Here is a 115,343-nt window from a genome sequence, read left to right as displayed (position 1 = left end):
CGACGGTACGGCACTGGCGCACCGCCTGTTCCTGGAACTGCTGTGGCTGGTTGTAGTTACGGCCGTCGTTGTCGATACGGTCGCCCGCCATGGCGCCGGCGATGGCGCCGGCAGCGGTGGCGGCGGTGCGGCCGGTGCCGCCGCCGACCTGGTTGCCGAGCAGTGCGCCGGCGATGCCGCCGATGATCGAGCCGCCGGCGCTGCGCTGCTGCGTCTGCTGGACCGGCGCCTGGATGTATTCGGTGCGGCACTCCTGGCGTGGCTGGCGAACTTGCTCGAAGCGTGGCTGCACCTGGATGACGCGGCCGAAATCTTCAAATTCGGCGGCTTGCACCAAGGGCAAGGTGGCCAAGCCTAGTGCGGAAATCAACAATTTGGCGTGCGTGTTCATCATAAACCTCGTTAGGAGTGGAGCGCGGGTTGGCCAGGCAATGAGGCCATGTTCGTATACTAATGCGAGAACGGTGATTTCGGCAATCCACGTGGCAACAAGATGTAACAAGCCGCCATCGTCTTGCCCGAAGCGTTGGCCTCGGGCTCAATTTCTGTAAAACTCCGCTTATTTTTGCAAATATTTCGCTTGCGATCACATTCGGGTTGATTCAGTTACCGCAAAACGTTACCCTTACAGAAAATTATAGGGCTTATTGACGTCAAGCAACGACACCAGGAGAATCGCGTTGATGTCCGATGCAACGGACAGGCAACAAAGCGCTAACAACAACCACCGCTAGCTACGGGTCGATTTGAGGGAAAAATGAGTTTGCTGATAACAGTGCCGCCGAATCTTGTGCAATCCATTCGTGCTTTCCGTGTCGTGGAATTGCAGGAGGAAGCCGTTCGCCTTGGCCAGCATTTCTTGTACGCTCATTGCGCCGATGCGCTGACCAAGCAGCAGGTGTGCGGGCGCATCGGTGAAAACTTTTATTTTCCCAAACCTTGCAGCAAAAACTTCGACGCCCTCAAGGAATGCCTGACCAACACGATCAACGCGGCGGGACCGCAGCCAGGGTTTATCGTTGTGCTCGAACAGTTACCCAACACCCAAAAATTCGACAAGGAAGCACGCGAAACCTTGCTCGATGTATTTCGCGACGCCGCCGATTACTGGGCGGAGAAGAAAGTGCCGTTTCGGGTGTTTTATTCGTTTGAGTAAGGCCGGATTCTGCGTATGCCTCAGCACGTCGCCCTAGCGAGGAGGCATTTCTGCCAGTGGCAGGAATGACGGGCAAGTGCTTATCTAAACTGCGCCCATATTGCGCGCGCCGCATTCTCCCTACCACGCAATCGTGGTGCACTGCAACAATTTCTCCCCGTTTCCTTTGTCCGACCTGCCGGTCAGGGTACAATGCGCACCATGAAAAACATTGTGATCCTGATTTCCGGCGGCGGCAGCAACATGGCGGCGATTGTGCGTGCGGCGCAATCGGAGCAGTGGCCGGCCCGGATCGCAGCGGTCATCAGCAACAGGGCGGACGCCGGCGGCCTGCCGTTTGCCCAAGCAAACGGCATCCCGACGGTAGTTATTCCCAGCCAGGACTTCGCCAGCCGTGACGCCTTCGACGCCGCCCTGCGCGCGGCCATCGACGAGTTTTTGCCTGACCTGATCGTGCTCGCCGGTTTCATGCGCATTCTCACCGCGCCATTCGTCGCGCATTATGCCGGCCGCATGCTGAACATCCACCCGTCGCTGCTGCCCCGTTTTTCCGGCCTGCACACACACCGCCAGGCGCTCGCCGCCGGCCACGACCGCCACGGCGCCACTGTCCACATCGTCACTGCCGAACTGGACCATGGCCCGGTGCTGGGCCAGGTGGAAGTGGCCGTGCTGCCAGGCGATACCGAAGCCGCGCTGGCGATCCGCGTGCTGCAGCAGGAACATATTTTGTATCCTCGCGTCATCCGCGATTTCATCGAACACGGCGCCCCGGCGCAGCATTAAATAACACGTAGTTAACCAAGGAATATCATGAGATTGCCTCCAGCGATCCTCGGCAATACTGAAGAAGTATTGCGCGAGATCTTACGTTTTTCAGCGCCTGCCGACACCACGTTGTCGCGCTATTTCAAGGACCATCCGCGGCTGGGGCCGCGCGAGCGCGGCGCCGTTGCCGAAGGCATCTACGCGATCCTGCGCAACAAGTCGTTCTTCACCGACTTCGCCGAAGCGGGCCAGAGCCCGACCATGCGGCGCCTGACCATTCTCGGCCTGGCCGAAGCGGTCGGCGCTGATTCGCTTGCCGGCCTGACGGAAGAAGAAACAGAGTTTCTCACCCGCATCGCCCAGATTGACCGCAACCTGATGCCGCCGCAAATGCGCTCGAACCTGCCGAAGTGGCTGTTCGACAAGTTCGTTGCCCAGTATGGCGAAGCCGAAACGCTCAAGCTGGCCGATGCGTTGAACGCGCCGGCGCCGCTCGACCTGCGGGTCAATTCGATCAAGGCCACGCGCGAAGAAGTGATGGCGAAACTGCTGGAGGCGCCGATTGCCGCCGAACCGACGCCGTTCGCGCCGCTCGGCCTGCGCGTGCTGAAAAAGCCGTCGCTGCAAAACCTGCCGCTGTTTAAGGAAGGCGCGATCGAAGTGCAGGACGAGGGCAGCCAGATCCTGTCGCAGATCGTCGGCGCCAAGCGGGGCGAGATGGTGGTCGACTTTTGCGCCGGCGCCGGCGGCAAGACGCTCGCCCTCGGTGCGCTGATGCGCAACACCGGCCGCCTGTACGCTTTCGACATCTCCGAAAAGCGCCTCGCCAAGCTCAAGCCGCGCATGGCGCGCAGCGGTTTGTCGAACGTGCACCCGGTGCAGATCGCGCACGAGCGCGATGCCAAGGTCAAGCGGTTAGCCGGCAAGATCGACCGCGTGCTGGTCGACGCGCCGTGTTCCGGCCTGGGCACCTTGCGCCGCAATCCGGACGTCAAGTGGCGCCAGAAAATCGAGGCCATCGCCGAGATGCAGCAAAAGCAGGCAGCGATCCTGGACAGCGCCGCCCGCCTGCTCAAGGGCGGCGGCCGGCTGGTGTATGCCACCTGCAGCCTGCTGACAGAGGAAAACGAATTCATCGTCGAGCAGTTCCTGGCCGCGCATCCTGAATTCGACCTGGTGCCGATGAGCCGCGTGTTGGCCGAGCAGAAAATCGCGTTGGAGATGGACGATTACCTGAAGCTGTTGCCGCACAAGCACCAGACCGACGGTTTCTTCGCCGCGGTGCTCGAGCGCAAGCCGTTGCCGCCGAGGCCGCCGAAGGCGAAGCTTGACGATGAGGTTGACGAGCCTGATGCCGACGCCGACGCCGATGCATCGGCTCCCGCCGCTTCCGCCTGACCTAAGCGCCGCCGCCGATGCCCCTGCCCAAACTGCTCTCCGATTTCCTCGATGACTTGCGCGAGCCGGGCATTCTCTGGCAAGCCGGCGCCATCGTCTTGTGCATCGTCATCGGCTGGGGGCTGGCGCGCTTGATTCGCGACCGCTTCCTGCAACGCACACCCGCCGACGAGGCCCATGGCCCCGTGCGGCGGCTCGGCATGCGCAGTTTCGCCCGGGTGCTGGCCCCGCTGCTGATCCTGGGCTTGCTGGCACTTGCCAAGATGATGTTGACGCGCAACCACATCCACGTCAACCTGTTGCGCCTGGCGATGCCGCTGTTCGCCTCGTTTGCGCTGATCCGTACCGCCTTTTACCTGCTGCGCCGCGTGTTTGCGCGGCACGGGCCGTTGGGCGCCACCATTCTAACGTTCGAAAAAATCTTTTCGCTGGTGGTCTGGCTGGCAGTGGCGATGTACATCATCGGCCTGTGGCCCGACGTGTTCGACTACCTCGACGACACTTTGTTGCCGCTGGGCCGGCACAAGGTCTCGCTGGCAACCATCTTGCAGGCGGCAACGTCGGTCGTCGTGCTGCTGATGCTGGCGCTGTGGGCCGGCACCGCGCTGGAAGAGCGGCTGATGGGCGTGGAGGGCATGCATTCGTCGCTGCGGGTGGTGATGGCGCGCATGAGCCGGGCGGTGCTGATCGTCGTCGCCGTGCTGGTTAGCCTGAACATGGTCGGTATCGATCTGACGGTACTGTCGGTGTTCGGCGGCGCTTTCGGGGTCGGGCTGGGTTTGGGCATGCAGAAGATCGCCAGCAATTACGTGTCCGGTTTCGTCATTTTGCTGGAGCGCAGCCTGGCCATCGGCGACATGATTTCGGTCGATAAATACACCGGCAGGGTAAGCCGGATCAACACCCGCTATACGGTGTTGCAAGGACTCGACGGCGTCGAAACGGTGTTGCCGAACGAGATGCTCATTTCCGGCCCGGTGCAAAACCAGTCACTGTCGAACCGCATGGTGCGGGTCTCCACGGTACTCAATGTAGCGTACGGCAGCGATCTCGATTCCCTGATACCCTTGCTCGAAAATTTGGTCATCGGGGTGGCGCGCGTGCTGGAAACGCCGGCGCCGGGGGCGTCACTCAACAAATTCACCGCGGACGGTTTTGAACTGGAACTGGGTTTTTGGATCAGCGATCCCGAAAGCGGGCGCGGTGGCGTCGTGTCGGATGTGAACAAGAAGATTTATGCGCTGGTCAAGTCGGGCGATATCAAGTTGGCATTACCCAGGCTCGATACCAACTTGCTCGATGCGCATATCGCAGCGACAGTGGCAAAAATCTCACAAAGTGTCACCAATTAATAGGGCTAATTGTGCCGTGCGATAGGGAACCGCGTAAAATATGTGGCTTGACGACCGTTTTCGACAAAGCGGCGCGCCTTGACGGAAATTCACCTTGGAGCAGTAATGGATTTGTTAAGTACCATGTTTGACGCCGTACTTGGTTTTTTTGATGGCGGCCTGCTCGGTTTAACCGGTTGGCAGGTCTTTTTTTACACCCTCGCGGTCACGCATATTACGATCGCCAGCGTTACGATTTACCTGCATCGTCACCAGGCGCACCGCGCGCTGGAACTGCACGCAATTCCGAGTCATTTTTTCCGTTTCTGGCTGTGGCTCACCACCGGCCAGGTCACCAAGGAATGGGCCGCGATCCACCGCAAGCATCACGCCAAGTGCGATACCGAAGAAGATCCGCACAGCCCTGTCACGCGCGGCATCAAGAAAGTGTTTTGGGAAGGCGCCGAACTATACCGCGCCGAATCGAAGAACCTGGAAACCATGGAGAAGTACGGCCATGGCACGCCGACTGACTGGATCGAACGCAACTTGTACACGCGTTTCAGCTGGCAGGGCGTGATGCTGCTACTGATTACCAACGTCGCGCTGTTCGGCGTCATCGGCCTGACCATCTGGGCCGTGCAAATGATGTGGATCCCGGTCATGGCGGCCGGCGTGATCAACGGCATCGGCCACTACTGGGGCTACCGCAACTACGATTGCGCCGACGCGGCAACCAACGTCTTGCCGTGGGGCATCTTGATCGGCGGCGAAGAGCTGCACAACAACCATCACACGTTTGCAACGTCGGCCAAACTGTCGAGCAAGTGGTACGAGTTCGACATCGGCTGGCTGTATATCCGTATTCTCGAAACGTTCGGCCTGGCCAAGGTGCGCAAGGTGGCGCCGGAGCCTAAATTTACTCACGGCAAGATGGTTGCCGACTTCGACACCTTGCATTCAGTGATTGCCAATCGCTACGACGTCATGGCCAAGTACGCCAAGTCGTTCAAGCATGCATGGCACGAGGAAATCCCCCGCCTGAGTGCGAAGGCCGAGCTTGAAACGCGTTTCCTGAAGTCGTCGCGCAAGCTGTTGCAGCGCGAGCCGGCCAAGCTCGCGGAACCGCAGAAGCAGCAACTGGTCGAGCTATTCCAGCACAGCAAGGTGCTCGAAACGATGCATAACATGCGCGTGGAACTGGGCGCGATCTGGGAGCGCTCGCACTTTACCAGCGATCAGCTGCTGCACCAGCTGCAAGACTGGTGCGCGCGAGCTGAAGCATCCGGCATCAAGTCGCTGCAAGAGTTTTCGTTCCGCCTGCGCAGCTATGCCTGATCGTCGTTCGTAACAGGACTGCCGCAATGATAATGGCCACCTTCGGGTGGCCATTTTTACGCCGGTGCGCTCGCGCTGCTATCGGCGCCTGATCATCAGCGCGCCAAACGCCAGGCCAAGGCCGAATGCGCCATACATGATGGCCAGCGAAGGCGTCGACAGCCGCTTTTCATAGCCCGGTTGGAGCCGCTCGGGCGTCAACTGGTAGTCGGCAAAGCAGGCGACGGCGGAAGCGGCGCCAGCCGCCGCCAGGGTCGGGGCCGCGCCCATGCGGTCAAGCCGTTCGCCCATAAAACGCTCGAACAGCACCGCCCAGAAAGTGGCGCTGAGGTGGTGAATCGTGTAGCCGAGCGCCGTGTAACGCATCGACGGCAAGTCGCGGTGCGCCGCTTTTTCACCCCACACGTAGTGGCTGACGGCATTGGTGGGGGCGAACGCGCTGCCGGTGCCAAGCTTGCCCAGCGCAGCCAGCGCTGCGGTGGACAAGGCGCTTGCCGCGGCGCCCGAGACCAAGCCGCGACGGGTTGCAATTTTCCAGCTTTCCATGACATGCTCCAATCTTCCAGTAGGTCTCGCACTTCAGTGTCGCAACCTGGGCTTCGCCAGCGTGGACTGTTTCAACGATACCGGCAAATCGGCCTGGCTGGCGCGCCTCTCCCTACGCGCCGGCCTGCGCCTGTACCATCGCCGGCGCCGGTGCGATGCGCATTGCCGGCATTTTCAAATAGGTGATGGCGCGCCACAGCCACTCGGCGGGGCCGTAACGGAAGCGCTCAGCCACCAGTGGCTGAGCGCAATCTGTACCCCGCACAACGCCAGCGCAACGAGCACCTGGTTGGCGCGGCCCATGCCCCAGTAACCGAGCCCGTGGCCGAGGAAGATTGACGACATTACCAGTGACTGGCCCAGGTAGTTGGTCAGCGCCATGCGGCCGAACGGCGCCAGCATGCCCACTTTGGCGAACCGCGAGCGGCTGTGCAGCATCAGCACGATCATGCTGACGTAGCCTAGGCAGGCAAGTTACCTATCGTCAAAAGGCCGCTGGCAAGACCAAAACCGTCGTGCCGGGCGCCGGGAACGTGGGTCGTCGCGATCAGGCTTCCCAACAAACCCATGCCGATGCCGACCGGCAGGCCGATAAACGCCAGCTTGCGGAATAGCGGCTGGTATGCGGAAATATTCTGCATCGCGCCTGAGCGGATGAACCAAGCGCCGAGCAGGAACATGCCGATCAGGAAAAGGGCCATACCGACTCCCTTCGGCGCGTGTTCGCCAAAGTGGTCGATGCGCAGCTTGACCAGTTCGAGATAGCTGCCCGAACTCATGACGCGCGTTTCGGTGGCGGTTTCTTCGGCGCGTTTCTTGAGCTGCTTGGCCCGCTCCGCGGCTCGTTCGGCCTTTTTCTCGGCCTCGGTTGGCGGCGCTTTGGCGGCGGCTTTTTTCGGGTCGGGCTTGTTCGGGTCGGCTTTTGCACCAGCACCAAGTGGTGCTGCGACCTTGGCCGCGGCGACAGCCGGCACTGAAACGGCGGCCGCCGGCGTCACTGGCTCCGGCGGCGTGAAATATTCGACGGCGCCGCCAATCGTCATCATGGTGGCAAAGAACAGATACATGGTGGCGCCGGCGCGCCACGAACGCGCTTCGATCGGATTACGGTACTTGTTGGCCAGAAAGGAGAGCAACAGGAGCAGGGCGCTCACTGCCGTTATCGGGCCGCGCGGTTCCGCCGGACCGACGTTTAAGGTCCACATGACAGTGGCGACAATCGCCCCGATGGCCCCGAGTACCAGCAGAATCAGCGACATGACCGACAGCGTCAGCGGCCGCTTTTCATTACGCATATAGATGGCGATCAAGCCTGAAAACACGAGAGCTGCGGCAGTGCCGCCGGCGGCAGGGCCGAAACCGGGTACGAATGCCACGCCGATCGTCACCACCAGTCCCGCCAGCAGCCATTTCCAGGTGCCGTACAGGACCACCAGCAGGAACGCCGCCGCCACCGCATAGCTGAACAGGATGTCGCCGGCAAACAGGAAGATGTGGTGCAAGGCGCCGAACACGGCCAGCGCGGCAATGCGCCGCATGTAGGGCTTGAGGAAGCCGCGCCCGGCGCTTTCGGCGCGCTCCAGCATGACGGCAAAGCCCATGCCGAACAGTAACGAGAAGATGGTCCAGAACTTGCCGGCCACAAAGTAGGCGACGAAGTACGAGGCCAGCCAGTCGATGCCCGTGAGTCCGGCCGGCATGCCCTGGCCAAGGGTGGCGGGAGGGCGGTTGAAGAACTCGATGTTCATCAGGCAGATGCCGATCAGCGCGAAGCCGCGCACCACGTCCAGCGCTTCGATGCGCTGGTGCGCGGGCACTGGCGCAAGCTCGGTGGTTTCAGGCGATTCCTTGAGGGTATTCATATTGTTATATTCCCCATCGGTCTAGGTTGTAGTCTTGCCATGTTAACTGCGCGGTCCTGGAAACGCGCCGACAATGCGACGAAATGCAGGAAAGCCGGGATCAAGCGCGAAAATCCCGGAATGGTGTTGCCAACAAAACATTCGAAACCACCTATACTTTGCATCTTTCCAATTGAGCGAGACCACCAATGAACAGTTTGCGCCACTTGTTGCCGCCCCTGCTGGTCGCTATCGCCGCCAGTGCTGCCAGCGCCGCCACGGCCGCTGCTGCTGGCGCCACGGCTACCAGCCAGACCATCCAGGTTGCGGGACTTGCGCAGGGCGCCGAGATATTGGTCGACCGCTGGGGCGTGCCGCACATCTATGCGCAAAGCCAGGACGACGCCTTCTTCGCCCAGGGCTTCAACGCCGCGCGCGACCGCCTGTTCCAGATCGATCTGTGGCGCCGCCGCGGCCTGGGCGAGCTCGCTTCAGTGTTTGGGCCGGCCTACGTTGAACAGGACAAGGCGACCCGGCTGTTCCTGTACCGCGGCGACATGCAAAAGGAGTGGCAGTCGTATGGCAAGGGCGCCCAGCGCATCAGCGAACGTTTTGTTGCCGGCATCAATGCGTATGTCGATGTCGTCCTCAAGACGCCGGCCGCGCTGCCGTTCGAATTTCGCCAGGCCGGTTACGTCCCGGCGAAGTGGAAAGCGGAGGACGTGGTGCGTATCCGCAGTCACGGCTTGACGCGCAACCTGACGCTCGAGGTGGCGCGCGCGGCGGTGGCCTGCAACGCCACGCTGGCCGCCGACCAGGTGCGCGCCAGTTTGCAGCCGGCCTGGAAAACGGCGCTGCCGGCCGGCCTCGACCCGTGCCTGCCTGCCGGCCTGCTCGACGTCTTCAAACTGGCCACCAACAACGTGTTGTTCGGCGCCGAGCACAAGATCGCCGCGCTTGATGCGCCGCGCCGCCTGGCAGGCGCCGACCTTGACGCGCAGCGCATGGAAGAAAGCAACATTATGGAAGGAAGTAACAACTGGGTCGTGGCGCCGTCGAAATCGGCGACCGGCGGCCGATCATGGCCAACGATCCGCACCGTGCCTATTCAATGCCTTCGCTGCGCTACATCGCCCACCTGAACGCGCCGGACATGAACGTGATCGGCGCCGGCGAGCCGGCCCTGCCGGGCATCTCGATCGGCCACAATGGCACGATTGCTTTCGGCCTGACCATTTTCAGCATCGACCAGGAAGACTTGTATGTGTACGAACTGAATCCGCTCGATCACCTGCAGTACCGCTACCGCGGCCAGTGGGAAAACTTCAGGGTGGTGAAGGAATCCATCCTGGTCAAGGGCGGGGCGCCGGCCAGCGTTGATATGGTGTTCTCGCGCCACGGTCCGGTGATTTTCACCGAAGCGGCAAAACACCGGGCTTTTGCGGTGCGCTCGGGCTGGCTGGAAGCAGGTATGGCGCCGTACTTTGGCAGCATCGATTACATGCAGGCGAAAAACTTTACACAGTTCAAGCAAGCCATGCTGAACTGGGGGGCGCCGACCGAAAACCAGGTCTACGCCGATACCAGCGGCAACATCGGCTGGGTCACCGGCGGCCTCGCGCCAATCCGCCCCAACTGGGATGGCCTGTTGCCGGTGCCCGGCGACGGCCGCTACGAGTGGGCCGGATTCCTGACCGGCGACAAGCTGCCGTCGAGCCTGAATCCGAAACAGGGCTGGTTCGCCTCCGCCAACGAAATGAATTTGCCGGCCGGCTATCCGTACGCCAAATACAAGCTCGGCTTCGAGTGGCCGAATAACGCGCGCCGCGCCCGCATCGGTGAAGTGTTAAATAGTAAGGAAAAAGTCTCGATCGAGGATTCGATGCGGCTGCAGAACGACTTGCTGTCGATCCCGGCGCGGCGCATGATGGCGTTGCTGAAACCGCTGACCTCGTCTGACCCGCAGACCCGCGCCGCGCTCGACCTGCTGCGCGGCTGGGACGCGGTTGAAACGGCGCAGTCCGCCCAGGCCGCGCTGTTCGAAGTGTGGTGGTCGCGCCACCTGAACCGGGCGTACGTGCGCGCGGTGCTCGAACCGACCGCTGCAAAGGCGGTGACGAGCGCCGATGTAACGGCGATGATGCACGCGCTCGAGCGCCCGCAAGCGCGTTTCAAACGCAACGCCAGGGCAAAGCGCGACGACCTGCTGCTCACCAGCCTTGGGGCCGCCTACGCCGAACTGGAAAAAGCAGCCGGGCCGGACCCGAAGGCCTGGCGCTGGGGCCAGCTACACTACAGCTATTACGGCCATCCGATGAGCACCATGGGCGACGGTTCGCTGCGCGCCAAACTCAATGCCGGGCCGTACCCCGCACAGGGCAGCGCCAACACGGTCAACCAGTCGAGCTACCGGGCGAATGATTTCCTCAAGGTCAACGGGCCGTCGTTCCGGCTGGTGGTCGACGTCGGCAACTGGGACAATTCGCGGGCGATGAACACGCCGGGCCAGTCGGGCGACCCGGACAGCCCGCACTACCGCGACCTGGCCCAGGCATGGGGCAAGGGCGAGTATTTTCCGCTGCTGTACTCGCGCAAGCTGATCGAAGCGGCCACCGAGACCACCATCAAGCTGGTGCCGGCCCGCTAAAACGGCAAGCAAACAGCAAAAGAGCCGCGCACGATGAAGTGGGCGGCTCTTTTGGTACAAATTCGGTGATCGCGAATTACTTGATCTTCGTTTCTTTGTACATGACGTGCTTGCGTGCCTTGGGATCGAACTTCATGATCTCCATTTTTGCAGGCATCGTGCGCTTGTTCTTGTCAGTGGTGTAGAAGTGACCCGTGCCTGCAGTCGATTCCAGCTTGATTTTGTCGCGGCCAGTTTTTGCCATGATAGCTCCCTAATTAAACTTTTACGCCACGGGCGCGCATGTCGGTCAAAACGGCATCGATGCCGACTTTGTCGATGACGCGCATACCGGCGCAGGACAAGCGCAGGGAGACCCAGCGATTTTCCGATTCTACGAAAATACGACGGTTCTGCAGGTTAGGCAGAAAACGACGCTTCGTTTTGTTATTAGCGTGGGAGACGTTGTTACCAACCATCGGACCCTTGCCAGTTACTTGGCAAACACGTGCCATAGCGCACTCCTTAGTAAACTTCCGCAATCGGGAAAAACGAGAGTATAGCGTGAAAACCGCCACGGAATCAATGACTTGTGAAAAACAATTGTGTCGCGCAATTGATCGAAAATTTAACAATTGGCGAGTGCTACATTTGGCCGTGTTCGGCGAAAGAATGCACGTGCGGGCCGGCGACGACAAAATGGTCGAGGATGCGCACGTCGACCAGCGCCAGCGCCTGCACCAGCGAACGGGTCAGCACGAGGTCGGATTCGCTCGGCTCGGGCGAGCCGGACGGATGATTGTGGGCCAGCAGTAAGCCGGCCGCGTTGTGTTTCAACGCTGCCTTGACCACCTCGCGCGGATAGACGCTGGTGTGGGTAAGGGTGCCGCGAAACATTTCCTCGCACATGATCAGGCGGTTTTTGACGTCGAGGAACAACACCACGAACGATTCGTGGGCGCGGCGGCTGAACGTCATGCGTAAATACAGCTTGACCGCCTCGGGCGAGCCGAGCGTTTGCCCGGACGGGATTTGCTCGCGCACGGCGCGCTGGGCCAACTCCATCACCGCCTGCAGCTGGGCAAACTTGGCCGGTCCGAGCCCGTTAAGCGTGGAAAACTCGGCCAGGCTGGCGCCGAACATCGTGCTGATCGAGCCGCCGAACCGGGCCAGCAGTTGCTCGCCCAACTGCACCGCGCTGCTGCCCTTGACGCCCACGCGCAGGAACACCGCCAGCAATTCCGCGTTCGACAGCGCGCGCGGTCCTTCGGCGATGAGGCGTTCGCGCGGACGTTCGTGCCGCGGCCAGTCATTGATGCCCATGTCCAGTACCCTTTCTTGTGTTTACCTTGCCGGCATATTCCCGCCCTTTGGCCCGGTTTCCCCATTGGTGGCTTACAATATCGCTTTGCAAGCCAGAACCACTACCATGACCCAAGCGTCCCCCGCCGTTGTCGTCGACTCGGCCTACCTCACCTTGCATTATCGGCTCGCGACACAGGACGGTACTGATATCGTCACTACCTTTGCCGGGAATCCCGCTACCTTGATGCTGGGGCAGGGGCAGCTCGCGCCGTTCCTCGAGCAGTGCCTGCTCGGCATGCTGGAGGGCAGCCACCAGACGTTTACGCTGGCGCCGGGCGAAGGCTTCGGCGAGCGCAATCCCGACATGGTCCAGTCGGTCTCGCGCGCCACGCTCGATGAAAACTCCGCGCCCGGGGCCGACTACAAGATCGGCGACCTGGTCGACTTCGCCGCACCGGGCGGCGGGCGCTTCGCCGGCGTGCTGCGCGAGCTGGGCGAGAATTCGGCCATTTTCGACTTCAACCATCCACTGGCCGGCAAGGCCCTGCTGTTTGAAGTGAAACTGATTTCAGTGCTGTAAAACAGGATAGCAAAACAGGAAAGTCAATGGACAGTGAAGTTCTCTTAGCCCAGCCGCGCGGTTTTTGCGCCGGCGTCGACCGCGCCATTGAAATCGTCGAGCGCGCCTTGGAGCAGTTCGGCGCGCCGATCTACGTGCGCCACGAAATCGTCCACAACGCCTATGTCGTTGCCGACCTGCGCGACAAGGGGGCGATCTTCATCGAGGATCTCGACGACGTCCCGTCCGGGAACACCCTGGTGTTTTCCGCCCACGGCGTGTCGCAGGCGGTGCGCGCCGAAGCCGCCGCGCGCGGGCTGACGATCTTCGACGCCACCTGTCCTTTGGTAACGAAGGTCCATATCGAAGTGGCAAAAATGCGCAAGCTGGGCTGCGAGGTGGTGATGATCGGCCATGATGGCCATCCCGAAGTCGAGGGCACCATGGGCCAGGCCGAGGCCGGCATGCACCTGGTCGAAACGGTGGCCGACGTTGCCAGGCTGCAGGTTGCCAATCCCGACCAGCTTGCCTACGTGTCGCAGACCACGCTGTCGGTGGACGACACCGCCGCCGTGATCGCGGCGCTGAAGGAAAAATTCCCGAACATCATCGAGCCGAAGAAGGGCGACATCTGCTACGCCACCACCAACCGCCAGGAGGCGGTCAAGTTCATGGCGCCGCAAGTGGATCTGGTGATCGTCGTCGGCAGCCCGAACAGTTCGAACTCGAACCGCCTGCGCGAAGTGGCTGAAAAGATGGGCACCCCGGCCTACATGATCGACAATGCGACCGAGATCGACCCGCAATGGCTCGTCGGTAAGTTGCGCATCGGCGTCACCGCCGGTGCTTCGGCGCCTGAAGTGCTGGTGCAGGCGGTGATCGGCCGCCTCAAGGAGCTCGGCGCGCGCAGCGTGCGCGCGCTTGAAGGGGTCGAAGAGCACGTGACGTTCCCACTGCCTAAGGGACTCGACAAGGGGCAGGGCTAGCGCTCTATCTGGGCGCTTGGAAAATTAAATTCGGAACACTTGTTATTTTCCGATATTAGTTTTGCCCAAACCTCGCTATCATTGCGACGCTCGGATTGCGCGAAACATGCGCGGTGGCATTAAAACCATGTAACACCTTCGATTGCGCTTGGCCGGCAATGCAGGAGTTCGTCAACTACAGCGTCAGGCCAGGAGCGGCACTTCGGGGGACATCCCGGCGTGCCGTTTTTGTTGGAACGAAAAGAAAGAGAAAATCACACTATGGATACTTTTATCCAACAAATCATCAACGGGCTGGTGCTGGGTAGTATGTATGCACTGATCGCGTTGGGCTATACGATGGTGTACGGGGTACTGAACCTGATCAACTTCGCCCACGGCGACGTCTTGATGATCGGCGCGATGGTCGGCCTGACCATCCTGAATCTGCTTGAAGTCTTCGTCCCCGGCCTGCCTGGCTATGTCGACCTGTTCATTGCCATCGCCGGCGCCGTGCCGGCTTGCATGCTGGTCAACATCATCATCGAGCGGGTTGCCTACCGCCGGCTGCGCAATGCGCCGCGGCTGGCGCCCCTGATTACCGCCATCGGCGTCTCGATCCTGCTGCAGACCTTTGCCATGATGATCTGGGGCCGCAGCCCGCTGCCGTTCCCGCAGCTGCTCTCCACCAAGCCGATCATGATCGGTGGCGCGCTGATTTCGCAAACCCAGCTGTTGCTGCTGGCGCTGGCCGCGCTGGCGATGGTCGCTTTGGTATATCTGGTCGAGAAAACCAAGATGGGCCGGGCCATGCGCGCCACCGCCGAGAACCCGCGGGTTGCCGGCCTGATGGGGGTCGACTCCAACATGGTGATCGTCGCCACCTTCGCCATCGGCGCCGCGCTTGCCGCCGTCGCCGGCGTGATGTGGGGCGCCAACTATTCCTCGATCGCGTTTGCGATGGGCACGCTGCCGGGCCTGAAGGCGTTTTGCGCCGCGGTGCTGGGCGGTATCGGCAACATCTACGGCGCGATGATCGGGGGCATTTTGCTCGGTATCATCGAAAGCCTGGGCGCCGGCTATATCGGCGACCTGACCGGCGGCTTCCTCGGCAGCCACTATCAGGACATCTTCGCCTTCGTCGTTCTCATCATCGTGCTCACGATCCGGCCTTCCGGCATCATGGGCGAGCGCGTCGCTGACCGCGCCTGACCCGGAAAGACAATTTCATGGCTATCCTTAATTTCGACGTCCAGAACCAGCCGCGCAAGGCCTACGCCAGTATGGCGGTCCTGCTGGTGGGCCTGCTGGTGTTTCCGTTTGTCGCCGCCCAGTTCGGCAACTCGTGGGTGCGCATCATCGACATCGCGCTGCTCTACATCATGCTCGCGCTCGGCCTGAACATCGTGGTCGGCTTCGCCGGCCTGCTCGACCTTGGCTACATCGCCTTCTTCGCGGTCGGCGCCTACATCACCGGCCTGTTCGCTTCGCCGCAATTTGCCGCACTGCTCGAGTCGATCGTCAATTACAGCCCTGCAATCGGCAACGCGCTGGTCGCCATCATGGGGCCCGACATCGCGCAGAACGGCATCCACCTGTCGGTCTGGCTGATCATCCCGATCGCAGCACTGGTGGCCGGCCTGTTCGGTGCGCTGCTCGGCGCCCCGACCCTGAAACTGCGCGGCGACTACCTGGCTATCGTCACCCTTGGCTTCGGCGAGATCATCCGCATTTTCATGAACAACCTGAACGACCCGATCAACTTCACCAACGGTCCGCAAGGCATCAACGGTATCGACCCGATCCGCATTTTCAGCGTCAACCTGGCGGGCGAGCCCGGCTCGCGCGCCAACGTGGTGCTGGGCGATTTTTCGATGCCGTCGGTGAACGCCTATTATTTCCTGTTCCTGTTCCTGTGCATTGCTATCGTGTTCGTCACTTCGCGCTTGCAGCACTCGCGCCTGGGCCGTGCCTGGGTGGCGATCCGCGAAGATGAAATCGCCGCCAAGGCGATGGGCATCAACACCCGCAACGTCAAGCTGCTGGCGTTCTCGATGGGCGCCTCGTTCGGCGGCGTGGCCGGCGCAATGTTCGCCTCGTTCCAAGGCTTCGTTTCACCCGAATCGTTCTCGCTGACCGAATCGATCGCCGTGCTGGCGATGGTGGTCCTGGGTGGCATCGGCCACATCCCGGGCGTGATCATGGGCGGCGTGCTGCTGGCGGCGTTGCCGGAAGTGCTGCGTCACGTTGTCGAACCGGCCCAGATGGCGATTTTCGGCAAGGTCGTGATCGAATCGGAAGTGCTGCGCCAATTGTTGTACGGCCTGGCGCTGGTGCTGATCATGCTGAACCGTCCGGCCGGCCTGTGGCCGTCGCCGAAACACGAAGACCGTCCCGAAGCGGCCCATGCCAACAAAGGCGAAACGTTCCCGGCCTGACGGCTGAGCGAGGACAAGCAACCATGAGCGAACAGATTATTCTCAACATTGCCGGCGTCAACAAGCGCTTCGGCGGGCTGCAAGCGCTGACCGACGTCGGCATCAAGATCACCAAGGGCCAGATCTACGGCCTGATCGGGCCGAACGGCGCCGGCAAGACGACGTTTTTCAACGTCATCACCGGTTTGTACCAACCCGATTCCGGCACGTTTGAACTGGCTGGCAAGCCCTACTCGCCGTCGGCGCCGCATGAAGTGGCCAAGGCCGGCATCGCCCGCACGTTCCAGAACATCCGCCTGTTCGGCGAGATGACGGCGCTGGAAAACGTCATGGTCGGGCGCCACGTGCGCTCGCACCAGGGCGTCTTCGGCGCGGTGTTCCGCCACAAGGCGGCGCGGCTGGAAGAAGCGTCGATCCGCGCCCGCGCGCAAGAGCTGCTCGACTTTGTCGGCATCGGCAAGTACGCCAGCCGCACCTCGAAATTCCTGTCGTATGGCGACCAGCGCCGCCTCGAGATCGCCCGCGCGCTGGCCACCGACCCGCAACTGCTGGCGCTGGACGAACCGGCGGCCGGCATGAACGCCACCGAAAAACTGGCGCTGCGCGAGCTGCTGGTCAAAATCAAGGCCGACGGCAAGACGGTGCTGTTGATCGAGCACGACGTCAAGCTGATGATGGGCCTGTGCGACCGCATCACCGTGCTCGAGTACGGCAAACCGATTGCCGAGGGCATCCCGGCCGACATTCAAAAAAATCCGGCTGTGATTGAAGCCTATCTGGGAGGCGGGCATAAATGAGCGACACCATCCTTAAAGTTTCAGGGCTGAAGGTCGCGTACGGCGGCATCAAGGCGGTCAAGGGCATCGACCTTGAAGTAGGCAAGGGCGAACTGGTGACCCTGATCGGCGCCAATGGCGCCGGCAAGACCACCACGCTCAAGGCCATCACCGGCACCTTGCCGGCGTGTAGCGTCGAGGGCGTCATCAGCTACATGGGCACGCCGTTGACCGGGGTACACTCGTTCCAGATGGTCGAGAAAAAACTGGCGATGGTACCGGAAGGGCGGGGCGTGTTCACCCGCATGACGATCCACGAAAACCTGTTGATGGGCGCATACACGCGCAACGACAAGGCCGGCATTGACGCCGATATCGAAAAATGGTTCAGCGTGTTCCCGCGCCTGAAGGAACGGGCGGCGGCCATGGCCGGCACCCTGTCGGGCGGCGAGCAGCAGATGCTGGCCATGGCGCGCGCTTTGATGAGTCACCCGAACCTGCTGCTGCTCGACGAGCCGTCGATGGGGCTGTCGCCGATCATGGTCGAGAAGATTTTTGAAGTCATTCGCGACGTTTCGAAGCAGGGCATCACTATCTTGCTGGTCGAGCAGAACGCCAAGCTCGCGCTGGAAGCGGCGCACCGCGGCTATGTGATGGATTCGGGCGCCATCATCATGACCGGCAACGCCAGCGACATGCTGCATGACCCACGCGTCCAGGCCGCTTACCTCGGCGAATAAGCCGAGGTCAGTTGGTGCAAAAAAAATGCCTCGACGAATCGAGGCATTTTTTTTCCGGCGAACCGGATGAGGTATCGCTTACTTGCCAATTAGGCTTTGGTGGCGACCTTCTGGGCAGCGGTGGTGAACTGATTGACGGCGGCGCTCATGTTGGTTTCGATCGCTTCCACTGCTTGCTTGGTGGTCTTGGTCAATTGCTCGTAGCCAGCGTTGGCGTTGCCGATCGACGATTTGAACGCTGCAACGACATTTTCCGTGCCGGCTGGCGCATTCTTGCTCACTTCGTCGACCAGGCTGATGACTTTGCGATTGGTTTCGGCGATCTGGGTTTCGGCGGCCTTAGTGAACTCGGCCTGGGTGCCGGCGGCGATGGCAGCGACTTGCTTGCTGTACGACATCGCTTTTTCAGCGGTCGGCTGAATTTGCGCGGCCGTCAGCGAGAAAAATTCTTGTGGGTCCTTGGCTGCCAGCAGTTGACGCGTTGCAACCGACGACTCTTCGAGCGACGCCTTGGCGGCGGTGATGTTCAGTTCGACGAGCTTTTCGATGCCTTCGAAGGCTTTGGCGGTCAGCGACGAGAAGACGGCGAATTGCGATTCGAAGCTGGCTTTGGTGGCATTCGAAAACTGCTCAGGGATTGCAAACATGTAATTCTCCAATAGTAGTTGAATAAGCGTTTATTAAGCGTTGATAACGATGTTGCTGTGTACCGGTGAAGCAGGTGAATCCTAGAAATCTTATCGCTGACGTCGTATTGTGCAGCGCAACAAAGTCTATTCTACGTAAATTTAAACGTGCGTCAAGTGTTTTTGGTGCGGCGCACAAATTAAAATTAAATCAAGCCTGATTACATAAAAATCAACTATGTACAGTGCATGAAATTCCGTGTTCTTAGGCAATTAAAGCGTGGAAACCTTTTGAGATGCCCATGGTAGACTTGCCAAATTAAAATTTCTACTTGCGCTTCCTGCCTGCCGGTTCGGCGCATCGGCTGTGTTTTCCTTATCAACGCGCTCTAGATCCATGTCAAATAATTTACCTGACGCCGCAGCGCAAGCAAGCGCGCCCTGGCTGTCGCCGATTCCGATTTTTTTCGTGTTGCTCTGGAGTACCGGCTTCATCGTCGCCAAGTTCGGCCTGCCGTTCGCGCCGCCGCTGACGTTCCTGATCCTGCGCTGCTGCGGCGTGCTGCTGTTGCTGGTTCCCTGCGTGTTGATCTGGAAAGCCCCGTGGCCGCGGGGCAGCGCGATCGGCCACATCGCTGTCGCCGGCTTGCTGATGCAGGCCGGCTACCTCTCCGGCGTCTGGTGCGCGATCAAGCTGGGCATGCCGGCCGGCTTGGCGGCCCTGATCGTCGGCATGCAGCCGATCCTGACCGCCGCATTCGCGCCACTGATCGGCGAGAAGGTCAGGCCGCGCCAATGGCTGGGATTGTTGTTCGGCCTGGCCGGCGTGACGCTGGTGGTCGCCGCGAAAGTCACGCTGGTGGGCCTGTCGGCGCTGTCGATCGGGTTTTGCCTGATGGCTTTGTTTTCGATTACTGCCGGCACCATGTACCAGAAGCGGTTTTGCCCGCGCTTTGACTTGCGCACCGGCACTATCGTCCAGTTCGCCGTTACCGTGCTGGTGCTGCTGCCGCCGGCCGTGCTGTTTGAAAGCTTCAGCTTGCCCTTGACCAGCGTGGCGTGGACGCCGCGTTTTGTCGGCGCCTTGCTGTGGTCGGTGATGGCCTTGTCGATCGGCGCGATTTTCCTGCTGTTCAAGTTGCTGCGGCGCAGCGACGCCACCCAGGTCACCAGCCTGTTGTACCTGACTCCGCCGACCACGGCGGTGATGGCGTGGATCATGTTTGGCGAGGTGTTCAACCTGGTCGGCATGCTCGGCATGGCGGTCGCGGTGATCGGCGTAATATTCGTTGTAAAGAAATAGTTGAAAAAACTGGAGACCTGATGATGTCGAACCCGCAACAGCAAATCGTCGACGCGGCCATCGTATCGCGCCGCTCGATCCGCGCCTTCCTGCCGACCCCGGTCGCACGCGAGGACATCGAGGCGATCCTCGAGGTGAGCGCCCGCGCGCCGTCCGGCACCAACACCCAACCATGGAAGGTGACGGTGCTGACCGGCAGCGCAAAGCAGCGCCTGTCGGATGCAATCATGGCGGTGTATCAGGACAAGGAAGCAGTCGGCGCCCACACCGAGGAATACGCTTATTATCCGCGCCAGTGGAAGTCGCCCTTCATCGAGCGCCGTCGCAAGGTCGGCTGGGATCTGTACGCGCTGCTTGGCCTGACGCGCGAGGATAAGGCTGGCATGGCGTCTCAACACGGCCGCAATTACCAGTTTTTCGACGCGCCTGTCGGCCTGATCTTCACCATCGACCGCGTGCTGGAGCAGGGTTCCTGGCTCGACTACGGCATGTTCTTGCAAAATATTATGGTGGCGGCACGCGGGCGCGGCCTCGATACTTGCCCGCAGGCAGCGTTTACCCAATTTCACCGGATCATCGCCGAAGAGCTGGGCTTGCCTGAAAACGAGACCGTAGTGTGTGGCATGGCGCTCGGGTTTGCCGACCTGGAAAAAATCGAAAATTCGTTGGTGACGGAGCGCGCACCTTTGACCGACTTCGTACGGTTCGCCGAATAAGCCGTACACTATTGACGAGGACGTCACGATGTAGATGCGGCCGTTGCACAGGTGCATAACGATGGTTTGCCGTAAAATTTGCAAACTATTGTAAGAGTGCCACCGTGGCGACACAGCCGTTGCGCCAACGCATAACTACGGTCCTGAATGTTAAATTCGCTTGCGATTGCTGAGTGATTTGCTACACTGCAACACACGTTTTTAGTTCGCTTCAAAAGGATTTACAGATGGTTAAGCTTGCGCTGGGTGCCCTTATTTCCCTGCTGTTCATCCTGACGCCGGCTTCCGCAGCCAAAGTGGAAGGCGGTGCGCAGGCGGCGAAAGTGAAAAAGCACATAGTCAAGAAAGCTGGCGTCAAGCGCCGTTTGCAAGCGCACGTCGCCAAGGTCCATCATCCGCGCGTGGTACGGCAAGTCGGAGTGGTGCGCGGCAAGCGCGTTGTAACGTATCGCAATGTACGCAACGCCCACGCGCTGGTGGCAGCGCGCAGCGCCGGCGATGTCGCCGGACTGAACCTGACGCGCGACCCGCTGGCGCTCGCTTCCAGCGTCGCGCTGGTGCTCGACCAGTCCAGTTCCGAAATCCTGTTCGAAAAAAACGCCAACGTCGCCTTGCCGATCGCCTCGATCACCAAGCTGATGACCGGCCTGGTGGTCGTGCTGGCGCAGCAGGACATGCATGAAGTGCTGGCGGTAACGGAGGCCGACGTCGACTATGAAAAACACACGTCGTCGCGCCTGCGCGTGGGCGCCCGCATGAGCCGGGGCGATTTGCTGCACATCGCCCTGATGAGTTCCGAGAATCGCGCCGCCTCCGCGCTGGGCCGCAATTATCCGGGCGGTATCGCTGCCTTTGTAGCGGCGATGAATGCCAAGGCGCTCGCGCTGGGCATGCTGGACACCCATTTTGTCGATTCAAGCGGCTTGTCTCGCCGCAATGTGGCGAGCGCGCGCGACCTGGCCAAGCTGGCCATGGTGGCCCACCAGGAACCGCTGCTGCGGGAGTATTCGACCGATCCGAATTATCAGGTCGACGCCGGCGGGCGCGTCATGCGTTACTCGAACACAAACTACCTGGTGGCCAGCCCGGATTGGCAAATCGGCCTGCAAAAAACCGGATTCATCAACGAAGCCGGGCGCTGCCTCGTCATGCAAGCCATGATCCAGGGCCGCGCGGTGATCATGGTGTTCCTCGATTCAAAGGGCAAGCAGTCGCGCACCGCCGACGCCGGCCGCATGCGCCGCTGGCTCGAAGCGCTCAAGCCGCCCGGCGTCGGCTGACCCGGGCGTTTTTGGGCTCCCGGCCCCGAAACGCCTTGCGTTTTTCCTAAATTTCCCCAATTACCTGAACCACCGGCGCCTAGCCGAGGGTTGCTAAAATCCGGCCGGCGGTCAGCTTGCCGATGTCGTCATCGATCCCGGCGGCCATGCCAGGCCATGGCAATGCGACCTGCTGTATTTCGACAAGACCGGATTCAGTGCCATCCCGCCGCTGCAGTACGGATGGACCCCGATCGGCCAAACCCGTTGCGCCGAAACCGGAGTGCACCGGCAACGGGTCAATGTCCTGGGCGCGACGACGTGATCACGGTGCTGAATTCACAATAAATTTCCGGTAACTACTTAATAACTTGACCTAATTTGATCAGTTTCGGCTTGATCGGTTTTACTCGGCATTTAGTTGTAGCCTATGATAGTAAGATAGGATAATCAATCCTGCTTTAAAACTGTCGTGTCAATATTATTTCAAGTTTGCATTTGATCAGCGCGATTCAATCCGAGTCGTTTTTTTCATTGACTGAAATTATTATTTCCAGACATGAATCTTTTCCATCTTCTTATTCTTGTTGCGACACTGTTGATCATGGAATTTGCCGTTACGCTTTTCCACAAATATGTCATGCATGGCATCGGCTGGGGCTGGCATCGGTCGCATCACACACCCCATGAATCGGCGGCATGGCAGACAAACGACTGGTATGCCGTCGTATTCATTTTATTCACGATCTTGTTGTTTGCGCTCGGCGGCATGCACGCTCCGCTGTGGTGGATCGCTCTCGGCATCAGCCTTTATGGCTTACTGTACGGCATTCTTCACGACGTGCTGATACACCGGAGAGTGCGCGTCAAATGGCGGCCCACAAACCGGTATATCCAACGGCTGACAAAAGCCCACTATTTGCATCACGCGGTCAAAACACGCCATGGCGGCGTGTCGTTCGGCTTTTTGTACACGCCTCCGGTGGAAGCCATACGCAGGCAATTGCGTAGCAAGCTCCAAAAAACATGAGCGCGGTCAAGCAGAGCTGGATCGGCCTGTCTTTGGCTGCGTTGATCGTGGCCGCATGGGTTTGCCTGCATGTGTTCGGCGTATTTTTTATTGACCTGAAGCATCCGCTGCTGTCGATGCTATTGATTGCGTGTTTAACCTGGCTTTCAGCAGGGATGTACATCATTGCACACGATGCCATGCACGGTTCCTTGTGGCCAGCCAACCCCAAGGCGGGTGAAAAGATCGGCGCGCTGGCGGTGTGGCTGTACGCCGGATTTTCTTTTCAGCGTTTGCTGCCCCAGCATCATTTGCATCATCGTAATCCCGGGTCCGTCAATGACCCCGACTTTGCACCCAACACCCCAAGCCAGGCGCTGGCTTGGTACGGCCGCTTCCTGAAAACCTATGTTGGACTGCGGGAAATAGTCATCATGTTGTTGCGGGTAAGCCTCTATATGCTGCTTGGCGCGAAGGTAGAAAACATCGTGCTGTTTTTCGCCTTGCCCGGCATTCTGTCTTCTTTTCAATTGTTTTATTTCGGAACGTTTTTACCGCACCGGCATTTGCCCGCCCCGTGCCAAGCCCATTTTCCCGATCGCCACAATGCGCGCAGCAACGAGTTCGGTTATCTCCTTTCATTGCTGACCTGTTTTCACTTCGGTTATCACCATGAGCATCATGTGCAACCGGGGATGCCGTGGTGGCGCTTGCCTGCGGCAAGGAAACGATAATGCTCCTAGGCATAAAACAGCGGCATATCGTCTTTGCCACCGCGGGTTCCCTGGGCGATCTGCATCCCTTCCTCGCGTTGGGCCTGGAATTGAAACAAAGAGGCCATCGCGTGACCGTGGCCAGTAGTGCGATTCATCAACCCATTATCTTGAAAGCAGGCTTGGGGTTTCGCCATATGCGCCCCGATCCCGACAACACGCCGGCCTTTCACGCCCGCTACATGCACCCCAAAACTGGCGGGCAATTCGTCTACAGAGACTATTTGGGACCATCGATACGTACAAGTTACGCTGACCTGGCGCAGGCGACGCAAGACGCCGACATGCTGGTGAGCCAATCGCTGATGGCGCTCGCAGCCCCGCTGGTTGCCGCCCGGATCGGGATTCCCTGGGTATCTGCGGTACTGCAACCGATGTCTTTTTTTTCGACGCATGAGCGCCCTCATTACCTGCCGTTTCCGTGGTTGTCGTGGCTGTGCGGACGTTCGCCCCAATTGCACGGAAAAGTAATTCATTCTGTAAAAATTCACACGGCAAAGTGGCTCAGGCCTGTTCTGGAATTGAAGCAGGAACTCGGGATTGTGCATCATCAGCATCCGATGTACGAAGGACAGCATTCTCCGCTGTGCGTATTGGCCATGTTCTCACCGTTGCTGGGTGGCCGGCAGCCGGACTGGCCGGCGTCAGTCGTACAAACAGGGACGGCGCTGTATCTGTCCGATAGCGGCCCCGTTCCCGCAAAGCTAAAGCAGTTTCTTGAGCAAAATTCAAAGCCGTTGGTAATTTTTACCTTGTCTTCGGCGGCAAGCAACGACGCCGGAGACTTCTACCGCGACAGCCTGAACGCGGCAGCGTCGTTGGGCCTGCGGGCCTTGCTGGTGATGGGCGGGCTTGCCGCTTCGTCGGCGTTGCCGGCGCCGCTTCCGGATGGTGCTTTCCGTATCGACTACGCAGCCTTCGAGGATGTATTTCCCCATGCCGCCATGATCGTGCATTCGGGCGGCGCAGCCACTTCATTCAAGGCGCTGCAGTCGGGAAAGCCGCAGATTGTTGTGCCGCATGCGCATGATCAACTCGACAACGCGATGCGGCTGAGCTTGCTGGGAGTGGCGATCGTCATCAAAAAGCGGCGTCCCGGCAAACGAGCGCTGCGCAAGGCATTGCAAACCGTCCTGGCAAACGCGGACATGCAGGACAAGGCAGTCGCACTGGGTTTGCAAACCCGGCAGGAAAACGGCGTTCAGCAGGCATGCGATGCGATTGAAAGGCACCTTGTTTATGCATGACATGATTTTGGTCGGCGGCGGCTTGGCCAATGGCTTGATTGCATGGCGCCTCCACGTGCTGCAACCCGCATTGCGCATCTTGCTGGTGGAAAAAGAAGCCACACTCGGCGGCAACCATACTTGGTCTTTTTATCGGCAGGATCTGACTGCGGCGCAGCATGCCTGGATAGCGCCCTTGATCGTCAGGCAGTGGCCGGCCTACGAAGTGCGCTTTCCAGGCCACCGCCGGATTCTCGATACCACCTGTTTCAGCATCGACTCGGCGCGTTTTCATGACGTGCTGATGCGGGCGCTGAACAGTGCGGTGGTGCTCAATGCATCGGTGACCGATGTCACCCGGTGCAGCGTTCGCATCAATGGCGAGCTCTGCAACGCGCATGCGGTCATCGACGGGCGCGGGCATGCTCCGTCCGAGCACATGCGCTATGCCTACCAGAAATTCGTCGGTCAAGAAGTCAGGCTGCGCCAGCCGCACGGCCAGGCATTGCCCATCATCATGGATGCCACCGTGGCGCAGAGCGACGGCTATCGGTTTGTGTACACGCTGCCGTTCGATGAAAAGCGCATCCTGGTCGAAGACACCTATTACAGTACGACGCCCGATCTCGATCTTGCGACCATCCGAAACAATATTCGCGCCTACATTGAAAGCCGAGGCTGGCAGGTGGCCGGCGTGGCGCGAGAAGAAACAGGCGTTCTGCCCATTGCCCTGTCCGGCGACATCGAACGTTTCTGGCAAGACAAGCAAGGCGCGCTGGCTTGCAGCGGCATGCGGGCGGGTCTGTTTCATGCCACAACCGGATACTCATTGCTGTACGCCGTGCGCCTGGCGGACGAACTCGCGGTGTTGAAAACGCTCGAAGCAGACGCTGTCTATCGTCATGTCCGGGCGTTTTCGGTGCGTCAGTGGCGCAGCCAGGGGTTTATGCGATTGCTGAACCGAATGCTGTTTTTCGCCGGCGCGCCAACGCAGCGCTATCGTCTTTTGCAGCGCTTTTACACGCTGCCGCACCAGCTCATCGAGCGTTTCTATGCGGCGCAGCCGACGCTGTTCGATAAGCTTCGCATTTTGTCCGGCAAGCCACCTGTGCCCGTATTGGGCGCAGTGAAAGCCATGTGTAAAACAGGAAAGGAAATATCATCAAAGCCATCGTGATAGGAAGCGGTTTCGGCGGGCTGGCATTGGCCATCCGGCTGCAGTCGGCCGGCATCGACACGCTTATCCTGGAAAAGCGCGACAAGCCAGGAGGCCGGGCCTACGTCTATGAGGATCAGGGTTTTACGTTCGACGCCGGACCCACGGTCATTACCGATCCCACCGCGCTGGAAGAAGTGTTTGCGCTGTCGGGAAATCGGCTCGAAGACTATGTCAGGATGCTGCCTGTCAATCCGTTCTACCGGCTTTGCTGGGAAGACGGCTATCGCTTCAATTATGTAAACGACCAGGACGAACTTGACCGGCAGATTGGGTTGAAGTCGCCTTCGGACGTGGCTGGATACGGGAAATTCCTGGCGTATTCCAAAGCCGTGTTGCAGGAAGGGTACATCAAGCTTGGGCATGTTCCGTTTCCCGATTTTCGCAGCATGATCCGGGTTGCGCCCCAGCTCATCAAGCTTGAAAGCTACCGCAGCGTCTACGGCATCGTTTCGCGTTTCATCAAGGATCCGCACCTGCGGCAGGCCTTCAGTTTTCATTCGCTGCTGGTTGGCGGCAATCCGTTTGAAACCTCCTCCATCTATGCGTTGATCCATGCGCTGGAAAGGCAATGGGGGGTCTTCTTTCCAGAGGGCGGCACGGGTGCGCTGATCCGGGGCATGCTGAAACTGTTCGGAGAGCTCGGCGGAGAAATCCGGCTCAACGTCGAGGTCGATGAAATCGTCGTCGAACAGGGGCGTGTTGCCGCGGTGCGGCTGAAATCCGGTGAACAGATTGCCTGCCTTTTGACCGCCAGCAATGCCGATGTCGTGCACACCTACGACAGGCTGATGCGCAACGACAGCGTGGCGAAACGCAAAGCGGTCAGCCTCAAGAAGATGCGCTTCAGCATGTCGTTATTCGTCATCTACTTTGGATTGAAAGGCGTGCGCAACGACCTTGAGCACCATACCGTTTTGTTTGGGCCGCGCTACCGCGAACTGCTCAAGGACATTTTTCACGGTGACGAGCTGGCGGAAGATTTTTCGCTTTACCTGCATGCGCCCACGGTGACCGATCCTTCGCTCGCCCCCCCCGGGCACAGCGCGTACTACGTCCTTGCGCCGGTGCCGCATCTGGGCCATGCCGACATCGACTGGAACACGGAAGGGCCGCGCTATCGCGACCGCATCCTTGCTTATCTGGAGCAGCATTACATTCCCGATCTCAAGCGCGACCTGGTGACTTCGCGCATTTTCACCCCTTACGATTTCAGGGAAGAGCTCAATGCGCACGTGGGCTCGGCCTTTTCGCTGGAACCTGTGCTGTGGCAAAGCGCATATTTCCGTACGCACAACAAGGACCAGCAAATCAAGGGGCTGTATTTCGTCGGTGCCGGCACGCATCCCGGCGCCGGTATCCCAGGCGTTGTCGGCTCGGCCAAAGCGACGGCGCGCATCATCGTCGATGAGCACCTCGTGCAAAGGGTTTCCTGATGCAAGATCTTGCCGCTTACAGTGAAATGACCATCAAGCAAGGCTCCAAGAGCTTTGCCAAGGCCGCCATGCTGTTCGACAGAAAAACACGCCAGAGCGTGACGATGCTGTATGCCTGGTGCCGCTATTGCGACGACGTGATTGACGGCCAGACGCTGGGCCACGGCTTGCAGACGCTCAGCCTGGTACAGAAAGTCGAGCGGCTTCAACTGCTGCAACAAGAAACCGGGCGGATCGTTGAAGGCCAGTCGAGCGACATACCGGCTTTCGCCGCGCTTGGGCACGTCGTGCGCAAGCACGGCATCGCCAAGCGTTATTTGTTTGAACTGCTGGAAGGCTTTGCGCTGGACGCTACGGAAGCCAGATTCGTGACGTTGAATGACACGCTCCATTATTGTTATCACGTGGCAGGCGTCGTCGGCGTCATGATGGCCCAGATCATGGGCGTCAAGGACCAGGAAACCGTGCACCGCGCAACCGACTTGGGCATCGCTTTTCAGCTCACCAATATTGCGCGCGATGTCGTTGATGACATGCGCGTTGGACGTTGCTATCTGCCTCAAGAATGGCTGCTTGAAAGGAATATTCCGCGCGATGAGATCCATCTTCTCCAACATCGGGCCGGTCTGCATGCGCTCGCCTGCGAACTGGTCGAGCTCGCGGAACAGTACTATGCCTCGGCCAGAATAGGCATGTCACAGCTTCCGTGGCGCTGTGCCTGGGCCGTCGCCGGCGCATTGCTGATTTATCGCGACATAGGGTTGCAGGTGCGTTCCGCCGACGCGAGCGCGTGGGACCGGCGATCGGAGGTGTCAAGCCGACAGAAAATTTGGCGGCTGTGCCAGGGAGGGTTTGTTGCAGTGAATGCGGTAAGGCGCAAAGCCAGAGTCGGGCTTGTCCCCAGAGCGGGCTTGTGGACCAAAACCGGCGTCCAAGTACTCGTCAAGAAATAAATGTGAGGTTTTGGCAAACATAGCCGGATGCGATGCAAGGCGGTCGTTGCGCCGCAGTGCGAGCACTGCAAGCATCGGCCAACACAGCAGCGCGCTGACTATGGCAGCCAAAATGCACATTTATTTTTTGGCGGGTACTTAAACCTGTTTGAAAAAATTCCCGGCAAAGTCATGCAGGACCGCAGCATTTTCTTCCCCTTCAATGGCAAGGTTGGCGGCCTGAAAATACTCGCGAACTTTGTGCCTGGCACCGGTGACGCCTATCCTCGTCACCAAGTTCGCACCCACGGTGTCCGAGTCCTTGATGTCGTCGAGAAGTTGGAAAGACAAACCGAGATTAGTGGCAAAGCGTATTACCTGCTCTTCTTGCTTTGGCAATGCATTGCCGATCAGAGCGCCTGCTTTTGCGGCAGCAATAAACAGGATGCCGGTCTTGAGGTGATGAATGTCGGTGATGGCCGCCGGGGTGGCAACATCGGATTCGGTGTGCAGATCGATGTATTGGCCTAATGAAAGACCATCGGGTCCAACAGTTTCGCACAGCAAGTAAATCAATTTTAGTCTAAGGTCCTGCGACAGCGTTTCGTGGGAGGCGATCATGCAATAACTTTGCGTAAGCAAAGAAACCGCGGCAAGGATCGCCAGACTTTCCCCGAATTTTACGTGGGTCGATAGCCGATTGCGCCTTTCCCGATCGTTGTCCATGCAGGGCAAATCATCCAGGATCAAGGAAGCCGAATGAATCATCTCGATAGCGCATGCAACATGTATTGCGTAGGCCGGCGTAGATCCCAGGAAATCCGAAACGGCCAAGGTTAACAAAGGGCGTACGCGTTTGCCGGGCGCCAGCACGCTATAGCGCATGGCTTCCGTCACCGGCGACACTCGCGTTGGGCTGAGCAGTCGATCGAGATGAGAATCGACGAGCAGCCGGTTTCGAACGGTCCAGTCGCTCGAAGCAAATTCAAGAACATTGGTGTTTAGCATTTCCCCCGCTCCTGGTAAGTGGTAGTGGGTAGTCGATTTTTAATTGTATAGCACTCGCTTGGTCAGAAAGCGCGCTTTCTCGCCTGTCGGGCGCCATGGAACGAACTATTGATATTTATCTATAATCGATTCAACGGCAGGACAAATTTTATCCAATTAAATTGCCGCTTTATTTTAAATGTCTGGACGCGTCGACAGATTTAATTGTATCCGGGAACATATAGATCTCTACACGAGAGCAATCTGTACGCTCGATGTATCTTCACGGTTGGCACGAGTTTAAAGAATTCTCGCTAAGGCAATTCGTTCCTCATCCGTGGTATGCCAGAAATAAGCCCGACCTTCTCCGGCACCATTACCTTGGTGCGACGATCGATATGGAGTGCTCAGATGTGCAAGGGATCGGGGAACCGAAACGATAGGGTAAACATTCCGCGTGCGCTGTGCGAGCGCCTGGGCGGAACCGTCAGCTATGCAGTTTGCATCGAAAAAAGTCGCGCTTAGAGTGCCCGGGCCACCGGCATGTAGCCGAGGGTGGCCGAAATCCGGTCGGCCGTCTGCACCAGGTCGTCCAGCCAGTCTTCTTGCAGCCGGTCGGCCGGCGCCGAGATCGACAGTCCGGCGACCAGCTTGCCGGTGTCGTCGTGGATACCGGCAGCCATGCAGCGCACGCCCAATTCCAGCTCCTCATTGTCGCGCGCATAGCCGCGCGCGCGCACCAGGCTCAGCTCGCGCTCGAGCTTGACCAGGTCGGTGATCGAATTCCTGTTGTGTCCGGCCAAACCGGTGCGGGTGGCGTAGGAACGGATCGCCTTGGGTTCGTCAACCGACAGGAACAGCTTGCCGGTGGAGGTCAGGTGCAGGGGGCCGCGCCCGCCGATCGCGCGTACCACCTGCATCCCGGAGCGCTCGGAAAACGCCCGGTCAATGTAGACGATTTCGTCGCCCTGGCGCACCGACAGGTTAATGGTCTGCTGGGTTTTCTTGTGCAGCGCGCGCATCAAGTCGAGCGCTGCTTCGCGCACCGACAGCCGGCTCTTGACCACATTGCCCAACTCCAACAGTCGCATGCCGAGCCGGTACGTGCCCGGTTCGACCCGGTCGACGAAGCGGGTGATGACCATGTCGTTGAGGATGCGGTGCGCCGTCGACGGATGCAGGCCCGACACTTTCGACAATTCTTTCAGGCTTACCGGATCGCTGTAGGTGGCCAGCGCGTCGAGCAGGGAAACCATGCGCTCGATCACCTGGATCGAGGTTTTGGCGGGTTCGATGACGTCGGTTTTCATGATGGGTGTGGTGCAGTGCAGTATATATGGCACCTTTATACCACAATGTGAAAAGGAAAGGCAAACTCTGCACTGCCTGTCGATCTATCGCCCGGCGCGGCGCATAATGGCGGGCACTTCCGCTTTTTTCTCACACCACGTCAAAACCCTCCATGGTCCAGCCAGTCAGCCAGTTCAAAAGCAAAAGCGGCCTCAAGCGTATTGTCGCGGCCTTTTCCTATTCGATGGACGGCTTCAAGGCGGCCTGGCGAAACGAACACGCCTTCCGCCAGGAGATGCTGGTGACCGTGATCGGCACCGTCACGGCGCTCTCCATGAAAATTTCCGCTTTTGAAAAGCTGATGCTGGTGGCGGTGCTGGTGTTCGTGCTCGTCGTCGAATTGATCAATTCGGCACTGGAAGCCGTAGTCGATCGCGTCTCGCTCGAACCGCACCCGTTGTCGAAGAACGCCAAGGACCTCGGCAGCGCGGCGGTGGCGCTGTCGATCGGCATCGCGTTGGCAGTCTGGGGCGTGGTGCTGTTCAACCGCTTCTATTGACGCGGTTGTCAGCCTCATTGCCCGCCATATGCGCCAGCCGCATATCGAATGACCAAACGATTCGTTCCGTTTCGCCGTTGGCTGCCTTACCCTGACGTTCTGGGGGCAACATGGCGCAAGAGGTTTTTCTCGAATTTCAAGTGATCTCGGTCCGCGGCCTGCACAATCCGGCCTGGGCGACTGGAAATTCGGCCAGCGACGATGACAATTATTATATGATCAGGTGCACAATTATTATCCGGCGCCGGCATGACTGTACCGGTCGATTTTCCTGAAAACTAACACTGGAGACCACGATGACCATACGTTTGGGCGACACCGCCCCCGATTTCGAGCAGGATTCCTCGATTGGCAAGATCCGTTTTCACGAGTGGGCAGGCAACTCCTGGGTGGTGCTGTTTTCCCATCCGGCCGATTTCACACCGGTGTGCACCACCGAGCTGGGCCTGACCGCAAAACTCAAGCCCGAATTCGACAAGCGCAACGTCAAGGCGATTGCGCTGTCGGTCGATTCAAGCGACTCGCACAAAAGCTGGATCGCCGACATCGAGGCGACCCAGCAGGCCGTGGTGGGTTTTCCGATCATCGCCGATGCCGACCGAACCGTATCGACGCTGTACGACATGATTCACCCGCAGCAATCGCTGACGGCGACGGTGCGCTCGCTGTTCGTGATCGATCCGCAGAAAAAAGTGCGGCTGACGATCACCTACCCGATGAGCACGGGCCGCAACTTCGACGAGGTGCTGCGCGTGATCGACGCGCTGCAGCTAACTGACGGCTACACGGTCGCCACGCCCGGCAACTGGGTTGACGGCGACGACGTTATTATTCCCCTGACGGTAACGGACGCCGACGTGATCAAACAAAAGTATCCGAAGGGCTTTGTTGCCGCCCGGCCGTATTTGAGGATGACGCCGCAGCCGAACAAGTAATCCATGAATAGAAAGCGAATACCAAGCAGGGCGGGGCTGTGCCGCCCCGTGCGCATAAGCAAATAAGTTCTCGGTCGTTTGGAGAATCGTTCAGTTGGCTTAAGCTTGCCGCCAACTTGAAAGATGCTGAATGTTACTGACTTATGTTGTTTCTGGCTTTGCTGTAGGGTTGTTAGTAGGTATGACCGGGGTCGGCGGCGGTTCGCTGATGACTCCGCTGCTGACCTTGCTGTTCGGCGTGCCGCCTTCGGTTGCCGTCGGCACCGACCTGGCGTTCGCCGCCGTCACCAAGAGTGCCGGCACCGTCACTCACCGCCTGCGCGGCACGATTCGCTGGGATATCGTGCGCCGCCTGTGCATCGGCGCCTTGCCGGCCGCCGTGCTGACCACGCTCGCACTCAAATACTATGGCGCGCTCGACCCGAAGCTCGGCCAGCTGATCCGGTATTCGATTGCCGGCTCGGTGCTGCTGACTGTCACCGCGCTGCTGTTCAAGACAAAAATACTGGCGTGGATCAACGCCAAGCCAAGCCGCCAACTGCAAGGCCGCGCCCTGATGCTCGCTACGGTTGTCTCCGGCGCCGTGCTCGGCGTCCTGGTGACGGTTTCCTCGATCGGCGCCGGCGCCATCGGCGCGACCCTGCTGGTGATGCTGTATCCAAGCATGAGTTCGGCGGAAGTGGCCGGCACCGACATCGCGTATGCGGTGCCGCTCACCGCCATCGCCGCCCTCGGCCATTGGTGGCTCGGTTCGATCGACTGGCAGTTGCTGGGCAGCCTGCTGATCGGTTCGGTGCCCGGCATCACGCTCGGATCCTGGGCCGCGCGCTCGGTGCCCGAACGCTACCTGCGCGGCTTGCTGGCGTGCACGCTGACCGGTGTCGCCGTCAAGCTGATCTGGTAGCTGCCTGGGTAGCTGATTAACTGGTCTTAATAACCCGTTCGTCTATGCAAATAAGAATACCTTCGTTTGTCTTATGAAAAAAAGGTGAGAATATCGTCCTCTTTAGAAGAAAAAGTAATAAGGGGACGCAATGCCACTCGCTTCCGCACTACCCAAGCCGCAAGCGGCGCCGTTCCGGGTCATTCCCGGTTTCGGCCTGTCGCTCGGGTTCACCATTTTCTACCTCTGCCTGATCGTCCTGATCCCGCTGTCTGCCGTGTTCCTCAAGACGTTCACGATGACCTGGGACGCTTTCTGGTTTGCCGTCAGCTCGCCGCGCGTGGTGGCGTCCTACAAGCTCAGTTTCGGTGCCTCGTTCATCGCCGCCTGCATCAACGTGGTTTTCGGCGGCATCGTTGCCTGGGTGCTGGTGCGCTATAAATTTCCCGGCAAGCGCTTCATCGACGCGCTGGTCGACCTGCCGTTCGCGCTGCCCACGGCCGTTGCCGGCATCACGCTCACGGCGCTGTATTCGTCGAACGGCTGGATCGGCCGCTATCTCGAGACTGTTGGTTTGAAAGTTGCGTTCACGCCCGTCGGCATCGTCGTCGCGCTCACCTTCATCGGCTTGCCGTTCGTCGTGCGTACGGTGCAGCCGGTACTCGAAGAAGCCGAACGCGAGCTGGAAGAAGCTGCCGCCAGCCTTGGCGCCAGCTCGCTGCAGATTTTTGCGCGCGTGGTGTTTCCGACCATCATGCCGGCGCTATTGACGGGCTTCGCGCTGGCGTTTGCCCGCGCCACCGGCGAATACGGTTCCGTCATTTTCATCGCCGGCAACATGCCGATGATTTCCGAAATCACCCCGCTGTTCATCATCACCAAACTGGAGCAATACGACTACGCCGGCGCCACCGCAATCGCCGCGGTCTTGCTGCTGGCATCGTTCCTGATGCTGCTGGCGATCAACCTGCTGCAGGCATGGACACGCAACCGGGCGGGGAAGAAATGAGCGCCGTCGTCGCTACTCCCGTCGCGGCAGTCACCGCGGTCGCGGCAAAAACCCGGCGCGGCGAACTGCCGTCCACCTCGAACGTGTTCGAGCCGTCATGGGTGCGCGTGCTGCTCATTACCGTCGCGCTGGCCTTCCTCACCCTGTTCCTGTTCGTGCCGCTGGTGGCGGTGTTCGCCGAAGCGTTCAAGAAAGGCGGCCAGGCTTACCTGGCTGCCATCACCGACCCCGACGCTGTCTCGGCCATCAAGCTGACCCTGATCGCGGCCTTCATTTCGGTGCCGCTGAACCTGGTGTTCGGCGTTGCCGCTGCCTGGTCGATCGCCAAGTTCGAGTTTCGCGGCAAGAGTATCCTGCTGACCCTGATCGACCTGCCGTTCTCGGTGTCGCCGGTGATCGCGGGCTTGATCTACGTGCTGATGTTCGGCGCCCAGGGCTGGATCGGGCCATGGCTGCAGGAGCACGACATCAAGATCCTGTTTGCCGTACCGGGCATCGTGCTGGCAACCGTGTTCATCACCTTCCCGTTCGTCGCGCGCGAATTGATCCCCCTGATGCAAGCTCAGGGCAACGAGGAAGAAGAGGCCGCGCTGGTGCTGGGCGCCTCCGGCTGGAGCACTTTCCGGCGCGTCACGCTGCCCAACATCAAATGGGGGCTGCTGTATGGCGTGATCCTTTGTAACGCCCGCGCAATGGGCGAATTCGGCGCGGTGTCGGTGGTGTCCGGCCACATCCGCGGCGAGACCAACACCATGCCGCTGCACGTCGAGATCCTCTACAACGAATACAACTTCGCCGCCGCCTTCGCCATCGCCTCGCTGCTCGCCTTGCTGGCGCTGGTGACGTTGGCGATCAAATCGTTCATCGAGTGGCGGCTGCATGAATCCCATGACGTCGAATCCGACGCGCGCATTTTGGAGCATTGAATGACGATCGAAGTGAAAAACATCCGCAAGCAGTTCGGCCAGTTTACCGCGCTCGATAACGTTTCGCTGCAGTTCCCGGCGGGCGAACTGACGGCGCTGCTGGGGCCTTCCGGCTGCGGCAAGACGACACTGCTGCGCATCATCGCCGGCCTGGAGCACCCCGATTCCGGCCAGGTGCTGCTCGACACCGAAGACGCGTCGAATCGCCACGTGCGCGAGCGCCAGGTCGGTTTCGTATTCCAGCATTACGCGCTGTTCAAACACATGACGGTGTTCGAGAACGTCGCTTTTGGTTTGCGTGTGAAGTCGCGCAAGGAGCGCCCGTCCGAGCAGGCGATCCGCGACAAGGTGCGCCAGCTGCTCGAACTGGTCCAGCTCGACTGGCTGGCTGACCGCTTTCCGCCGCAGCTGTCGGGCGGCCAGCGCCAGCGCATTGCCCTGGCACGCGCGCTGGCGGTCGAGCCGCGCGTGCTGCTGCTCGACGAGCCGTTCGGCGCCCTCGACGCCAAGGTGCGCAAGGAATTGCGGCGCTGGTTGCGCCGCCTGCACGACGACCTGCACGTGACGAGCATCTTTGTCACCCACGACCAGGAAGAGGCGCTTGAAGTGGCCGACCAGGTGGTGTTGATGAACAAGGGCCGGGTCGAGCAGCTCGGTACGCCCGACGCGGTCTACAACCATCCGGCCTCGCCGTTCGTCTACGGCTTTCTCGGCAACGTCAACCTGTTCCACGGCCGCGTGCATGAAGGCGTGCTGGCCAGCGGCGACGCTAATTTTCATGTGCCCGACCACGCCGGGGTACAGGACAGCCAGGGCATCGCCTACGTGCGCCCGCACGACCTCGACGTCGAGCGTTATGCGCCCGGCCTCGACGGCATTGTGGTGAAGCTGCGCCGCGCCCACGCGATCGGGCCGCTGGCCCAGCTCGACCTCGAGCGCGCCGACAACGCCGAACTGATCGAAGCGGTGATACCGAACGAACGTTATCGCCAGCTGCAACTGAAGGATGGCGAAACGCTGGTGGTACGGCCGCGCCGCATGCAGGTGTTCGTCGACGCCGGAGCGGCGATATGAACTTCCAGCAGTTGCGCTCGATTCGGGAAGCGGCGCGCCGCAACTTTAACCTGACCGAGGTCGCCAACGCGCTGTTCACGTCGCAGCCGGGCGTGAGCCGGCAGATCCGCGAACTCGAGGACGAACTCGGCGTGGTGATTTTCGAGCGCAACGGCAAGCGCCTTACCGGGCTGACCGACCCTGGCAAAGGCATCCTCAAGATCGTCGACCGCCTGCTGGTCGAGGCGGAAAATCTGCAGCAGGCCAGCCTCGAATATTCCGGCCAGAAGAGCGGTACCCTGACGATTGCGGCGACCCACACCCAGGCCCGTTATGCGCTGCCGAAGGTGGTGCAGTCGTTCCGCGCCGACTTTCCCGAGGTGCGCATCGCGCTGCAGCAAAGCGCGCCCGATCATATCGCCGAGTGGGTATTGTCGGGCAAGGCCGACATCGGCATCGCCACCGAAGGCCTGTCGCAGTTTTCCGACCTGGTGTCGTTCCCGTGCTACCGCTGGAGCCACCTGATCGTGGTGCCGGACGGCCATCCGCTGCTGGCGCACTCGCCGATCCGCCTCGAGGACCTGGCCGCTTTCCCGCTGATTACCTACGACGTTGGTTTCACCGGCCGCAGCCACATCGACGCCGCCTTCGCGCAGGCAGGCGTAAAAACCGACATCGTGCTCACCGCAATGGATTCGGACGTCATCAAGCAGTACGTCTCGCTTGGCCTGGGCGTGGGGTTGGTCGCCTCGATGGCCTTCGACCATGGCCGCGACAAGGGGCTGCGCGCGGTTGAGGCATCGCACCTGTTCGCGCAGAACGTCACCCGCCTGGCGGTGCGCCGCGGCGCCTACCTGCGCTCGTATGCGTACCACTTCATCGGCCAGTTCGCGCCGGCGCTGACGCGGTCGGAGATCGATGCCGCACTCAGTACCGACGCGCCAACGGCCGACTGACTGCAATCCTGAGCCTGCTTTACCGATCTGGCGTGCTCAGCATGGATGTCGGTTTGCGCGAGGACGACGGCTCTACTGCCCCGGATTCGGCACCCGCGCGTGGATCGCGTCGATTGCCGCGATCACGTCGGCCGGCAGCGTGGTCTCGAACGCATCGATGTTTTCTTTTAACTGAACCAGGCTGGTCGCGCCGATGATGGTCGAGGCGACGAACCAGCGCGAATAACACCAGGCCAGTGCCAGCTGCGCCGGCGTCATGCCGTTCTCGCGCGCCAGTTGCGCGTATTGCTTGACCGCCGCCAGCACGGATGGACGCAGGTAGCGCGGGCTCCAGGTCGGCGGAAAAATCGTCAGGCGCCCGACAGCGGCCGGATTGTCGAGGTATTTTCCGCTGAGCTGGCCGAACGCCAGCGGGCTGTATGCCAACAGGCCGACGTTCTCGCGAAAACACGTCTCGTCGAGCAGGCTCGTTTCGAAACTTCGCGCCGTCAGGTTGTACAGGTTCTGGATGGTGGCGATGCGCGGCAGGCCTTTCATCTCGGCCTGTTTGGTGAACTCGCTGACGCCCCATGCGCTCTCGTTGGAGACGCCGATGTGGCCGATCTTGCCGGCGTCGACCAGCTTGCCGAGCGCGGCAAGAGTGTCTTCGATCGCCACGCTGGCGCGCTCTTTTTCCGGTTCGAACGCGGTGGCGCCAAAGATCGGCACGTTGCGGCTTGGCCAGTGCAGCTGGTACAGGTCGATATGGTCGGTCTGCAGGCGCCGCAAGCTCGTTTCCACCGCGGCGGCGATATTGCCGGCATCGAGGTTGTTGGCGCCGCCGCGCACCCAATGCAGGGCCGGATTAGGGCCGGCCACCTTGGTCGCCAGCACCACCGCGCCGCGTTTGCCGGTTTTTTTTAGCCAGGAGCCGATGAAGCGCTCGGTGGCTCCTTGCGTTTCGGCGCGCGGCATCACCGGGTACATCTCGGCGGTGTCGATGAAGTTGATGCCGCGTTCCATGGCGTAGTCGAGCTGGCTGTGCGCATCGGCCTCGCTGTTCTGTTCGCCGAAGGTCATCGTGCCAAGGCATACTTTGCTTACCTGCAGGCCGCTGGTGCCGAGCTGGGTGGTTTTCATGACGGGGTTCCTTATTGTTTGAGCGCGTTGACGCATTCGCGCACCAACGCCGGGCCGGCGTAAATCAGGCCGCTGTAGAGCTGCACCAGCGCGGCGCCGGCGTCGATCTTCGCTTTCGCGTCAACGCCGCTCATGATGCCGCCCACGCCGATGATCGGCAGCGCGTCGCCCAGTTCCGCGCGCAAGGCACGGATCACGATGTTCGACAGTTCGAACACGGGCGCGCCGGACAGGCCGCCGGCCTCAAGACCGTGGCGCATGCCTTCGACGGCGCCGCGCGCGAGCGTCGTGTTGGTGGCGATGACGCCGTCGATCTTGTGGCGCACCAGCGCGCCGGCGATATTTTTTATCTGTTCGGCATCGATGTCGGGCGCGATCTTGAGCGTGATCGGCACGTAGCGAGCGTGCTGGTCGGCCAGGCGCGACTGCGCGTCTTTCAACTGGGCCAGCAGGGCGTCCAGTTCCGAAGCGCCCTGCAACTGGCGCAGATTCTTGGTGTTGGGCGAGGAGATATTGACCGTCACGTAGCTGGCGTACGGATACACCTTTTGCAGGCAATGGACGTAGTCGTCGGCAGCGCGTTCGATCGGCGTGTCGGCGTTCTTGCCGATGTTCAGCCCCAGCACGCCTTCCTTGTTTTGGTAGAACTTCGATGCCTGCACATTGGCGACAAAGGCGTCGACACCGCCGTTGTTGAAACCCATGCGGTTGATGATGGCCTTGGCTTGCGGCAGCCGGAACATGCGGGGCTTCGGATTGCCGGCCTGGCCGCGCGGCGTGACGGTGCCCACTTCGATCGAGCCGAAGCCGAGCGCGGCGAGGCCGTCGATATAAGCACCGTCCTTGTCCAGCCCCGCGGCCAGCCCGACCGGATTGGGGAAGCGGATGCCCATCACGGTGCGCGGGCTGGACGCCGGTTTGCCGAGGGCGCGCGTGAGGCCGAGCGCGGCAGCGCGGCGCAGCGCCGGCAAGGCGAAATTGTGGGCGGCTTCCGGATCAAGGGCGAACAGCAGGGGACGGGTGAGGGCGTACAGCAGTTTTTCGGACATGGGGGGGGCGGCGCTTGTGCGGACCAGTTGTACAGACCCCGCATTTTACCTCTTGTTACCTGTTGTCGAGCAGCCCCCAGGTGCCATTGATGCGCGCTTCCAGCGGCCGGAAGTTGATCTTGTACGCCATCTTCGGGCTTTGCTCGATCCAGTAGCCGAGATACACGTACGGCAGGCCGAGTTCGTTGGCCTGGGCGATCTGCCACAGCACGTTGTAGGTGCCGAACGAGGCGCCGTGCATGTCCGGGTCGAAGAAGGTGTACACCGACGACAGGCCGTCCGACAGCACGTCGATGATCGACACCATGCGCAAGCTGCCGTCGGGGTCGCGAAATTCGACCAGGCGCGTGTTGACCCGGCTTTGGAGCAGGAACTGGGCGTATTGGTCGCGGCTGTCCTGGTCCATGCCGCCGCCGACGTGGCGGGTGCTCTGGTAGCGCAGGTAAAGGGCGTAATGCTCGTCCGAGAAGCTGAGGTTGGCGACGATCGCCGCTAGGCCCGCATGGCGGATGGCGGCGCGGCGCTGGGTACGGCTTGGGGTGAAATCGGCCGTGCGCACCCGCACCGGGATGCAGGCCTGGCAGCCGTCGCAGTAGGGCCGGTAAGTAAAAATGCCGCTGCGCCGGAAGCCGCTCTTGACCAGTTCCGAATAGACGTCGGCGTTGATCAGGTGCGAAGGGGTGGCCACTTGCGACCTGGCCTGGCGCGCATCGAGGTAGCTGCACGGGTAGGGCGCCGTGGTGTAGAACTGCAGCGTAGAGAAGGGCAGGTCGTTAAGTTGCGTCATGCGGATGCTCTCGATGTGACGGGTTGCGGCGTTCGAACTGTTTGGGACTGTTAAAGCCATTCTATCGAAGTATCGAAGGTTTGGCTTTTGCACAGGGCGTTGTCAAAGCGGCTATAGCGGCTAAAGCGGCGAACACGGCTTCCACTGCGCAATACCAGGCTCGCCGATGGCCGCGCGCACATGCCGGAGGAAGGCGGCGCGAGAAATCGGCGCCGCGCCCAGCGACGCCAGGTGGCCGGTCTCCTGCTGGCAGTCGATCATTGCCACGCCATGGCTGCGCAGGAAGGCAACCAGATAGGCCAGCGCGATCTTCGAGCCGTCGGTGACGCGGGCGAACATCGATTCGCCGTAGAACATGCGGCCGATGCACACGCCGTAGGCGCCGCCGACCAGTTCACCGTCGAGCCACAGTTCGGACGAGTGGGCGTAGCCCATCGCGTGCAAGCCGGTATAGCCGGCGATAATGTCGGTCGAAATCCAGGTACCGGGACCGTCGCGGCGCGGCCCGGCGCAACTGCACATGACGGCGTCGAAGGCGCTGTCGAAGCGCACCTGCCAGCGCCCGCCATCAATCATGCTGCGCTCGACCCGGCGCAAGCTCTTGCGCAAACTGTCGCTGATCTTGAACTCGGCTGTCATCAAGACCATGCGCGGGTCGGTGCTCCACCAGAGGATCGGCTGGCCTTCGGAAAACCAGGGGAAGATGCCGTGCTGGTAGGCGACAAGCAAACGCTGCGGCGACAGGTCGGCGCCGGCCGCGAGCAGTCCCGGCGCGTCGATCGTCAGCGCCTGCGACACGTCGGGAAACGGCGTATTCGTTTCTAACCAGGGAATCATGGATCAGTGGACTGGCCGGCGGAGCGCATCGGCCGCGTAATGTCGAGGCTGTGGAAACCGTAGCTGCCGCCTTCGCGTATTTTGAGGCGATCTGCAAAGAACAGTTCCAGCGTCTTGCGAATGGTCGGGAAAGCCAGGTCGTCCCACGGAACCTCGCGTTCGCTGAACATGCGCACCTCGAGGCTTTCGATGCCGGCGGCATAGTCGAGGTCGCGCAACCGCGCCAGGTAGAACAGGTGGACCTGGTGAACGTACGCCACATTGAGCAGCGTGTACAGCGGACCGAGTTCGATGTTGGCGCCGGCTTCTTCCTCGGTTTCGCGAATGGCGGCCTCGGCGGTCGTCTCTCTGTTTTCCATGAAGCCCGCCGGCAAGGTCCAGTAGCCGGCGCGCGGCTCGATCGCTCGCTTGCACAGTAACACTTTCAGTTCGCCATCGCTTTCCCACACGGGCAGCGAGCCGATGACCAACTTCGGGTTTTCATAATGGATGGTGGCGCACTGGGCACAGACGTGGCGTGGCCGGTTGTCGCCCTCGGGAACAACCAGTGCCACCGGATGGGCGCATTCAGAACAAAATTTCATAGGTAGCCGCAAGAATGATGTTTGGTGTACTTTACACCGATTGGGCGCGCCGCGCCTGCAGCGCGACAACGGCCAAAACGCTCTCGCGCTGGATTTTTCTGCTGCTATCGGTGATCGACCATGGATTAGTATTGCCTAAATCGGGGAAACACCATATAATCACTGCATACAGACGCGGGGTGGAGCAGTCTGGCAGCTCGTCGGGCTCATAACCCGAAGGTCACAGGTTCAAATCCTGTCCCCGCAACCAGAATTAGTAGAAAATAAAAAGGTTACCCGCTTCGGCGCGTAACCTTTTTTTTGCTTACGCGTTTTAATTTTCTTATGGAAAGCACAGCGCTCCTCGATGTGCGTCAACTACGGCCCAGGCAGACGCGACATTGGCGTGCCGGCGCTGTCGAACCTGAGGCCGCGCTGATCGGGACGGTCCTGCGACGGGAACGGTGCATCGATGAATACAGTGGGAGCAATCAACCAATCGTGGGGATGGGTCGGGCTGAACGCGGCATGGATGGCCGGGCCGAGAGCGCGGTGGCGTATCGATTTGTGTAGAAGCTGCGGAAAAAATCCTTATTCGTCCTCACGTTGGTTCAGGCTGGCCCACAGGCAGGCCGCGGCCATCGTGCGGTGCGGCCGGTACGGTTCGAGCAAGGCTTGCGTGCGGGCGATGCCGGGCTTGGCGTCTTCGTGCAGCAGGCGCTGAAAAGCCGTGCGGATGGCGACATCGCCGTGCAGCGAGCAATCGGGATAGCCGTAGCCGCGCAGCAAGGCATAGTTGACGGTCCACTGGCCGATGCCTTTGACGGCGAGCAGCGAGCGCTCCACCTGATCGGGGGCGTCCGTGCGCGCCAGCGTGAGCTCGCCGTCGGCGACCAGGCGCGCCAGGCGCAGCAGGGTATCGGCTTTCGCGCGCGAGAATTTGCGGCTGGTGAGCGCCTCTTGGGCGAGCCGCGCGACGTCTGGCGCTTCCGGATAGCACCATACGCCGCTGCTGTGCTGGCGGCCCGCCTGCATGATGAAACTGCGGCGCAGCGCGATGGCGAACGGCAGGTTGATCTGCTGGCCGATGATGGCCCAGGTGAGCGCTTCGAAGATCGTGGCCGACTGCACGATGCGCAGGCCGGCGTTGCGGCGGGCGCAAGCGCCGAGCAGGGGGTCGTCTTCGGCCAGCGCCAGGAAGGGTGCCGGATCGATGCGCAGACCGAGAATGTTGTGCAGTGCTTCATCGACCTTTGCGACGGCCGGTGCCGTCAAGACGCCATCGGCTTGCACCTCGCACAGTGCCATGCCTTGTGCGAGCGTCACGTCCAGCAGCACCGCCACGCCATCCTGCAGCACGCCTTTGCGGATGCGTTCACCTGTAACCTGTTCGGCGACGCCGTCGAGATCGCGGCTGTGAAACGCCAGCACGTCGGCGCAGCGGTAGCCGGGCGGCAGCGGGATCGAAATTCGCATCGAAGCTCGCTTAAATGGCCGGCAGCGGCCGCGGTTTAAAACGCGGCACGAAGCCGGTCACCAGCGCGGTCCCGGCGATGACGATCGCCGCGCCCGCCGCCGTGTACCAGCCGACGATTTCGTTCAGGAAGATGACGCCCCACAGGATTCCGAAAAGCGGATTGAGGAACGTCACCGTCAGCGCCGAAGTCGGGCCGACGTCGTCGATCAGCTTGAAGTACAAAATATACGCGATACCGCTGCAGAGCACGCCCAGCGCCAGCGCCGCGCCCATGACGCCGATGGTCGGCGCGGCCGGCGCCGGGAAAAACGGCAGCGCGGGCAGCACCAGCAGGGCGGCCGCCCACATGCTGCCGTGCGCGTTGGCGAACGGCTCGACGCGGCGCGCGGTGCGCGCATACGCGCTGGCGATGCTGTAACTGAGGGCGCCGGCCAGCGCCGCCGCCACCGCCAGCGCGGCGCCGGGACGCGAGGTGGCATGGTCGAAGCCGACCAGCAGCGCCACGCCGCCGGTGCCGAGCAGCAGGCCAAGCGCGGTGCGCCCGGCGATTTTCTGGCGCGACCAGGCAGCGCCAATCAGCGCGCCCCATATCGGCGCAGTGGCGTTCAGCACCGACAGCACCGAAGCGGTCAAGGTGCGGGCGGCAAAGGCGAACAGCAGGAACGGCAGGCCGGAATTGAACAATCCGAGCATCAGGTAGTGCTTCCAGTTGGCGCGAACATCGAGCCGCTTCTTGAGAAACCAGCCGACGGTGGCGAGGAAGACGGCGGCAAAGCCGACCCGGTATTCGATCAGTACCGCCGGTCCCAGCACGGGCGCGCTGATGCGCATGAAAAGAAAGGAGCTTCCCCAGATCGCCGCTAGCAATACCAGGCGCAGGAAGTTTGCTGTACTCATAAATAATGAAAATTTCCGGTCGGTGAAACGTACAGTGCAGGCGGTGCGCCGTGGAGAGGAACCGCGTTTCTTGCGACTTATTCAGCGCGGGCGCAGGCGTCGGCGCCGGGCGGCTCCAGGGCACTGGCATGGTTGACCTGGAGCGCGGCCGGCACGCCGTTTTTGACGGCCGTCATTTCGGCCAGGATCGAGATGGCAATTTCGGCCGGCGTCTTGCTGCCGATATAAAGACCGACCGGCCCGTGCAGGCGTGCCAGGTCGGCGTCGTCCAGGTCGAACAGCTTCAGACGCTCGCGCCGCCTGGCGTTGTTGACGCGCGAGCCGATCGCGCCGACGTAGAAGGCGTCGGACTTGAGCGCTTCCATCAGGGCCAGGTCGTCGAGCTTGGGATCGTGGGTCAGTGCCAGTACGGCGCTGCGGCCGTCCAGCCGCGCCTCGATGACCAAGTCGTCCGGCATCACGTGCACCAGGTCGACGCCGGCCACGTTCCAGCCGCCGCGGTATTCTTCGCGCGGATCGCAGACGGTGACGTGGTAGTCCATTGCGCTCGCCACCTGCGCGACGAAGCGCGACAACTGGCCGGCGCCGATGATGAACAGGCGCCAGCGCGGGCCGTGCACGGTGCACAGCACGTCTGCTTCGATGTGCTGATTGGCGCCGGGCGCGGCGTGCGCCATGCTGACGGCGCCGCTGCGCAGGTGGAGGCGGCGCTCGACCAGTTGGCGTCGCTCCAGGCGGGAGAGCAGTTCCTGCAGCCCGCTGGCCGGCGACAACGGCTCGATCGCCAGTTCGATGGTGCCGCCGCAGGGCAGGCCGAAGCGGTGCGCCTCGTCGGCGCTGATGCCGTAGCTGACGAGCTCGGGAGTGGTGCGCGAAATGCCGTGCAGGCGCACCTGTTCGATCAGGTCGTCTTCGATGCATCCGCCCGACACCGAACCGACCACGCGGCCGTCGCCGCAGATGGCAAGCAGGGCGCCGATCGGGCGCGGGCTCGATCCCCACGTCTTGACGACGGTGACGAGCTCGCAGCGCAAGCCGTCCGCTACCCAGCCGGCGGCGCTCTTTAATACTTCAAGGTCTATGCTGTCCATGGATCGAATATACTAGGCGCTACAATCTCGCCGGTTAAAAAATATGACTCATGATACAAAAAAAGACGACGGCTCACCGAAGTTCGGCCGTTTGCTGATCATCCTGGTGGGGGCGGTGGCGATTTGCGGACTGCTGACGTACGTGATGGGGACGCTGTTTCCGGATTTCCCGAATTTTAGCTGAAGGCCGGGTCCGACCGCCGGTCAGACCCGGCCGCATACGCTATGGCAGCAGCGGCTTCTTGGCAGCTTGCTTTGCCTTGACCTCGGCTGCCGTTTTCTCGATCGCCGCCACGCGCAACGCCGTGGCCGGATGGTTCGCCACATGCGCGTTGAGCACCGTCGCCGGGTAGCTCGCCGCCAGCCGCTTCACGAACGGCGCCGAGTCGTTGACGTTGTAATTGGCGCGCGTCATCAGGTACACGGCCAGGCGGTCGGCAGCGGCGTCCAGTTCCGGCGGCATCGGCTTGATGCCGCTGCTGCCGATCAGCATCGAAGTATCGGGACGCACGGCGACCAGGTTGTCGATGATGCTGCCGATGGTGCTGGCGTTGCGCTGCAAGGCGGCGTGGCCGAGGATGTTGTGCGCCATGCCCCTGGCAAGCAGGTAGGCCAGCTCGTCGTCGTCGCGCGTGAAGTCGAGCATTCCGCGCGTGACCATCACGCGCGCGCCGTCCGCATACGAATTGATGTTGTCGGCGTTCCCCAGTTCGATGCCGAAGCCACAGGCGCGCGTGACCGGTATGGTCAACTGCTTGGCGGCGCCGTCGCGTTCGACCCCCATCGGCAGGCTCGGATTGGCCGCCACCAGCGGGCCGAAAACGGCGCCGGCCATGGACGAGGCATTCGGTCCGCTCGGCAGCTGCTTGGCGCCGGCGCTGACCAGGCGGTCGCCGCGCCGCAGGCCTGCATGCGCCGCGCCGCTGCCGGCCAGTACCCCGGTCACTTGCAAACGCTCGCCCATGCCGAAGGCAACGTGCGCCGCTTCGTTGTAGTCGCCGGGGTAGGAGTGGCGGTTCTTGGCGGTAAAGCCGAGCAGGTTGCGCGCCTGCGCCTTGCACAGCTCCGCGTTGTTGATCAACAGCGGCGCGGCGATCCGGTACAGGCGGTCCTGCATCACCGCCATTTTGGACAGCGCCTCGGCTTCAGCCGCCATCCGCGGCGTCAGCACCGGCAGCTCTTCGATCGGCGGCAGCTGGACCGACGGCACCGGACCTTGCTGCATGCGGGGGGGCGAGGAGCAGCCGGAGATCAGCAACGCCAGCATCAGGACTGAAAGAGATGAAAGGGCAGGCAGGGACAGGGCCACCCGACGCGGATTATCGATTCGGTTCATGGATTTCCTCGCTTATTATTGTTCGCTGTTGTTCGTTATTGTTTGCCGGTGCTGCCGAAGCCGCCGGCGCCGCGTTCGCTTTCGTGGGATGCGTCGAATTCGTCGACGATGTTGAACCCGACCTGCAGGACCGGCACGATGATGAGCTGCGCCAGCCGGTCCATCGGTTGCAGCGTAAATGCCTGCTGGCCGCGGTTCCAGGTCGACACCATCAGCTGGCCTTGATAATCGGAGTCGATCAAGCCCACCAGATTGCCCAGCACGATGCCGTTTTTGTGTCCCATGCCGCTGCGCGGCAGGATCATCGCGCAGTACCCCGGATCGGCCACATGGATCGCCAGCCCGGTCGGGATCAGCACCGTGGCGCCGGCTTCGATGGTGATTGGCTCAATGATGCAGGCACGCAAATCAAGGCCGGCGCTGCCTGCCGTGGCGTAGGCCGGCAGCAGCTCTTTCATGCGCGGGTCGAGGATCTTGATGTCGATAGTTTTCATGTGTTCTTGTGATGTGCGTCTTTTAAAGTGGTGCCTGATATCAGGTGAGCAGGGAGCGGTCGATCCGCTTGGCGATCTCACTGACCAGCTGGCGCGCCAGGGTCAGTTTGTCGGCGCGCGGCAGCACGGTGTGGCCGTCTTCGTCGAACAGGATGACGGTATTGTCATCTTGCCCGAAGGTATGCGGACCAATATTGCCCACCAACAAGGGAATGCCTTTTTTCTCGCGCTTGACGGCGCCAAATTCGACCAGGTTCTCCGACTCGGCGGCAAAGCCGACGCAATACGGCCAGCCGGAGACCGAAGTGGTGGCGGCGACCGCGGCGAGAATGTCGGTGTTCTGGGCAAATTCGAGCTGGGGCGGGGCGGCGCCGTCCTGCTTTTTCATTTTGTGCGCGCTGGCGTTGGTGACGCGCCAGTCGGCCACGGCGGCGACGCCGATGAAAACATGCTGGCCGTTGAGCGCCGCCATCACCGCGTCATGCATCTGCTGCGCGCTTTGGACTTCCTGGCGGCGCACGCCGTGCGGCGTCGCCAGCGCGGTGGGGCCCGATACCAGCACCACCTCGGCACCGGCTTCGCGCGCGGCGCGCGCCACCGCGTAGCCCATTTTGCCCGACGACAGGTTGGTGATGCCGCGCACCGGATCGATCGCCTCGAAGGTCGGGCCGGCGGTGATCAGGACGCGTTTGCCGGCCAACACTTTCGGCTGGAACGAGGCCACCAGTTCTTCGAGCAGTTCGTCCGCTTCGAGCATGCGTCCGAAGCCGGTCTCGCCGCAGGCCTGGTCGCCGCTGGCGGGGCCGAAAATGGCAATGCCGTCGGCGCGCAGCTGCGCCACGTTGCGGCCGGTGGCGGCGTTGTCCCACATCTCGACGTTCATCGCCGGGGCGATCAGCAGCGGCACCTGGCGCGGGCGCGCCAGGCACAGCGTCGAGAGCAGATCGTCGCAGGCGCCGTGCGCCAACTTGTGCATGAAGTCGGCCGAGCAAGGCGCAACCAGGATGGCGTCGGCGCCGCGCGTCAGGTCGATGTGCGCCATGTTGTTGGCGATGCGGGGGTCCCACTGGTCGGTGTGGACCGTGTTGCCAGAGAGCGCCTGCATCGTCACCGTGCCGATGAAGTGGGTGGCCGCCTCCGTCATGACCACTCGCACAGAGGCGCCTTGCTTGACCAGCGCGCGGCACAATTCGGCCGCCTTGTAGCAGGCTACCCCGCCGGACAGGCCGAGGACGATTTTCTTGCCCTTCAAATCCATCGTCATGCTTGCTACTCCCCGTCTTTTAATTTTTGTTCACGCGCCGCAGTTCGTCGACAATGAACAGGATGGCGCCGAGCGTGATGGCACTGTCGGCGACGTTAAAGGCGGGAAAATGGCCAATGGCGGCGAAGTGAAAATCGAGGAAGTCGATCACGTGGCCATACAGTATCCGGTCGATCACGTTGCCGATGGCGCCGCCCATGATCAGCGCCATCGACCAGCAGAACATGCGCTGGCCGGGATTGCGCCGCAGCTGGAAGATGATGAAGACGACGGCAACCACCGCGACGGCGGTGAAGAAATGGCGTTGCCAGCCGCCGGCGTTGGACAGGAAGCTGAAAGCGGCGCCGCGGTTGTACGCCAGCACCAGGTTGAAAAACGAGGTGATCAGCTTTTCTTCACCCAGCACGAACGTCTTGGTGATGGCGATCTTGGAAAGCTGGTCGAACAGCACGACAATGGCCGCGATGCCGAGCCACGGCGTCAGGTTGGCGCGGTGTTTCGAGGAAGTGGAAAACGTATTGGTTTTTTTGATGGCCATGGATATTTTTCAGGTCAGAAGGTTAGACAAACGCACGCCGTTCACCTGCACCGAACAGGTTGCTCGCACAACGGCCGCACAGGCTTTCGTGGCCGGCAAGCGTGCCGACGTCGACACTGTAGTGCCAGCAGCGCTCGCACTTTGGTGCGGCCGAAGCGCTTACCGCGATCGACTCCTCGGCCTCGCTTGCCACTTCGACGGCCTTCGCCTGCGAGGTGATGAACAGAAAGCGCAGGTCGTCGTCGAGGCTGGCGAGCAACTGGAATTTTTCCGGCGCCGCCCTGATGGTCAGCTCGGCCTGCAAGGACGATCCGATCGCACCTGAGCTGCGCAGCGCCTCGAGCTCCTTGGCGACGTCGGTGCGCACCGCGCGCAGCACGGTATACTTTTCCAGCAGCGCGGCACCGTCAGCTACCCGCGGCAGCTCCCAGTAGGTCTGGGTGAAGATGGTTTCCGTGCTCTCTGCATAGGCGTCGGCGTCGGCGAACACCGCCCACGCTTCCTCGGCGGTGAACGACAGCGTCGGCGCCATCACGCGCAGCAGGCTTTGCGCGATGTGCCACAGCGCGGTCTGGGCCGAGCGGCGCGCGTGCGAATCGACGGCGGTGGTGTACAGGCGGTCCTTGAGGATGTCGAGGTAGAAGCCGCCCAGGTCTTCCGAGCAGTAGTTCTGCAGGCGGGCGATCACCGGCTGGAATTCGTAGCGCTCGTAATGTGCCAGGATATCGGCCTGCAGCGCGGCCATGCCGGCGATGGCATAGCGGTCGATCTCGAGCAGTTCGGCGATCGGCACGGCGTCAACCTGGGGGGTGAAGTCGGAGGTGTTGGCCAGCAGGAAGCGCAGCGTGTTGCGGATGCGGCGATACGCTTCGGTGACGCGCTTGAGGATCTCTTCCGAGATCGCCAGTTCGCCCGTGTAGTCGGTCGAGGCGACCCACAGGCGCAGGATGTCGGCGCCGAGCGAATCGGAGATCTTCTGCGGCGCCAGCGTGTTGCCGAGCGACTTGGACATTTTTTTGCCTTCGGCGTCGACCGTGAAGCCGTGCGTCAGCAGCGCCTTGTAGGGCGGGCAGCCGTTGAGCATCGAGGACGTCAGCAGCGACGAGTGGAACCAGCCGCGGTGCTGGTCCGAACCTTCCAGGTAAAGGTCGGCCGGGAATGCCAGCTGCTCCTTGTGCGAGCCGCGCAGCACGGTCTGGTGGGTCGCGCCGGAGTCGAACCAGACGTCGAGCGTGTCCTTGTTCTTGACGTACATGTGGGCGTCTTCGCCGAGCAAATCCTTGGGCTCGAGCGTCTGCCAGGCGTCGATGCCGCGCTGTTCGAACAATTGAGCGACCTGTTCGATCAGTTCGGGCGTGCGCGGATGCAGCGCGCCGGTTTCCTTGTGCAGGAAGAAAGCCATCGGCACGCCCCACTGGCGTTGGCGCGACAAGGTCCAGTCGGGCCGGTTGGCGATCATGCCGTGCAGGCGGGCCTGGCCCCAGTCCGGGAAGAATTTGGTGTCGGCGACGCCTTTCAGGGCGGTTTCGCGCAACGTCGGGCCGCCATCCTTTGGCGTGATGTCCATGCCGGCGAACCACTGCGAGGTGGCGCGGTAGACGATCGGCGTCTTGTGGCGCCAGCAGTGCATGTAGCTGTGATCGAACATCTTCAGTTCGAACAGCGCGTCCGCAAGCGTGAGCGCGGCGCAGATCGGTTTCGACGCTTCCCAGATGGTCAGGCCGCCGAACAACGGCAAGCTGGCGGCGAAGCGGCCGTCGCCCATCACCGGGGTGAGGATGGCGTCGTCGGCCATGCCGTGCGCCTTGCACGAGATGAAGTCGTCGAGGCCGTACGCCGGCGCCGAGTGGACCACGCCGGTGCCGGTTTCAGTGGTGACGTAGTCTGCCAGATACAGCGGCGAGAGGCGGTCGTAGAACGGATCTTGCGCGTGCAGCGGGTGACGGAACGCGATGCCGCCCAGCGCTTCGCCCATGCAGGTGGCGATGATGTTGCCTTCGAGCTTGTAGCGTTGCAGGCAGGACTGCACGAGGTCGGACGCCAAGATCAGCAGCAGTGGCTTGCCGTCTTTCGTGGTCTCGACCAGCGCGTACTGGACTTCCGGATTGACGTTGAGGGCCTGGTTCGATGGGATGGTCCACGGCGTGGTGGTCCAGACGACGATGAAGCCGTCTTTTGCAGGCAGTGCCTCCAGGCCGAATGCGGCGGCCAGTTTGGCGTGCTCGGCGAACGCGAAGCCGACGTCGATCGCCGGATCGCGCTTGTCCTGGTATTCAACTTCCGCTTCAGCCAGCGCCGAGCCACAATCGAAGCACCAGTTGACCGGTTTCAGGCCGCGGTAGACATATCCTTTGTCCAGCATGGTGCCGAGCGCGCGCAGTTCATCGGCCTCGTTCGAGTACGCCATGGTGAGGTAGGGATTATCCCACTCGCCGAGGATGCCCAGGCGGATGAAGCCGTCGCGCTGGCGGTCGACCTGTTCGAGCGCATAGGCACGGGCCTTGGTCAGCACTTCGGCGGTCGGCAGGTTTTTGCCGTACAGTTTTTCGATCTGGATCTCGATCGGCATGCCGTGGCAATCCCAGCCCGGCACGTAGGGTGCGTCGAAGCCGGCCATGGTGCGGGCCTTGACGACCATGTCTTTCAGGATCTTGTTGACGGCGTGGCCGAGGTGGATGTCGCCGTTGGCGTACGGCGGGCCATCGTGCAGGATGAATTTCGGCCGGCCGGCGCAGGCCTTGCGCACGCGCTCGTAGATCTTTTTGTCCTGCCATTGTTGAACCCAGCCCGGTTCCCGCTTGGCGAGGTCGCCGCGCATCGGGAACGGGGTTTCGGTCATGTTGACCGGGTATTTGCTGACTGGCTTCTTGGCGGCGCTCTTGGCCGGACTTTTGGCAGGATTTGGGTTTGCTGGTGTGCTGTTATCGGACATATTCTTCTTCAAGGTGATGTTTGGCTGGGATGCTGGCGGGCCGCTCGGCCCTTCACAAAACCAGGGTCAAATTCGGTCGGTCGCGGCCAAGGCGCCCGGGCGGCGGGTGAAGTAGCCGCGCGCATGGCCGGCGTCGCCCTCGATGGCGGCGCTCAACGTGGCCAGATCGTCGTATTTTTGCTCGTCGCGGATTTTCTCGAGGAACTCGACCCGTACCAGCTTGCCGTAGCAGGACTTGGCGTAATCGAACAAGTGCACTTCGAGCAGCACGCGGCCGCTGTCGTCGACGGTCGGACGCACGCCGAGACTGGCCACCGCAGGCAGTGGGTGCGGCCCCAGGCCATGTACCTGGACGACGAAAATGCCAGCCAGGGCGGGGCGGTGGGCAACGCGCAGGTTCAGCGTCGGAAAGCCAAGCGTGCGGCCAAGCTTCTGGCCGTGGATCACGTGGCCCGAGATGGCGTACTGGTGGCCAAGCAGGGCCCTGGCCTGGGCGAAGTCGCCGTCTGCCAGCGCGGTGCGCACCGCCGACGACGAGATGCGCTGCTCGCCATGCATCACTGTTTGCAGTGTCTCGACGTGGAAGCCGTGGCGCCGGCCTGCCTCGGCCAGCATGGCGACGGTGCCGGCGCGCCGGGCGCCGTAGCAGAAGTCGTCGCCCACCATCAGCCACTTGACGTGCAGGCCCTCGACCAGCACGCGGCTGGTGAATTGCTCCGGCGTCATCGCGGCGAAGTGGGCGTTGAAATGTTCGACGATGACGCGGTCGATGCCGGCGCTGGCAAGCGAACCGAGCTTGTCACGCAGGTTGGCAATGCGGCTCGGCGCGCGCGACAATTCGCCCGAGCGGGCGGCAAAGAACTCGCGCGGATGCGGCTCGAACGTCATTACCGCCGCTTCGAGGCCGAGTGCGGACGCGTTGGCCCGCACGCGCGCCAACAATGCCTGGTGGCCGCGGTGGACACCGTCAAAGTTGCCGATCGTGAGAGCACAGGGCGCGCGCGCCCTGTCGTTGGGTAGTCCGCGAAATACCTTCATAAGGTGTGGGGCGTCAAACTGTGTGCGAAATAAACGATTATACGGTCAAGTTGCGGCTTTCACACCCTGGCCGGCCGGCCGAAGGTAAGCTACAAGCAAAAAAAAGCGCCGCTTGCTAGGCAGGCGGCGCTTTTATCGACCTTGTTTTAGTGCTTTATTTCGTGCTTTTCAGCTGTTGCAGGCGGCCGCCGATCAGGTCATCGGATGGTTGATGGCCATGATCCAGTAGCGCGCCAGGTCGGCCGCGCCGTCGGTACCGCCGACCGTCTTCAGCGTCGAGATCGCTTGCGCTTTCTTGCCCGCCGCCGCGTACGCCTCGCCCAAGCGCAGCTTGGCGTCTTCCGGATTGCGCAGGCCGCCCGCCTTGATGGCGGCGTTCATCATGGCCAGGCCTTTGTCGGCCTGTCCCGCCTGCACCAGGCCGTAGCCCATCGTCATCAGGCCGTCGTTGTCCTTGGCCTTGACCAGCGCCGCTTCGTCGGTTGCCAGCGTCTTGTTGTTTTCGGCCAGGGTCTTCTCGGCCAGGTCTTTCAGGCGCTGGTGACGCGCTGCTTCGGCGCCGACGCCCAAAATGCCGGCCTTGTAACCCTTGTCGATTACCTTGATTGCTTCGGCCGGCGCCTTGGCCTGGATCAGCAACTGCGCCATTTCGACGTATTCGCTCGGCTTTTTCAGTAAATTGTTGGCCAGCTTGAGGCGGTAGACGTCGACCGTCAGGCGATTCGAGTAGCCAGGCTTGGTGGTGACGCGGTTGAGCAGGTCGTTCCAGTGCGACGCTTTCGGATACGACGCCGCCAGCTTTTCGATAGTGCCCACGTAGCCGGCCTTGTCGCCTTTTTTCAGCTGGATGTTGGCCAAGAGGCCAAGCTGGTCTTCGCTCAGGCGGCCGCTCTTTTCGATGGTGCGCAGTTCCGCTTCGGCCTGGGTCAGGTTGCCCGAGCTGTAATAATTTTGGATCAGCAGCGCGCGCAAATTGGGGTTGTCGCGTTCCTTCAACTGGCGGTTGATCGCCGCGTTGGCCTTCGGGAAGTCCTTGGCGCGGATGTAGATGCCGATCAGCCCTTCAGAAAACTTTTCTTTTTCCGCGGCGCTCAGGCGGCCCGAAGCGATCAGCGTCTCGAACGACTTGGCGGCGACGTCGTAGTCGCCCGCTGACGACGATGCCGCGGCGCGTACGCGCTCGATCAGGTAGCTCTCGTTGGCGGTTTTGTTGCTGACGTTATCGGCTTCGCGCAGCTTGGCGAGGGCTTCCTTGTTCTTGCCCTGCTTCATCAGCGATTGCGCTGCCTGCAGCGGGTTGCCGATTTCCGGACGCACGGTTTCAGCTGCGTAGGCGGAGGACAGGCCGAGTACAGGGGCGGCTGCGGTAAAGCCGAAGGCGGCCATGACGAGGCCGAGGTGTGCGAGACGGAATTTTGACATGTAGGGAATTCTTTCTTCAAAAGAGAAACGGCAGGGGATGCCTGCCGTGTTCGTCAAACTACCAACGATTACTGGAACTGCTCGTTGCCGACCATGCCGATCTTGGTCACGCCAAGACGCTGGGCCGACGCCATCACGCCAGCTACATACTTATACTCCACCAGCTTGTTCGGACGCAAATGCACTTCCGGCTGGTCTGCCTGGGCGGCTACGTTGGCCATCTTCGCTTCCAGCGACGCGCGATCGGGAACTACAACGTTATCCCACAGGATAGTGCCGTCAAAGTCCACGTCGATCGTCACGACCACAGGCGGCGCTGTCGGTGGCGGTGGATTGCCGACCGGCATATTCAGATTGACCGAATGGTTTTGCTTCGGGATCGTAATAATCAACATGATAATCAAGACCAACATCACGTCGATCAAGGGTGTCATGTTCATTTCCATCATTGGTTCCGGATCAGCATTTTTGCTGCCGGAGCCTGAGCCGACGTTCATACTCATGGTGTTTCCTTTTCAAATGTCGGGGCCCCGCGCCAGCCGCCAAGGCGGCTGGCGCGGGGAAGGGATCAACCCTTGTCAGGCGGTTCGGTGATAAAACCGACCTTCTGAACCCCAGCACGCTGTGCCGTGTAAATCACCTTGCCGACGAATTCATATTTCGTTTCTTGATCACCACGAATATGTACTTCCGGCTGAGGCAGCTTCACCGACTCTTTTTTCAGGAACTCGAACAATTCGTCCGTGTTCGCCAGCTTCGTCTGGTTCCAGTACATATCGCCGTCTTTGTTGACAACGATATTGACGTCTTCTGGCTTGGTCTTGACAGCCTGATTGGTCTCGGTTGGCAGCTGAATCTTCTGCAACTTCAACACGACCGGGCTGGTAATCAGGAAGATGATCAGCAGAACCAACATGATGTCGACAAGCGGCGTCGTGTTGATTTCTGACATGACTGCATCTTCTTCTCCGTCATCGGAGCCGACGCTCATCGACATGATTTATCCAATCTTCTTTGCACCAGCCAGGCGGCCAGCTTCGGAGGTCGACATCGCGCCGGAAATCAGGACCATGTGGACGTCGGCGGAAAACGAGCGGACATCTTCCATGGCCGACTTGTTACGACGCACCAGCCAGTTGTAACCCAGCACGGCAGGAACGGCGACGAACAGGCCAAAGGCGGTCATGATCAGCGCTTCGCCGACTGGACCTGCGACTTTGTCGATCGAGGCGTTACCGGTCATGCCGATGTTGGTCAGCGCGCCGTAGATGCCCCACACCGTACCGAACAGGCCGATGAACGGCGAGGTCGAACCGACGGTAGCGAGGAACGACAGGCCATCCTGCAGGCGCGACTGAACTTTTTCGACAGCGCGCTGGATCGACATCGTCACCCAGGTCGACAGGTCGATCTGCTCGAGCAGGGCGCCATCGTGGTGCTGGGTTGCCTTGGTTCCCGATTCGGCGATGAAGCGGAACGGGCTGCCTTCTTTCAGCATTGCCGAGCCGGCAGCGATCGAGCTGGCCTTCCAGAACTTGGCCGAAGTCTCTTTCGATTGCTTCATGATTTTCATCTGGTCAAGCAGCTTGGTGATGATGATGTACCACGAACCCATCGACATCAGCGACAGGATGAGGATGGTTGCGCGCGGCACGAAGCCGCCGTTCCAGACTGCCATCGGACCGAACGGATTTTCAACTTCTTCCTTGGCGCCGGCCGGTACTGCTGCGTCGGCCGGGGCCGCTGCTGGCGCTGCAGCATCGGTTGCCGGTGCGGTGGCTGCCGGAGCAGCGGTTTCTGCTGCCGCTTTAGGGGCGTCAGCGAATGCTGGTGCCGATACCAGCGCTGCCGCTGCGGTCAACGAAAACAAAACAGCCGCCAGGACAGCGGACAAACGGGTATTCTTAAACATGCTTCCTCCAAATATATAAAATAATCAGTTCGCTGAATGTATTACAACGAAAAATCACAAGTTGAGACAGTGTTGCTGTCCCAGGGTTATTCCAGCGTCCAGACGTACTGCATGCTCATCCAGGCTTTTTCCGGCTTGCCATCGACCATCCCGGGTTTGAAGCGGCATTTGCTGATACCAGCAACGGCTGCCTTGTCGAGGTCACGGAAACCACTCGACTTCTGCACTTTCGAATCGGCGATACGGCCATCTTCGCCAATCAGGAATTGCAGGGTGACGGTACCGGTTTCTTCATTGCGCAGGGAAGCTTTAGGCCACTCTGGTTTTGCGCAAGTGTTGAAATCGGCGCTCGCCGCAACGCGGACGGGGTTCGGGTTGCCCGGCGGCGCGGCGGGTGCTGCCGGTGCCGGTGCCTGTGGACGCGCCAGTTCATTCGAGACCGGTTTCGCCGTGGAAGATACCGCGATCGCGCTTTGCTGCGGAGGCGGCTGCTGAACATTCACCTCGACTGGCGGGATGAATGGTGGCGGCGGTGCCTTCATTTCCGGCGGCGGCGGCGGCGGAGGAATTTCCTTCGGTGGCGGAGGCGCCTGCTCCTCGATGATCTTGGTCTCCACCGCTTCCGCCATCTTGGTGACCATACGCTTGCCGAGACCGGTCACGATCCCGTAGGCGACAATGACGTGCAAGATGATGACGATGGTGATGCCGGTAATATTCTTCCCGGCCGGTTTGTCATGCGAAAAATTCATGCCTGCTTTCTCCAATACCAACTCTTTTTGTAGCTACTAAACCCACAAAACACGACAAAAGCTCGGGCCGCATCCGGGACATCGGCGAATTATACCTACGAATTCTTTTTTGCACATACATTTTTAGTGCCCAAAACGTCTTCTTTTCTGCAGTATAAATCGGACTGTCAAGGGCATATTTAACACAGCAGTAAACCGCTAACTTTGGTACAAATGCGCAAGAAAATGCACGGTGATCGCTATTGTCTTGGTGTCGGCGGAACTGCTGCTATTTTGCAGGGCACGTGCCAATACAATTACCAGGTTATTTTATCTTCGATAAAACTACGTGGTGTATTCTATGGCAATTCTGATAACCTTGGCCCGGTTTGCTCAACAGTGTCTTCCGCTCGAAAAAGACATGTGTGCGGCGTTGGCAGCGCTGGGGTATAGCGCCAGGTAATGGGAGGGGAAAGGGTTGGTATGGCAGGCGCACCGCCTTGGCGGTGCGCCAAGGCGGATAAATCAGATGCGGTTGCGTTTCTCGCGGCGGCACTCGAGGCTGCTGACGATGTTGCCATGCGGATCGACAGTGTCGAGGTGGACGTCGAAGCCCCACAGCCGCGCCACATGCTTGAGCACTTCCTGCGCCTGCTGGTTTAGCGGGCGCCGCTGGAACTGGGTATGGCGCAAGGTGAGGGCGCGGTCGTCACGCGTATTGACCTGCCACACCTGGATGTTCGGTTCGCGGTTGCCCAGGTTGTACTGCTCGGCCAGTTGCTGGCGTACATAACGGTAGCCGCGCTCGTCGTGGATCGCCGAGACGGTCAGCTTGTCCTTGCGGTCGTCGTCGAGTACGGCAAAGAAATGGAAGTCGCGGATCAGCTTGGGCGACAGGTACTGGGCAATGAAGCTCTCGTCCTTAAAATTGCGCATCGCGAAGTCGAGCGTCTTGCGCCAGTCGCTGCCGGCGATGCCGGGAAACCATTCGCGGTCTTCCGGGGTCGGATCCTCGCAGATGCGGCGGATGTCGCTCATCATGGCGAACCCCAGCGCATACGGGTTGATGCCGGTGTAATACTGGCTGGTGGCAGATGGCTGGAACACGACGTTGGTGTGGCTTTGCAAAAACTCCATCATGAAGCCGTCGCCGACGATGCCCTCTTTATATAGTTCCTGCAAAATCGTGTAATGCCAGAATGTCGCCCAGCCTTCGTTCATGACCTGGGTCTGGCGCTGTGGATAGAAGTACTGCGAAATCTTGCGCGTTATGCGCACCAGTTCGCGTTGCCACGGTTCGAGCAGCGGCGCGTATTTTTCAATAAAATACAGCAGGTTTTCTTCGGGTTCAGGCGGGAAGCGCGGCGGCGGCACGTCGGCCAACTCCTCGTCGCGCCGCGGCACCGTGCGCCACAGCGCGTTGACTTGCGATTGGGCGTATTCCTCGCGTTCCTTCTGGCGCGCATCTTCCTGCGCCAAAGACAGCTTGGCCGGCCGCTTGTAACGGTCGACGCCGTAGTTCTGAAGCGCATGGCAGGAGTCGAGCACCAATTCGACGGCATCGATGCCGTGGCGCTGTTCGCACTCGGCAATGTAATTTTTTGCAAACACCATGTAGTCGACGATGGCATCGGCGTCGGTCCAGGTGCGGAACAAGTAGTTGCCTTTAAAAAAAGAGTTGTGGCCGTATGCAGCATGGGCAATCACCAGCGCCTGCATGGTCAGGCTGTTCTCTTCCATCAAATAAGCAATACAGGGACTGGAATTGATGACGATCTCGTAAGCCAGGCCCATCTGGCCGCGCTTATAGCTTTTTTCGGTGGACAAAAAATGTTTGCCGAACGACCAGTGATTGTACGAGACCGGCATGCCGACCGAGGTGTAGGCATCCATCATTTGCTCGGCGGTAATGATTTCGAGCTGGTTGGGATAGGTGTCGAGGCCAAAACTTTTGGCGACGCGGCGGATTTCTTCGTGCGCGTGCTCGATCAGGTCGAAGGTCCACTCCGACTGTTCGGGCAGGGCGCGCGGATTTTTTGGATCTCTTGGCATGATGTTGTCACCTTAATACTCACTGCGTGCTCATTTCGGCTGTTTTTTGAACAGTTCCCGGAAGACGGGATAGATATCGGCCGGCGTGACGATTTTTTGCATGGCGAAATTGCGATGGTGGTTGCCCACTTCAACGTATTGCTCCCACAAGTTCTGCTGCGGGCCGTCGGTGATTTCGACATAGGTGTAGTACTGCACGGCCGGCATGATGGTGTTGATCAGCAGCTGCCTGCACAGCACCGAGTCGTTGTCCCAGTTGTCGCCGTCGGAGGCCTGGGCGACGTAACTGTTCCACTCGCCGCTGCCGTAGCGCTCGCTGATGATCTTTTGCAGCAGGTGCAGCGCCGACGACACCACGGTGCCGCCCGATTCGCGCGAATGGAAAAATTCTTCCTCGTCGACTTCGGCGGCGGCGGTGTGGTGGCGGATGAATACCACCTCGATCTTGTCGTAGGAGCGCTTGAGGAACAAATACAGCAGAATAAAAAAGCGCTTGGCGGTATCCTTGCGGCTTTCGTCCATTGAGCCGGACACGTCCATGATGCAGAACATTACGGCCTGGGTGGTCGGCTTCGGTACCTTGATGCGGTTGCTGTAACGCAGGTCGAACGGATCAATGAACGGGATGGCGAGCAATTTGGTGTGCAGGTGGTGGACCAGGCGCTTTAGTTCGACCACGCGCGCGTCATCCAGCGGCACGCCTTCTTCAAGCAGCGCGACCAGTTCGTTTTCGGCCTCGATTAAATGCTTGCGCGACGAGCCGCCGACGGCGATGCGCCGGCCCAAAGCGCCGCGCAAGGAGCGCAGCACGTGGATGTTGGACGGCGTGCCCGACATGTTGTAGCCGGCGCGCTGGTTCTTGAATTCGGTGGTGGCAGTCAGCTGGGTCTTGACCATGTTCGGCAGTTCAAGGTCCTCGAAGAAATAGTTCATGAATTCTTCGCGCGACAGTTCGAAGATGAAGTCGTCTTCATTGGTCTGGTCGCTGTTGCCGGCTTTTCCGCGGCCGGGACCGCCGCCGCCGCGCGGCCGGTTGAACTGGTCGCCTTTCTGGTATTCCTTGTTACCCGGGTTGACGGTTTCCCAGACGCCTCCATGGGCGTGGCCAAAATTCGGTTCGTTGACGTCCTTGACGGGAATCGATACTTTCTCGCCATTTTCAATATCGGTGATCGAGCGGCCCTTGATGGCGCGCCCGACAGCGTCCTTGATCTGGCTTTTGTATCGCCGCAAGAAACGCTCTCGGTTGATCGCTGACTTGTTCTTGCCTTGCAAGCGTCGGTCGATGAGGTAAGTCAAAACATGCCTCCTGCTCGAAAATCACGGCGGCCGGCGAAAGTCGCCCGGCCCTTCTATCTTAAACCTTCGCCGCTAAGAAGACTTCCGCACACGCAGATACCATTCGCACAGCAAGCGGACCTGCTTGGCGGTATAGCCTTTGTCCACCATCCGGGCAACAAAATCGGCATGCTTGTGAGCATCCTCGGCCGACGCCTTGGCGTTAAACGAGATCACCGGCAACAATTCCTCGGTGTTCGAGAACATCTTCTTCTCGATCACGGTACGGAATTTTTCGTAGCTGGTCCACGCCGGATTCTTGCCGCCGTTGGTGGCGCGCGCGCGCAGGCCGAAATTGACGATCTCGTTGCGGAAATCCTTCGGATTGGAAATGCCGGCCGGCTTCTCGATTTTTTCGAGTTCGCTGTTGAGCGAGTCGCGGTCGAACGACTCGCCGGTATCCGGATCGCGGAACTCCTGGTCCTGGATCCAGAAATCGGCGAACGTGACGTAACGGTCGAAAATGTTCTGGCCGTATTCCGAGTAGCTTTCCAGGTAAGCGGTCTGGATTTCCTTGCCGATGAAGTCGACGTAGCGCTGCGCCAGGTGTTCCTTAATATAGGACATGTAGCGCTGTTCGGTTTCCGGCGCAAATTGCTCCCGCTCGATCTGCTGCTCCAGCACGTACAACAGGTGCACCGGATTGGCTGCCACTTCGGTGTTGTCGAAATTAAAGACCTTCGACAGGATCTTGAAGGCGAAGCGGGTCGACAAACCGTTCATGCCTTCGTCGACGCCGGCGTAATCGACATACTCGTGCATCGACTTGGCCTTCGGATCGGTGTCTTTCAGGTTTTCGCCGTCGTACACCAGCATCTTGCTGAAAATGCTGGAGTTTTCCGGATCTTTCAGGCGCGACAGGATCGCGAACTGGGCCATCATCTTCATCGTGCCGGGCGCGCATGGGGCTTGCTCGAGCGACGAGTTGCGGATCAGCTTGTCGTAGATCTTGATCTCGTCGGACACGCGCAAGCAATACGGTACCTTGACGATGTAGATGCGGTCGAGGAAAGCCTCGTTGTTGCGGTTGTTGCGGAACGTCTTCCACTCCGACTCGTTCGAGTGCGCCAGTACGATGCCGTCGAACGGGATCGCGCCGAAGCCTTCGGTACCCTTGTAGTTGCCTTCCTGGGTGGCCGTCAGCAGCGGGTGCAGCACCTTGATCGGCGCCTTGAACATCTCGACGAACTCCATCAGGCCCTGGTTGCCCAGGCACAGGCCGCCAGAGTAGCTGTAGGCGTCCGGATCGTCCTGGGCGTAGTCTTCGAGCTTGCGGATGTCGACCTTGCCCACCAGCGAAGAAATATCCTGGTTGTTCTCGTCGCCCGGTTCGGTCTTCGAGATGGCGATCTGCTTGAGAATCGACGGATAGCGCTTGACCACGCGGAATTTGTTGATGTCGCCGTTGAAGTCGTGCAGCCGCTTCACCGCCCATGGGCTCGGAATGGTGCGCAGGTAGCGCCGTGGAATGCCATAGTCCTCTTCCAGGATGACGCCATCCTCTTCCTCGTTGAACAGGCCGAGCGGCGATTCGTTGACGGGCGAACCCTTCAGGCAATAAAACGGTACCTGTTCCATCAGCGACTTGAGTTTTTCGGCGATCGACGATTTGCCGCCGCCCACCGGCCCCAGCAGGTAGAGGATTTGCTTGCGCTCCTCCAGACCCTGGGCGGCGTGGCGGAAATACGAGACGACCTGCTCGATGACTTCCTCGGTGCCGTAAAAATCCTTGAACGCCGGGTACAGCTTGATGACCTTGTTGGCGAAGATGCGCGACAGGCGCGTGTCGTTGCGGGTGTCGACCAGCTTTGGCTCGCCGATGGCGGCAAGCATGCGCTCTGGCGCCGTCGCGTAAGTGAGGTGATCCTTCTTGCACAATGCCAGATACTCGGTAAGGGAATATTCCTCTTCCCGGGTACGCTCGTAGCGAGCTGCGTAGTTGTCAAAAATGGTCATTTGAATGTCCTTTAATGTGCTTGTACGGATCACTATCGCCGGCAGGCTCACCCTGCCCAGGCCCTAGTCGCTGGCGTCTCCAATGGTCTCGCCGACACGTTTTTGATTCGATGTTTTGAAACAAAAACGGCTGGCGAATTTTTGTTTTTATGCCGGATGATTTCCGGTGTTTTGCGCGTTCTGACAAGGTCTTCTTACGCCTATGAAATTAATTATGTGCCTAATGGAAGCCGAAGTCAAAGCAATGTCGTGTGACCGATTGTAACGAACTCAAGTTATTGATTACAAGAGAAAATTGCTTAATGGAAGGACTTGTCCATGCCGCATTCCGCCCTCGTTCGCGCCTGTTTTCTTTACGCTTTCCCAGCACCATTCAAGCCTGTTGAGATAAGTGAACCGCGCTTGAATATCGACTGCTGATTTTGCCTTAAGTCGCCAGCCGGGGGCGCACGCAAACAGGGCGCGTGTTACATACTTTCCTGCTTGAATCAGACCGGTCGACAAACCCTGCCGGCGCCTTGCGCTACACTATGCGCCACACCCCTAATTCGCCGCACTAAATTGCTATCTCTGGAGAAAATAATGCCTAACGAACAGTTGCAAAACATTTTGCAGCAGATGCCTAAGGCAGAATTGCACATACACATCGAAGGGTCACTCGAACCCGAGCTGATCTTTGAGTTGGCTCAAAGAAATGGGGTCGCACTGGCCTATAAATCGGTCGAATCGCTGCGAAATGCTTATGCATTCGATAATTTGCAGTCTTTCCTCGATATTTATTACGCCGGCGCCAGTGTGCTGCTGACCGAGCAGGATTTTTACGACATGACGGCGGCCTATCTGCGCCGTGCTGCGCTTGATAACGTGCGCCACGCCGAAATTTTCTTCGACCCGCAAACCCACACCGCGCGCGGCGTGCCGATGCACACCGTGGTCGACGGCATCTGGCGCGCCTGCCAGGACGGCCCGATCAGCGCCAGCCTGATCATGTGCTTCCTGCGTCACCTGAGCGAGGATGAAGCCCTTGCCACGCTCGAGGAAGCGCTGCCCCTGCGCGGCAAGATCATCGGCGTCGGCCTCGACTCGTCCGAGCTGGGTCACCCGCCGGAAAAATTCGCCCGCGTGTTCGAACGCTGCCGCCAGCTCGGCCTGCACCTGGTCGCCCATGCCGGCGAAGAAGGCCCGCCGGCCTATATCGAAACCGCGCTCGACCTGCTCAACGTCGAGCGCATCGACCACGGCGTGCGCTGCCTCGAAGACCCGGTGCTGACAAAGCGGCTGGCGCGCGAGCAGATCGCGCTGACGGTGTGCCCGTTGTCGAATGTCAAGCTGCGGGTGTTCGATCACATGGGCCAGCACAACCTGCTCGACCTGCTCGACGCCGGCCTGGCCGTCACCATCAATTCGGACGATCCGGCGTATTTTGGCGGCTACATGAACGCCAACTTCCTCGCCGCCTTCGAGGCACTGCCGCTCGGGCTGTCGCACGCGCACCGGCTGGCGCGCAACAGTTTTACCGCGTCTTTTCTCGAGCCGGAGGCCAAGCGCGACTTCCTCGCCGAACTCGACGCCGTGTTTGCAACTGCAACTGCAACTGCAACTGCAACTGCAACTGCAACGGTAGGGTAGGCCGCCATGCTCAGACAATCGATCCGCATGACCGCGCGCGACTGGCGCGCCGGCGAACTGCGCTTTTTGCTGGTGGCCTTGACCATCGCCGTGGCGTCGCTGTCGGCAGTGGGCTTTTTCATCGACCGCATGCGCTCGAGCCTCGAGCGCGACGCCCACCAGCTGCTCGGCGCCGACCTGCTGGTCAATGCCGACGCGCCGATGCGCACCGAGTGGCGCGCCGAAGCGCAAAAGCGCGGTTTGCTGCTGGCCGATACCGTGACCTTCCCCAGCATGGCGCAGGCCGGCGAGGGCGAACAATCGCAGGCCCAGCTGGCATCGGTGAAAGCGGTCAGCGTTGGCTATCCGCTGCGCGGCCAGGTGAAAATCACCACCAGCGTTGACGCCGCGGCCGCCGGCCGCGGCGACAAGACGCGCGCCACGCCGGCACCTGGCACCGTGTGGGTCGACCCGAGCGTACTGACAGGCCTGAAAACAACCGTCGGCGCCACCCTCAAGCTGGGCGAAAAGAACTTCACCATCGCGCACATCATTGCGGCCGAACCCGACCGCGGACCGTCGTTCGCCAATTTCGCGCCGCGTGTGATGCTGCCGCTGGCCGACCTGGCCGCAACGGGCCTGACCGACAATGGCGCGCGCGTGACCTACCGGATGCAGGTGGCGGCGCCGTCGAACAACGACCTGACGGGCGTCAAGCAATACGAACAGTGGCTCACGGCGCGCATCGCGTCTGAAGGTGTCAAGGGCGTGCGCATCGAGTCGCTCGAAAACGGCCGCCCCGAAATGCGCGCCACGCTGGACCGCGCCGACCGCTTCCTGTCGCTGGTCGGCCTGCTGTCGGCGATGCTGGCGGCGGTCGCCGTCGCCATGGCGGCGCGCCGCTTCATGCTGCGCCACCTCGACGCCTGCGCCATGCTGCGCTGCCTGGGCTTGTCGCAGAACCAGGTCAGCGCGCTGTACCTGATCGAGTTCGTGCTGGTCGGGCTGGCCGGCAGCGTGCTGGGCGTGCTGGTCGGCTTCGGCGCCCACTACGTGCTGCTCGAACTGATCGGAAAAATCATCAGCACCGACCTGCCGCCGGTGTCGCTGTTGCCGGCCTTGCAGGGCATCGCCACCGGCATGCTGCTGCTGGTCGGCTTCGCGCTGCCGCCGGTGCTCCAGTTGCGCAACGTGCCGCACAACCGCGTGCTGCGGCGCGAGCAGGCGCCGCCGCGCGCGCTGGCGCTGGCCACCTACGGCTTCGGTATTTGCGCCTTCGTTGGCCTGTTGCTGTGGCAGGCCGGCGACGCCAAGCTGGCGCTGCTGACCGCGCTCGGTTTCCTGGCCGGCTTCGGTCTGTTCGCGCTGGCCGGCTGGCTCGGCATCATCTCGCTCAAAAGGCTGCGCGGCGCGATCGACACGCAGAGCTGGCGCTTTGCCGTTACCGCGTTGCAGCGCCGGCCCGGCGCCACCATCGTGCAGGTGGTGTCGCTGGCGCTCGGGCTGATGGCGCTGCTGCTGCTGACGGTGGTGCGCGGCGACCTGATGGGCGCCTGGCGCAGCGCCACGCCGGCCGACGCGCCGAACCGCTTCATCATCAATATTCAACCCGACCAGACGGCGGCGCTGGCGCAGCGGCTGGCCGGCGCCAACGTCAGCGAAGCCGTGCTGTACCCGATGATCCGCGGCCGGCTGACGGCGGTGAACGACCAGCCGATCACGGGCGCGACCTACCGCGCCGAGGACGCCCGACGGCTGGCCGAGCGCGAGTTCAATTTATCGAGCATGAAGCAGCTGCAGCCGTCCAACCAGATCGTCGCCGGCAAATGGTACGCCGACCAGCCGGGGCAGCCGGAAGCGTCGGTCGAGCAGGGCATCGCCAAGACGCTCGGCATCAAGCTGGGCGACACGATGCGCTTCGATATCGCTGGTCAGAGCGTGCAGGCGCGCGTGACCAGCCTGCGCAAGCTCGAATGGGGCTCGATGCGCGCCAACTTCTTCGTCATCATTAATCCGCAGGCGATGAAGGACACGCCGCAGAGCTTCATGACCGCTTTCCACCTGCCCTCAAGCAATTCGACGCTCACCAATGCACTGACGCGCGAATTTCCCAACCTGACCGTGATCGACGTCAGCGGCATCATCAACCAGTTGCAGGAAGTGCTGGAGCAGGTGGTCACGGCGGTCGAGTTCCTGTTCCTGTTCACGCTCGCCTCCGGCGTACTGGTGCTGTATGCCGCGCTGATGGGTTCGCAAGACGAACGCACCCGCGAGGCGGGCCTGCTGCGCGCGCTCGGCGCCACCCGCAAGCAACTGTCGCGGGCGCAGTGGATCGAGTTTGCGCTGGTGGGCGGCTTGTCGGGCCTGCTGGCGGCGTCGGGCGCCGCCGCCCTCGGCTGGGCGCTGGCCACTTACCAGTTCAAGTTCGCCTGGAGCTTCAGCCCCGGCGTCTGGCTGGCAGGACTGGCGGTCGGCGTCGCCTGCGCGATCGGCGGCGGCTGGCTGGGACTGCGCAACGTGCTCAAACAGCCGGTGCTGCAGACGCTGCGGGAAGGGTAAGCGTCTGCGCGATTCACGGCCGGGCGAACCCGGCCGTGACGGCAGCTGATGGCGTGCGTTATGATGACGCCATGACACAATTCATTATTCTCGCCGCGCTCGCGGTGACGGCTATCGCGCTACAGCTCGTCCTGCTGATGCGCGGGCGCGGCAACCAGGACGGTCAGTTCGAACGGCTCGAACGGGTTGAACTCTCGCTGCGCCATGAACTGCAGGCAAGCGCGCAGGCGACGCGCCAGGAGCTCGCCGCTACCCTCGCCCACAACCACGCCGCCAGCGTGCAGCAGCTCGACGTCATGCGCCAGCAACTCCACGTGCAAGGCGCCAGTGGGCGCGAAGAACAGTCGGTCACGTTCAAGCGCTTCGGCGACGCCCTCAATCTGAGCCTGTCGACGCTGACCGAATCGAATGCCCAGCGCATGCTCGAAGTGCGCGCCACGCTCGAGTCAAAAATCAAGGACCTGCAGCAGGATAACGCGGCGCGCCTGGAAGAGATGCGCAAGACGGTTGACGAAAAGCTGCATGCCACGCTGGAAACGCGGCTGACGGAATCGTTCCGCCAGGTGTCGGACCGGCTCGAAAAGGTCCACCAGGGCCTGGGCGAAATGCAGCAGCTGGCGATCGGCGTGGGCGACCTGAAGCGGGTGCTCACCAACGTCAAGACGCGCGGCACCTGGGGCGAAGTGCAGCTCGAGATGCTGCTTGAGCAGGTGCTCACCGTCGACCAGTACGCAAAAAATGTCGAGACCATTCCGGGCACCGGCGCGCGGGTGGAATTCGCCATCAAGCTGCCTGGCAGCGTCGATGGCGGCGCGCCCGTGTGGCTGCCGATCGACGCCAAATTTCCCAAGGAGCAGTACGAGCGGCTGGTCGAGGCCGCCGACCGCGCCGACGCCGACGGCGTGCTGACGGCCGGGCGCGAGCTTGAGCGCGCGGTGCGTGGCGAAGCGAAGACGATCTGTGAAAAATACCTGTCGCCGCCGCTGACGACCGATTTCGCGATCCTGTTCCTGCCGACCGAAGGGCTGTATGCCGAAGTGATGCGGCGCCCCGGCCTGGCCGACGATGTGCAGCGCACGCTGCGCGTCAGCATCGCCGGGCCATCGACCCTGACGGCGATCCTCAATAGCCTGCAGATGGGTTTTCGCACGCTGGCGCTGGAAAAACGCTCGTCCGAAGTGTGGCAGGTGCTGGGCGCGGTAAAAACCGAGTTCGGCAAATTCGGCACGGTGCTCAACAAGACCCGTCTCACCCTCGAGGCAGCGGCGAAGAACATCGAAAGCGCCGAAGTACGTAGCCGCCAGATGGCGCGCAAGCTAAAATCGGTGGAAGCGCTGCCGAGCGAAGCGGCGCAACTGATGCTGGGACCCGACATCGACAATGCCGAGTTGGACAGTTCCGGCACATAACCGTCACCGCGGAGACACTATGCCCCCACGTACCCTGGCACTGCCGGCGGACGCGATCCGTTCCGCCAAACGCAGCAAAATCGTCAGCGCGCTCGATGCGGTTCGGCTGATCCACGATGGCGACACCATCGCCACCGGCGGCTTCGTCGGCATCGGCTTCGCCGAAAACATCGCAGTGGCGCTCGAGCAGCGCTTCCTGGCCGGGCAAGATGGGCTGCGCCATCCACGCGACCTGACGCTGGTGTACGCGGCCGGGCAGGGTGACGGTAAGGACCGCGGCTTGAACCACCTGGCGCACGAAGGACTGGTCAAACGCGTGATCGGCGGGCACTGGGGCCTGGTGCCGAAGCTGCAAAAGCTCGCGATCGACAACCAGATCGAAGCCTACAACCTGCCGCAAGGGGTAATCAGCCAGCTGTTTCGCGACATCGCCGCCGGTAAACCTGGCCTCTTGACGCATGTCGGCCTGGGCACGTTCGTCGATCCGCGTTTTGGCGGCGGCAAAATCAACGCCAGCACGCACGAGGACCTGGTCGAGTTAATGCACATCGGCGGCAAGGAGGTCCTGTTCTACAAGGCGCTGCCGATCCAGGTCGGCATCATCCGCGGCACCACCGCCGACGCCAACGGCAACGTCACCATGGAAAAGGAAGCGCTGACGCTGGAAGCGCTGGCGATCGCGATGGCGGCGCACAATTCGGGCGGCATCGTCATCGTGCAGGTCGAACGGATCGCCGAGAACGGCAGCCTGAACCCGCGCGACGTCAAGATTCCCGGCATCCTGGTCGACTGCGTGGTAGTGGCCGAAAAGCCCGAATACCACATGCAAACCTTTGCCGAGCCGTACAGTGCCGCTTTCGCCAGCGAGTTGCGGGTGCCGTTGTCGTCGATTGCGCCAATGCCGCTGTGCGCGCGCAAGGTCATCGCGCGGCGCGCCTTGATGGAGCTGCATCCGAACGACGTCGTCAATCTCGGCATCGGCATGCCGGAGGGCGTGGCCAGCGTGGCGGCCGAAGAAAAGCTGCTCGACCTGCTGACCTTGACGACGGAACCGGGCGTGATCGGCGGGATACCTGCCGGCGGCCTCAATTTCGGCGCCGCGACCAACGCCGACGCGATCATCGACCAGCCCTACCAGTTCGATTTTTACGATGGCGGCGGGCTCGATGTCGCGTGCCTCGGGCTGGCGCAGGCGGACCGCCACGGCAACCTGAATGTGAGCAAGTTCGGCTCCAGACTGGCAGGCGCCGGCGGCTTCATCAACATCAGCCAGAACGCCAAGAAGGTGGTATTCGTCGGCACCTTCACGGCCGGAGGGCTGGCGGTGTCGATCAGCGGCGGCAAGCTGCACATCGATCAGGAGGGCGCATCGCGCAAATTCGTCGACGAGGTCGAGCATCGCACCTACTCGGGCCAGTACGCGCGCGAGCGCGGGCAGACGGCGCTGTACGTGACCGAGCGCTGCGTGTTCCGGCTGGTGGAGCAGGGGCTCGAGCTGATAGAGATCGCGCCGGGCATCGACCTGGAACGCGACATCCTCGCGCACATGGGGTTTGCACCGCTAATCAGCGCGGAACTCAAACTGATGGACTGCCGCATCTTCGCGCCGGCGGCAATGGGCTGGCGCACGCCGATGCTGGCCCAGCCGCTCGAGCAGCGGCTCACTTACGACGCCGGTCAGGGGCTGTTTTTCGTCGATTTCGAGGGCTTCGAGGTGACGTCGATGGGCGACATCGACGCCGTCGGCTCGCTGGTGGCGGCGCGCCTGGCGCTGGTCGGGCGCAAGGTGCCGGCCATCGTCAACTACGACAATTTCACGATCGCGCCGGAGCTGCTCGATGCGTATGTGGAGATGGTGAATGCGTTGACCGACCGCTTTTACAGCCGCGTGACGCGCTACACCCGCAGCACCTTCATGCGCGCCTACGTCGGTGCGGCATTCACCCGCAGCAAACACGAGCCGGCGCTGTATGCGAGTCCCGCCGAAGCGCTGTCCAGGCTGGCGACGGACGAGGAGTAGTTGGCGCCTACACCAGCCCTTCAAACATCAGCACGTCCACCATGTCGCCCGCCGCGACATTACCCATCTCGTCATGCAGCACCACCATGCAGTTCGCCTCCGACATCGAGCGCAAGATCCCCGACCCCTGCGAGCCGGTGATGGCCACCTGCTGCGCAGCGTCGGCGTCGACCGACAAAATTCCGCGCTGGTATTCGGTGCGGCCGGATTTTTTCCGGATCGCGCCGGCCGATTTCACGCGCAGCAGCGGCAGCGGGGCGTCGGCGCCCATCATCGCCAGCAGCGCGGCGCGGGCGAAAAAATAGAACGACACCATCACCGCAACCGGATTGCCGGGCAGGCCGAACAGGTAGGCGCTCTTGCCGTTCGAGTTGATTTGGCCAAAAGCGAGCGGGCGCCCGGGGCGCATGCCGATCTTCCAGAACGTGACGTCGCCGAGTCTTGCCATGATCTCGCGCGTGTAATCGGCGGCGCCGACCGAGACGCCGCCGGAGGTGACGATGGCGTCGACGTTTTCGCAGGCGTTGCGCAGCGCCTCTTCAAGCGCTTGCGGGTCATCCTTGACGATGCCCATGTCGACGATGTCGCAGCCCAAGCGCGTCAGCATGCCATACAGCGTATAGCGGTTGCTGTCGTAGACGCAGCCGGCGTCGAGCGTTTCGCCGATCGAGCGCAGTTCGTCGCCGGTCGAAAAGAACGCCACGCGCAGGCGCCGCTGTACCGGCACTTCGGCGATGCCGAGCGAGGCGAGCAGGCCAAGGTCGGCCGGACGCAGGATCTTGCCCTTTTTAAGCGCGGCGCTGCCGGCCATTAAATCTTCGCCGGCGAAGCGGCGGTTGTCGCCCGTGCGGATGGTGCCGGCGTCGATGCTGATGTCGGTCTCGCCAACGCCGACATTGGCCACGAACTCCTGCGGGATCACGCTGTCGCAGCCGGCCGGCATCACACCGCCCGTCATGATGCGCACGCATTCGCCCGCGGCAGGCACCAGTTCGCTCGGCCGGCCGGCGTAGACGGTAGCGATGACGGTCAAGGTGGTCGGGCCGTCGGGGCGCAGGTCGGCACCGCGCAGCGCGTAGCCATCCATTGCCGAATTGTCGTGCGCCGGCACGCTGATCGGCGAGACGATGTCGGCCGCCAGCACCCGGTCGAGCGCCGAGCGCAGCGCGACTTTTTCGACCGAGCGGATCGGCGTGACGAAGTCGCGGATGATTTGCTGCGCCTGGCGCACCGGCAGCGCGTCCGGGTCGTAATCGGACAGGCAGCTGACGACATCTTGCAGGCGGCGCGGCGCGCGCGCGCTGTCAAAACTGTGCAGTTCGTCGAGCGTGTTGATGTTGCGGAAGGCGTCGCTGTCGTCGAACAGCACTTCGGCTACTATCAGCTCGGCATACCAGCCGTCCACCCTGCGTCCGCCCGCCGCCAGGTATGTCGACAGCACCGGCAGCAGGGCGGTCTTGACGAGGCAAAACACCGGGTGCGGCTGCTTGCGCATGCCGGCTTCCTGGGTGACGGCGAGCGCGACGTCGGCGCCTTGCGACTGCAACGCGTGGAACAGCCGTGCGGCCAGGTCGCCCGGTAAAAACGGCGAGTCGCACGGGGCGCTGAGCATGTATGGGGTGGCACAGTGGCGCATGCCTGCCTCCAGCCCGGCCAGCGGGCCGGCGAAACCGGTGGTCTCGTCGGGCCATACCGGCACTTTCAAAGCCGCGTAGGCCGCCAGGTTCTGGTTGGCGTTGATGGCGACATTGCCGACCTGAGGCGCCAGCCGTTCGAGCACGTGCTGGACCATGGTGGTGCCGCGAAACGGCTGCAAGCCCTTGTCGACGTGGCCCATGCGCGAGCCGCGCCCGCCCGCCAGGATCAGTGCGCTGATCATGCTGTTTTTTTTCATGCTGGGCTTTCCTGCTGAGTTATCCGCCGATATACGACATTTCGACCCGCTTGCGGGCCGGTTCGATGCCGGAAGTATTGATGGTGCGGGTGTCGGAGTAGCGGTCGGCGCGCTTGCGCCAGAGGTGGGCGACGGCGTTCGAGATTTCGGCATCGCTGCGCCCCTCGCGCAGCAGGGCGCGCAGGTCGTGGCCGCGGGTGGCGAACAGGCAGGTGTAAAGCTGGCCTTCGGTCGACAGGCGCACGCGCGTGCAGTCCTTGCAGAACGACTGGGTGACGCTGGAGATCATGCCCACTTCGCCGCCGCCATCGAGGTAGCGCCAGCGCGCCGCGGTTTCGCCGGTGTAGTTGGCGTCGACCGGGACCAGGGGCATCTCGTCTGATATGCGGCGCACCACTTCGGCCGACGGAATCACTTCGCTCATGTTCCAGCCGTTGGAGGCGCCGACGTCCATGTATTCGATGAAGCGCAAAATAGTTGGGGTGTGCCTGAAATGGCGCGCCATCGGCACGATTTCCTGGTCATTCATGCCAGCCTTGACGACCATGTTGATCTTGATCGGCCCAAGCCCGGCGTCGTGGGCGCAATCGATGCCGCGCAGGACGTCGGCGACCGCGAAGTCGACATCGTTCATGCGCTTGAAGGTGGCGTCGTCGAGCGAATCGAGCGAGACGGTAACGCGGTTCAGGCCCGCATCCTTGAGCGCGCGGGCTTTTTTCGCCAGCAGCGAGCCGTTGGTGGTGAGCGTGAGGTCGAGCGCCCGCCCGCTCGGGGTGCGGATGTCGGCCAGCATGCCGACCAGCCGTTCGAGGTTCTTGCGCAGCAGCGGCTCGCCGCCGGTAAGGCGGATCTTCTCGACGCCATGGGCGACAAACACGTTGGCGATGCGGGTAATTTCTTCGAACGACAGCAGGTCGGTGTGCGGCAGGTAGGCGTAGTTTTTGTCGAACACTTCCTTCGGCATGCAATAGACGCAGCGGAAATTGCAGCGGTCGGTCACCGAGATGCGCAGGTCGTGCAACGGACGCGCGAGGGCATCGTCGACGCGGCCGGTGGGCGCTTCGAGGACGACGGGAATGGCCATCTGCGGCCGGCGCTCTTTGCTGAGCATGATAATTTTTTCAGCCATGTCGATACGATAGCACGAGGCCGACAAGCGCACAGGCGGCGATCAGTTTAATGGTGCCGACCTTGACGCCGAACTTGAACCAATACCAGAAGGCTTCGCGCAAGGTGGCGGGGGCGGAGCGGGTGTCGCGGGGTGGTGTCATCTGGTCGTTAGCACTGAGGGGTGGCTTGTTTCATTGGCTGGCGCTGGCGGCGTATGGATCCCCGCTTGCGCGAGGATGACTCGCTGGCATTTAAATTTGAGTAAAGACAAAAAAGGGAAGCACGCGGCTTCCCTTTTTCAATCAACCTGCCAATCGCCGCTTACTGACGGGTGGTGTCGACCTGAACCAGCGGCTCATCCGCTTGCGGCGGCAGCGGCTTGCGTTCGCGCGGTACACGTACCGGCGGCGCTTGCATGGCGGCCTGTTCTTGCGCCGCACGCAGTTTCTCGGGATCGGTGGCGGCCAGCGTCAAACCGGCGGAACCGAGCAACTCCTTCAAGTCAGCAACCGCGGCGGGCGCTGCAACAACCGGCGCTGCGACGACCGGCGCTGCGACAGCCGGCACCGCAGCCGGCTCAGGCGCTGCAACTGGCGCCGGCTCGACCGCTGCTGCTGCAGGCGCTGCAACTTCCTCAGGTGCGGTTTGCACCGCAACAGGGACAGCCACTGCACGCTCCTGTGCAACCGGCTCGACCGCAACCGGCGCCTCTACTGCAACCGGTGCTTCTACTGCAACCGGTGCTTCGACAACTGGCTCTACTGCAACCAACGCTTCGACTGCTACCGGCGTCAACTGCGGTGTTTCAGCAACAACAGCTTCAGCAACGGCTTCAGCCGCAACAGGCTCAAAGACGACAGCGGGGGCTTCCACCACCACCACCACCGGTGCTACCACCGCCACCGGTGCTACTACCACCACTACTGGGGCTATTGCCTCTGGCGCTGGCGCCGCAACTTCAGCCACCGGTAGCGTCGCCGCGGCGGCGATTTCTTCATCGGCTACCGGCGTGAACACTGGCGCTGGCGACGATTCCTCGCCGTCGTTCTCGCCTGCTTCGTTCTCGCCGCCTTCACCTGGCTCGCGGTCGCGGCGGTTGCGGTTGCGTCCGCCCCGGCGACGGCGACGGCGTGGCTCATCGCCACCGGCTTCGACTTCGATCTCTTCGCCGTTCGGGCCGATCGTCGTGATGGTCTTGACCGCCGCGTCGTCGTCGTCTTGCATGTCGCTGGCCTGGGTGAGCGGCTCGAGCGCCGGCGTGATGACGGTGTCGAGGATTACGACCTCGTCCAGGCTCGCTTCCGATTTTACTTCCGCAACAACGGCGCGGTAGTCGGCACGCTCGCGTGGCGGACGCGGGGTGCGTTCGGCACGCTCGGGACGCTCGCCGCGATCTTCACGCGGAGCGCGAGGCGTGGCTGGCGTGGCTGGCGCGATCGCCTCGGCCGGGTCACGCACTTCGCGCGGCTCGCGCGGTGGGCGTGGCGGACGTGGCGGACGGGCGTTGCGGGTCTCGAGGTCGGCCGCTTTCACGCTGTCGTCGACTGCGACAGCGCCTGCGGCCGGCTTGGCGCCTGGCTCGCGTTCTTCGCGTCCGCCTGGCTTGCCGTTACGGCTGCGTCCACGCGGGCCGCGGCCGTTGCGGTCGCCACCACGGTCGGACGCTGCCGGCTTGGCCGGCGTTGCCGCCACCGGGGCGGGCGCGGCAGCCACTGGTGTTTCCTTCTTGCCCATGAAGAAGTTGATGACCTTGTCGAAAAAGCTTACCTCAGCCACGGGAGTGGCCACCGGAGCAGCGAGGACCGGCTTGACCGGCTCGGTACGGTCGACCAGCGGCGCCGGCTGGGCCGGGGTAATGGTCTTGACGACGGCTTCCTGGCGCGGCTTGGCTTCTTCCTTCTGGCGCTTGCTGTAGGCCATGTCGGTATCGGCCTGCTCGGCCAGGGTGTAGCTGGCCTGGCTGTCTTCGAGGCGCGGATCGTCGTGCTTGATGCGCTCGAGCTTGTAGTGCGGGGTGTCGAGGTGCTTGTTCGGAATGAGGATCACGCCGATGCGGTGGCGGTTCTCGATTTTGAGCACTTCGCCGCGCTTTTCGTTGAGCAGGAAAGCGGCGACATCAACTGGCACCTGCACGTGGATGGTGGCCGAATTTTCCTTCATTGCCTCTTCCTGGATGATGCGCAGGACTTGCAAGGCGGACGATTCGGTGTCGCGGATGTGGCCGGTGCCGGAGCAGCGCGGGCAGGTCACGTGGGAGCCTTCCGACAGCGACGGACGCAGGCGCTGGCGCGACAGTTCCATCAGGCCGAAGCGAGAAATTTTGCCCATCTGGACGCGGGCACGGTCGTGGTGCAGCGCATCTTTCAGGCGGGTTTCCACCTCACGCTGGTTCTTCGCCACTTCCATGTCGATGAAGTCGATGACGATCAGGCCGCCCAGGTCGCGCAGGCGCAGCTGGCGGGCCACTTCTTCGGCCGCTTCGCAGTTGGTATTGAAGGCGGTGGTTTCGATGTCCGAGCCGCGGGTGGCGCGGGCCGAGTTGACGTCGACCGATACCAGCGCTTCGGTATGGTCGATGACGATGGCGCCGCCGGACGGCAACGGCACCGTGCGCGAGTACGCGGTCTCGATCTGGTGTTCAATCTGAAAACGCGAAAACAGCGGCACATCGTCGCTGTAGCGTTTTACACGGTGCACCATGTCGGGCATCACGTGGCTCATGAACTGATGGGCCTGCTCGTAGATGTCGTCGGTGTCGATCAGGATTTCGCCGATGTCCGGCTGGAAGTAATCGCGGATGGCGCGGATGACGAGCGACGATTCCTGGTAGATCAGGAAAGCGCCGTTGCCCTGCTTGCCGGCGCCTTCGATCGCGCGCCACAATTGCATCAGGTAGTTCAGGTCCCACTGCAGTTCTTCGACATTGCGGCCGATGCCGGCGGTGCGGGCAATCACCGACATGCCTTGCGGCAGGTCCAGCTTGTCCATTGTTTCGCGCAGTTCCTGGCGCTCTTCGCCTTCGACCCGGCGCGATACGCCGCCGCCGCGCGGGTTGTTCGGCATCAGCACCAGATAACGGCCGGCCAGCGACACGAATGAGGTCAGCGCCGCGCCCTTGTTGCCGCGCTCTTCTTTTTCGACCTGGACCATGATTTCCTGGCCTTCGCGCAGCGCTTCCTTGACCGACGCGGTACGCACGTCGACGCCTTCGCGGAAGTAGGTGCGGGCGACTTCTTTAAATGGCAGGAAGCCGTGGCGGTCTTCGCCATAGCTGACGAAGCAAGCCTCGAGCGAAGGCTCGATGCGGGTAATGACGCCCTTGTAGATATTCGATTTGCGCTGTTCGCGCCCGGCGGTTTCGATATCGATATCGATCAGTTTCTGACCGTCGACAATTGCTACGCGCAGCTCTTCTTGCTGCGTAGCGTTAAACAACATACGTTTCATTTTTATAAACTCCGCGGCCGGTGGGCCGTTCCAGGCCGCCTTGTCAGGGCGGCATAATGTGCACGGGATGTACGCGGGAGCGGAGAGTTGGAGGGTGGGTATGCCTTTACGTACGGCGCAACAACGACACTGCGTTGCGGCCGCAACAGGGCGCGGTGGGGTCGATCGACATGCCGAGTCCACGCATCGGCTGCAACTTTCCTCATGCAGGCCGGTCGAGCCGGCGCACAGGAACAGCCAGGCGGTGAGCAAATCAACGAGCCAAACCGTAGCCGGCCAACATACCAAGACGTCGAAGCTCTGGCGAATGATCCACCGTTATTCTCAAGCCTTTGGGATGAGGCTTACATCGGGTCGGGCGAAAACGACAAGCGTTATCGACGCCATCGACCGGCGAGCTGGCCACGGGGGACAGCTCGCCGGCACTTATCCTTACAATTCCAAACAATCCAATCCGGCAGCCATGCGCGTGATCCGATTACAACAACGGTGCAACCTTGATTCGCGCAGGGATGTGCGTACACGTTTTTCCATCGAATTTGCAATTTGGCGAGGCCGATGGAGACGCCCCTGTGTAAAATATCGTTTTAATTCTTACACCAGCAGAGGTTTAACCGCCGCCTGTCGATTATATATTCAAAATGAAGGACTTAGAGAGAATTTCTGGGAAGACAGAGCAAATGAAGATGCAAACCGATGTTGTTCCCCCTTCATCACAGCACGACAATACCCCCCCACTGCAGGCACAGTTTGTCACGATCACCGAAGAAGAGGCCGGTCAACGCATCGATAACTACCTGCTGCGGGTCTGCAAGGGCGTACCGAAGAGTCACATTTACCGGATTTTGCGTTCCGGCGAAGTACGTGTCAACAAAGGCCGGATCGACCAGTTATACCGCCTCGCCAATGGCGACGTGGTGCGCATTCCGCCGGTGCGGGTGGCCGAAAAGTCGACCGCCATTGTGCCGGGCGCCGAATTTACCATCCTGTTCGAGGATGCCCACCTGCTCGTCATCGACAAGCCGGCCGGCACCGCCGTGCACGGCGGCTCCGGCGTGTCGTTCGGCGTCATCGAGCAGTTGCGTGCGTCGAGACCAGACGCCAAGTTTCTCGAACTGGTGCACCGGCTCGACCGCGACACGTCGGGCGTACTGATGCTGGCAAAAAAACGCTCGGCCTTGACCAACCTGCACGAACAGATGCGCGATGGCGTCACCGACAAGCGCTATTTGACCGTGGTCGGCGGCGACTGGAAGAACGCGCGCCAGCACATCAAGCTGCCGCTGCACAAGTTCACTACCGCGGAGGGCGAACGGCGGGTCTGCGTGCAGGCCGGCGGCATGGAATCGCACACGGCATTTACCATGCTGCGAAAGTGGCAACAGTTCACACTGCTGGAAGCGGAGCTGAAGACGGGGCGCACCCACCAGATCCGGGTTCACCTGGCGTCTTCCGGCTATCCCATCCTGGGCGACGACAAATACGGCGATTTCGCGCTGAACCGGGTGCTGCTCAAGGCCGACCCGACCCGCGGCGCGCTCAAGCGGATGTTCTTGCACGCCCATCAGATCACCTTCACCCATCCTGAAACCGGCAAGCAGCAAACGATTAATGCACCGTTACCGCCGGAATGCGATCGTTTCTTGGTAAGCTTGGGAAAACCGCTAAATATTACTTCGCGTTAAGTGCGAACACCCGATAACCAATGGAAGGAGCCGGCTGCCACAAGCAGTCGGGAATAATGGCAAGAAAACAATTTGACTTGATCGTATTCGATTGGGACGGCACCTTGATGGACAGTACCTCCACCATCGTCAAAAGTATCCAGGCGGCAGCCAGAGACCTGGGCCTGCCGGTCCCCCGCGATGAAGACGCTTCGCACGTCATCGGTCTTGGGTTACACGAAGCGATGCAAATGGCGATGCCCAACATCGACCCTGCGCTGTATCCGAAGATGGTGGAGCGTTATCGCTTCCATTACCTGACGAAAGACCCCGAACTGGTGTTGTTCGACGGCGTACGCGACATGCTGGCCGAGCTGTCGCAGGATGGTTATTTTCTTGCGGTTGCGACCGGCAAGAGCCGTGTCGGCCTGAACCGGGCACTGAACGCGGTCGGGCTGCTGTCGCTGTTCGACGCCACCCGTTGCGCCGACGAGACATTTTCCAAGCCGCATCCGGCAATGCTGCAGGAACTGACCCGCGAACTGGGCCAGGATTTAAAACGCACCGTGATGATCGGCGACACCACTCATGACCTGCTGATGGCCAATAATGCCGGCGCTTCCGCTGTCGCGGTCGAATACGGCGCCCATCCGATCGACCAACTGCATTCATGTCAACCAATGTATTCGGCGCAAAACGTCACGCAGCTGCACGAATGGCTCAGCGAGCATGCGTAATGGATGAGCAGGCCGTCGCCGAGCTGTTCATTTGCGACGCCGACGCTCTGCTTGATGGCGGGCGCGGCCGGCGCTTTGCCGTCACCGCGTTCGGCGACGCCGCCACCGGCTTCGTGGTGCGCTTCAACGGCAAGGTGTACGGCTACCTGAACCGCTGCGCCCACGTACCGATCGAGCTCGACTGGGCCGAAGGCGAGTTCTTCGAGTCCAGCGGGCTGTATCTGATGTGCGCGACGCACGGCGCGGTCTACGTGCCGGAAACCGGCCAGTGCGCCGGCGGGCCGTGCAAGGGCGGCCGGCTGCGCCCGATCGGCGTGCGCGAAGAAAACGACAAGATTTACTGGCAGAGCGACAAATTCATCCGCGCACCGCAAGCGCAATCACCGACACATATTTCCATCAAACTTCACCCCGACGATCTATGAGCGACAATACGAGCAGCACCCCGGCGCCCGGCGCCCCCTTGGCAACTTCGCCCATCAACGCCAACTGGGAGCGCGAAACGCTGGAAAAATTGCTATTTGCAACCGTCAAGGAGCAGCGATTGGCGCGCCGCTGGAGCATTTTCTTCAAACTGTTGATTCTTGGCACTCTCGCCTTCTCGCTGTGGGCGTATTTCGACTTCAGCACCGGTTCGGACATCGAAGCGCTGGGCCGGCACACGGCACTGATCGAGATCGACGGCAACATCGAAGTCGAAGGCGGCGGCTCGGCCGACTCCGTCATTCCATCGCTCAACAAGGCGTTCAGCGATATCGGTTCGGTCGCCGTCGTGTTGCGGATTAACAGCCCTGGCGGCAGTCCGGTGCAAGCCGGCATGATCGTCGACGAGATCCTGCGCCTGCGAAAAGGCTACCCCGCCAAGCCGGTGTACGTCGTCGTCGACGAAATCTGCGCCTCGGGCGGCTATTACATCGCCGCCGCGGCAGACAAGATTTTTGTCAACAAGGCAAGCATCGTCGGCTCGATCGGCGTGCTGATGGACGGTTTCGGCTTCACCGGCACGATGGACAAGCTCGGCGTCGAGCGGCGCCTGCTGACGGCCGGCGAAAACAAAGGTTTCCTCGATCCCTTCACTCCGCAGGCAGAAAAGCACAAGGCGCACGCGCAAGTGATGCTCAACGAAATCCACCAGCAATTTATCAGCGTGGTGAGGGCAGGGCGCGGCAAGCGCCTGAAGGAAACGCCGGACATGTTTTCGGGCCTGTTCTGGAGCGGCGCCAAGGCGGTCGAGATGGGCCTGGCCGACGGTTTCGGCAGCGTCGACAGCGTGGCCCGCGAAGTGGTCAAGGTCGAAGATATCGTCGACTACACCGCGCACGAAGGATTGCCGGAGCGGGTGCTGAAAAAATTCGGCGCTTCGGTCGGCGCGGGCGCCGTGAAGTCGCTCTACCGCGGAGCGACACCGGCGGTGCGTTGAACCTTAAAAAATTATCCCTTGCAAGTTCGATTTATTGATCTATATTAAAGCTGTAGTTCACAAAAAGGGGTCTACATAAAAGTTCAACCAGTTGGCAAAATATCTTTGAACCGGACTACCGGCTGCACCACGGATGCGGCATAGAGAGAATTTACATTCCTCATTGAAAGTCTCCTTGCGGGACCAGAAGACGGCAGCGCAACGCTGCCGTCTTCTTTTGCGTTGCGCTGTCCGACAATAAACTTCTTTCGCTAAGCGTTAGCCGCATGTGAAGTTCGTCACGGTCGGAATCAGGGCCGCACCACAGCTCGTTTTGTGGCCTTCGTACGCGACTGCAACCCCGTCGATCGTATGGTGCGGATCGCCTTCCACAATCGTTCCGGTGCCATGGACCGGACATGTGGTCTTGTCACCGACGCGGGCGACAGCAACGCCATCGAGCGTAAAGTGGCTTGCAGCGACGCTGGCCACTTTGCCGCCATGGCTGGTAGGGTCATTTAAACGGATGACTTTGCGCATTGGAAGTCCTCGTCAATTGTCACTTGTAATTGTTCGGATCGATGGCGGGCGTGCCGCGGTGAGCGAATACATCGCCGCCGTTCGGGTGGGTCTGCGTCTTGCGCTTCTCATCCGATGGCGGGCTGACGAAAACGATGGATGCCTCGTTCGGGTTGCGCAGGTTGATGGCGGCGCTGATGCCGCCATCACGGTAGCTGCCCATGACGCCAATGGCCATTTGCACGAACAGCGTGGCCGCCCCGGTATTACCCAGGCGTTTGTCGGTATCGATGAACTGGGTGGATTTTGCGCTGTCGAGTTCCGGCCCGCCGCTGGCGGCGTACGCATTGAGCGTGCCGTGCAGGGCGATCATTTGCTCAGTACTGCCGCCGGTGGCGACAACAACCCGGGCCAGGGCGCTGGCGCGCTGGGCTTCAGGCAAGGTTTGCAGAGCTGTCTGCCAACCCGCCTGCAATGCTTTTTCGCGTTCGTCGCGGCGCGTCAATGGTTTGCCTTGTTCGTCGGCGAAGCGGACGAAGGTGGGGCGGTGGATGAAACCGAGGGTCGGCAACCGGTCGAAAGTGGCCAACTGGTTTTTGTTCCAGGGAATCGGGAACCAGGGAGTTGGTTGCCATTCCTTCGGCGGATGATGGGAAAACGGGTTGAGGTTGTCCAGCATGCCGGTGACGCCGGTGCCACGGATGTCGGGGCGTTGCGCGAAGGCTGCGGTCGCTTCCAGCCATTCGGTCACAAGGGGAGGGCGTTCGACGGGTTCGTTGTTTTCGCGACGAATCATATCAGCGCCCACCTGGGCCGGCGTACGATTAAGCTGCTGGCGCCGCGGATGGGGAACGGCGGCCATCAGTTCGCCATACATCCAGCGAAAGACATTTTGCAGGAACTTGTTGTCCGGGTCGTCCCACACGAACGGCCTTACCGGATCAACGCGTTCGCGCCGGGCCAGCACGAACAGTGCGGAGGAATCCGGCATTTCCGGGATGTAGTAGCCGTCTCTGAGCAGTTTGGCGGCCCCTGCAGGACGGTAGCTGTCGCGTGGCCCCATCCCGTCGTCCGAATTGAGCACGATGTATGGCACATCGGGATTGGCGTCGAAAAAGGCGAACACGTCCTCCAGTATGCGATCGGGATGTTCGTCGAAGCGGCGCTGGCCGATTACAAACAAATGCCAGGCCATCCCGGAAGAAATCGCTCCGCCGGCCAGGCCCATCAATGGGCTCGTCGGCTTTTCAGCGCGCGCAGGATTCAGGATTGGTCCTTCAGCATCGAAGACCGGAACCCCGTAATACATGGGAGTGTACTGCGCACCGTTTTCCAGCGAGTCGCCGCCGCGCCCGCCGCCGAGCCCCTTTTTGTCCTGCGCGCTCCATTCATATTTTTCTTTGTTCTGTTCACGGATCGTCGCCTGTGGACTGCCAGCTTGCAGTGCCTCCCATAGTTTTCTTTGGCGGTATTTGTCAAACGTTACGCCTAGGCCGATCACTTCCAGCACGTATTCCCGTTTCGCCTGATCGCTCACGGCAACCTGTTGCGCCTGTGCCTGGGGGGGCTTTGTCGGCACATTCTTCGACGCCATGCTCCAGCGCGCACCGAAGAGCAGCCCTACTACTGCGGTGGGCAATAGAACACCCCACTTAACGACCGGCCACATCCATGTGTTGTTCATCGATTGCTCCTGACTAAGAATAAAGGACTCGGGTTGAATGACGCGCGCGACGAACAATGTCCATAGCGGGATCAGGAAAACCAGTGCGATCAAGGCTCCCAGCAGGTACTGCCACAGCTTCGGAGGACGGGTGCTGGCGACGGAGCTCATGCTTTCTCCTTGCTGCCGTCGCCGGCCGTCTTGACTGCCTGTTTGGGTTCCGGTGTCGGTGCCCGGGTTGACCGGGTGCCCTGCATGGTTTCGCACACGACGAGCGACGGTATTCCCGCACGCAGCGCCGGAACGCAGGCTGGTAGCTTGCCATTGCTGTAATAGTCGGCATTTCCCTGGATAAGGTCCTTGCGCGACGGTGGTTCGACGCTCCAGTAGATTCCGAAATCAGAAATAAAATCTTCCCACCGCGTGATGGACGGCCGTACAGGTGCCGACGGATTATTTTGCAAGCGCCAGTCGGCAACCGCACACAAATACGCATAGAACTTCGGATCGCTCGATGCCTGCCCGCCACCGATCGCCACATCGTAGGCGGTCACGTTGCTATGATTTTTGGCACTGCCGATGATCGCGCCATGAAATGACTTCGGACTCACTTCGTGCTGCCAGCGTTTGCGCGCTTCGTTCGGGCTCTCCTCTACCAGCGCGCTCACTTTGCCATCCGGGTAGCGCACCACTTCCAGGATCGCGCGTTGCGCCTCCGGCCCCAGTTGCACCAGCTTGTTATCCTTGTTGTAACGCTCCTCGACCAGCTTGCGCTCGGCGAACGACAACTTTTGCGGCGAGCCGGGACGACGCAGCGCGCCCGAAGGATCCGGACAATCTTCGCGCCATGCTTTCAGTCCGTTGCTGCTGGTAATGGCAATCGCCGCATCGATCGGATCGACTTCCTCGCATGGTCCCTGATCCTTGGCTGACAGCTTGGCCTGCGCCGAATCCTTGGGGATGTTCTTCGGATCGATCTGGCCGCTGCCGCGCAGGTCGGCAGGCACCGGCACGAGCAGCGCTTCGCCGTTGATCCTGCGGATGCCGTCGCGCTTGCCCACCTCGGTCTGTAGAAAATCCCAGCGACTCGGCTTTGGCGGCCACACGGCTTCGTCATGGTTGGCGCGGTGGCCGCGGTTCGCTGCCGCCACATGGGCATGGTCGTCTTCGTCTTCGGTGCGCAAGGCGAAGTCGTGCGGCGCCTGGCCTATGAGCACCGCGCCAAGCTTTTTCTTTGCCGCGTCGAAGCGTTGCTTGCTGGTGAACACGCGCTGCAAAAAGCCCGGCCCCAGTTCGGACAGCGGCTTGCGGTGTTGCAGTTCGGTAGCCCATTGCGCAGTAGCGTCACCCCACATGCTTTTCTTCTTTTCCCCCTTCGTTTTCGACAAAGCCGTGCCGCTCATGAAATCGGGCACGCCTTGCCAGCCGATGCCCTTCATGTTGTCGAGCGCAACCGTCATGTCTTCCGGACAGAAGTACAGATAGACCTTGCCGCGGTTGTCGCGGTCGGCGCCCGCATTCCATTTCGAACCCACCATGCCGTGGTATTTGCCGTGATCGGTCAATGCCGCCAGTGCCGGCGTCGTGTGTTTTTTCGCCGCCACGCCCTGCACGATGTTTACCAAGGTACGCAAGCGCGCGTCGAAGGTTTGGCGCGCGCTGATGGCGCCGTAGTGGCCGTCCATCGCCGCGTCGGATCCTCCAGGTAGCTTTTCGAGCACCTTGAGAATAAAGTTTGCTTCCTCGTCCAGGCTGTACGGCGGGTGCGTCAGGATCAAGGTGTCGGCCGGGCGCTGCCCCTCGTCGAGCAGGAATGCCTGCGCCAGCAGCGATATCAAACAGCCCTGGCTGTGTGCAACGATCGAGACTGCCTCATTGACGTCGTAGTCGCGGATCATCGCGATCAGCGCTGCCAATCGCTTGGCGGCAAGAACCATGTACATCCGGCCGGGTGCGCTAAGAAGCGGCCGGACAGCGTCGCCAACCACATCGAAGGGCGCGGACAGGCCGTGGTTCCACATGTCGGGCAGCGTGCTGGTGGCGTTGCCGAACGGGCCACCGCCCTTCGACAAGTCCTTGTCCAGGCGGTTGCCGAAGCGGTCGATACGCTGGCCGTTTTTTGTGCCGGCCTGACTGAAAACTTCGCGAAAGCCCCAGTAAAACGGAATGACAGGGCTATGCGTCTTGACATCTATCTTGCGCTTGAAGAACACCGCATCCGGGTCGGGCTCGACCACGTCCTTGTCCTTCGCGCTCGGCAGGCGGTAGCTGCCCGCCACAAACCGCCCTTGCTTGCCAGGACCGGTGCCATGGAGCCGAACGTCGAGTCCGGCGCACAAGCCTTCCTCCACAGCGCCGAAGCTGGTGCCGACGTCGTTGACGCCGTGAATGACAATGACATTGCAGGGCAGGCCGTACGTCGACCGTCTTGTCGGATCGCCGATCGCATTGCAGGACGCTGGTTTCCCGGCCAACGCAAAACTGTTCTCGTGGATAGCTCATCGAGCCGTCTCCCTGGCGTTATATTTTGTCGGTCAAGATACGGATATGTGCGATATGCATCGCATCGCTTTGCAACAGACTGGTATTGCCGGCCGCATCGCTGATGCCCTGCAGCGTGCTGCCGTCGGTCATGTCGATCTCGAATTGCCGGTTGGGTGCGATCACGGCGTCGTCAGTGTGGGCGCCGTACTTAAGCACGAACTTCTGGTCCGGACTGCCGCCGCCGAAGGTCGGCATTTCAGCTTGCATGGTGGCCGGTCCGCTGAACGGGAAGTTGGCGGCCTGGTGTTTGATATCGCCGTTGGTGCCCAGCGTGATGCCGCCGCCGATCTTGATGAAGGAGCCGTCTTCAGCGATCAGTTGAATTTCTTTCGCCATCATGACGATCTTGCCGTCCGTTGCGGTGACCTTGACGTTCTTGGCGGAGTTGAGCTCGGTGTCGTCGTGCTGGCTTTGCAGTAAGAATTTGCCGTGATGGGCGATCGCCCTGATGCCGCCATGGTGAGAAAACAGCGAGACGCCTTGCCCCGCATTCAGGTTGAAATGCTGGCCGGCCGTCAGCTGCATGTGCTGTTGGGCCACGCTGTCGATATTGCTGGCCGCATAGCTGACGATTGCCTTGGACGTGGCAAAGCTAATGCCTTCGGGCGCGGTGACGCCGATCAGGGCGGCGCCGCCGTCCAGCCCATCGGGGGCGGTGTTGCTGCCGTTTTCCCACCGCTGGAACTTCGAATGCAGCTCGGCCTGGGGCCTGTCGTCCACCGGCAGCGCCTGATTGTCGGCCGCATAGTTGCCCAGGGTTCGGCACTGTTCCAGGCATTGCTCCATCAGCGAGAGGTATTCAGCGCGGGCAAGCTGGCTGTCGACGGCGTTCAGGCGCTTCCATGCGGTCAGCAGCAAGCCCTTGGCTGCGCGCAGGGCGACGTGCTCATCGCTGCGCAATTCGGCGCCTTCGCCGCGCTGCTCGCCTTTGCCGTCGTTTCTCGCGTGAGTCAGGTGCCCCAGATTCAGTTGGCTATGGCCATGCTCGCTCGCCAGTTGCGCGCTGATCTGGCCGGGGGTATCGTCCATCCGCAGCTGGTTGTAGCGCAAGCCCTTCACTTCGCGGCTTTTTATGCCGGAAAGGAAGCGGTTTCCCGGCAGGTGACCGCGATGGCTGAAAGCCGGCGGCGGGGTACGGCCGCCGTGTACGCGGCCGGTGATGACCGGCTTGTCCGGGTCGCCTCCAAGAAAGCTAACGAGGCACTCGTCGCCCGCACGGGGCAGCGAGATCGCGCCGTAAAGTTCGCCGGTCCAGGAACTGGCGACGCGCACCCACGCCGAGTCGCGGTCGCTTTCCGACGCTCCCGCTCCCTGCGCATGCACATGGTCGGCCGGGCGGCACGCCGGGAAGCGTACTTTGACCCGGCCATGCCGATCGCAATACACCTCCTCCTCGCCAGGGCCGACAACGATCACGCTCTGCATTTCGGTGCGCGGCAGGTCGATGCGGGGATCGTAGGCTGGTACGATCGGGATTGCGCGCCGCACGCAGGTGAATCGATTGGTATAGCGGGCGCCCCGTTCGGCGCTGGCCTGCGCCAGTCCGTCGTCGTCCGCGCGCCATTTATTCAACCTGAACAGACGCAATACCCTGTCGTTGGTCGCCTTGGGCAGGTTGTTTTCCGCGTCGATGCGCAATTTTGTGATGACGAATTCGCGTTCCTCCTTTGTGTGGGCGTCGATCTCGGGGTGGCCGGTGACGACGATCCACTGGCCGACGCATAGCTCGCGCCCCCCACTTTCGGCCTCAAAATACTTTGCCTGGTATTCGTGACCTTGCATGCGCAGCATCGCCAGGTTGCGGTAGTCGGCAGCGTCGTTCCCGGCATGCGGCACGTCGACCTGGTAGTCGTTTAGGCCAGCAGCAAACTGGTTGCCGAGAACTCCTTGGTCGTTGCTGCTGGTTTCCTCGCTTTCGCTTGGCCACGCCTGCAGGTAATCCCAGCTATGCCGGCTTACCTTGCCGGCAGTCAGTGAGCGAAGGGCATGCCACGCGGTGATGCTGTCACGCTTCTCCGTGCCATCGTCCCGGTGGTAGCGTACCGTGCCGGCGGCGTTCTGCTGCAGCGACTGGTTATTGTCAAACAATACAAGCGTGTGGCCCGATACTTCCTTGCTGCCCGATTCGGTCGCCTGACCAGCCTGGAAAAACCAGGCCAGGCCGCGCCGCTTCCACAGGCGGCGCAGGAATGCCGCGTCCGACTCGTTGTACTGCATCGTGAATTCCCTGGCCGGGTACGATCTCATGTGCAACAGTGAAAAGTCGAACGCACGCGCCATCACGGCATTGTTTTGCCGCCATTCGCGCAGGATGGTGTGGGTGATATCGATCTCGCTGGCGCCCCGGAAGATACGGGTGTTGATGCGCTGTTCCATCAACGTCAACGCATCGCACACGACCAGTTGGTAGGTCGCCAAGCCGCCGTCGCTTTCGCCTTCGGCGGCATGGGCAACTATCCCGCAGGCGGACCGCAGGCGGCCGGTGTCGGTGACGAACTGCAGTTCGACGGGCATGGCATTGAATTGTTTGAGCGGAAGGCCGGCCTTGCTGGCGACGCACAACAGGCGATATTCCAGGCCGCCGCACATGGTCTCGACCCCGTTGACATGCTTGACCAGCAGCAGGTCGTCAACAGGCCCACGCTCAGTCGACAGGCGCAGGCGGATAGGGCGGTTGGCGCCGGTAAGGCCGGCCATCTCGGCTCGAAGCTGCTGGAAATTCATGATGTGGGCTCCCAATGTTCGCAGCGCCGGCGGCGGCCGGAAGCGGCGTAGTCCATTAAATCGAATGGCGCAATGTACGTTTGGAGCGCAGGCGGCAACGATTTCGCAAAAATGTTTTCTGACGACGAAAAATTTCGTGCCGAAAGGAATTGTTGCGCGGATGCTAAAGAAAAGAGTTGAGATAGATCAAGGCGGCGGACAAGACCTGGAGGGGGAAAAACTATCGGCAATCCCGCTGGCATACAGAATTCCGTGCGCAGCGATGTGGTAGTGCGAGGACTGGAGATGCGGCAAGGTCACGGCAGCGTCATGCTGCCGCTATTTTTGCCGCGTTTTTACCGCATGTGGTGCCGAAAGTCGATAAAGTCACTCAAAACAGGAGTTCGCCGTACTCGCCCCACCGCCGGCAACTGGACCGGCAAGGTCCGCATCGTCGGCGATGACTGACGCGAGTTGCTCGCCGGACGCAACGTCGTATTGGGCAAAGCCGCCGCGTTCGAGCCATTCCTGAAAGTTTTGCTGGGTCTGGGCGTACCAGGCGGCCCTCGAGAGGGTGGCTTCCGCGATCGGCATGACATTGGAACTGTTATTGATCCACCGTGCAATCGCCAGCCGGGCAGCATATAGAGATGATTGCTCAAGGGCAATCATCGCGTGGGCCTTTGCCCCTGAAACAGGAAACTCGCTGCCTTGCTGGTTCCGGTTGCAGTAATTGTCGATGGTCATGATTTCCTCAATTGTTGGGTTAATTTTCCTACCGATGAGGTAAGCATTCGTCAGGTCCGTTAGGCAGATTCCTAACGAGGCTTCACTCTACCCATGAACTTGTTCACAAACTTGATCTGTGTCAAAGGTGTTGCTTGCGCTGCCTTAAATTTCCAATTGCTAATTGATATTGCATCGGGGAGGGTGGCCGGGCAGTTGTCCAGCCTGCTTTAGGCTCGAATTGGCTGTCCGTACCGACCCACGGCATTGGCGCGCACGACTGTCATTCGCATCGACTGCACCCTGTCAGCGCTTGTCGCCTTCTGTTAGAGTTCCGCCCATGAGCAAATTATCCCTAGACCGCATTATCCAATCGCAAGGCTTCGGCACGCGCAAATACTGTCGCGCGCTGATTGAGGACGGCGAAGTTGTCATCGACGGCGCGCCGCATACCAATTACAAGACAAGTTTCGACACCGATGGCCTGGTGCTGACCGTGTTCGGCGAACCGTGGCAGGTGCGCGAACGGGTCTACATCGCCCTCCACAAGCCGGCCAATTATGAATGTTCGCGCAAACCGAGCCACCATCCCGGCGTGCTGACCTTGCTGCCTGAGCAATTTACCTGGCGCGACGTGCAGCCGGTAGGCCGGCTCGACCACGATACCACCGGCATGCTGCTGATGTCGGACGACGGCCCGTTCATCCACGCCCAATCCTCGCCCAAGCGCCACGTGCCAAAAATCTACCAGGCGACGACGCAGGAGCCGGTAACCCAGGCGCTGATCGACGAGCTGCTGGCCGGCGTCAAGCTGCACGACGAGCCGGCCCCGCTGGCGGCCTTGAGCTGCGTCCAGCGCGGCCCCCACCAGCTCGAAATCGTGCTCGAGCAGGGTAAATACCACCAGGTCAAGCGCATGCTGGCGGCGGCAAGCAACCATTGCTTGGCGCTGCATCGCTCGGCCATCGGCGGCTTGACGCTCGAAGCGCTCGGCATAGCCGAGGGTGAATGGTGCTTTCTTGACCAGGCCCAGTTAGACTTGCTGGCGTGAAGCTCGCGACCCTGAGCGACGGCAGCCGCGACGGCCAGCTGGTCGTCGTCGCGCGCGATCTGAAGAGCGCCCAGGTGGCCGACCGCATCGCCCCGACCTTGCAGGCGGCGCTCGACGACTGGGCTTTTATTGCGCCCCAGCTCATTGAGCTGTCCCAGCAGCTCAACGCCGGCCGCGGCCACCGCAGTTTTGACTTCGACCCGGCCAAATGCATGGCGCCGTTGCCGCGCGCCTTCCAGTGGGTCGACGGATCGGCCTACGTCAATCACGTCGAACTGGTGCGCAAGGCGCGCAAGGCCGACATGCCCGAGTCGTTCTGGGAAGATCCGCTGATGTACCAGGGCGGCAGCGACGACTTCCTCGGCCCGATGGACGACATCGTGCTGGCGCATGAAGAGTGGGGCATCGATTTCGAGGCCGAGGTGGCCGTGATCACCGGCGACGTGCCGATGGGCTCGACGCCGGACCAGGCCCACCAGCACATCCGTTTGCTGATGCTGGCCAACGACGTCTCGCTGCGCAACCTGATCCCGGCCGAGCTGGCGAAAGGCTTCGGCTTCCTGCAGTCCAAGCCCGCCACCAGCTTTTCGCCGGTGGCGGTAACGCCGGACGAGCTGGGCGACGCCTGGCTCGGGGGCAAGGTCCACCTGCCGCTGCGCTCGACCTGGAACGGCAAGCTGGTCGGCCAGCCGCATGCCGGCACCGACATGGTGTTTAATTTCCCCCAGCTCATCGCCCACCTGTGCAAATCACGCAATGCGCGCGCCGGCAGTGTCATCGGCTCCGGCACGGTGTCGAACAAGGACGCCGGCCGCGGCTATTCCTGCATCGCCGAAAAGCGCTGTCTCGAGATGATTGCGGACGGCATCGCCAGCACGCCTTTCATGCTGTTCGGCGACACGATCAACATCGAGATGCTCGATAGTGCCGGCAAATCAATCTTCGGCGCGATCGCGCAAACGGTGAAGCAGGCGGTAGCGAGGAAGCTGCGTTAGTAATTTTAGCGCCGTAAGGTGGGGGTCGCATGATGCGTCGAATTATTCCGGACGCCAGTGCGCGGGGATGACGTGGGTGGGACTTGGTACTTGGTACTGGAAGATGCGCGCTGCCGCGCAATTGAATCCCGTGCAGACGCACTGCTGTCCGGGATAAGGTCGTTAACTTTTGAATCACTGTCCTCGCGCACGTGGGTGTCGCAAAACGGCGCTCAACTCTAGCGCCGTCGTTCTCGCCATTGGCGAAAACGACTCATCGCGCACGTGGGTATCGCAAAAGGGCGCTCAACTCTAGCGCCGTCGTCCTCGCGTACGCGGGGACCCAATTTGCCCGATTAGTTGATCATCTTTTGACGGACGAAGCCAGGCATTGTCGCTATTTTTAAAAAATTGGGTCCCCGCGTTCGCGCTAGGCTGAGTCTACATCTTTGAAACATTCAATAAAAATCAAAGAACTGAAAAAGTGCGGGGATCCATAAGCGTGAATCGCGCCGCATCCAAAAGGAACCGGCAATCGCTGCGCAAGGATATGGGATCCCCGCGTTCGCGAGGATGACGGCTTACACCAAAGTCACACAAGAGCCCGTCGTCCTCGCGAACGGGAAACGCATGCGTTTCCCCCAATATCAATCGAGCTATTCCAGACATCCTTGTGGTTACCGAGTCGATTTCCGGGCCTTAAAATTGCTAAACGTAGCTAGCTGATGAAATAAGTTGTTGTATCGCGACGATCTGCTGCCGTGCGGCATGGGTTTTTGTTATAGTTTGCACATTTTCTATTCGAAAAATTGTATGTAGGAAGCAAACTATCCGGAGTTATCGTGAAAACCAAGAAAAAAATCATGCTCGTGTTCGGTACGCGGCCGGAAGCGATCAAAATGGCGCCGCTGTACTTTGCCTTGAAAAATTGCCCGGATGAGTTCGAAACCGTGCTGTGCGTAACCGCGCAACACCGGCAAATGCTCGACCAGGTGCTGAAAGTGTTCGGCATCGTGCCCGACATCGACCTGAACTTGATGAAGCCCGGCCAGGACTTGTTCGACGTCACCGCGGCCGTACTGACCGGCATGCGCAGCGTCTTCAACGAGCACCAGCCCGATGCAGTGTTGGTGCACGGCGACACCACCACCAGCCTGGCCACCGCAATGGCCGGCTTCTACGCCGGCGTGCCGGTCGGCCACGTCGAGGCCGGGCTGCGCACCCACGACTTAACCGCGCCGTTCCCGGAAGAATTTAATCGCCAGGTCACTGGCAAGGTCGCGCGCTGGCATTTCGCGCCGACCGCCGTCAGCCAGCAAAACCTGCTCGACGAGCGTATTCCGGCCGCCCAGATCAGCGTCACCGGCAACACCGTCATCGACGCGCTGATGTGGGTACTCGGCCGCATCGATGCCGATGCCGGCCGCCGCGCCGAGTTATCCAACTTTATCGACGCACGCCTGCCGTTCGACTGGCGCAGCGAGCGCTTCCTGCTCATCACCGGCCACCGGCGCGAAAATTTCGGCGACGGCTTCCTGCAGATCTGCGAAGCATTAAAAGAACTGGCGCGCGGCTATCCGGAGGTCCACTTCGTCTATCCGGTGCACCTCAATCCGAACGTGCAGGGACCGGTCAACAGCCTGCTCGAAGGACTGAACAACGTGCACCTGATTGACCCGCTCGACTACGAGCCGTTTGTCTACCTGTTAAAACATTCACACATCGTCCTGACCGACAGCGGCGGCATCCAGGAAGAGGCGCCCAGCCTGGGCAAGCCGGTGCTGGTGATGCGCGACGTCACCGAGCGCCCGGAAGCGGTTGACGCCGGCACGGTGCGCTTAGTAGGCGCTGACCGCGGACGCATCGTCAGCAATGTTGCCGAATTGCTGGACAACGAAGATAGTTACAAGTCGATGGCGCGCGCCCATAACCCGTACGGGGATGGCAAGGCGTGCGCCCGGATCATTGATGTGCTGAGGAGTTTCTAAAATGAATAATACATCCGTTTGCGTCATTGGCCTGGGCTACATCGGCCTGCCAACCGCCGCTCTGCTGGCCAGCAACGGCTATAACGTTCTTGGTGTCGACCTCAACGCGCACGCCGTCGAAACCATCAACCAAGGCCGCATCCATATCGTCGAGCCCGACCTCGACGCTTTTGTCCGCTCGGCGGTTGCCGCCGGTCGCCTGAAAGCCTACGGCAAGCCGCAGCACGCCGACATCTATATAGTATGCGTGCCAACGCCTTTCCGCGAGTCCGACGGCATCCCGCAACCGAATCTCGATTACGTAATGGCCGCCACCCACAGCATCGCCGAGCACATCAAGCCGGGCGACATCGTCATCCTCGAATCGACGTCGCCCGTCGGCACCACCGCGGCAATGGAAGAAGTGCTGCGCCAAGCCGGCGTGGACGTCAGCGCGATCGACATCGCCTACTGCCCCGAGCGCGTACTGCCGGGCAAAATCATGACCGAACTGGTCGAGAACGACCGCGTCGTCGGCGGCCTGACCCCGCGCGCCACCGCCTCCGTCAGCGCCTTTTACCGCACCTTCGTGCATGGCGCCGTATTGGAAACGGAAGCCAAAACGGCCGAGATGTGCAAGCTGACCGAAAACAGCTTCCGCGACGTCAACATCGCCTTTGCCAACGAACTGTCGATGATCTGCGCCAAGGACGGCATCAACGTGTGGGACCTGATCCGCCTGGCCAACCGTCACCCGCGCGTCAACATCTTGCAGCCAGGCGCCGGCGTCGGAGGCCATTGCATCGCCGTCGACCCGTGGTTCATCGTCGCCCGCGACCCCGAAAACGCAAAACTGATCCGCCAGGCACGCGAAGTGAACAACCACAAGACCGTCTGGGCGATCGACCAGATCAAGATCGCCGCCGCCGACGCCACCGCGCAAACCGGCCGCAAGGCCAAGATCGCCTGCCTGGGCCTGGCATTCAAACCGGACATCGACGACCTGCGCGAGTCGCCAGCGGCATCGATCGCTGCTACGTTGCTGTCGCAGCAGTACGACATCATGGCGGTTGAGCCGAACATCAAGGAGCATGCAGAATTGAACCTGGTGTCGCTCGATGAAGCGCTGCGCACGGCGGATGTGGTGGTAGTGCTGGTCAAGCACCGGCAGTTTGGGGTGGCGCATGTGAAGGCGCAGTTGGGGGAAATGCGGGTGCTGGATTTGTGTGGGTTGCTGGCTTGATTTTCCTGCTTCATTAATTAGTGGGCAAAAAAAGGAGGCCGCGGCCTCCTTTTTCTATGTGGCAGTCAACCAGCGCCAAGCAAGCTTGTAGATATCCTCGAAACGCACGATATCGTCTTCACCCAAGTAGCTGCCGGACTGCACTTCGATAATGTGCAACGGCATCTTGCCGGGGTTTTCCAGCCAATGGTTCATGCCGATTGGCCCCACGGCCGGTAGACCTTGGTGTGGTAAAGATGCTCGGTGCGCGCTGTCGGCTTCAGGTGCTCGACGACCTGCTTGACCCGCAGGGCGGCGCGCCTGACGGCGGCGGCGAACATGTCGGGCCGTTCGATGACACGGTCGGCCGGCAGCACCAGCATGACCGCGCCGGGGTCGATGGCGGCCAGGAAGTGGGCCGCCGCGGCCATCGCCGGCGCCACGTTGCGCCCGCTCGGCTCGAGCAAAATACCGAGCGGCGCAACGCCGATCTCGCGCGGTTGCTCCGCCACCAGGAAGCGATGATCGTTGCCGCACACCACTACCGGCGCCATCAGCTCAGGCCAGTCGGCCACCCGCAGCGCGGTTTCCTGCAGCATCGTCTTGTCCGTCACCAGCGGCAGCAACTGCTTGGGTAACACCGCGCGCGACAACGGCCACAGGCGCGTGCAAGCGCCGCCGGACAGGATGACTGGGTAGATTTCATTAATGCCCTTTCTGTTGTAGATCAGGAGTTGTCTCGCCGTCTTTGCAGCACCCTTACAAGGGAGAGGCGAATTTCCCAATATTTCCGACGAACAGTCGGCCACATTGTATCGCGCCGGCGCGCAAGCATACTCATCCAGCTCGCTGCGCGCCGCCCTCCGCGTCTTGGCGCAACAGCGTCACGCCGGAAACGGACCGAACGTCCTAAAACATTTAAGCAAATGAAAGTGGCTGGCGACCGCCACGACTATTAAAGAAGAAGCACTTGGCATGGGCAATTGCGAAAGTGCTTGTCGCAACAATACCGGTATCTAAAACCAGCGGCCTGCATATCTAAAATGCATCGACTTGCGCGGTAACAATGACAACATTAATTGTTTTCGTTCGCAATAAAACAAAATGTTGCTTAAAAAACTTTATTCCGTATCATATTGGCGACGTGAATGCTGAGCCTTAATGTTAGAATCCTGGGCCCTTGAGCAATCTCAGCATGTAAAGGTTAGGTTGTGCTGGTCTTAATCTGCCCGGTTTTAAAGAGGCGTCAATCGCCCTCAGCATCAAAATTTACCGCCAGTCAAGTAAGATGGTTCATTGCTTGCCGTCATGTAAGCGCACCACAACCTCCGGCTCGGTAACGAATTGCCATTTCACGCGAATAGTTAAATTAAACATAAAGATAGCATGAAGACGAATATTCAAGCCGCTACCAAGTTGAAACAAATAGCAAGTGTTGCTGGCATTTGCGCAATGCTTTCCGGAACCGCCGGCGCGCAAATGGTTGGGCAGTCGGCGGGGGTGATTGCGCCAGCCATGGCACCGGAAAACTATGGCGAACGGGGCCTTCCAAGTATCACCAACGTGCGGCCTAACCCGCGCAACCCAGCGCAGCAACAACCGACGACCCCGCGTGCCGCCCAGCAGAATGGAAACGCCGCCAGGGTTGCAAACGATACCTTTGGGGCATATGTGGCGACGGTTACCGGCGCGCCGCTTGAGCAGTTCGGCAGAAACCTTTTCAGTAATGTGCCCACGACATTTGCGCCATTCGATTCTGTACAGGTGAATGCAGAATATGTCATCGGCACTGGTGACGAAATTCAGATCCGCGGCTGGGGCATGGTCAATGTCGATGTGACAGCGACTGTTGACAGGAGCGGATCGATCTATATTCCGAGGGTCGGCGCCGTAAAGGTCGCGGGTGTTAAATATAGCGACTTGCAGAGTTATCTGAAACAGGCAGTCAGCAAAATCTTCAATAATTTCGAGCTGACCGCAAGCATTTCGCAAACGCGTGCCGTCCAAATCTATGTGGTTGGCCACGCCGTGCGTCCCGGTACCTATACGTTGAATTCGATGAGCACCCTGCTGAACGCCCTGTTTACTTCGGGTGGCCCGGACGCCTCTGGCTCAATGCGCAACATCCAGTTAAAACGAGGCAGTGCAACAGTCGCCAATTTCGATCTTTACGACATGCTAGTACAGGGTGACAAGAGTCACGATGCGACGCTACGTGATGGCGACGTCATTTATATTCCGGAAGTCGGGCCGCTGGTCGCGCTCACGGGCAACGTTAAGACGCCCGCGATTTTTGAGTTAAAGGGGCCTGCTTCGCTAGCCGATATCATTGGGTGGGCTGGCGGTGTGGACTCCGCGGCGGACCAAAAGCAGATAATTATCGAAAAAACCGTCAATAACAACTACCAGTCCATCGCGGAACTAGTTGCCAACAGTGCGAACATCAGCTCGCGCCTGCGCGCTATTCCCCTTCAGCCAACCGATGTGATCCGCGTCTTTGCGCCAAGCGCAGTTGCTGTGCAGGCACAATTGCAAAAAGAGTATGTGCGGGTTTCAGGCGAGGTAAAACAGGGCGGTGTATTCCAGATACGCAAAGGCGAGACACTGCGCGATCTGATGTTTCGGCTGGGGGGCACTAACGATGCAGGTTACGTTTATGGAACTCAGCTACGCCGGGAGTCGGTGAAGCGATCGCAACAAGCGAAATTGGATGAGCTCGCCGAACGTTTCGAGCGGGAAGTCGAAAGCGCCGCCTCCGCGCGGCTGGCGGGAGTAACTGATAAAGATTCCGTAGCTATCCAAGCAACTGCGGTAGAGCGTCAGCTCCGCCTTGCGCAAAAAATGAGGACGGTCAAGGCGGAAGGCCGGATTGTGCTCGAGCTCGAAGACGGTAATGCGCAACTGAAAAATCTGCCCGAGCTGGCACTGCAGGACGGCGACAGTATTTATATACCCCGCAAGCCTGGCACTGTGGAGGTACTCGGTTCAGTATTTCAGGCTAATTCGTTCATCTACAAGCCGCGGCGCAACGTCAAAGATTATGTATTGCTGGCCGGCGGCGAAACCGGGACTGCCGATACGTCTGAAATGTATGTTATCCGTGCTGACGGCACCGCAACGAGCGGACGTGGTACGGGATGGTTTCGCGGCCTCGACGGCACGACGGTCAATCCCGGTGACACGATTGTTGTACCGGAAACTCTCGAACGCAGCAACTGGCGCCAAAGCTTGAAAGAGTGGACTGCGATTTTCTATCAGTTCGGTCTTGGGGTTGCCGGTCTGAAAGTTCTGCAGAACTGAAGCTAACTCTCGCAACTTGAGCGGCTCGGCCGCTCCGCTTTGAAAGCATAAAGATGTCTGAACAATTGGAACACAGCACGCAGCGTAGCAAGGTTGAAACTGCTGAAAGTGAGATTCACCTGCTTGATTTGCTGCTCGTATTAGCACAGCAAAAATGGCTTGTGATTGGTACTCCCGTGGTTTTCGGTACGATAGCGCTGGTAACCAGCCTGTTGATGACGCCAATTTTCACCAGTGTCGCCAAAATCATGCCGTCCCAGCAACAGCAGGGCGCCGGATTAGGAACCATGCTGGGCCAGTTGGGCGGTCTGGCTGCCGCTGCCGGCGCGGTCAAAAGTCCGAACGATCTGTACGTAGGCCTGCTGGAAAGTCGCACGATTTCAGACCGCCTGATCATACGGCTGAAGCTGAAGGAGCGCTACTTAATGGCCACGATGGACGATACGCGGGCGCTGTTGGCCGGGGCTACCGCCATTAGCAGCGACAAAAAAAGCGGCTTTATTTCGATCAGAACCAACGACAAGGACCCGATGTTTGCCGCGGAGCTAGCGAATGCCTATGTTGATGAACTCACTAAGCTGACCCAAACCATGGAGCTGACCGAGGCATCCCAACGACGCCTGTTTTTTGAGAAACAACTGAAGGACGCCGCCGACCAGCTCGCCATGGCCGAAGTGGCACTGCGCGGCACGCAGGAAAAGACCGGCATGGTTCAGCCGGAAGCGCAGGTTCAAGCGATCATTACCAGCGTTGCCCAGTTAAAAGGCACTATTGCTGCAAAGGAAGTACAGTTGAACGCGATGAAAACCTTCGCTGCGGAGCGAAATCCCGAACTGTTGCGCACTCAGGAAGAACTGCGCGGCTTGAGGGTACAACTGACGAAGCTCGAAAGGAACCGTCCTTCCGAAGAGGGCGACTTCATGGTGCCTACTGGTAGAATTCCAGAAGTTGGCGTCCAGTATGTGCGCAGCGTCCGCACAGTGAAGTATTACGAAACCATTTTCGAATTGATGGCGAAACAGTTTGAATTGGCAAAAGTGGACGAAGCAAAGGATTCCACCCTAATTCAGGTCTTGGACAAAGCGGTTCCCGCCGAGCGAAAAACGAAGCCGAGCCGAGCGCTGATAACGCTGACTGGTGCGTTCGGCGGCGCGTTCCTCGGCCTGATACTAGCATTTATGCGCGGCGCGTATCGCGCATCGCGCCGCAATCCGCAGAGCCTTGAGCGTTGGCACCGTGTGTCGAGTGCGCTGGCCAGAAAGCCGGTCCGCACTTAACGCGGAATATGCCATTGGCGGAAAATCACGAACAGGAATCGGCGCGCCGGCCAGCGCCGACCGGCATGTCAAGGCAAATAGTTGCGCTCGCTTGTCCAAAAGTTGCGCGTCGATGGTGTGTCGATAATGCAAGAAAATGCTAGCAGGAATGATGGAAAAAAAGCCGCAAAACATATTGTCAATCGTCGGCATCGGGACCATTCTATCCCTTGGGTATTCAGCGCTTAACTACGCGACACAGATCACACTCGTCGAATTGTTCGGTTATCGCCTACGCGGCATATTTGAGATCCTGATGTCGATTCTCGGGCTTACCTCAATTCTCTTTTCTTTTAATTTATACACTGCAATTAATTTACATGTGTCGAAGAATAGCGCAACGCCTGCTAACCTCGTAAAGATCGGGTCGAGCGTGTTGCTTGTGCAGGTTGTAGCCATCTCCATTTTATATGTGTTTTCCCCAAAGCAGGGGATCGTGCCGGAGCACCTGCAAACCCTATTTCTAGTGCTGCTCATCATTGCAGCAGTACTTAACCATAAGGTGAACGAATTTACCGCTATCTTGAACGGAAATCAATATTTTATTAAGGCAAAGATCCTATCTCTAGTGGGCTCGGCGTTTTCCGGCTCGCTTATCCTATTGGCATACTTTCTGGGCCACTCCGAAGTCAACTTAATCGTATGGCTGGCAGTGATAGGGCCGTTCGCCGGCTCCTATCTGTACGCCAAAGCACTAACTTTAACAAACGCCGGACTAAGGGCACGGGCAGGCTTGTTGAATTTCAAAAGTATGTACCGGGAGAATGGCGCGATCTATCTGATATCGTTGGCGCAGTTTATTTCGTTTAAGTTATATCTGTTATACCTTGCGAGGAGCGAATCGATCGAAGCACTCGGCATCTTTAGCTTGGCTTATAGCATAACGCAATTTTTGCTTTTGCCGGCAACGCTACTTGCAACGATTATTATTTCGAATCGGTCAGGCAGCCTCGGAAGTTTTGTCAACTCCTTTAAAATATTAATGGGTTACGGAATATTAAGTTGCGCAGTTGTAAAAATCATGATTGAAGTAGGGGTACTCGAGATGCTTCCTCTCAAATCATTACATAACTCTTCATTTATTCAGATGTTGGATGTCATGGTTGTTTCGACACCCTTTGCTGTGCTTAACATCCTTACCGTCGCCATTGCAATCAAGAAAAACATGTGTTCAAAAATGTTCGTTGCGGGACAAATGATGATGATTCCATTAATGCTTATGTTCTACATATTTTTCTCCAACACGTCGGTGCATGTTTCAGCAGTGCCCCTTGCCTATGTCGTAACTTGGTTAGTCGCTTCCGTTTTCAGTGGTGTCGCGTTGCGAACGAGTCTTCGCAAAGGTAGGGTTAGTCAATGACAAGTATTTCGATTATTATTCCATATTTCAATCGAGAGAATACGATTGCGCGCTGCATCACAAGTATTCGGCTTGGGGCCAATACCAAAATCGAGATCATCATTGTCGATGATTGTTCAAGCATGCCGCTACAACAGTTTGATAATCCGTTAATCAAAGTTGTGCGGCTTGAGAGCAACGTGGGACCGATCGCCGCTCGTTCAGTCGGAGCCATGAGCGCAAAACATGATTACCTCATGTTTCTCGACAGCGACGACGAGTTATTGCCGGATTGGCATGAAATATTTTGCGCGCAAATCGCTGCTGCGCCAGACTGCGACGTGTATGGATTTCCTGATGAAAAACACAAAAATGAAGAAGTGTTCTTAATTGAAAGCCTTGATCAGTATTGGCGCTGGGTGCAATGTCCAACTCGTGCCTCTGATTACCTCATCACGATAAGGATGCAGGCGTACCGGAATGTTGTCATGCCAAAAGTGAGGATCAGCGAAATCTGGTATATCGTGCAGTTGTTCGAATTCGGCCTGAAGGCACACTATTCGAATCGCCCGTTGTTCCGCTATCACCAAGACTCAGGCAACCAACTGTCCCGGCAGCGATTTGTAAGCTTGGATACGTCACGCTACACCAAGGATTCGCTGGCGTACGCGGTCAAGGTTTTCAACCGCAACGCACCGAAAATGAAGCAGCTCGCGCAGGACTACCATAAGGCGTGGTTTCGCCGACTGCTGAAAGAGGGGTTGCTTTCGCTTAGTCCCGTGGCACTGGCCCGACTGTTCTGGGGCGGGCATGGCCAATAATTTTTGCATCGCATTCGGCTTGCTGCGCGACTGTGCCGGCTGGAGCTTGCGAAGCATGAAGCGACTTGGGCGTTTTTTTATCTGGCAGTGGCGTGCGAAAAAACGTCATTCGTCAATTCGCAGTCTTGAAGTCGCGCTGGGAGCGAATGTTGGCGAGCGCGTGATCATCGAAAAAGGCGTGTTCATTGATGCCGGCTCGAGCATCGACAATTTTAGTTACATTAATCCGAACAGCTCAGTTGAGAACGCAGTAATCGGGAAATTCTGCTCGATCGCACGGGACGTGATGATCGGTCCGGCCAGCCACAATTATCGGAACCTCAGCACGCATCCATTCTGGCACCAAGATTTTTATGGTTTCGACTGCAGCGGTACCGCAAGCGGCGCTGCTATCGCCAAAACGCGCATTGGTGATGATGTTTGGATCGGCTGCAACGCAGTCGTTATGCAGGGGGTAACCCTGAATGTCGGCGCGGTGATTGGCGCCGGGTCGATTGTGACGAAGGACGTCGGGGCGTACGAAATCTGGGCCGGTGTGCCGGCGAAGAAAATTGGCCAACGTTTCGATAGTAACGTAATACAAGATTTGGTCGCGCTCGATTGGTGCAACTTAAGCCCCACCGACATCCAATCTTTGATCGTGCCGAATATTTCCAATGTAGAGGCGGTCTGCAAAAAACCGACGAGCTACCATCCATGAGTTATCAAATTGAAGATTAGTTTTTTAGCGACCACGACGGGATCAAGGCCTGATCTTTTTGAGACACTGCTCGCATCGTTCAATAACTTAGACGTTTCGTCGGGATGGACGATGGAGTTACTGGCTTTGGACCAGGCGCCGCAACTCCACGACAAAATTTTTGAACGGAATCCAGCGGTCGACGAGCGCAGGATTACCCGTATTCAGTCGAACACGCGGATTCCGCTATCGCTCGCGCGCAACCGCTTGTTAGCAAATATCTCAGGCGAGGGGTATGTGGTGTTCTGCGACGACGACGCCAGCTACCCAAACGACTTCCTGACTAGCATGCGCGACGAGTTCGCCTGCTGCGGCGAATGGGATATTGCCGTATTTCGTCTTTTGAACACCGGCGAAACGACGCCCTATGGCAATCGCAAATATCCGTCGCACTCGCGGCCTATGCGGGGGCACGAATTAATCAACTTGGCCATTAGCTTGAATCTCGTGATGAAGCTGTCGTGCATTTCCAATGTCGGTGGATTTAACGAGGCGCTCGGGGTCGGTAGTAGCGGATTATGCGGAGAGGAAACTGAGCTGGTTCTGAAAGCGCTCGACAACGGCGCCAAGGCCGTTTATGTCCATGCACCGTATGCCTATCATCCCCGCCAGGAATTAGTTGAAATGAATGAGCTCAAGCTGTTCAATTACAGCCGCGGGTATCGCGACATGTTGCTTGGATTTAAAGGTTCGTTGCAATTGTGCTTGACCGTGCGCCTCCATTTGTACATGGCTGTCGCAAAATCGGCAGTAGCCTATGTTATTCGCAAGAACGAACGGCGCGGCAGGCTTATTAAACTGAAGGGCTTGTTAGGCCTGAGGTTCACTAGGAGCCGTGATGATTAGGGTGTTGGTGGTAAATATCCATTCAAGCGGAGGCGGCGCGGAAACTGTATTGAATAATCTGAAGGATGCAGTTGGCTCGAGCGGTCGGGCGCTTCAGGTTGATTCCCTGAGTAAGGGCGAATTTGATCTGGCCAGCGTCGCGACCTCAAAGTTGGTAGGCTATGCACAGTTCGTGCGTGAGATACGTTCACGCAGCGCTGGTTATGATTTTATCGTTTCCGGGGTTGAGGGCGTGCCGTTTCTTCTGTGCGCGGCTGCGCTGCTGGGACTTAAAAAACCGCGGTTGATCATGTGGTTGCATTGCAGTGCGCCAGTTTATCTGAAATTTCAGGGAGTAAAGAGTAGGTTGGCGATCGGCATGAGCCTGCGACTTGCGCAGCGCGTTATTTGTGCCGCACCTGGCGAAGCACGCCGCTTAGCTGTCACCAGCAAGCAGGTGCTGTTTTTGCCGAACATCCGCCGCGTCAGCACGCAAGCCGTTGCTGTGATTACGCGGATGTTGCCGCGATTGGTCTTTATTGGTTCATTTGCGCCGCTGAAGCAACCACACAAGGTGCTGGAAGTATTGCACGCGTTAATCACGAAGGGTGATCGCAACTACCATGCCGACTTCTTCGGCGCTGGCGGCTTGCTCGAGGAAATCGTGCAGCAGATCGAAATGCGCGGAATCGTGTCGCGCGTGACGCTGCACGGCTTTGTCGCCGATCCATGGGCATCGGTCTTGCCGGGAAGTATTTTACTCTTGCCTTCATTGACAGAAGCAATGCCGATGGTGGTGCTAGAGGCAATTGAAAAAGGCTGCGTTGTCATCGCCAACCGTTTTGACGGCTACGATTTTTTTGACCGCCATTGCGGGATGTTTCTAAGCGCTGACTTCAACGATATCAGCCAGGTTCTTCCGCTCATTCATCAGGCCGAGGCGTGGTCCCCAGAGGAACTTGCGGTCCGCGGGGCGAATTCGGGCAAGTTTTTGAAACGTGAATTCGACAATTCCCGGTCGATTAATATGTTGCATGGCTATTTTACCTCCCAGATTGCACCGGAATGATCGGGTAGGCCGGTTTAGATAATTTTACGAAGCGTCCCTGTGACGTTACTAGTGATGATGAATTATGTTTTGATTGCAATTTTTGCCTTCATGATTTGGAGAAATAAGGGGCAACTCTCCTTTTCCCAAGTCTTTTTGGTATTGATTATCGGGTTTCACTATGTGCCATTATTGTATATGGTAATTAACTTCGCCGACTTGCCGAACCTATTTTTACTGCGCGAAGTTCACAACGGGCTAAACAAAGTAGTGATAACCTGTCTGTTTATTTATATTGGCGCTCTGTCGTGTCAGTTTTTCATCAAGGTCATGCGTTGGCGCGCAGTCGCTGCCGTGCCACCGCGCGCGTTGAAGGTTTGGATAGGCATAAATGTCTTGTTAGGCACGCTGATTATTCTTAATAATTCAATGGCGGCATATCAGGCAATCAGTGCAGGGTATCTCGAAATTTATGCGGGAGGGCAGAGCGGCTCGCCGTTGAAAACGATTACGATTCTACCGGTATACGTATTCTCCCTGTTCTTTTTATTGTCGAGCTGGCTTAGTTTTCGCGATGTTTTTTCGCAGCATTTAAAATATCTGCTGTTGGGCGTATTTTTCGTGCTGGTAGTAAGTTTTATATTTACGGGTTCGCGCTCCTCTGTGCTCTACCTTGGTGTAAGCATAGTTGTTCTTTGCTCAGCCCGGTTAGGCTTCAAGATATGGAAATACATTCCGCATGCGGTCGCGACCATTGTCGCCAGCACGGTCATTGGGGTCATGCGCGAAGGATCGTTTGCTGAGATGGATCTAGGTTCAATGTTTTTGCGCCCGATAATTGAACTCACCAATACTGCAGTAGTGTTCCTGACTTCGGACTCCATTGCGGGCCAATTTGTTATTTCCGGCTCACGGTATTTTGCAGCCCTGCTATACCTGCTACCGGTCAGTTTATTGGCACAATTTGGCATCGTCCCACCGGAATTGCTGTCGCAGCAGTATGTTGCTATCGTCGATCCGGGTTGGGCCGATCTCGGGGGCGGCTTCGGTTTTTCGGTAGTCGCTGAAATTTACCTACTGGGTGGGTCGATGTGGGCTTGGGCCATTTCGCTGTGCCTTGGCGTTTATCTGGGATGGATCGACTCGACGCTGAAATCTGGAAACAATGCAAAGGCAGCGTTGGCTGCATCGCTAGGTTTCCTTATGTTATTCGTTGTTCGCGGTGAGCTGATAGAACTGTACAGGAACATTTTCGTAGTAGTTTTGCTTTATTTACTTTGCGTCGTACGTATTACATCGAGCCGATAAGGGCGATGGTTCTGGTATCAAGTTATTAATTCGGTGTGTTCTCGTCATTTGAGTGGTAGATTATTAACTAATTTGGTAGCTATGTCATATTTAGAGTTGGACGACATTATTCAAAATGTCCAGAAATTTGGTGGTGCCTCAACATACTGGCATGAGTTGACAACTCGGCTGCCGGAATTCGTGCTCGGACCGATTGTGCATAGTACAGCGAACAAGTATATGCGGCTGTATTCGCCGACATCGAGCGCGAAAGTTTTTCATTCGAGTCATTTTCGGGTGTCTTCGAGTCGCGGTACCAAAAACGTCACTACCATTCACGACCTGATTTACGAAAAAGGGCTGGGCGGTGGACGTGGAAAAATTGTGAACCTGTACGAGCGGAAGAAATCGGTGGTTAAGGCCGATGCGATTATCTGCATTTCCGAATCCACCCGCTGCGATTTGTACGAATGCTATGCGCGTGAGATCGGATCAAAGCCGGTATATGTTATCCATCACGGCTGTTCGAGACTGATTTCATCGCCGGCTATGGGCATTGCAGCATTCGGCCGCCTGCGGGCGAGAGGGTACGACCTCGAGTCCAGGCAGTTTTTCCTGTTCGTGGGCGGTCGATCAGGATACAAAAACTTCGAGTTGTTACTGCAGGCATTTGCGGCAGGCGGGCTGATGAAGCAAGGTTTGCTCATTGTCTGTACCGGCGCTGCCCTCAGTGAGCAGGAGCGCCAACTGATCGAATCGTTGAAGTTGACTGAGGCGGTAATATCGATCGGATTTGTCGATGTCGACACGGTGGGCGCGTTGTACGGCATAGCTCGCGCCTTGGTATATCCATCTGCTTACGAGGGCTTCGGGCTTCCGCCGCTCGAGGCGATGGCGGCAGGGTGTCCTGTGATTTGCGCGAACTCGTCATCTTTACCAGAAGTGATCGGCGAAAGTGGTATATTAATAGATCCTCGTTCTGTCGAGCAACTTTCTATTGCGATGTCGACCATGTTGGATGATCAGCACTGGCTTGTTTTCTCGCGCGCCGGAATCGCCCGCGCTGCATTGTTCGACTGGCGAGAGTCAGCACGCAAACATGCGGATGTGTACGCATCACTTGTATCGTTTTAATTCCTTTGTAAGCTATTTATGTCAAATTTGGTTCTTATCACTGGTGGCGCAGGTTTCATTGGACAGCGCGTAGCGCGTGCATTGTTGCGGCAAAATGTCAAATGTCGCGTTCTGGACAATTTTAGTCCTCAGATCCATGCCACCGAGACATTATCGGACGATCTGACGGGGCAGGTCGAGGTTATCAAGGCGGACGTGCGTGACCACGCTGCGTTGAAACAAGCGCTGGCCGGTGTCGATGCAATCGTGCACCTGGCTGCAGAAACCGGCACAGGCCAGTCGATGTACGAGATTGAGCGCTATTTCAGCGTCAACGTTCAGGGTACTGCGACGATGCTGGACCTGCTGCAAAACGATGAGTGCGGCAAATCGCTGCGCTCCATCGTCGTCGCGTCGAGCCGCGCGGTGTATGGTGAGGGCGCTTATCGTTGCACGGTCCATGGCAGGGTCTCGCCAAAACAACGCAGCCGCGAAGACATGTCGGCAGGCCGATTCGAGCCTGGCTGTCCTGTGTGCGGTGCGCTGCTGGCGCTGTTGCCAACCCCTGAGGTGTCGCCATTTGTGCCGATGTCGATGTATGGCCTGACGAAGCAAGTGCAGGAACAGGCAGTGTTATTGTTCGCCAGTACACGTGGTATCAACGGCTTCGGGCTGCGGTATCAGAATGTATATGGGCCAGGGCAGTCGTTGAAGAACCCCTATACCGGCATTCTCGCAGTGTTTTCGAACCTTGCGCGGCAGAACCAGGGAATCGAAATCTACGAGGACGGCCAAGAATCGCGAGACTTTGTCTACATCGACGACGTGGTCGAAGCGACAGTGCGCGCAGTGAATTACGAAGGCCATTTTGTTGGTGCGTTGAACGTCGGTTCGGGTCACGCCACAAGCGTGATGGCCGTAGCCGAGGAAATCAAAGCATATTTTGCCAGTGACAGCATAATTAAGGTGACCGGAGAATTCCGGATGGGCGATATCCGCCACAATATCGCGGACATGTCGACATTTGAGCAGGTGCTGGGTGCGCTGCCGGTAACGCCTTTCAATGTCGGCTTGGGCCATTTCCTGGATTGGGCCTCGGCGCAACCGGCAGAGGACAAATCGGCTTACTTGCGCTCGGTCAGTGAATTAGCCTCACGCGGTTTGATGGGGAAGACGTCAAACCAATGAACGGCGCGTTAAAAACAGGCGGTACGGATGAGTTCCGATTCTTCCGATATGTAGCAGCCGACCTGCGCCGTGCGCGGGTTTTGTTATACGGGACCGCGGACAGCGTGACTGGGGTGAAGCTATGGAGCGGGGCGCTATCGCCACGTTTTGCGCCGGTGTTGCTGTGCAGGCTTGCGTATACCTGCCACCGGATGAAAATCGGTCCCGTCGGTAAGGTTTTTTCGCTGCTGAATTTCTTCTTTTTCGGCATTGAAATAGCCGTGCGCTGCCCAATCGGCAAGGGGCTGTTTTTCCCCCATACCCAAGGTACTGTGATCGGCGCTTGGGCAATCGGTACTAATGCAACGATTTTCCAAGGCGTGACATTGGGCGCACGAGAACTCGATTTTTCTTATATGCAGGTCTCGCGACCGACGCTCGGCGACAACGTCACGATCGGCGCGGGCGCCAAAGTGCTCGGCGCTGTAACGCTCGGTGACGGGTCAAGCGTTGGGGCAAATGCCGTAGTCGTCAACGATGTGCGGGCGGGGGCGACCGTGGTCGGCATTCCAGCCGTTGAAGCCAGACCGAAAAGATAATCCAACTCCGTCCGCCTTGCTGACTGCGTAAGCACGGGTCGGCGAGAACCAAAGACAAGTCAATTGAAAATCTCTTAATAATGTATCCTGAAATTTTACCAGACGGCACTAAGCCACGCGGCCACGTGTTGTTGGTTTCGCCGTTAACATTTTCTTACCATGTCTCGATCTCGGCGACGCTAAGGGAAATGGGTTACGCCGTGACGTGGTGGGACGAGCGCGCAAGTAGCGCCACCTTGTATAAGCTTGCGTTGCGAGCACTTCCTGCGGCGACAGTGCGCTGGTCGGAGCAGACCTTTAAAAAACGCCTCGAACTGCTGCGTGGCGCGCCCATTACGCATATTCTGGTGATCAAGGGGGAGGGACTTTCGCTGCGCATGACGCGTGAAATTAGCAGAGCATTTCCGTCGGCCAGCATCGGTTTATACTTATGGGACGGTTTCGAAAACATCCGAGGACTATCAAAGATTTTACCTGCTTTCGATTCGGTGGCCAGTTTTGATCCCATCGATGCCGCAAAATTCGACTGGACCTATCGTCCGCTATTTAGCAGAGACGTTGCGCGTGGCAAGCCCAAGGAAGATGTCACGAACTTCGATTGGTGCTTCATCGGCACCATACATTCGGATCGCCACCGGGTGATTGATCGGCTGCGGAAGCGGTATGGCACTGTCGCACGCAGTTTCGTTTATGCGTTTTTCCAAAGTCCCCTCGTGTTGTTACTTCGCCGCTGTTCGGACCGGACCCTGTGGTTTGCACCAAAGGGTACATTATCGACCAAGCCAATGAGCGCCGATGCCGTAGCTGAGATCGTTGCACAGTCAAGAGCAGTACTGGACATCGAGCATCCGCAGCAACGCGGGTTCACGATGAGGACGATCGAAACACTGCTTTCAGGGAAGAAGCTCCTCACCACCAACAAACATATCCTCGACAGCGATTTATATCATCCTTCGCGCGTACAGATTATCGAGCGCGGCGACCCTGAAATCACGAGCGGCTTCCTAAATTGCCCATTCGTGCAGGTTGATGAATCTGTTCGAAAATATTATGCCTGCGAGAATTGGGTTGCCGAGTTGTTGGCGCTGCAGGACTTGGCCAAGAAAAAATCGGCATTTCCGGCTGGATAACCATTTGTGTGTTCGCAACATTGCTGTCGGAGTTTGGGTCCTTGCGTTGCGTCATGTCTCGCCTTTGACAGTAAGTAAATTGGGGTAAAATAGTTGTTCAAAGTCTAAGTCCATGACGCTGCTATTTTCACATCTAATTGGTAACTTTATTGGAACTAATAATGAAGCGCTTTCTAGATTTATGTTTGGCGTTATTAGCGTCAGCGATATTTTCGATTCCATTGCTTGTGCTCGCGGTGTTAATCAAGCGCACTTCCCAAGGACCGGTGTTGTATTGGTCAGACCGCGTCGGCCGCGATAACCGTATTTTTTCGATGCCGAAATTAAGAACAATGCGCATCGATACCCCGGTAGTGGCAACCCATTTGCTCGAAAATCCAGTAAGTTTTTTGACGCCGATCGGGGGATTTCTACGAAAATCGAGCCTGGATGAGTTGCCTCAGCTTTGGTGCGTCATCCGCGGCGATATGAGTATCGTTGGTCCGCGGCCGGCATTGTTTAATCAGCATAATTTGATCGCAATGCGCACCGAACAAGGGGTGCACCGCGTGCGTCCGGGGTTAACAGGTTGGGCGCAAGTCAACGGCCGCGACGAATTATCACTCCTCGAGAAGGTAAGGCTTGACGTCGAGTACATGCATCGTCAATCACTCGCCTTTGATATTAAGGTAGTTGTTTTGACGTTCCTGAAGGTCTTGCTTCGCGATGGCATTGTGCATTGAGTACGTAGGTGGCAGCATTGCGTCTAACGTGGTCTTGCTTGGCGTTGCAAGAAACACCGTCGAGATCTCCAAGCTACACCACACGGTCGATATTATTTGCTGGTCGATTTGGCGCGCTACTGCATAATCGGGACCGGATTTGGGATGGGCCGGCACCAATTTCAGACTGACGTCGAGCGCGACCCTATACGTGTACATACCCAGATGCTCATGCAATGCTGTCCAAATGCAAAGCTAATGCGAGGTACAAATGATCGACGAGCAAACGATGATAGACGTCGCTGCGACGAAGTGCTTTTGCACACGATTAAGACTTAAGAAAGCATTTTTCGCGACGTGGAAATTTCATGAGCGGTATATGTCTCTCGACAGCAACGCCACGTTATCGGGCGTGTTTTTTTATTCGCCTCGGGACTCTATGGCACTAGAAGTTAAACGAGGTAGGTCCAGCCTCGAACTGCGAAGCCGTCTGGGTCGCCTTGTTAGCAACTTTCGTCCGTAATAGCTAACTATGTCGAAAATCGCTTTAAACTAAAGTTCTTCACAAGTTTTGTTGCAGATTTCTCTTAATAAATTAAAATATTGAAAATTATATTACGGCGAAGCGAGTTAGCAGGCTGTTGAAAAAAGAAACTTTGCCCCACCAAACGGCGAAAACTGCTGCAAAAACGAACTCAAAGTGCCAATAATTTCAGCAGAATCGTACATTTTTCTTAAATTCGAGGCAATTTTTGACTCTGATTGGAAAAAATTCCCACCACTGAATGATTTTTCAACAGCACTGTTAGTGCTGCAACTCGCTTGCACATTTCTTCAGTAGCTGATTTTAATTTTGTTAAACTGATCGCTTACATGGTTCTGCGCTGATCGGCCTCAACTTCGAGGCGTGCCAAGCAACGTTGTTTTTACTGCCATACTCCTATGCCCTGTGTTGTGCGCGGTGATTCGCTGCGATTAGGGCGATTTTCTTGGATACTCGCTTTGTTATCATTATTTCGAAATAAAATTAAATACACGTGGTGTGGGTGTGTCGTACTGAGCGCCAGCCAGGTTTTCGCTGCAACGCCGAACATGAGTGGGCAATCTGGCTATGTTAATATGCCGAGCGCTTGGGTCGAAAAGGATGGAACGGTTAGTTTGGGATTCAGCTACGATGCCCCTTATGGATCATTTTGGGTAAGTTCAACAATACTGCCATTCATGCAAGTGACAGCACGTTATGCATCGATCAATGGCATTCCCGGCTTCACCAATGAAGCTGGCCAATACGGTATTGAATATGGCCGTTACAAGGACAAAGTGTTCAGCGCGAAACTGCGTCTTCTGGAAGAGAGTGCATGGTTGCCCAGCGTCGCGTTTGGCGCTGCCGATCTTCAAGGGACGGGCAGATTCAAGGGCGAATACCTGGTCGCTACTAAGACATTAGGCTCGGCCAATAATCTCGAGGTCAGCGCGGGCATTGGCCGAAAGCGCCCGGATGGCGCTTTTGCCGGAGTGCGCTGGTCGCCGATCAGTGCGCCCAACTGGGCGGCAGTGCTGGAGTATGACGCCAACGACTACCCACATGATTATCGCGCAGCGGAGACTTATGCTGGTCAACGCCGCAAAGGGTTGGTTGGCGCAATGGAATATCGCTGGGGGTGGCTTGGCGCACAGATCGCTCGTCACCGGGACCATTTCAGCGCGAATGCGTATGTGACGATACCGTTGAGCGAACGCGAATTCATACCAAAACTGAAGGAGCCTGCCGCGTTCCAGCAAAAAGATGCGCCAGCGCGCGCCTCGCTGGCGGACTGGCAGCATGACGGCCGTCCTGGCGCCAACTTAGTCCAAGCGCTGGCAAAGCAGGATTTTAAGAACATTAGGGTGGAGCTGGACGGCGATATCCTCAAGTTGACCCTGACGAACAACCGCATTTCGAACCTGGGCCGCGCGATCGGCCGGGCAAGCCGGACCGCACTGGCCTTTGCGCCGGCCGGGACGCGCGGGTTTGAAATCACCTACACAAAAAATGAACAGCCCGTAGCGACGTATGAGTTCTTGAACTTGTACGTGCTAAGCAATTACCTCGGCGGGCTGGTCACGCGCGAGGCATTCCTCCAAACGGTGATCGTGCGCGCCGCCGCGCCGGCGGACCGGATCGATATCGACCAGCCGGCCATGCTCGCAGGCCTCAACGAAGACGTCCGGATCGGTGTCGACGTCGGCCACGACGGCAACATGGTGCAAGTGCGCTCGGAAGACCGCGAAGCGAACCGTTTCCGCCTTGCCCCAAAGCTTGGCCTGTTCTTCAACGATCCGAGCGGCGCCTTGCGCTACGAAATCGATGCCGCCGCCAATTACGACCGTCGTCTTGGCACCGGGCTGTACCTGAACGGCATGGTCAGTGCCAACATTATCGAAACTGTGTCTGGCGTGACCCAGAAGTCGAACAGCCTGTTGCCGCACGTACGTACCGATATCGCGGAATACAAGCGTGGCTCGCGATTCAAGCTGAACAAGCTGATGATCAACAAGTACGCCATGCCTGCTGAAAACTGGTACGGCCGACTGTCGGGTGGCTTGTACGAGGAAATGTATCGCGGCGCCGGCGGCCAGTTGTTGTATGTGCCGAAGGACAGCCGCTGGGCCGCCGACCTGTCGGTCGATGCGCTGCAGCAGCGCGGCTTCAAGGGACTGTTCGACGCGCGCGATTACCGCACCGTCACCGCGCTGGGCGCGCTGCATTACCGTTTGCCGGCAGATATCACCGTGACGGCGCGCGCTGGCCGCTTCCTTGCGAAAGATACCGGCGTGCGGCTTGAGTTCAAGCGCCGCTTCTTCTCCGGCATAGAGATCGGCGCCTGGTACACCAAGACTAACGGCAAGGACACTACCAGCCCCGGCACGCCGAGTAACCCATACAACGACAAAGGTGTGTTCGTGTCGTTGTCGCTCAACACCATGCTGCTGGCCGATACCCAGGCCATTGCCAACATGGCAATTTCACCATGGACCCGCGACGTTGGCCAGATGGTGGCGTCGCCGGGCGACCTGTACGACATGATCGAGAAGCCGCGCCGCGACCTGACCTTGGGCGATGGGCTCGGCAACCTCGGCGAGCGGCCGGACGAACAAAACCTGGCGGTTACCTATCCGCAGGCCAGGCCAATTGGTAACCCGTGGCCGGCGTTCCGCCTGAGGTTGGCGCAGGCAGCGTCGTCGAGTCCGACTTTGCCGGAATGGGTCAAGGGCGGGGGACTGGCGGCCGGCGCGGTGTTGGGCAGCGCGCTGCTGGACAAGCCCGCGGACCGGTTTTTCAAAAAGCACCAGGATTCGGCCGTGGCGCGTGGTTTCGGTAACGTCGGCAAGGCCATGCCGGTCGCGCTGGTGGGTGCCGCTGGCGCCGCGATGGCGTTTGGCGACGATCGCATGCAAAACATCGGCCTCATTTCACTGGAGTCGGTCGCTGGTGCCATCGGTGTGACGGCGCTGGGCAAGTACGCCATTGGCCGCGCGCGGCCTGGCGAGGAACGCGGGCCATGGGAGAAAGTTGGCAACGGCGGGCGTTCGAATTCGTCGTTCCCGTCCGGTCATAGCGCTGTGGCGTTTGCCGCAGTAACGCCGTTCGCGCAGGAGTACGACGCGCCGTGGTTGTACGGTGTCGCGGCGTTGAGCGCTGCCGGGCGGGTGTCGGGGCGCCAGCATTGGGTGTCGGATACGGTTGCCGGCAGCCTGGTCGGCTATGCGATCGGCAGTTGGCTGTGGCAATCGCAGCGCGAAAACCGCAGCTCGTTCTTTTCGATCAATCCGGGACCGAAAGAAATCAGCATGTCTTGGCGCGGTTCCTACTAGGAGTGGAATCAGGCTGAAAGATCAAAAGCGCTTCCTGATTTTTCAGCGAGGCGCTTTTTTTGGTCTCCCAATACGTATCCGCGTGCGCGAAGAGTCAGTTTTTCCAATGGCTGCGAAAGCGGCGACTCAAATGGCGACCAACAAATTTCCGGCTGTTTCACATGCGCGGCAACGCGCCGCCTGCTGGCCGAATTTATCGCCTTGAAAAAATACCAGGCCTCGAGCAGCTGCCTGCAATATAATCCAGACAATATTTAATCTAATTAAGAAACTTTTTATTTTTATTAATAATGCCAATATAATATTCATATAAGTTTTATTGTTGTTGGAAACCCTCACTTTTGAGATCGTTAAATATCCAGTGTTATAATCGCAGCTGCAAATTTCTTTTCAACGCCTATTATAAATAGTGCTGCATTAATGCGGCTGCTCGCTGGAGCTGCCCCAATCGCTCGCTCACTGTCTGAATTTGCTGTAACGACGGGGCTCGACCCTTGGGAAATATGATTAACCGATTCTCCAAACTTTTGCTGGCCCTGCCGCGACCAGTCAAACGCGTGCTGGCGCTGGCGGTTGACGCCGGCCTGTGCGTCCTGTGCGTGTGGCTGTCCTTTGGCATCCGCCTCGATAGTTGGACCTTCCTCACGGGTGCGCAGTGGTGGGCGGTGGCCAGCGCCATCGGCCTGGCATTCCCTCTGTTTATCGTGAACGGCTTGTACCGCGCCATTTTTCGCTATTCGGGCACCGCTGCGCTGATGGCGCTGGTCAAGGCGTGCGTGCCGTTCGGGTTGGCGTATTTCTTTGTATTTACAGTGATCCAGATTGATGGCGTGCCACGCAGTATCGGCGTGACGGTGCCGCTGCTGATGTTCGTCAGCGTCGGCTGCAGCCGCCTGCTGACGCGCTATTCGCTGGGCGGCTTGTACCTTGACCGGGTTAACGCCAAAGGCTTGCCGCAGGTGGTGATCTATGGCGCCGGCGTGGCTGGCCGTCAGGTCGCTGCGGCGCTGGCCAACAACCGCGAAATGGTGGTGCGCGCCTTTGTCGATGATGCTCCGCATTTGCAGGGCAGCACACTCAGCGGCCTGCCGATCTATCCGGCCTCCGGCCTGCAGGACCTCGTGCGCAGCCAAGGCGTGACCGATGTGCTGATGGCGATGCCAAGTATCAGCCGCACACGCCGTGCCCAGATTGTACGGGCGATCGAGGGCATGCACCTGCAGTTGCACGTGCGCGCCTTGCCTTGCCTGTCGGACCTGGCGCAGGGGAAAATCAAAATCCAGGATATCAGCGAACTGGACATCGAAGACCTGCTGGGTCGCGATCCGGTGCCGCCGAGCACCGATTTGCTGGAGAAAAACATCGTCGGCCGCGTGGTGCTGGTGACCGGCGCGGGCGGCTCGATCGGCAGCGAATTGTGCCGCCAGATCGTCAGGCTTGGCCCTGACACGGTGCTGCTGGTGGACTCGAGCGAGCATGCGTTGTATGCGATCCACCACGAACTCCAGCGCACCGTTCCATCCAAGAACATCCGAGTGCTGCCGCTGCTGGCGTCGGTGCGCGACGAAGCGCGCATGCGCGAAATCATGCGCGTGTGGCGGCCGCAGACGGTGTACCACGCCGCTGCCTACAAGCATGTACCGCTGGTGGAACATAACCCGGCCGAAGGGGTGCGCAACAATGTGATGGGTACCTGGACGACCGCGCGCCTGTCGGCCGAGTTCGGCGTGCGCGACTTTGTGCTTATTTCTACGGACAAGGCCGTGCGGCCGACCAACATCATGGGCGCCAGCAAGCGCTTGGCCGAGATGGTCTTGCAGGGCCTGGCGCAGGAACGCAGCGCGACGCGGTTTTCGATGGTGCGCTTCGGTAACGTGCTCGGTTCGAGCGGCTCGGTGGTGCCACTGTTTCGCCAGCAGATCCGCGACGGCGGACCGATCACGCTGACCCATGCCGACATCACGCGTTTTTTCATGACCATCCCGGAAGCGGCGCAATTGGTGATCCAGGCCGGCGCGATGGCCGTCGGCGGCGACGTGTTCGTGCTTGACATGGGCGCGCCGGTGCGCATCATCGACCTGGCACGCCGCATGGTGGAGCTGTCCGGCATGACCGTGCGCGAGGACGGCAACGCCGATGGCGATATCGGGATCGAAATTACCGGACTAAGGCCGGGCGAGAAACTGTACGAAGAACTGCTGATCGGCGATAACCCGTCGCCGACCGAGCACCCACGCATCATGAAAGCGCACGACGATGCGATGGTGTGGAGCAAGCTGCGGTTGCGGCTCGCCGCACTTGACGCGGCGCTCGAGTCGAATGACGTCAACACGATCCGCCAGATTCTGCAAGAACTGGTGTCCGGCTACCTGCCTGCCGGCGAAATCGTCGACTGGGTCTATCTGGAAAACAGGTGCGAGATGACGCAGGGTGCGATGCTTGAAGTCGTCGTCGAAGAAAACGAGCCGGCGCTGGCGCCGACGGTTTGACGGAACGCCAGGAAGGCGTTCCGCTTGCTCCCAGGCTCAGGCGGCCGAGAGGGAATACTCGCCCTGCCGCACCTTGTGCGTGGCGTGGGTGGGATTGGTAATAAGAGACGCTTCGGCACGCGCGCATACCACCAGCAGATCGTCGGCCCAATGGGGATACGACGGCTCGCTACCACCCGTCAGGGCAGCCTGGTATTCGAGAATTGCTTCACTTGCCATCGCGCGCAACCTGTCGATTTGAATCATATATGGCCTCGTATGAGTGCTAGGTTCTAAGAATAATTATTTTACGTTTTAAATTCATTTGCGAAGAAACCTGCATTCAGGCCATTGCCCGGGCGCCTTCAGTAAAATGTAGTACGATTAATAAGTTTCATTAATTATATTGTTGGATATCAATATTACCAGTGATGAAGGTTTTTGTGTAATAAATAGTTATCATATTTGATATTTCGCAAATTTTTGATTTTTGCGCCTGCTGCCAAAAATGGACATTTTCTGGCGTTGGCCGTAGCGGCGCGTTCGGTTGTACAACGAGAGCTTTTCGTTGGTTTTCCGTAACTATTCAGCCGCTATGCAGCTGACTGAATAGGAGTGCCGGCGAAGGCCTGCTGCAGCACGGCAAGCATGTTGTGGCCTTGCTTGCGCAGGGTGTCGAGGCAGGAGCGAATGACGCAGAAATAC

General features: G+C 59.7%; 98 protein-coding genes, 1 tRNA gene and 3 pseudogenes (1 of these 102 running past the window's edge). 57 read left to right on the top strand and 45 right to left on the bottom strand.

Annotated elements, in window-relative coordinates:
* Positions 1-391: the 5' portion of a glycine zipper 2TM domain-containing protein gene (locus tag CR103_RS09990; RefSeq protein ID WP_099915860.1), read on the bottom strand. The gene continues 137 nt to the left of window position 1, outside the view; 391 of the gene's 528 nt are visible here — the first part of the coding sequence; its start codon is at positions 389-391; its stop codon lies off the left edge, out of view.
* A gap of 366 nt (positions 392-757) precedes the next feature.
* Here CR103_RS09990 and CR103_RS09985 point away from each other — a divergent pair, with 366 nt between their 5' ends.
* From CR103_RS09985 to CR103_RS09965, 5 genes are all read left to right on the top strand, one after another.
* Positions 758-1,156, top strand: a complete 399-nt coding sequence (locus CR103_RS09985; protein ID WP_099915844.1) for a barstar family protein — start codon at positions 758-760, stop codon at positions 1,154-1,156.
* A gap of 201 nt (positions 1,157-1,357) precedes the next feature.
* On the top strand, positions 1,358-1,942 hold the full coding sequence (purN, locus tag CR103_RS09980; protein WP_099915859.1) for a phosphoribosylglycinamide formyltransferase: 585 nt from the start codon (positions 1,358-1,360) through the stop codon (positions 1,940-1,942).
* A 27-nt stretch (positions 1,943-1,969) separates the two neighbouring features.
* The gene (locus CR103_RS09975) at positions 1,970-3,322 is read left to right on the top strand and encodes an RsmB/NOP family class I SAM-dependent RNA methyltransferase (protein ID WP_099915843.1); all 1,353 of its coding nucleotides are present in this window, start codon (positions 1,970-1,972) and stop codon (positions 3,320-3,322) included.
* 17 nt (positions 3,323-3,339) lie between these two features.
* Positions 3,340-4,674, top strand: a complete 1,335-nt coding sequence (locus CR103_RS09970; RefSeq protein ID WP_099915842.1) for a mechanosensitive ion channel family protein — start codon at positions 3,340-3,342, stop codon at positions 4,672-4,674.
* A gap of 123 nt (positions 4,675-4,797) precedes the next feature.
* Complete coding sequence (locus CR103_RS09965) at positions 4,798-5,991, top strand: DesA family fatty acid desaturase (protein ID WP_099915841.1); 1,194 nt, start codon at positions 4,798-4,800, stop codon at positions 5,989-5,991.
* A gap of 78 nt (positions 5,992-6,069) precedes the next feature.
* Here the strand turns inward: CR103_RS09965 and CR103_RS09960 are convergent, their stop codons facing one another.
* The 3 genes from CR103_RS09960 to CR103_RS09950 all read right to left on the bottom strand — a co-directional run bounded on the left by CR103_RS09960 (position 6,070) and on the right by CR103_RS09950 (position 8,399).
* Positions 6,070-6,537: a hypothetical protein gene (locus CR103_RS09960; RefSeq protein WP_099915840.1), complete on the bottom strand. Its 468-nt coding sequence runs from the start codon at positions 6,535-6,537 to the stop codon at positions 6,070-6,072.
* 174 nt (positions 6,538-6,711) lie between these two features.
* Entirely contained in the window at positions 6,712-6,987 is a 276-nt protein-coding gene (locus tag CR103_RS09955; RefSeq protein WP_099915839.1) for a DUF418 domain-containing protein, read from the bottom strand.
* An 11-nt stretch (positions 6,988-6,998) separates the two neighbouring features.
* Positions 6,999-8,399 carry a DUF418 domain-containing protein gene (locus CR103_RS09950; protein WP_099915838.1) on the bottom strand — a complete coding sequence of 467 codons (1,401 nt, stop codon included), beginning with the start codon at positions 8,397-8,399 and terminating at the stop codon, positions 6,999-7,001.
* A gap of 188 nt (positions 8,400-8,587) precedes the next feature.
* Between CR103_RS09950 and CR103_RS09945 the strand changes: the two are divergent.
* Positions 8,588-11,025: pseudogene (locus CR103_RS09945) on the top strand (penicillin acylase family protein).
* A gap of 76 nt (positions 11,026-11,101) precedes the next feature.
* Here CR103_RS09945 and rpmG read toward each other — a convergent pair.
* The 3 genes from rpmG to radC all read right to left on the bottom strand — a co-directional run bounded on the left by rpmG (position 11,102) and on the right by radC (position 12,327).
* Positions 11,102-11,272, bottom strand: coding sequence for a 50S ribosomal protein L33 (gene rpmG, locus CR103_RS09940; protein WP_197422130.1), 171 nt, complete (start codon positions 11,270-11,272; stop codon positions 11,102-11,104).
* Positions 11,273-11,282: 10 nt separating this feature from the next.
* Positions 11,283-11,519, bottom strand: coding sequence for a 50S ribosomal protein L28 (gene rpmB / locus CR103_RS09935; protein ID WP_099915837.1), 237 nt, complete (start codon positions 11,517-11,519; stop codon positions 11,283-11,285).
* A gap of 130 nt (positions 11,520-11,649) precedes the next feature.
* The gene (gene radC / locus CR103_RS09930; protein ID WP_099915836.1) at positions 11,650-12,327 is read right to left on the bottom strand and encodes a RadC family protein; all 678 of its coding nucleotides are present in this window, start codon (positions 12,325-12,327) and stop codon (positions 11,650-11,652) included.
* A gap of 106 nt (positions 12,328-12,433) precedes the next feature.
* On the opposite strand from radC, the gene CR103_RS09925 reads away from it, so the two are divergent.
* The 6 genes from CR103_RS09925 to CR103_RS09900 all read left to right on the top strand — a co-directional run bounded on the left by CR103_RS09925 (position 12,434) and on the right by CR103_RS09900 (position 17,787).
* A complete protein-coding gene (locus CR103_RS09925; protein WP_099915835.1) occupies positions 12,434-12,889 on the top strand; it encodes an FKBP-type peptidyl-prolyl cis-trans isomerase in 456 nt (151 codons plus the stop codon).
* Between the two features lie 26 nt (positions 12,890-12,915).
* Positions 12,916-13,854, top strand: coding sequence for a 4-hydroxy-3-methylbut-2-enyl diphosphate reductase (gene ispH, locus CR103_RS09920; protein WP_099915834.1), 939 nt, complete (start codon positions 12,916-12,918; stop codon positions 13,852-13,854).
* Positions 13,855-14,115: 261 nt separating this feature from the next.
* On the top strand, positions 14,116-15,045 hold the full coding sequence (locus tag CR103_RS09915) for a branched-chain amino acid ABC transporter permease (protein ID WP_099915833.1): 930 nt from the start codon (positions 14,116-14,118) through the stop codon (positions 15,043-15,045).
* Between the two features lie 17 nt (positions 15,046-15,062).
* Entirely contained in the window at positions 15,063-16,271 is a 1,209-nt protein-coding gene (locus CR103_RS09910) for an ABC transporter permease subunit (RefSeq protein WP_099915832.1), read from the top strand.
* A 23-nt stretch (positions 16,272-16,294) separates the two neighbouring features.
* A complete protein-coding gene (locus CR103_RS09905) occupies positions 16,295-17,068 on the top strand; it encodes an ABC transporter ATP-binding protein (RefSeq protein WP_099915831.1) in 774 nt (257 codons plus the stop codon).
* Entirely contained in the window at positions 17,065-17,787 is a 723-nt protein-coding gene (locus CR103_RS09900; RefSeq protein ID WP_099915830.1) for an ABC transporter ATP-binding protein, read from the top strand. The genes CR103_RS09905 and CR103_RS09900 overlap by 4 nt, the downstream gene beginning before the upstream one ends.
* 89 nt (positions 17,788-17,876) lie before the next feature.
* On the opposite strand, the gene phaP is transcribed toward CR103_RS09900, so the two are convergent.
* On the bottom strand, positions 17,877-18,434 hold the full coding sequence (phaP, locus tag CR103_RS09895) for a TIGR01841 family phasin (protein WP_099915829.1): 558 nt from the start codon (positions 18,432-18,434) through the stop codon (positions 17,877-17,879).
* 376 nt (positions 18,435-18,810) lie between these two features.
* Here phaP and CR103_RS09890 point away from each other — a divergent pair, with 376 nt between their 5' ends.
* The 9 genes from CR103_RS09890 (at position 18,811) to CR103_RS09850 (ending at position 28,304) form a co-directional block, all read left to right on the top strand.
* Entirely contained in the window at positions 18,811-19,716 is a 906-nt protein-coding gene (locus CR103_RS09890) for a DMT family transporter (RefSeq protein ID WP_099915828.1), read from the top strand.
* 20 nt (positions 19,717-19,736) lie between these two features.
* Positions 19,737-20,432 carry a nitroreductase gene (locus CR103_RS09885; RefSeq protein ID WP_099915827.1) on the top strand — a complete coding sequence of 232 codons (696 nt, stop codon included), beginning with the start codon at positions 19,737-19,739 and terminating at the stop codon, positions 20,430-20,432.
* 227 nt (positions 20,433-20,659) lie between these two features.
* Positions 20,660-21,712 carry a serine hydrolase gene (locus CR103_RS09880; RefSeq protein ID WP_099915826.1) on the top strand — a complete coding sequence of 351 codons (1,053 nt, stop codon included), beginning with the start codon at positions 20,660-20,662 and terminating at the stop codon, positions 21,710-21,712.
* Between the two features lie 538 nt (positions 21,713-22,250).
* Positions 22,251-22,721, top strand: a complete 471-nt coding sequence (locus CR103_RS09875; RefSeq protein WP_099915825.1) for a sterol desaturase family protein — start codon at positions 22,251-22,253, stop codon at positions 22,719-22,721.
* On the top strand, positions 22,718-23,434 hold the full coding sequence (locus CR103_RS09870; protein WP_099915824.1) for a fatty acid desaturase: 717 nt from the start codon (positions 22,718-22,720) through the stop codon (positions 23,432-23,434). Before CR103_RS09875 ends, CR103_RS09870 begins: the two co-directional genes overlap by 4 nt.
* Positions 23,401-24,720, top strand: coding sequence for a glycosyltransferase (locus tag CR103_RS09865; RefSeq protein WP_143752566.1), 1,320 nt, complete (start codon positions 23,401-23,403; stop codon positions 24,718-24,720). Before CR103_RS09870 ends, CR103_RS09865 begins: the two co-directional genes overlap by 34 nt.
* Positions 24,713-25,876: a lycopene beta-cyclase CrtY gene (gene crtY / locus CR103_RS09860; protein WP_099915822.1), complete on the top strand. Its 1,164-nt coding sequence runs from the start codon at positions 24,713-24,715 to the stop codon at positions 25,874-25,876. The genes CR103_RS09865 and crtY overlap by 8 nt, the downstream gene beginning before the upstream one ends.
* Positions 25,873-27,351, top strand: a complete 1,479-nt coding sequence (locus tag CR103_RS09855; RefSeq protein ID WP_229442983.1) for a phytoene desaturase — start codon at positions 25,873-25,875, stop codon at positions 27,349-27,351. Before crtY ends, CR103_RS09855 begins: the two co-directional genes overlap by 4 nt.
* On the top strand, positions 27,351-28,304 hold the full coding sequence (locus CR103_RS09850; protein WP_099915820.1) for a phytoene/squalene synthase family protein: 954 nt from the start codon (positions 27,351-27,353) through the stop codon (positions 28,302-28,304). The genes CR103_RS09855 and CR103_RS09850 overlap by 1 nt, the downstream gene beginning before the upstream one ends.
* Before the next feature lie 138 nt (positions 28,305-28,442).
* On the opposite strand, the gene CR103_RS09845 is transcribed toward CR103_RS09850, so the two are convergent.
* Entirely contained in the window at positions 28,443-29,291 is an 849-nt protein-coding gene (locus CR103_RS09845; RefSeq protein WP_099915819.1) for a polyprenyl synthetase family protein, read from the bottom strand.
* 500 nt (positions 29,292-29,791) lie between these two features.
* On the bottom strand, positions 29,792-30,580 hold the full coding sequence (locus tag CR103_RS09840; RefSeq protein WP_099915818.1) for an IclR family transcriptional regulator: 789 nt from the start codon (positions 30,578-30,580) through the stop codon (positions 29,792-29,794).
* 152 nt (positions 30,581-30,732) lie between these two features.
* Between CR103_RS09840 and CR103_RS09835 the strand changes: the two genes are divergently transcribed.
* From CR103_RS09835 to CR103_RS09805, 7 genes are all read left to right on the top strand, one after another.
* Positions 30,733-31,119, top strand: a complete 387-nt coding sequence (locus CR103_RS09835) for a diacylglycerol kinase (RefSeq protein ID WP_099915817.1) — start codon at positions 30,733-30,735, stop codon at positions 31,117-31,119.
* Positions 31,120-31,415: 296 nt separating this feature from the next.
* Positions 31,416-32,054 carry a peroxiredoxin gene (locus tag CR103_RS09830; protein WP_099915816.1) on the top strand — a complete coding sequence of 213 codons (639 nt, stop codon included), beginning with the start codon at positions 31,416-31,418 and terminating at the stop codon, positions 32,052-32,054.
* Between the two features lie 130 nt (positions 32,055-32,184).
* Positions 32,185-32,958, top strand: coding sequence for a sulfite exporter TauE/SafE family protein (locus CR103_RS09825; RefSeq protein WP_099915815.1), 774 nt, complete (start codon positions 32,185-32,187; stop codon positions 32,956-32,958).
* Between the two features lie 130 nt (positions 32,959-33,088).
* A complete protein-coding gene (cysT, locus tag CR103_RS09820; RefSeq protein WP_099915814.1) occupies positions 33,089-33,946 on the top strand; it encodes a sulfate ABC transporter permease subunit CysT in 858 nt (285 codons plus the stop codon).
* Positions 33,943-34,872 carry a sulfate ABC transporter permease subunit CysW gene (gene cysW / locus CR103_RS09815; protein ID WP_099915813.1) on the top strand — a complete coding sequence of 310 codons (930 nt, stop codon included), beginning with the start codon at positions 33,943-33,945 and terminating at the stop codon, positions 34,870-34,872. The genes cysT and cysW overlap by 4 nt, the downstream gene beginning before the upstream one ends.
* A complete protein-coding gene (locus CR103_RS09810) occupies positions 34,873-35,946 on the top strand; it encodes a sulfate/molybdate ABC transporter ATP-binding protein (RefSeq protein WP_099915812.1) in 1,074 nt (357 codons plus the stop codon).
* Positions 35,943-36,881, top strand: a complete 939-nt coding sequence (locus tag CR103_RS09805; protein ID WP_099915811.1) for a CysB family HTH-type transcriptional regulator — start codon at positions 35,943-35,945, stop codon at positions 36,879-36,881. The genes CR103_RS09810 and CR103_RS09805 overlap by 4 nt, the downstream gene beginning before the upstream one ends.
* A gap of 72 nt (positions 36,882-36,953) precedes the next feature.
* On the opposite strand, the gene CR103_RS09800 is transcribed toward CR103_RS09805, so the two are convergent.
* The 5 genes from CR103_RS09800 to CR103_RS09780 all read right to left on the bottom strand — a co-directional run bounded on the left by CR103_RS09800 (position 36,954) and on the right by CR103_RS09780 (position 41,257).
* Positions 36,954-38,000, bottom strand: coding sequence for an aldo/keto reductase (locus CR103_RS09800; protein ID WP_099915810.1), 1,047 nt, complete (start codon positions 37,998-38,000; stop codon positions 36,954-36,956).
* Between the two features lie 11 nt (positions 38,001-38,011).
* The gene (locus CR103_RS09795; RefSeq protein ID WP_099915809.1) at positions 38,012-39,049 is read right to left on the bottom strand and encodes a quinone-dependent dihydroorotate dehydrogenase; all 1,038 of its coding nucleotides are present in this window, start codon (positions 39,047-39,049) and stop codon (positions 38,012-38,014) included.
* Positions 39,050-39,104: 55 nt separating this feature from the next.
* A complete protein-coding gene (locus tag CR103_RS09790; RefSeq protein WP_099915808.1) occupies positions 39,105-39,836 on the bottom strand; it encodes an arginyltransferase in 732 nt (243 codons plus the stop codon).
* A 120-nt stretch (positions 39,837-39,956) separates the two neighbouring features.
* Complete coding sequence (gene aat, locus CR103_RS09785) at positions 39,957-40,673, bottom strand: leucyl/phenylalanyl-tRNA--protein transferase (RefSeq protein WP_099915807.1); 717 nt, start codon at positions 40,671-40,673, stop codon at positions 39,957-39,959.
* A complete protein-coding gene (locus CR103_RS09780) occupies positions 40,670-41,257 on the bottom strand; it encodes an NUDIX hydrolase (RefSeq protein ID WP_099915806.1) in 588 nt (195 codons plus the stop codon). The genes aat and CR103_RS09780 overlap by 4 nt, the downstream gene beginning before the upstream one ends.
* A 173-nt stretch (positions 41,258-41,430) precedes the next feature.
* On the opposite strand from CR103_RS09780, the gene CR103_RS09775 reads away from it, so the two are divergent.
* Positions 41,431-41,507, top strand: a tRNA-Met gene (locus tag CR103_RS09775).
* Positions 41,508-41,827: 320 nt separating this feature from the next.
* Here CR103_RS09775 and CR103_RS09765 read toward each other — a convergent pair.
* The 3 genes from CR103_RS09765 to CR103_RS09755 form a co-directional block, all read right to left on the bottom strand.
* Entirely contained in the window at positions 41,828-42,712 is an 885-nt protein-coding gene (locus CR103_RS09765) for a DNA-3-methyladenine glycosylase family protein (protein WP_099915804.1), read from the bottom strand.
* Between the two features lie 10 nt (positions 42,713-42,722).
* On the bottom strand, positions 42,723-43,610 hold the full coding sequence (locus tag CR103_RS09760) for a DMT family transporter (protein WP_099915803.1): 888 nt from the start codon (positions 43,608-43,610) through the stop codon (positions 42,723-42,725).
* A gap of 77 nt (positions 43,611-43,687) precedes the next feature.
* Entirely contained in the window at positions 43,688-44,701 is a 1,014-nt protein-coding gene (locus CR103_RS09755) for an XdhC family protein (protein WP_099915802.1), read from the bottom strand.
* Between the two features lie 43 nt (positions 44,702-44,744).
* On the opposite strand from CR103_RS09755, the gene CR103_RS22620 reads away from it, so the two are divergent.
* Positions 44,745-44,885 carry a hypothetical protein gene (locus CR103_RS22620; protein ID WP_180279348.1) on the top strand — a complete coding sequence of 47 codons (141 nt, stop codon included), beginning with the start codon at positions 44,745-44,747 and terminating at the stop codon, positions 44,883-44,885.
* Positions 44,886-44,924: 39 nt separating this feature from the next.
* Here the strand turns inward: CR103_RS22620 and CR103_RS09750 are convergent, their stop codons facing one another.
* The 14 genes from CR103_RS09750 to CR103_RS09685 form a co-directional block, all read right to left on the bottom strand.
* A complete protein-coding gene (locus tag CR103_RS09750; RefSeq protein WP_229442982.1) occupies positions 44,925-46,037 on the bottom strand; it encodes a M48 family metallopeptidase in 1,113 nt (370 codons plus the stop codon).
* Between the two features lie 35 nt (positions 46,038-46,072).
* On the bottom strand, positions 46,073-46,531 hold the full coding sequence (dut, locus tag CR103_RS09745) for a dUTP diphosphatase (RefSeq protein ID WP_099915800.1): 459 nt from the start codon (positions 46,529-46,531) through the stop codon (positions 46,073-46,075).
* Positions 46,532-46,571: 40 nt separating this feature from the next.
* On the bottom strand, positions 46,572-47,789 hold the full coding sequence (gene coaBC / locus CR103_RS09740; protein ID WP_099915858.1) for a bifunctional phosphopantothenoylcysteine decarboxylase/phosphopantothenate--cysteine ligase CoaBC: 1,218 nt from the start codon (positions 47,787-47,789) through the stop codon (positions 46,572-46,574).
* Positions 47,790-47,814: 25 nt separating this feature from the next.
* Complete coding sequence (gene lspA, locus CR103_RS09735; protein WP_099915799.1) at positions 47,815-48,333, bottom strand: signal peptidase II; 519 nt, start codon at positions 48,331-48,333, stop codon at positions 47,815-47,817.
* 22 nt (positions 48,334-48,355) lie between these two features.
* Positions 48,356-51,265, bottom strand: a complete 2,910-nt coding sequence (gene ileS, locus CR103_RS09730) for an isoleucine--tRNA ligase (protein WP_099915798.1) — start codon at positions 51,263-51,265, stop codon at positions 48,356-48,358.
* A gap of 66 nt (positions 51,266-51,331) precedes the next feature.
* Positions 51,332-52,303, bottom strand: a complete 972-nt coding sequence (locus CR103_RS09725) for a bifunctional riboflavin kinase/FAD synthetase (protein WP_099915797.1) — start codon at positions 52,301-52,303, stop codon at positions 51,332-51,334.
* A gap of 192 nt (positions 52,304-52,495) precedes the next feature.
* Positions 52,496-53,725 (bottom strand): tetratricopeptide repeat protein, encoded by a 1,230-nt coding sequence (locus CR103_RS09720; protein ID WP_099915796.1) that lies wholly within the window; start codon positions 53,723-53,725, stop codon positions 52,496-52,498.
* Between the two features lie 68 nt (positions 53,726-53,793).
* Positions 53,794-54,228 (bottom strand): ExbD/TolR family protein, encoded by a 435-nt coding sequence (locus tag CR103_RS09715; RefSeq protein ID WP_180279347.1) that lies wholly within the window; start codon positions 54,226-54,228, stop codon positions 53,794-53,796.
* A 65-nt stretch (positions 54,229-54,293) separates the two neighbouring features.
* Positions 54,294-54,722: an ExbD/TolR family protein gene (locus CR103_RS09710; protein ID WP_099915794.1), complete on the bottom strand. Its 429-nt coding sequence runs from the start codon at positions 54,720-54,722 to the stop codon at positions 54,294-54,296.
* A gap of 3 nt (positions 54,723-54,725) precedes the next feature.
* Complete coding sequence (locus CR103_RS09705) at positions 54,726-55,637, bottom strand: MotA/TolQ/ExbB proton channel family protein (protein WP_218968466.1); 912 nt, start codon at positions 55,635-55,637, stop codon at positions 54,726-54,728.
* Between the two features lie 86 nt (positions 55,638-55,723).
* Positions 55,724-56,389: an energy transducer TonB gene (locus CR103_RS09700; protein ID WP_099915793.1), complete on the bottom strand. Its 666-nt coding sequence runs from the start codon at positions 56,387-56,389 to the stop codon at positions 55,724-55,726.
* A gap of 504 nt (positions 56,390-56,893) precedes the next feature.
* Complete coding sequence (locus tag CR103_RS09695; protein WP_099915792.1) at positions 56,894-58,420, bottom strand: SpoVR family protein; 1,527 nt, start codon at positions 58,418-58,420, stop codon at positions 56,894-56,896.
* A 30-nt stretch (positions 58,421-58,450) separates the two neighbouring features.
* A complete protein-coding gene (locus CR103_RS09690; protein ID WP_099915791.1) occupies positions 58,451-59,719 on the bottom strand; it encodes a YeaH/YhbH family protein in 1,269 nt (422 codons plus the stop codon).
* Positions 59,720-59,791: 72 nt separating this feature from the next.
* Entirely contained in the window at positions 59,792-61,714 is a 1,923-nt protein-coding gene (locus CR103_RS09685; protein ID WP_099915790.1) for a PrkA family serine protein kinase, read from the bottom strand.
* Positions 61,715-62,296: 582 nt separating this feature from the next.
* Here CR103_RS09685 and CR103_RS09680 point away from each other — a divergent pair.
* From CR103_RS09680 to CR103_RS09665, 4 genes are all read left to right on the top strand, one after another.
* Positions 62,297-63,343, top strand: a complete 1,047-nt coding sequence (locus tag CR103_RS09680; RefSeq protein WP_099915789.1) for an adenosine deaminase — start codon at positions 62,297-62,299, stop codon at positions 63,341-63,343.
* 6 nt (positions 63,344-63,349) lie between these two features.
* Complete coding sequence (locus tag CR103_RS09675) at positions 63,350-65,881, top strand: ABC transporter permease (RefSeq protein ID WP_099915788.1); 2,532 nt, start codon at positions 63,350-63,352, stop codon at positions 65,879-65,881.
* A 71-nt stretch (positions 65,882-65,952) separates the two neighbouring features.
* Complete coding sequence (locus CR103_RS09670; RefSeq protein WP_099915787.1) at positions 65,953-67,290, top strand: DNA recombination protein RmuC; 1,338 nt, start codon at positions 65,953-65,955, stop codon at positions 67,288-67,290.
* Between the two features lie 19 nt (positions 67,291-67,309).
* Positions 67,310-69,310 carry an acyl CoA:acetate/3-ketoacid CoA transferase gene (locus CR103_RS09665; protein WP_099915786.1) on the top strand — a complete coding sequence of 667 codons (2,001 nt, stop codon included), beginning with the start codon at positions 67,310-67,312 and terminating at the stop codon, positions 69,308-69,310.
* A gap of 7 nt (positions 69,311-69,317) precedes the next feature.
* Here CR103_RS09665 and moeA read toward each other — a convergent pair whose 3' ends face one another.
* The 4 genes from moeA to CR103_RS09650 all read right to left on the bottom strand — a co-directional run bounded on the left by moeA (position 69,318) and on the right by CR103_RS09650 (position 75,761).
* Positions 69,318-71,204, bottom strand: a complete 1,887-nt coding sequence (gene moeA, locus CR103_RS09660; RefSeq protein WP_099915785.1) for a molybdopterin molybdotransferase MoeA — start codon at positions 71,202-71,204, stop codon at positions 69,318-69,320.
* A 19-nt stretch (positions 71,205-71,223) separates the two neighbouring features.
* On the bottom strand, positions 71,224-72,333 hold the full coding sequence (gene moaA, locus CR103_RS09655; protein ID WP_099915784.1) for a GTP 3',8-cyclase MoaA: 1,110 nt from the start codon (positions 72,331-72,333) through the stop codon (positions 71,224-71,226).
* Positions 72,326-72,475: a hypothetical protein gene (locus CR103_RS22615; RefSeq protein ID WP_180279346.1), complete on the bottom strand. Its 150-nt coding sequence runs from the start codon at positions 72,473-72,475 to the stop codon at positions 72,326-72,328. The genes moaA and CR103_RS22615 overlap by 8 nt, the downstream gene beginning before the upstream one ends.
* A gap of 160 nt (positions 72,476-72,635) precedes the next feature.
* On the bottom strand, positions 72,636-75,761 hold the full coding sequence (locus CR103_RS09650) for an Rne/Rng family ribonuclease (protein WP_099915783.1): 3,126 nt from the start codon (positions 75,759-75,761) through the stop codon (positions 72,636-72,638).
* Between the two features lie 680 nt (positions 75,762-76,441).
* Between CR103_RS09650 and CR103_RS09645 the strand changes: the two genes are divergently transcribed.
* From CR103_RS09645 to CR103_RS09630, 4 genes are read left to right on the top strand one after another with little or no spacing between them, the layout of a single operon-like run.
* Positions 76,442-77,446 carry an RluA family pseudouridine synthase gene (locus CR103_RS09645; RefSeq protein ID WP_099915782.1) on the top strand — a complete coding sequence of 335 codons (1,005 nt, stop codon included), beginning with the start codon at positions 76,442-76,444 and terminating at the stop codon, positions 77,444-77,446.
* Between the two features lie 56 nt (positions 77,447-77,502).
* Positions 77,503-78,162, top strand: a complete 660-nt coding sequence (locus tag CR103_RS09640; RefSeq protein WP_099915781.1) for an HAD-IIIA family hydrolase — start codon at positions 77,503-77,505, stop codon at positions 78,160-78,162.
* Positions 78,162-78,587 (top strand): Rieske (2Fe-2S) protein, encoded by a 426-nt coding sequence (locus CR103_RS09635; protein ID WP_099915780.1) that lies wholly within the window; start codon positions 78,162-78,164, stop codon positions 78,585-78,587. The genes CR103_RS09640 and CR103_RS09635 overlap by 1 nt, the downstream gene beginning before the upstream one ends.
* Positions 78,584-79,582, top strand: a complete 999-nt coding sequence (locus tag CR103_RS09630; RefSeq protein WP_099915779.1) for a S49 family peptidase — start codon at positions 78,584-78,586, stop codon at positions 79,580-79,582. Before CR103_RS09635 ends, CR103_RS09630 begins: the two co-directional genes overlap by 4 nt.
* Before the next feature lie 258 nt (positions 79,583-79,840).
* Here the strand turns inward: CR103_RS09630 and CR103_RS09625 are convergent, their stop codons facing one another.
* From CR103_RS09625 to CR103_RS09605, 5 genes are all read right to left on the bottom strand, one after another.
* Positions 79,841-80,101 carry a PAAR domain-containing protein gene (locus tag CR103_RS09625; protein WP_099915778.1) on the bottom strand — a complete coding sequence of 87 codons (261 nt, stop codon included), beginning with the start codon at positions 80,099-80,101 and terminating at the stop codon, positions 79,841-79,843.
* A gap of 19 nt (positions 80,102-80,120) precedes the next feature.
* Complete coding sequence (locus tag CR103_RS09620; protein ID WP_099915777.1) at positions 80,121-81,914, bottom strand: type VI lipase adapter Tla3 domain-containing protein; 1,794 nt, start codon at positions 81,912-81,914, stop codon at positions 80,121-80,123.
* On the bottom strand, positions 81,911-84,217 hold the full coding sequence (locus CR103_RS22610) for a T6SS effector phospholipase Tle3 domain-containing protein (RefSeq protein WP_180279345.1): 2,307 nt from the start codon (positions 84,215-84,217) through the stop codon (positions 81,911-81,913). Before CR103_RS22610 ends, CR103_RS09620 begins: the two co-directional genes overlap by 4 nt.
* A 46-nt stretch (positions 84,218-84,263) precedes the next feature.
* Entirely contained in the window at positions 84,264-87,011 is a 2,748-nt protein-coding gene (locus tag CR103_RS09610; protein ID WP_229442981.1) for a type VI secretion system Vgr family protein, read from the bottom strand.
* Between the two features lie 366 nt (positions 87,012-87,377).
* Positions 87,378-87,737, bottom strand: coding sequence for a hypothetical protein (locus tag CR103_RS09605; protein WP_099915775.1), 360 nt, complete (start codon positions 87,735-87,737; stop codon positions 87,378-87,380).
* Between the two features lie 319 nt (positions 87,738-88,056).
* Here CR103_RS09605 and CR103_RS09600 point away from each other — a divergent pair, with 319 nt between their 5' ends.
* The 4 genes from CR103_RS09600 (at position 88,057) to wecC (ending at position 92,951) form a co-directional block, all read left to right on the top strand.
* Entirely contained in the window at positions 88,057-88,767 is a 711-nt protein-coding gene (locus tag CR103_RS09600) for a pseudouridine synthase (protein WP_099915774.1), read from the top strand.
* A complete protein-coding gene (locus CR103_RS09595) occupies positions 88,764-89,762 on the top strand; it encodes a fumarylacetoacetate hydrolase family protein (protein WP_099915773.1) in 999 nt (332 codons plus the stop codon). The genes CR103_RS09600 and CR103_RS09595 overlap by 4 nt, the downstream gene beginning before the upstream one ends.
* Before the next feature lie 842 nt (positions 89,763-90,604).
* Positions 90,605-91,729: a non-hydrolyzing UDP-N-acetylglucosamine 2-epimerase gene (gene wecB / locus CR103_RS09590; RefSeq protein WP_099915855.1), complete on the top strand. Its 1,125-nt coding sequence runs from the start codon at positions 90,605-90,607 to the stop codon at positions 91,727-91,729.
* Between the two features lies 1 nt (position 91,730).
* Positions 91,731-92,951: a UDP-N-acetyl-D-mannosamine dehydrogenase gene (gene wecC, locus CR103_RS09585; RefSeq protein ID WP_099915772.1), complete on the top strand. Its 1,221-nt coding sequence runs from the start codon at positions 91,731-91,733 to the stop codon at positions 92,949-92,951.
* 54 nt (positions 92,952-93,005) lie between these two features.
* Here the strand turns inward: wecC and CR103_RS24090 are convergent.
* Positions 93,006-93,155 (bottom strand): annotated as a pseudogene (locus tag CR103_RS24090) (hypothetical protein); the annotation flags it as partial.
* A 71-nt stretch (positions 93,156-93,226) separates the two neighbouring features.
* Positions 93,227-93,640 (bottom strand): annotated as a pseudogene (locus CR103_RS09580) (sugar phosphate nucleotidyltransferase); the annotation flags it as partial.
* Between the two features lie 676 nt (positions 93,641-94,316).
* On the opposite strand from CR103_RS09580, the gene CR103_RS09575 reads away from it, so the two are divergent.
* The 14 genes from CR103_RS09575 to CR103_RS09510 all read left to right on the top strand — a co-directional run bounded on the left by CR103_RS09575 (position 94,317) and on the right by CR103_RS09510 (position 112,170).
* Positions 94,317-96,230, top strand: coding sequence for an SLBB domain-containing protein (locus CR103_RS09575; protein WP_099915771.1), 1,914 nt, complete (start codon positions 94,317-94,319; stop codon positions 96,228-96,230).
* 53 nt (positions 96,231-96,283) lie between these two features.
* Positions 96,284-97,507: a GumC family protein gene (locus CR103_RS09570; RefSeq protein WP_099915770.1), complete on the top strand. Its 1,224-nt coding sequence runs from the start codon at positions 96,284-96,286 to the stop codon at positions 97,505-97,507.
* Between the two features lie 151 nt (positions 97,508-97,658).
* A complete protein-coding gene (locus CR103_RS09565) occupies positions 97,659-98,906 on the top strand; it encodes a hypothetical protein (protein WP_143752565.1) in 1,248 nt (415 codons plus the stop codon).
* Entirely contained in the window at positions 98,903-99,706 is an 804-nt protein-coding gene (locus tag CR103_RS09560; RefSeq protein WP_099915768.1) for a glycosyltransferase family 2 protein, read from the top strand. Before CR103_RS09565 ends, CR103_RS09560 begins: the two co-directional genes overlap by 4 nt.
* Entirely contained in the window at positions 99,696-100,406 is a 711-nt protein-coding gene (locus tag CR103_RS09555; protein WP_099915767.1) for a CatB-related O-acetyltransferase, read from the top strand. Before CR103_RS09560 ends, CR103_RS09555 begins: the two co-directional genes overlap by 11 nt.
* A 9-nt stretch (positions 100,407-100,415) precedes the next feature.
* Positions 100,416-101,291 carry a glycosyltransferase family 2 protein gene (locus tag CR103_RS09550; protein WP_143752564.1) on the top strand — a complete coding sequence of 292 codons (876 nt, stop codon included), beginning with the start codon at positions 100,416-100,418 and terminating at the stop codon, positions 101,289-101,291.
* Positions 101,284-102,339, top strand: coding sequence for a glycosyltransferase (locus tag CR103_RS09545; RefSeq protein WP_099915765.1), 1,056 nt, complete (start codon positions 101,284-101,286; stop codon positions 102,337-102,339). Before CR103_RS09550 ends, CR103_RS09545 begins: the two co-directional genes overlap by 8 nt.
* 39 nt (positions 102,340-102,378) lie before the next feature.
* Positions 102,379-103,626: an O-antigen polysaccharide polymerase Wzy gene (gene wzy / locus CR103_RS09540; RefSeq protein ID WP_143752563.1), complete on the top strand. Its 1,248-nt coding sequence runs from the start codon at positions 102,379-102,381 to the stop codon at positions 103,624-103,626.
* Between the two features lie 96 nt (positions 103,627-103,722).
* Positions 103,723-104,739: a glycosyltransferase family 4 protein gene (locus CR103_RS09535; protein WP_180279344.1), complete on the top strand. Its 1,017-nt coding sequence runs from the start codon at positions 103,723-103,725 to the stop codon at positions 104,737-104,739.
* An 18-nt stretch (positions 104,740-104,757) separates the two neighbouring features.
* Complete coding sequence (locus CR103_RS09530) at positions 104,758-105,906, top strand: NAD-dependent epimerase/dehydratase family protein (RefSeq protein ID WP_099915762.1); 1,149 nt, start codon at positions 104,758-104,760, stop codon at positions 105,904-105,906.
* Positions 105,903-106,484, top strand: a complete 582-nt coding sequence (locus CR103_RS09525) for a serine O-acetyltransferase (RefSeq protein WP_099915761.1) — start codon at positions 105,903-105,905, stop codon at positions 106,482-106,484. The genes CR103_RS09530 and CR103_RS09525 overlap by 4 nt, the downstream gene beginning before the upstream one ends.
* Positions 106,485-106,564: 80 nt before the next feature.
* Entirely contained in the window at positions 106,565-107,614 is a 1,050-nt protein-coding gene (locus CR103_RS09520; RefSeq protein ID WP_143752562.1) for a WaaS/CpsH family glycosyltransferase, read from the top strand.
* Positions 107,615-107,775: 161 nt separating this feature from the next.
* Complete coding sequence (locus CR103_RS09515; protein WP_099915759.1) at positions 107,776-108,336, top strand: sugar transferase; 561 nt, start codon at positions 107,776-107,778, stop codon at positions 108,334-108,336.
* A 1,071-nt stretch (positions 108,337-109,407) separates the two neighbouring features.
* Entirely contained in the window at positions 109,408-112,170 is a 2,763-nt protein-coding gene (locus CR103_RS09510; RefSeq protein WP_099915758.1) for a YjbH domain-containing protein, read from the top strand.
* A gap of 126 nt (positions 112,171-112,296) precedes the next feature.
* Here CR103_RS09510 and CR103_RS22025 read toward each other — a convergent pair whose 3' ends face one another.
* Positions 112,297-112,479: a hypothetical protein gene (locus tag CR103_RS22025; RefSeq protein WP_143752561.1), complete on the bottom strand. Its 183-nt coding sequence runs from the start codon at positions 112,477-112,479 to the stop codon at positions 112,297-112,299.
* Between the two features lie 194 nt (positions 112,480-112,673).
* Between CR103_RS22025 and CR103_RS09505 the strand changes: the two genes are divergently transcribed.
* Entirely contained in the window at positions 112,674-114,659 is a 1,986-nt protein-coding gene (locus tag CR103_RS09505) for a polysaccharide biosynthesis protein (protein WP_099915757.1), read from the top strand.
* A 36-nt stretch (positions 114,660-114,695) separates the two neighbouring features.
* Here CR103_RS09505 and CR103_RS09500 read toward each other — a convergent pair whose 3' ends face one another.
* On the bottom strand, positions 114,696-114,905 hold the full coding sequence (locus tag CR103_RS09500) for a hypothetical protein (protein WP_099915756.1): 210 nt from the start codon (positions 114,903-114,905) through the stop codon (positions 114,696-114,698).
* Between the last annotated feature and the right edge of the window lie 438 nt (positions 114,906-115,343).

Origin of the sequence: Massilia psychrophila, assembly GCF_002760665.1 — a bacterium.
GTDB lineage: Bacteria > Pseudomonadota > Gammaproteobacteria > Burkholderiales > Burkholderiaceae_D > JAFCUW01.
The sequence above is the reverse complement of the archived record's forward strand: the minus strand, read 5'-3'. Positions and strand labels throughout refer to the sequence as shown.

Bases quoted from the DNA above. Each gene is read 5' to 3' on its own strand.
- CR103_RS09985 (WP_099915844.1), top strand. From the start codon at position 758: ATGAGTTTGCTGATAACAGTGCCGCCGAATCTTGTGCAATCCATTCGT.
- purN (WP_099915859.1), top strand. From the start codon at position 1,358: ATGAAAAACATTGTGATCCTGATTTCCGGCGGCGGCAGCAACATGGCG.
- CR103_RS09975 (WP_099915843.1), top strand. From the start codon at position 1,970: ATGAGATTGCCTCCAGCGATCCTCGGCAATACTGAAGAAGTATTGCGC.
- CR103_RS09970 (WP_099915842.1), top strand. From the start codon at position 3,340: ATGCCCCTGCCCAAACTGCTCTCCGATTTCCTCGATGACTTGCGCGAG.
- CR103_RS09965 (WP_099915841.1), top strand. From the start codon at position 4,798: ATGTTTGACGCCGTACTTGGTTTTTTTGATGGCGGCCTGCTCGGTTTA.
- CR103_RS09960 (WP_099915840.1), bottom strand. From the start codon at position 6,537: ATGGAAAGCTGGAAAATTGCAACCCGTCGCGGCTTGGTCTCGGGCGCC.
- CR103_RS09955 (WP_099915839.1), bottom strand. From the start codon at position 6,987: ATGATCGTGCTGATGCTGCACAGCCGCTCGCGGTTCGCCAAAGTGGGC.
- CR103_RS09950 (WP_099915838.1), bottom strand. From the start codon at position 8,399: ATGAATACCCTCAAGGAATCGCCTGAAACCACCGAGCTTGCGCCAGTG.
- rpmB (WP_099915837.1), bottom strand. From the start codon at position 11,519: ATGGCACGTGTTTGCCAAGTAACTGGCAAGGGTCCGATGGTTGGTAAC.
- radC (WP_099915836.1), bottom strand. From the start codon at position 12,327: ATGGGCATCAATGACTGGCCGCGGCACGAACGTCCGCGCGAACGCCTC.
- CR103_RS09925 (WP_099915835.1), top strand. From the start codon at position 12,434: ATGACCCAAGCGTCCCCCGCCGTTGTCGTCGACTCGGCCTACCTCACC.
- ispH (WP_099915834.1), top strand. From the start codon at position 12,916: ATGGACAGTGAAGTTCTCTTAGCCCAGCCGCGCGGTTTTTGCGCCGGC.
- CR103_RS09915 (WP_099915833.1), top strand. From the start codon at position 14,116: ATGGATACTTTTATCCAACAAATCATCAACGGGCTGGTGCTGGGTAGT.
- CR103_RS09910 (WP_099915832.1), top strand. From the start codon at position 15,063: ATGGCTATCCTTAATTTCGACGTCCAGAACCAGCCGCGCAAGGCCTAC.
- CR103_RS09905 (WP_099915831.1), top strand. From the start codon at position 16,295: ATGAGCGAACAGATTATTCTCAACATTGCCGGCGTCAACAAGCGCTTC.
- CR103_RS09900 (WP_099915830.1), top strand. From the start codon at position 17,065: ATGAGCGACACCATCCTTAAAGTTTCAGGGCTGAAGGTCGCGTACGGC.
- phaP (WP_099915829.1), bottom strand. From the start codon at position 18,434: ATGTTTGCAATCCCTGAGCAGTTTTCGAATGCCACCAAAGCCAGCTTC.
- CR103_RS09890 (WP_099915828.1), top strand. From the start codon at position 18,811: ATGTCAAATAATTTACCTGACGCCGCAGCGCAAGCAAGCGCGCCCTGG.
- CR103_RS09885 (WP_099915827.1), top strand. From the start codon at position 19,737: ATGATGTCGAACCCGCAACAGCAAATCGTCGACGCGGCCATCGTATCG.
- CR103_RS09880 (WP_099915826.1), top strand. From the start codon at position 20,660: ATGGTTAAGCTTGCGCTGGGTGCCCTTATTTCCCTGCTGTTCATCCTG.
- CR103_RS09875 (WP_099915825.1), top strand. From the start codon at position 22,251: ATGAATCTTTTCCATCTTCTTATTCTTGTTGCGACACTGTTGATCATG.
- CR103_RS09870 (WP_099915824.1), top strand. From the start codon at position 22,718: ATGAGCGCGGTCAAGCAGAGCTGGATCGGCCTGTCTTTGGCTGCGTTG.
- crtY (WP_099915822.1), top strand. From the start codon at position 24,713: ATGCATGACATGATTTTGGTCGGCGGCGGCTTGGCCAATGGCTTGATT.
- CR103_RS09850 (WP_099915820.1), top strand. From the start codon at position 27,351: ATGCAAGATCTTGCCGCTTACAGTGAAATGACCATCAAGCAAGGCTCC.
- CR103_RS09845 (WP_099915819.1), bottom strand. From the start codon at position 29,291: ATGCTAAACACCAATGTTCTTGAATTTGCTTCGAGCGACTGGACCGTT.
- CR103_RS09840 (WP_099915818.1), bottom strand. From the start codon at position 30,580: ATGAAAACCGACGTCATCGAACCCGCCAAAACCTCGATCCAGGTGATC.
- CR103_RS09835 (WP_099915817.1), top strand. From the start codon at position 30,733: ATGGTCCAGCCAGTCAGCCAGTTCAAAAGCAAAAGCGGCCTCAAGCGT.
- CR103_RS09830 (WP_099915816.1), top strand. From the start codon at position 31,416: ATGACCATACGTTTGGGCGACACCGCCCCCGATTTCGAGCAGGATTCC.
- CR103_RS09825 (WP_099915815.1), top strand. From the start codon at position 32,185: ATGTTACTGACTTATGTTGTTTCTGGCTTTGCTGTAGGGTTGTTAGTA.
- cysT (WP_099915814.1), top strand. From the start codon at position 33,089: ATGCCACTCGCTTCCGCACTACCCAAGCCGCAAGCGGCGCCGTTCCGG.
- cysW (WP_099915813.1), top strand. From the start codon at position 33,943: ATGAGCGCCGTCGTCGCTACTCCCGTCGCGGCAGTCACCGCGGTCGCG.
- CR103_RS09810 (WP_099915812.1), top strand. From the start codon at position 34,873: ATGACGATCGAAGTGAAAAACATCCGCAAGCAGTTCGGCCAGTTTACC.
- CR103_RS09805 (WP_099915811.1), top strand. From the start codon at position 35,943: ATGAACTTCCAGCAGTTGCGCTCGATTCGGGAAGCGGCGCGCCGCAAC.
- CR103_RS09800 (WP_099915810.1), bottom strand. From the start codon at position 38,000: ATGAAAACCACCCAGCTCGGCACCAGCGGCCTGCAGGTAAGCAAAGTA.
- CR103_RS09795 (WP_099915809.1), bottom strand. From the start codon at position 39,049: ATGTCCGAAAAACTGCTGTACGCCCTCACCCGTCCCCTGCTGTTCGCC.
- CR103_RS09790 (WP_099915808.1), bottom strand. From the start codon at position 39,836: ATGACGCAACTTAACGACCTGCCCTTCTCTACGCTGCAGTTCTACACC.
- aat (WP_099915807.1), bottom strand. From the start codon at position 40,673: ATGATTCCCTGGTTAGAAACGAATACGCCGTTTCCCGACGTGTCGCAG.
- CR103_RS09780 (WP_099915806.1), bottom strand. From the start codon at position 41,257: ATGAAATTTTGTTCTGAATGCGCCCATCCGGTGGCACTGGTTGTTCCC.
- CR103_RS09765 (WP_099915804.1), bottom strand. From the start codon at position 42,712: ATGCGAATTTCGATCCCGCTGCCGCCCGGCTACCGCTGCGCCGACGTG.
- CR103_RS09760 (WP_099915803.1), bottom strand. From the start codon at position 43,610: ATGAGTACAGCAAACTTCCTGCGCCTGGTATTGCTAGCGGCGATCTGG.
- CR103_RS09755 (WP_099915802.1), bottom strand. From the start codon at position 44,701: ATGGACAGCATAGACCTTGAAGTATTAAAGAGCGCCGCCGGCTGGGTA.
- CR103_RS22620 (WP_180279348.1), top strand. From the start codon at position 44,745: ATGACTCATGATACAAAAAAAGACGACGGCTCACCGAAGTTCGGCCGT.
- CR103_RS09750 (WP_229442982.1), bottom strand. From the start codon at position 46,037: ATGAACCGAATCGATAATCCGCGTCGGGTGGCCCTGTCCCTGCCTGCC.
- dut (WP_099915800.1), bottom strand. From the start codon at position 46,531: ATGAAAACTATCGACATCAAGATCCTCGACCCGCGCATGAAAGAGCTG.
- coaBC (WP_099915858.1), bottom strand. From the start codon at position 47,789: ATGGATTTGAAGGGCAAGAAAATCGTCCTCGGCCTGTCCGGCGGGGTA.
- lspA (WP_099915799.1), bottom strand. From the start codon at position 48,333: ATGGCCATCAAAAAAACCAATACGTTTTCCACTTCCTCGAAACACCGC.
- ileS (WP_099915798.1), bottom strand. From the start codon at position 51,265: ATGTCCGATAACAGCACACCAGCAAACCCAAATCCTGCCAAAAGTCCG.
- CR103_RS09725 (WP_099915797.1), bottom strand. From the start codon at position 52,303: ATGAAGGTATTTCGCGGACTACCCAACGACAGGGCGCGCGCGCCCTGT.
- CR103_RS09720 (WP_099915796.1), bottom strand. From the start codon at position 53,725: ATGTCAAAATTCCGTCTCGCACACCTCGGCCTCGTCATGGCCGCCTTC.
- CR103_RS09715 (WP_180279347.1), bottom strand. From the start codon at position 54,228: ATGAGTATGAACGTCGGCTCAGGCTCCGGCAGCAAAAATGCTGATCCG.
- CR103_RS09710 (WP_099915794.1), bottom strand. From the start codon at position 54,722: ATGTCGATGAGCGTCGGCTCCGATGACGGAGAAGAAGATGCAGTCATG.
- CR103_RS09705 (WP_218968466.1), bottom strand. From the start codon at position 55,637: ATGTTTAAGAATACCCGTTTGTCCGCTGTCCTGGCGGCTGTTTTGTTT.
- CR103_RS09700 (WP_099915793.1), bottom strand. From the start codon at position 56,389: ATGAATTTTTCGCATGACAAACCGGCCGGGAAGAATATTACCGGCATC.
- CR103_RS09695 (WP_099915792.1), bottom strand. From the start codon at position 58,420: ATGCCAAGAGATCCAAAAAATCCGCGCGCCCTGCCCGAACAGTCGGAG.
- CR103_RS09685 (WP_099915790.1), bottom strand. From the start codon at position 61,714: ATGACCATTTTTGACAACTACGCAGCTCGCTACGAGCGTACCCGGGAA.
- CR103_RS09680 (WP_099915789.1), top strand. From the start codon at position 62,297: ATGCCTAACGAACAGTTGCAAAACATTTTGCAGCAGATGCCTAAGGCA.
- CR103_RS09675 (WP_099915788.1), top strand. From the start codon at position 63,350: ATGCTCAGACAATCGATCCGCATGACCGCGCGCGACTGGCGCGCCGGC.
- CR103_RS09670 (WP_099915787.1), top strand. From the start codon at position 65,953: ATGACACAATTCATTATTCTCGCCGCGCTCGCGGTGACGGCTATCGCG.
- CR103_RS09665 (WP_099915786.1), top strand. From the start codon at position 67,310: ATGCCCCCACGTACCCTGGCACTGCCGGCGGACGCGATCCGTTCCGCC.
- moeA (WP_099915785.1), bottom strand. From the start codon at position 71,204: ATGAAAAAAAACAGCATGATCAGCGCACTGATCCTGGCGGGCGGGCGC.
- moaA (WP_099915784.1), bottom strand. From the start codon at position 72,333: ATGGCTGAAAAAATTATCATGCTCAGCAAAGAGCGCCGGCCGCAGATG.
- CR103_RS22615 (WP_180279346.1), bottom strand. From the start codon at position 72,475: ATGACACCACCCCGCGACACCCGCTCCGCCCCCGCCACCTTGCGCGAA.
- CR103_RS09650 (WP_099915783.1), bottom strand. From the start codon at position 75,761: ATGAAACGTATGTTGTTTAACGCTACGCAGCAAGAAGAGCTGCGCGTA.
- CR103_RS09645 (WP_099915782.1), top strand. From the start codon at position 76,442: ATGAAGATGCAAACCGATGTTGTTCCCCCTTCATCACAGCACGACAAT.
- CR103_RS09640 (WP_099915781.1), top strand. From the start codon at position 77,503: ATGGCAAGAAAACAATTTGACTTGATCGTATTCGATTGGGACGGCACC.
- CR103_RS09635 (WP_099915780.1), top strand. From the start codon at position 78,162: ATGGATGAGCAGGCCGTCGCCGAGCTGTTCATTTGCGACGCCGACGCT.
- CR103_RS09630 (WP_099915779.1), top strand. From the start codon at position 78,584: ATGAGCGACAATACGAGCAGCACCCCGGCGCCCGGCGCCCCCTTGGCA.
- CR103_RS09625 (WP_099915778.1), bottom strand. From the start codon at position 80,101: ATGCGCAAAGTCATCCGTTTAAATGACCCTACCAGCCATGGCGGCAAA.
- CR103_RS09620 (WP_099915777.1), bottom strand. From the start codon at position 81,914: ATGAGCTCCGTCGCCAGCACCCGTCCTCCGAAGCTGTGGCAGTACCTG.
- CR103_RS09610 (WP_229442981.1), bottom strand. From the start codon at position 87,011: ATGAATTTCCAGCAGCTTCGAGCCGAGATGGCCGGCCTTACCGGCGCC.
- CR103_RS09605 (WP_099915775.1), bottom strand. From the start codon at position 87,737: ATGACCATCGACAATTACTGCAACCGGAACCAGCAAGGCAGCGAGTTT.
- CR103_RS09600 (WP_099915774.1), top strand. From the start codon at position 88,057: ATGAGCAAATTATCCCTAGACCGCATTATCCAATCGCAAGGCTTCGGC.
- wecB (WP_099915855.1), top strand. From the start codon at position 90,605: ATGCTCGTGTTCGGTACGCGGCCGGAAGCGATCAAAATGGCGCCGCTG.
- wecC (WP_099915772.1), top strand. From the start codon at position 91,731: ATGAATAATACATCCGTTTGCGTCATTGGCCTGGGCTACATCGGCCTG.
- CR103_RS09575 (WP_099915771.1), top strand. From the start codon at position 94,317: ATGAAGACGAATATTCAAGCCGCTACCAAGTTGAAACAAATAGCAAGT.
- CR103_RS09570 (WP_099915770.1), top strand. From the start codon at position 96,284: ATGTCTGAACAATTGGAACACAGCACGCAGCGTAGCAAGGTTGAAACT.
- CR103_RS09565 (WP_143752565.1), top strand. From the start codon at position 97,659: ATGGAAAAAAAGCCGCAAAACATATTGTCAATCGTCGGCATCGGGACC.
- CR103_RS09560 (WP_099915768.1), top strand. From the start codon at position 98,903: ATGACAAGTATTTCGATTATTATTCCATATTTCAATCGAGAGAATACG.
- CR103_RS09555 (WP_099915767.1), top strand. From the start codon at position 99,696: ATGGCCAATAATTTTTGCATCGCATTCGGCTTGCTGCGCGACTGTGCC.
- CR103_RS09545 (WP_099915765.1), top strand. From the start codon at position 101,284: ATGATTAGGGTGTTGGTGGTAAATATCCATTCAAGCGGAGGCGGCGCG.
- CR103_RS09530 (WP_099915762.1), top strand. From the start codon at position 104,758: ATGTCAAATTTGGTTCTTATCACTGGTGGCGCAGGTTTCATTGGACAG.
- CR103_RS09525 (WP_099915761.1), top strand. From the start codon at position 105,903: ATGAACGGCGCGTTAAAAACAGGCGGTACGGATGAGTTCCGATTCTTC.
- CR103_RS09520 (WP_143752562.1), top strand. From the start codon at position 106,565: ATGTATCCTGAAATTTTACCAGACGGCACTAAGCCACGCGGCCACGTG.
- CR103_RS09515 (WP_099915759.1), top strand. From the start codon at position 107,776: ATGAAGCGCTTTCTAGATTTATGTTTGGCGTTATTAGCGTCAGCGATA.
- CR103_RS09510 (WP_099915758.1), top strand. From the start codon at position 109,408: ATGAGTGGGCAATCTGGCTATGTTAATATGCCGAGCGCTTGGGTCGAA.
- CR103_RS22025 (WP_143752561.1), bottom strand. From the start codon at position 112,479: ATGAATATTATATTGGCATTATTAATAAAAATAAAAAGTTTCTTAATT.
- CR103_RS09505 (WP_099915757.1), top strand. From the start codon at position 112,674: ATGATTAACCGATTCTCCAAACTTTTGCTGGCCCTGCCGCGACCAGTC.
- CR103_RS09500 (WP_099915756.1), bottom strand. From the start codon at position 114,905: ATGATTCAAATCGACAGGTTGCGCGCGATGGCAAGTGAAGCAATTCTC.